A 115343-nucleotide genomic window follows, 5' to 3' on the forward strand; every position below is an offset into this window, starting at 1 on the left:
CGACCACGAGAGCACGAGGTGCTCCCGCGCGCGGGTGATCCCCACGTAGAGCAGCCGGCGCTCCTCGTCCATGGCATCCGGGGTGTCGGCGAAGCTGATGGGCATGAGTCCCTCGGAGAGCCCCACGAGGAACACGGCATCCCACTCCAAGCCCTTAGCCGAGTGCAGGGACGCGAGCGTGACCCCGTCCACCACCGGGGCCTCCTGGGTGGTCGCACGGCGTTCGATCTCCTGCGCGAAACCGGCGAGCGACAGCGTCTCGCCGTCCGCCACGGCGCGGCGGGCCATGGTGTCCGCGAGCGAGACGAGTGCACGCAGGGACTCCCACTTGGCGCGCGTGGCGCTGTCGGAGCGCGGGGCCCGCTCCGTGTAGCCGAGCGAACCGAGCATGTCCCGCACCTGCTGGGGGACGTCCGCGCGGTCCGCGCCCCCCGTGCGTGCGGCGGAACGGATCTGCACGATGGCCTGCCGGATCTCGGGCCGGTTGAAGAACCGTTCGGAGCCGCGCAGCTGGAAGCCGATGTTCGCATCCGCGAGTGCGGCTTCGAATGCCTGCGACTGGCCGTTGGTGCGGAACAGGACGGCGATCTCGTGCGGGGCCACGCCGTCGTCGATCAGGTCCTGGATCCGCACGGCCACGCCCGCGGCCTCGGCCTCGTCGTCCGGATACTCGTTCCACGCGGGCTCGGGGCCCGCGGGGCGCTGGGAGACCAGGCGCAGCGGTGTGGCCCACGTGTCCGGGGTGGACGTGAGGGACGGGCGGCGCGCGGCCAGCAGCCGGTTGGCGGTGTTGACCACCTGAGGGGTGGAGCGGTAGTCGCGGATCAGCTCCACCACGGACGCCCCGGGGTACCGGGACGGGAACTCCAGTAGGTGCCGGGACGTGGCGCCCGTGAAGGAGTAGATGGTCTGGGAGGCGTCCCCCACCACGCAGAGATCGTCCCGGGAGCCGAGCCACGCGTCCAGCAGCCGCTGCTGCAGGGGCGAGACGTCCTGGTACTCGTCCACCACGAACTGGCGGTACTGCGCGTGCACCGCCGCGGCGATCCGCTCGTCCTCCTCCAGGATCCCCACCGTGATCAGCAGGACGTCCTCGAAGTCGATCAGGTGTCGGTCCGCCTTGAGGTCCTCGTAGGACTGGTAGAGCCGCTGCATGGTGCGGACGTCGTAGCCCGCGGGCATGTCCCGCTGGCCCGCCGCCTGCGGATAGGTGTCCGGGGTGTGCATGGAGACCTTGGCCCACTCGATCTCGGCCGCGACGTCCCGGACGGTCGCCCGGTCCGTGGTCAGGCGCATGGCCTGGCCGGCCTCGGTGATCAGTCTCGCCTTGTGGTTCACGAGCCCCGGCGGGGGCCCACCCACGGCCTGCGGCCAGAAGTACTGCAGCTGGCGCAGGGCGGCAGAGTGGAAGGTCCGGGCCTGCACACCGGGAGCCCCGAGGGCCCGCAGCCGCTGGCGCATCTCATTGGCGGCGCGCGCGGTGAAGGTCAGGGCCAGGGTCTTCTGGGGGGTATAGACCCCCGAGGCGATGCCCCACGCGATGCGGTGGGTGATGGCCCGCGTCTTGCCGGTGCCCGCTCCAGCGCGCACGCACACCGGACCGTTCAGTGTGGTCGCGACCACGCGCTGCTCCGGGTCTAGGCCTCCGAGGATCCGCTCCTCGGCGCTCTCCTCCACGCTCACCAATCGGTCCCCGGGAGGTCCTCGCCCAGCCAGCTGACGATCAGCGCGTGCGCGATCGACACCCTCCCCGGCAGCGTGACCTCACCGGTGCGGGTGCTCGTGAGCAGCTGCTCGCGCGTGAACCACCGCACGTCCAGGATCTCCTCGCCGTCCGCCTCGGCCACCGATGTGTGGGCCACGGCGCGGAAGCCCAGCATCAGGGAGCGGGGGAACGGCCACGGCTGAGAGCCCTGGTACTGCACGGTGTCCACCGTGATCCCGGCCTCCTCGCGCACCTCGCGCACGACCGCTTGCTCGGCGGACTCCCCCGGCTCAACGAAGCCTGCGAACGTGGAGTACATGTTGCCGGCCCATGCCGCAGAGCGGCCCAGCAGGATGCGCTGCGAGGCCGGGTCCGGGCCGTCCTCGACCACCGCCACGATGACCGCTGGATCCGTGCGGGGGAAGTGCAGCGAGTCGTCCTCGGGGCAGCGCCGGGCCCACCCGGAGCGGATGCTCTGCGTGAGCGCCCCGCAGCGAGGACACCGCGGGTGGTCCCGGTGCCACAAGGCCACCGCCTGCGCCGTGACGAGCAACGACGTCTGCTCGGGGTCCACCACGGTGGCCAGCGTGCGCAGCCCCTCCCACCGGGCACCGTCGAGACCGGACAGCTGGGTGTCCACGGGGAAGGTGCGCAGGATCACCTGGGTGCCGTCCGCCAGGCGGCCCAGGTACACGTCCGGGCGGCCGGCATCGTCCGTGGGTCCCGGGACCTCCGCCACGAGCGGGAGGACCAGGGCGCCGTCGCGCGTGGGGGCCTGGGAGCCCCGCAGCACGAGCACCCGCGCGGTGGGCGAGGCGAGGGCCTCAGCCACGAGATCGCGGTGCTCCCGGGCGACCGCGTCCCGGTCGAAGGGGCGCCCGGCGAAGGGCAGCTGGGCGTCGTCGAGCAGGGGCGCGACGGCGCAGGGACGGTCCTGGGATGAGATCATCCGACCACTGTAGACCGGGGTCCGGACATCCTCACTGGCCGCGGTGGACAGCCCGCCCCGGGCCGAGGCCGGTAGGGTGGGTGAGGTGAGAACGACCCCCGAATTGCTGGCCGCCGTCGCGGCCGCGGCCGTGCCCGGGGTGGCCCCTGTGGCCACCGGTCCTTCTCCCGACGACGCCGCGGATTTCCGCTCGTGCGTGGTCCAGGACTCCGAGGGTCGCCGCTGGCGCGTCCGCAGTCCCCTGAACACCGAAGCGAGCATGCGCCTGGAGACCGAGCACCTGGTGTTGCAGGCGTTCACCCCGTCCGTGCGCTCGCGGTTGCCGTTCCACCTGCCCACGGTGGCGGGCTCCGTGGCGCAGGACGGGTTGCGCACTTTTGTCTACTCGCACCTGCCGGGTCACACGCTCAGCCTGCGGGAGTTCCAGCGGCAGAACGAACATCCCGAACCTCCCGTGCACACGCCCTCCCCGAGTGCGACGCCGCGCGCCCCCCTGGCCGTGCAACTGGGCCGTTCGCTCGGGTGCCTTCATTCTCTGCCCCGTGCGCTCGTGATGGACGCGGACCTGCCCGCCTACAGCGCCGAACAGTGCCGCAAGCGCATGCTCCACGATCTCGATCAGGCCGCGACCACGGGGCTGATCCCCGGGGACCTATTGCGCCGGTGGGAGGAGGCCCTCGAGGACACCACGCTGTGGCAGTTCTCCACGCGCGTGGTGCACGGGGACCTACACGAGGACAACATCACCGTGGACCACGGTTCACTCGCGTCCTTCACGGGGTGGAGCGATCTGCACGTGGGCGATCCCGCCGTGGACTTCTCATGGCTCGTGGGCATGTCCGACCCTGCGTTCGCGGACACCGTGATAGAGGCCTACTCCGTGGCGGCCGTCCAACCCCCGGACCGCCATCTGTTGCGCCGCGCGCACCTCAAGGCCGAGTTCGCGCTCGCGGAATGGCTCGTGCGCGGTGTGGACCGGGGCATCACGTCCATGGTGGACAACGCCCAGCGGATGCTCACGACCCTCGCGGCGGACGTGCGGGCCAGCGCGTCGCCGTCCCCGGGGGTGGCCGGTCCGCCGCCCGCCTCGACCGCGTCGGCCGCCGCGTCCGGTGCGGATCGGGCCGGCGACTCCGACGTCGACTCGGTGGACCGCACTGACTCCGACGGCCGCGCCCTCGACGGCGACTCCGCCCCGGACGGTCACCCCAGCGACGACGGCTTGTCCCCCGACCATCACTCCGGCGAGGGCGGCTCCTCCACCGGCGGTTCCTCCGCGGCGTCCGGATCCGTCACGCCCACCTCGTAGAGCGAGCTCACCACGGCCTCGAGTTCCGTCTCGTCCGCGAGGTCGTGGGGACGCACTACCAGGTCCGCGGCCACGTAGTAGAACGCCGCCGACACAAGCTCCACCGGGACCTCGTGCAACCGCGCGAACGCCAACCGGTACAGCGCGAGCTGCCCGGACTTGCGCTTGAGCTCCCGACCGTGCGGGATTCGCCCTGTTTTCCAGTCCACGAGTTCCCAGCCGTCCGCGGTGCGGAACACGGCATCGATCCGACCGCGCACCGTGAGCGACCCCACCGGGGTCTCCACGGGCAGTTCGATCGCGTAGGGCTCCAGAGACGCCCACGGGCTGTTCCGGAAGGTCTCGGCGAGCCGGGGCAGGTCCAGGTCCTCGTCCACGTAGTCGTCGGAACCGGGCAGTTCGTCCGCGTCGAAAATCGCGGAGTCCCCGAAGAAATTCTCAACCCACGTGTGGAACGCCGTGCCCGCCCGGGCCGCGGAGCCCGGTTTGCGTGGCATGGGTCGGCGCAGATTGCTGATGAACCCCTCGGGATCGGTGTCCATGGCCACGAGCGCGGACGCCGAGACGTGGGAGGGCATGTGCACGCTGCGGTCCTCCTCGGACGCCGCGCGGCGACCCAGCAACAGTTCGGCCTCGCGCCGCCACCGCGTGACCACGTCACCGGAGGGCCCCTGTGCCAACTCCTCGTCCGTGAGCTCGCGGGTGTCCGGGAAACCGCGCTCGGCCACGGCGCGGGCAGCGAGTTCCATGACCTCTCGGCGGCCCCGGTGTGCCGGAGCGATCACGGTTTCCATGTGCTCGCCGTCCGCGGAGCGTTCGGTGCGCACGAGTTCCGGTCCCTCCACGGGGTCGTACGGCCACAGCGCGCTGACCCGGGTGTCCCGCTGCGGGTTGGTGGCATCCGGTCCCGGCTCGACCCACGGACCCGCCTCGAAACCGGGGCTCGATCCCTCGACCAACTCCCGCGCTTCGAGCAAAAACGGTGAGGCCTCCTTGACCTCCTGGGCGGTGCCCCGGAACACGCTGCCGGAGAGTTCGAGCAGGGACTTGGCGCGCGTGAACGCGACATAGGCCAACCGACGTTCCTCGGCGAGGTCGTACTGTTCGACGTCCTCCGCGAACTCCTCGTAAGAACTCTCGAGTTCGCGCACGTCCGAGACGCGCGCATCCCACTGGGGCAACTGAGCGGCGTCGCCACGTAACGGCCACGGCAGCTTGGCCGCTTCCAGGGTCCACGCGGAGGACTTCTTGGAGGGGAAGTCGTTCTTGTTGAGCCCGGGGACGTAGACGTGGTCCCACTCGAGGCCCTTGGAGGCGTGGACCGTGAGCAGTTGTACGGCGTCCCGGCGCGTGTGCGCGGGCGGAAGTTCCAGGCCGTTCTCTTCGTGGGACGCGGCCTCGAGCCAGTCCAGGAACGCGGCGACGTCGTGCGTGCGGGTCGTGGCCGTGAACTGGACCGCCTGGTCGTGGAAGCCGTCCAGGTTGCGCCGCGCGTGCACGGGATCCTCCCCGGGCAGCGCGGCGAGTTCGATATCGAGGCCCAGCACGGTCTCGACCTCGTGGATCACGGTGGTCAGCTCGTCCCCGAGCACACTGCGCAGGTCTCGCACGTCCCGGCGCAATGCGCGCAACCGGCGCACGCCCTCGGCACTGATCCCGCGACCGCGCGAGGAGACCCAGCCCTCGGGGGGCAGTGTCTCGAGCGCCTCGATCAGGCTCGCGCGGTCCACGATGTCCGCCATGACCACGGGCTCCTCGGTATTCTCGCCGGTGGTGGCCGCGTCGTCGGCGGGCTCCGGATCCTCGCCGCGCGCGGCCCGCTCGTGGCCGCGCTCGAGGGCCACGGCCCAGTCGCCGAGTGCCGCGAGGTCGCGTGCACCCAGCCGCCACCTGGCACCGGCGAGCAATCGGGCGAGGGCGTCCGAGCGGCCCGGATCGGTGAGGACGTGGAGCATCGCGACGACGTCGGCGACCTCCGGGGTGTGCAACAGCCCACCCAGCCCGACCACTTCGTAGGGGATGTCCCGGGCTTCGAGTTCCAGGCGCAGGGGTTCGAACTGCGCGCGTTTGCGGCACAGCACGGCCATGGTGGGCATCTCGTCCGGGGCCTGGCCCTGATGCACGGCCCGCTGGTCGTGGATCGACGCGGCCACGGCCTGGGCCTCCTCGGTGTCCGTGAAGTAGCGGCTCACCCGCACACGACCGCGCACCGCACCCGGCGCCGGGTCCAGCGGCGGGACCTCGACCGTGGCCGCGGAACGGCTCCACGCGGGCGGGGTGCGCAGCGGCTCGGCCACGGCGTTCGCCACCTCGAGGACCGCGAGGCTGTTGCGCCACGCCGTGGTGAGGAAACTCGTGTCCGCGAACCGGGACGGCTCCACGTCCGAGGACCCCCGGACCGGAAAGTTCTCCACGAAACTGAACAGCTGGCCGGAGGACGCCCCCCGGAAGCCGTAGATGGACTGCTGGGGATCGCCCACGGCCATGACGCAGTGCCCCTCCCCGAACAATCCCGAGAACAGGGCCAACTGGGCGTGGGACGTGTCCTGGAACTCGTCCAGCAGGACCACCGAGAAGCGTTCCCGCTCGACCGTGCGCGCGTGGGGGTCCATCCGCACGATCCGTGCCGCGAGTGCCAGCAGATCGCCGTAGTCGAGCGCCGAGTCCACGCGCTTGGCCGCGCGGAAGCGCTCCACGAGCTGCGCGAGAACCTCGGTCTGCTCCATCCGGCGCACGGCGTCCTGCACCTTGCGCCCCGGGGACTTCTTCCGCCCGTCCGGAGGGGTGTCCAGGCACATCGCACGCAGCCGGCCCACGAACTCGTGGATCCGGCGCGGTTCCACGAGGTGCTCCGAGGCCTCGGACGCCAACTGCATGAGACCCGTGGTGAGCGTGGATGCGGCGGGCACGGTCGCCGGCAACGGGCCGTCCCAGCTCTGCACGAGGTCGTGTGCGAGTTGCCAGGCCTGGGCCTGACCGAGCAGGACGGTGTCCGATTCCACGCCCAGCCGAAGCCCGTAACTGCGTACGAGCGAGTTCGCGTAGGAGTGGTACGTGCTGACCGTGGGCTCCTGCGCCGCGGCCGGGGCGTCGTCGTCCTCGGGCTCGTCGATGAGTCCCGCGCGGCGCAGGTTCCGCAGCTTCTGGTTGATCCGCTGGGACAGTTCGCCCGCGGCCTTGCGCGTGAAGGTGACCCCGAGGATCTCGTCCGGGCGGGCCAGCCCGTTGGCCACAAGCCACGCGACGCGATCGGACATGGTGGTCGTCTTACCCGAGCCCGCGCCCGCCACGACCAGTCGTGGGGTCAACGGGGACGCGATCACCGCGGCCTGTTGCTCGGTGGGCGGGAAGTCCCCGAGCGCCTCCGCGATCTCGTACGGGGAGTACCGGACGTCCTGCGGTGAGCGGGGCTGGGGGGCGGAATCCTGCTGGGTCATTTCTCTGTGACCTGCCTTCCCTGGGCGCACAGCGGACACAGCCACGGGACGGAGCACCGGATCCCGAACCCGGCCTCCTGATCCGCGGTGTGCCGCGCTTCGAATCGCGTGCCCGCCACGAGGAGGGCCGCTTGCGTGATGAGGTCCCGCGCCCAGCGGTGTTCCTCGTCCAGGGGGTCCTGGAGTTGCACACCGGGCGACGCCGCGGGGCCGCCGAGCTGGACGAGCAGCGCTCCCCCTGGTTGGGCGGACACGGCGCCCTCGGGCAGCTCGATGCGCTCCGGACGTCGGGTTTCATGCAGATCCTCGGTGCGGGAGGCCTCCTGCATGGCCCGCCCGGCGCCGGCCTGCAAGGCCACCTGATACGCGCCCAGCTGCGGGTGCTCGGGGATGTCCTTCTTGGTCGGCTGGTGTTTGCCGGTCTTGAGATCCACGACGACGTGGCGCCCGTGGGCGTCCACCTCCAGCCGGTCCACGCGCCCGGTCAGCAGGGCGTCCCGGGCCTCGCTGCGCACCAGGACCTCGAAACTGCCCTCCACCGAGACGAGCTCGCGCCCGTGCTCGGAGCGCATCTCCCGCGAGTACTGCGCGAACTTACGCAACATCTTCTCCGCGCGTTCGAGCTCCTGCTCCCCCGTCCAGCCGTGGGGCATGCCCAGGGAGGGCCAGCGGCGACGCAGGTGCGCGATCAACTCGATGCTGTCGGCGTCCGGGAGTCGCTCGGCGATGTCGTGCACGAGCGTTCCCAGGCTGCGCCGCAGATCGGTCACCTCGGTGGCATGGGCCTCGCTCACGAACCAGTCGAGCGGGCTGCGGTGGATCGTCTCGATCGTGGACGGGGAGACGCGTACCGCCTCGTCCGGTGCGAACAGCGCGTCCTCGGTGGACAAAGCGTTGCGGCCCCACCACTGCTCGGGTGCGGCACCCGGCACGGGCTCTGCGAGGGCGGCGAAATCATGCAGCAGACGCGCGGCGGCCTCTCGTTCGTGGGCGGCCGCGTCCGGTTGCTGCACGGTGCGGCGCAGCGCACCCGTGAGCTGGCGCAACGTGAGGGGTTCGGGTGCGCTCAGTTCCTCGACGGAGATGCCGGGATCGTCGCGGCTCCCGCCGGCCACGAGGTCCACGAACTCGGACGGTTGCTCGTCCTGGCTGGCCACCGCGGTGACCGTGAGGCCGGCCGTGGCGCGGGAGACGGCCGTGGCGAACTGCCGCAGTTCGTCGAAGCGCACCTGCCGCAACCGGTCCACCGCGCTCAACCGTGTGGCCTGTTCCGGCCCGTGGTCCAGGGCGTCGGTGAGCACGTCCGTTCCCAGCAACTGACCGCGCAGGGCGGTGTTGGGCCACACCCCCTGTTGCACCCCGGCGACGACCACGTGCGCCCACTGCCGACCCGCCGACCCCGCGGGGGTCATCACCGAGACGTTGTCCTCCGCCGGTGCTCGGGCCGCCAGGGTGTCCATGGGCAACTCCTGGTGGTCCATGTAGTCCATGAACGCCCGTGCCGTGGCGCCCGGGACCTGGTCCACGAACCGCTCGGCGGCCTCGAACAGTCCGACGACGGCGTCCAGGTCCCGGTCCGCCCGCACGGCCTCCGCTCCCCCGGCCAGGGCACGACGCCGCCAGCGCGGTGCGACCCCGGACGCGTCCCACAGGGCCCACAACACGGATTCAGCGGTGGCGCCGGGCTCGTCCAGCGCCTCCTGACCGGCCTGGAGCATGTCAGCGACGCGCGCCGCGGAATCCGAGTGCACCTCCGCGAGCTCGAGCAACACACCGTCCGCGAGCGCCTGGACGAGGAGGTCGTCGCTCGTGCGTCCACCACCGGTACGCAGCTCGTAACCGCGCAGTTTCTGGCGGATCCGGCGCACCTCCATGGGGGACGCCCCGCCGATCCGCGACGTCAACAGGGCCACCGCGGCACTGGCCGTGAGCATGGATCGGTGGGCGGCCCGCTCACGGTCCGCGTCCTCGGCCTCCGAGCCTTCCATCGACGTTCCGGAAGCGGACTCGGGATCGTCGCCCGGTTGCCCACCCCGGCCCGGGCCGGCCTCCTGTGCTTCCTGATCAAGTGCTCCGTCCGGTTCCGCGACCGCATCCTGCGCCGCGAGCAACAAGCGCAGGGCATGCAGCAGCGGGATCACCGCGGGTTCCTCCCGCAAGGGGGTCTCGGCGGCGGACGTGGTCGTGGGCACGCCCAGCGCCGACAGCTGCCGGGTCAGCGCCGACAATTGGGAACCGCTGCGCACGATCACCGCCATGTCCCGGTAGGGCACACCGTGCAAAACATGCAAACGCAAGAAGTGGTCCGCGCACCAGCGCGCCTGGGCCGTGGGCGAATCGAAGAGCGTCGCGCGCACCGAACCCGGCGCTGCGGCGTCGTCGGCAGGGTGGGCGTCGTCGGCGGCATGGAGGGCGTCGGCTGTGTCGGCATCGGTTGCCTGGGAGGCGATGTGCTCGGTCGCACGGGGTTGCTCGGGAGCCCGCTGGACCCGGGCCCCCGGCACGACCGAGATGGCCCGCGCCACGCGCTGCCACGCCTCGTTGACCCGCAGCGGCATGCGGTGACTCGTGCCTAGCTGTAAGCGCTGCAGTGGCCGAGCGGGGGTGCCCACCCGGTCCTCGAGCGTGCGCAACAGGTCCGGGCGGGCGCCGCGGAACCCCTGGACGGTGGTGTCCGGATTGGCGGTGAACACGGCGTCCCGGCCCCGGGTGAGCACCCCGATGAGCCGGTGGGCGGACGGGGTGGCGTCCTGGAGGTCGTCCACGAGCACGACGTCCAACCGGTCCTGTTCCCGGGCGAGGAAATCCGGATTCTCCTCGAGGACGCGGGCCGCGCGGTCCACGAGCTCGGACGGGTCGAAGGCGTTGGGCATGCGCAGGGCGCGGATCTGCTGGTACTCGGCGCGGAACGCCGCCGCGCTGCGCCACTCGGGGCGACCGAGGGGTTGCGCCCAGCGCGCCAGGACGTCGGGCGCCAGGCGGTATTCGTTCATGCGGTCGAACAGCTCGCGCAATTCGCCGCGGAAGCCGCGCGTGCCGAGCGCCTGATCGAGTTCCGCGGGCCACACCACGGGGCTGCCGTACCCGGCAGCGTGCCCGCGCATCATCTCCGCAAGGAACGCGTCCTGTTCCGGCCCGGACAACAACACCGGTGTGGTGGTGACCCCGGGCAACAGGTCCTGGGCCTGTGCGCGGCGCAGGACGTCGAACGCGTACGCCTGCCACGCGCGTACGAGCGGCGTGCTGATGGTCGCGCGCGCACGGCGGCTGATCTCGTCCCGCAGCGTGGCCGCCAGTTCACGCGATGGCGCGAGCACGAGCAGGCGCTGCGGATCGGCTCCCTCGACGATCCGTCGCACCGCACCCTCCACGGTCACCGTGCTGCGCCCCGTCCCGGGCGCTCCCAGCACGAGGACCGGCCCGTGGTCGGCCGGTAGCTCCACGACGGTGCGTTGCGCGGGGTCCAGCTCCGGGTCCGCCCCGCCGGATTCGACGCCGCGGGGCGGGAGGACGCGCCAGGACGGTTCACGCTGCGTTCGCATGGGGTGATCACATCACGGTCATCCGACACGCATAACGGCCCGCGCACCGACCGGTACCGTGGTCGCATGGCTTCCCCGCACGACACAGGTGACACCGAACAGCCCGCACTCTTCGACGTGCCGCCCCCGCCACCCGCGGCGGACCCCGAGGAACCCGCCGCGCCGCAGCCCGAGCAGCCCACGCTGTTCGACGCCGCGCTCGAGCCCGCGCCTGAACTCACGCGGGACAACGCTGCCGGCACCCGCTCCGCGCCCTCACGCGACCGCGCGTCCGAAGTAGCACAGAGCGCCGGCGACGACGCCGTCGAGCCCGCGGCGACCGCAGCAACCGTCCCCCACGGGGCGGCTCGCAGGGAGGTCGGCGCCGCGCCGTCGTGGACCGCCGGCGAGCGCGCGGCGTTCGACCTCGAGACCACGGGGCGGGATCCGCAGGAGGCGAGGATCGTGACGGCGTCGGTGGTCCTCGTGGACGCCACTGGGACCGTGACGCGGGAATGGGAGTGGCTCGCCGATCCCGGGATCGAGATCCCCGCGGAGGCCGCCGCGGTCCACGGCGTCACGACCGAACGGGCCCGCGCCGAGGGCCGCCCCGCCGCGGAGGTCACCGCGCGACTGCACGACGTGCTGAGCGGGCTGTGGCGCGCGGGGATCCCGGTGCTCGCATTCAACGCCGCCTACGACCTCACGGTCCTCGCGAGAGAGAGCGAGCGCCACGGTCTGCCCGCCCCGGCCCCGATGCCCGTGCTGGACCCGTTCGTGCTCAACAAGCAGGTGCACCGCTACCGCCGCGGCAAGCGGACGCTGGGCGCACTGTGCGAGGAGTACGGCGTGGTCCTGGATGCCGCACACACCTCCGCGGCGGACGCGCTGGCCACCGAGCGGCTCGCCACCGCCCTGGTCGAACGGTTCGCAGAGCTTGAACGACCCGCGGAAGAGCTGCACGAACTGCAGATCGGCTGGGCAGCCGAGCAAGCGGCGTCGTTGCAGGAGTACTTCCGGCGCCGAGATCCCGAGGCCGTGGTGGACGGCACGTGGCCCGTCCACCCGCACCCCTGACCCCACCCGCACCGCTACAGCGACCGTCACGCGCACGACCGCGGCCGTCGCACTGCGCAACGACGACGGCGCGGCACCGCCGGGAACCACCCGGGCGGCGCCGCGCCGTCGTCGTACAGGAAAAGGCGTACAGAAAAGGCGGAGCGGATCAGCCTTCGGCGGGTCGAGCCTCCGCTGCCGCACGAGCCGCGGCGGGAAGGGCCGAGAGGATCCGGTCCATGGCCGAATCGTCGTGCGCCGCGGAGAGGAACCACGCCTCGAAGACCGAGGGCGGGAGGTAGACCCCGGCATCCAGCATGGAGTGGAAGAACGGCGTGTACCGGAAGCTCTCCTGAGCCTTGGCGTCCGCGTAGTCGTGCACCCCGCGGGCACCGGTCCCGAAGGCCACCGAGAACAGGTTGCCGGCCACCTGGATCGAGTGATCGACCCCGGCGGCATCGAGGGCCTCGTGCACCCCCGCCTGCAGCTGCTCGGAACGGCGGTCGATGGTCTGATACGCGATCCGGTCCGCGCACTTGAGCGTCGCGATCCCCGCGGCCATAGCCACGGGGTTCCCGGACAGCGTGCCCGCCTGGTACACCGGGCCCATGGGGGCCAGGTACTCCATGATCTCGCGGCGCCCGCCCAGTGCGGCGGTGGGCAGTCCCCCGCCGATGACCTTGCCGAACGTGAACAGGTCCGGGACCCAGTCCTCGCCGTTCTGGTTGCTGAGCCCCCAGTACCCGGCCTCGTGGACGCGGAAGCCCGTGAGCACCTCGTCCAGAATCATCAGGGCGCCGTTGTCCCGGGTGATCCGACGGATGTGCTCGTTGAAGTCGTTCTCCGGGGTGACCACGCCCATGTTGCACGGAGCGGCCTCGGTGATCACCGCGGCGATCTCACCGGGGTGCTCGGCGAAGACGGTCTCGAGCGCCGCGACGTCGTTGTAGGCCACCACGAGCGTCTGGGCGGCGGTGGCCTCGGTGACTCCCGCGGAACCCGGCAGGGCCAGGGTCGCGACACCGGAACCGGCCTCCGACAGGAGCGAATCCACGTGACCGTGGTAGCACCCGGCGAACTTGACCACCAGGTCGCGGCCCGTGAACCCGCGGGCCAGGCGCAGCGCCGTCATGGTGGCCTCGGTGCCCGTGGAGACCATGCGGATTTCCTCGAGCGGGGCCACGCGGTCCACCACGAGCTCGGCGAGTTCGGTCTCACCGCGCGTGGTGGCGCCGAAACCGAGACCGCGCTCCACGGCCTCGTGGACGGCCTCTGTTACCACGGGATGCGCGTGACCGATCAGCGCGGGGCCCCACGAGCACACCAGGTCCACGTACTCGCGCCCGTCCACGTCCGTGAGGTACGGGCCCTTGGCCGCGGCGATGAACGGCGGGGTACCGCCCACGGAGTTGAACGCGCGCACGGGCGAGTTGACGCCCCCGGGCATGACGCGCTGGGCGCGGTCGAACAGTTCTTGCGAAACACTCATGAGATCACTTCATTCCTTTCGCCGGGAGGCTCTCCCGGTGGGACCGTGCCGCGCGACGGCGCGGGCGCGGGGGTTCTGGGGTTACCTGCCGTTCTCCTCGTGGAACCAGCGAGCGAGCTCGGTCGCGTAGTAGGTCAGGATCGAGTTGGCCCCGGCGCGCTTGATGGACAGCACGGACTCGCGGATCGCGGCGTCGCGGTTGATCCAGCCGTTCGCCGCGGCGGCCTCGATCATCGCGTACTCACCCGAGATCTGGTACGCCGAGACCGGCACGGGGGACGCGTCCGCGACCTCGCGCAGGATGTCCAGATAGCTCATGGCCGGCTTGACCATGACCATGTCCGCGCCCTCGTCCAGGTCCAGCTGCAGCTCCAGCAGGGCCTCCCGGCGGTTCGCAGGATCCATCTGATAGGTTTTGCGGTCACCCGTGAGCGTGGAGTCCACGGCCTCGCGGAACGGGCCGTAGAACGCGGACGAGTACTTGGCGCTGTAGGCGAGGATCGACACGTCCTCGCGGCCCGCAGCGTCCAGTGCCGCGCGGATCACGCCCACCTGGCCGTCCATCATCCCGGAGGGTCCCAGCATGTGGGCGCCGGCCTCGGCCTGGGCCAGGCCCATGCGGCCGTAGATCTCCAGGGTGCGATCGTTGTCCACGCGGCCCTGATCATCCAGCACACCGCAGTGGCCGTGATCGGTGAACTCGTCCAGGCACAGGTCCGACATGACCACGATGTCGTCCCCCACCTCGTCACGCACGGCACGGATCCCGCGGTTGAGGATGCCGTCCGGGTCCAGCGCGGCGGAGCCCTCTGCGTCGCGGATCTGCGGGATCCCGAACAACATGAAGCCGCCCAGCCCCAGCTCCACGGCTTCGGCGGCCGCGCGCTTGAGAGAGTCCATGTTGTGCTGCACCACACCGGGCATCGAGGCCAGGGGCTGCGGCTCGTCGAGTCCTTCCTTGACGAACACGGGCAGGATCAGCTCGGACGGCGTCACGCGGGTCTCCGCGGTGAACCGGCGCATGGCCGGGGTACTGCGCAGTCTGCGGGGCCGTGACACGAGGTCGTACGACACGTCATGGTCGGTCATGGTTCACATCTCCTGATCATCGAAATCTTTGAGTCGTCGCGGGGCGGGTCGTCGCGGGTGTCGTCGTTGCGGGCTCGGTGTGATCGTCCCGCTCCGGCGCCGAAGTGTCCGGCTCACCCAGCGCCCGCGACACGGCGTCGGCCAGGGCCGCTGGGGTCGGTTGCGCGGAGGTCATCGGGTCCACTCCGCGGGCCCGCAGCGCGCGGGCGGTCGGTTCCCCGATCGCGATCCACGCCGTGGCGGCCGCGGGCGTCATGCCCTCCAGCAGGGCGTCCGCGCGCGACGGCGCCGTGACCACCACCGCGGCCAGCTCACCGGACGCGCACGCGGCCCGAGCGGCGTCGGCGCCCCATTCCTCGGGGGCTTCTGGTGTGGTTGCGGTCCCGGCACCGGGGGCGCGCAGCGGGCGGTCCGCCGGGGCCGGGACGGTGTCGTACGCGGTGATCCGCACGACGTCGTACCCCCGCTTTCGCAGTCCGCTCACGAGGGCGTCGGACGCGCGCGCCGAGACCGGCACGAGGGCCCGCACCGGGGCCCCGGATGCACCCGGGTGCTCCTCGGGCCACTCGGCGAGCATGCCCGCCGCGCTCGAGACGCGCGCGGGGACGAAATCCACGCCCACACCATACTCCCCCAGCGCGCGGACGGTCGCCTCGCCCACCGCGGCGACCCGCAGCGCGGGTCCACCGGCCTCGGTGCGATGACGAGCGGAGGGCCGCCGAGCGGCGTCGAGCGCGGCACCCCACTGCGGGGTCGGGGCGACCGCGGCAAGCGCCGCCACTGTGGTCGCGGACGTCACGCACAACCACGTGGGACCGCTCGGGCCGGTGGCCTCGGCCAGCAGCTCCCGCAGTGATTCCACGTCCGACGGCAACTGGGCCTCGAGCAGGGGCGAGGCGCACGGCTCGTACCCGCGCTCCCGCAGCAGCACCGCCAGGGCGCTCGCGGAAGCGGGGTCGCGGGTGATGAGCACGCGCGCCGCGGTCACAGGCTCAACCGTGCCAACCGGTCCGCGCCGTGGGCCAACAGGTCATCCGCGACCCGCTGACCGAGAGCCCGCGCGGCCTCGACCGAGGGTTCCCGCGCGGACTCCGTGCGGCGCATGACCTCGGAGCCGTCCGGATTCGCCACGACGACATCCAGTTCGAGATCACCGTCCACGAGGCGTGCGAAGGTTCCCACAGGTGCGGCGCAGCCCGCCTCGAGGCGAGCCAGCACCGAGCGCTCCGCAGTGACCGCGAGCCGCGTGGGCAGGTGGTCCACCGCGGCCAGACCGGTCGCGAGACCCGAGTCCGCCGTGAGTTCCGCCGAGACCTCGAGCGCGAGCGCACCCTGGCCCGGGGCCGGCAGCATCCGGTGCGGATCCAGGTACTCGGTGATCCGCCCCTCGAGGCCCAGTCGCTTGAGGCCCGACGCCGCGAGCACCACGGCGTCGAGGTCCCCCGGGTCCCCGGGAGCCACGCGGTTGAGCCGCGTGCCCACGTTGCCGCGGATGTCCACGATGCGCAGGTCGGGGCGCAGCGCGCGCAACTGCGCGACGCGCCGCGGCGAGCCCGTGCCCACGGCCGCGCCCTCCGGCAGTTCGTCGAGGGTCAGACCGTCACGGGCGCACAGGGCGTCCCGCGGGTCCTCACGCTGCGGCAGCGCGGCAATGGTGAGCCCCGTGACCGCCGCGGTGGGCAGGTCCTTGAGGGAATGCACGGCCAGGTCCACGGCGCCGTCGAGCACCTGGGACCGCAACGCCGTGGCGAAGACCCCGGTACCGCCCATCTGGGACAGCGGCCCCGTGAGGACGTCCCCCTCGGTGCGCACCGTGACCAGCTCGTGGTCGATGCCCCCGGCACGGGAGACGGCCTCGGCCGCCCACCGGCTCTGGGTCATGGCCAGCTGCGAGCCTCGGGTGCCCACCCTGAACACGGGTCCACTCACCGGTGGATCACCTCGCCGCTCTCGTCGAGCCCCACGGGGATCGGCTCGCCGACGGGCCGCTGGGCGATCGTGGGGCGGGGTTCGCTCTGGCCGCGCAGCACCTTCACGCAGCAGTCCGGGGCGCACGTGTCGAACCACGTGCCCTGGGCGCACGCGGATACCCGCGGGGGCGCGGTGGGCGTGCCCAGCCGCTGCTCCACGAGGTCCGCGAGCGCGGCCACGAACTCGGGATCGGTGCCGGCGGTGGGGATACGCTCGAACTCCAGGCCGGCCTCGGCCGCGGCGTCACGGGCCTCGGTGTCGAGGTCCCAGAGCACCTCCATGTGGTCCGAGACGAAGCCCAGGGGCACCACGGCCACGCCCGTGACGCCCTGACCGGGCAGTCCCTCGATCACGTCGCAGATATCCGGTTCGAGCCACGGCACGCTCGGGGGCCCGGAGCGGGACTGGTAGACGAGCTCCCACTCCACGCCGCTCATCTCCTCGCCCGCCTGCTCCACGATCCAGCGCGCGGCCGCAAGGTGCTGCGCCACGTAGGCGGAGTCCCCCTCGAAGTCCATGCGCTCGGGACCCGCGGCGTGCGCGTCCGTCATGGGCACCGAGTGGGTCGTGAACAGCACGCGGAGCGCACCGTCCGTGCGCTGCCGCAGAGCCTCCAGTGACTCACGCAGCTTGGTGGCGTACGGGCGCAGGAAGCCCTCGGAGTCGTAGTACTGCCGGATCTTCTCCACGTGCAGCTCGTCCTGCAGCCCCGTCTTCTCCAGGCCCACGCCGTAGTCCTCCCGGTACTGGCGGCAGCTGGAGTACCCGGAGTACGCGCTCGTGGCGAGCACCAGCAGGTCCCGGTACCCGCGCTCGTGGCACTCGCGCAGCACGTCCGCCACGTACGGGTCCCAGTTGCGGTTGGCGAGCAGCACGGGCAGCTCCACACCACGACGCCGCAGCTCGGCCTCGAGCGCATCGCGCAGCGCCCGGTTCTGGGCGTTGATGGGGCTCACGCCGCCGTTCGCACGGTAGTGGGTGGCCACCTCCTCGAGCCGCTCGTCCGGGATGCCGCGGCCGCGCGTGACGTTGCGCAGGAACGGGATCACGTCCTCCTGACCCTCCGGCCCGCCGAAGGAGGAGAGGATCAGGGCGTCGAAGCTGCGCGGCGCGTTGGCGCGCTCGGCACTCAGGGCATTGGTCTCTCGGGTGTCAGTCATCTCAGTCAAGCACCTCGGCAATCTCGTGGGTGGTGATTCGGCGCCCCGTGTAGAACGGGGTCTCCTCGCGCACGTGCAGGCGTGCCTCGGTGTTGCGGAAGTGGCGCATGATGTCCACCAGGTCCACGAGCTCCGGGGCCTCCAGGGCCAGCAGCCATTCGAAGTCGTTGAGCCCGAAGCACGCGATGGTGTTGGCGAGCACCTGCGGGTACTCGCGGGCCTTCATGCCGTGGTTCTTGAGCATCTCCCCGCGGCGCTGCGGGTTCATGTAGTACCACTCGTAGGAGCGCACGAACGGGTAGACGCACACCCACGCGCCAGCCTCCGCACCGCGCGCGAACGCGGGCGAGTGGTTGGACGTGAACTCCGCCTCGCGGTGCACACCCATGGCGTTCCAGGACTGCCGGGTGCCCGCGAGCAGCGGCTGACGACGCAGTTGCCGGATCGCGGCCTGCAGGGCGTCCGGTTCCTTGCCCGTGAGCCACAGCATCAGATCGGCGCTCTCGCGCATCCCGGAGACGTCGTACACGCCGCGCACGGTGACGCCCCGACCCTCGAGGTCCTTCACGAGCTCGTCGAACGCGCTGCGGTTGGCCTGCGAGTCCGCGTCCCGCGGGCGCTCACCCGTCCGCTCGAACACCGTGTAACCGGCCCAGTACAGCGTGTCCCCGCCGGCCTGTGCCGCGTCCTGGCGTGCCTCGGTTGCGTGCTCACTCATCGTGTGTGCTCCCTTTCGACTTCTCGTTCTGTTCACGTTCGATGGTTCTCGTCCCGCGCAGCACTGCCCGGGCTGCGCGGACGACGTCGCACGGCTCGGTCCCGCGCGCGGCGGTCCCTCAGTTCGGGGTCACGTCGAACCCGTGGTGCTTGAGCAGGGTCCTGACCTGGTGGCGGGTGTCCGCGACGACCGCCGCGAGTCCCGTGCCGGACAGCCACGCCCCCACGGCCGCGGCGTCCGGGACGTCCTTGAGCGCCCGGCGGAACCCCGTGACGCGGGCGCTGTGACCCGCGTCCGTGCGCGGCAGGGCGGTGTGCCACCGCACGACGTCCGCGCCCACGAGCTGTTCCGGCTCGATCGGTACGCCCAGCAGTGTGCTCGCGTCCCCGAGGGCGAGCGAGATGAGGTGCTTGTCCTCGAGCGTGACCTCCGGGGAGGGGCCCGATCCACGCGGGGTGGCCCGGCCGTAGGATAACCGCACCACGTGGCGGTGCTCCCCGGCCTCGCGAGCCACCCACTTCCACTTGGCCGTGGCGTGGGTCAGGGCCTTGGCGCGCACCTCGCGCACGTCGTCGCTCACGAGCAGACCGGTCCCACGGGGTGCACTGTCCAGGGCGGGGCAATCCAGCACGAGGGTGGCGAGCGCGATCCGGGGCCCCGAGCGAGGCGTGAAGTTCTGGACGTCGCTGACCTGCGTGCCGAGCAAGCGCACCGTGGTGGGTCCGTCCGTGGCCATCACGAGCAGTTCCCCGCGGGCCACGGCCGTCTTGTCCCCGTTCACTGGTTGGCGCTGGATCACCATCCACCCGGGCCTGCGCGGGTCGCGGTCCAGGGCGATGACGTCGTAGCGGGTCACGAGCTTGACGCCCAACCGCTCCGCGTCCCGCACGAGCCGTTCGCTGAGCAGGTTCATCCCGCCGTCGAGACCGGCCACGTTCGCACCCGCGGGGCTCGCTGTGCGCAGTGCACCCGCGGCCGCGCCCAGGCTGCCGAGTTCGCGCAAGCGGGCGCGCAAACCGGGGGCCACGGCGTCGACGTCGAGTTCGTCCGGGTGGGTCGAGTAGACCCCGGAGACGAACGGGGTGACCAACCGGTCCAGCACGCGCTGGCCCATGCGGGCACGCACGAGACCGCCGATGGAGCGCTCCCCCGCGCCCACGCGGGCCGGCAGCGCCCTGTCCATGCGCGCACGGGCCACGCCCGCCCGGCCCAGGGGCTTGCGCAGCTCCGGCGCGGTGGGGTCCGCGGGGATCCCGAGCACCCCGGACTTGGGGGCGGGCACCGCACCCTCAGGGAGTTGCAACCAGGAGCCCGCGGGATGGGGGGTGACCACGCGGTCGGAGAGCCCGAGTTCCTCGAGCAGATCGGGTACGGCGTCCGAGCGTGTGGCGAAGGATTCCGCGCCGGAGTCCAGGACGAGTCCCGCCACCTCGTGGGCACCCACAGCGCCGCCGAAGTGGTCCGAGGCCTCGACCAGGGTCACGCGCAGACCGGCGCGCGCCAGGTCACGGGCGGCCGTCAACCCGGCGACGCCGCCGCCCACCACGAGAGCCGTGCGAGGACGCCGTGGCGCGGTGCGCCGCTGGGCACCGGGGGAAGTTGTCACCGAGTCTCCTTGTGGATGAAGGTCACCAGTTCGCTCAGTACGTCCGGGTCCGTCTCCGGCGGCACGCCGTGGCCCAGGTTGACCACGTGACCGGGGGCGCTGCGACCGCGGCGCAGAACGTCGCGGGCGTGCTCGTGCAACACCTCCCGCGGGGCGGCGAGCAGCGCGGGATCGATGTTGCCCTGCACCACGGTGCGCCCACCCAGACGCTGCGACGCGACGTCCAACGGGATGCGGTAATCCACACCCACGGCGTCCGCTCCCGCGTCCCGCATGGCGGCCAACAGCTCGCCCGTACCCGTGCCGAAATGGATCCGCGGTACCCCCAGGTCCGCCACGGCGGCGAGCGCGTCCGCGGAGTGGCGCTGGACGTGCGCCTCGTAGTCGGCGAGCGACAGGGAACCCGCCCACGAGTCGAACAACTGCACGGCCGAGGCCCCCGCTTCCACTTGGGCGCGCAGGAACGCTCCGGAGGTGCGCGCGGCCCACTCGGCCAGAGCGGTCCAGGACGCGGGGTCCGCGTGCATCATGGTGCGCGGGCGCAAGTGGTCGCGCGAGGGCCCGCCCTCCACGGCGTATGCGGCGATCGTGAACGGCGCGCCCGCGAAACCGATCAGCGGGGTGTCCCCGAGCTCGGCGACCGTGCGCGCCACGGCCTCGCGGATCGGGTCCAGCGCCGAGTCCGGCAGTTCGGGCAGCGCGGTGACGTCCGCGGCGGTGCGCACGGGGTGGTCGAGCACCGGGCCGCGCCCGGCCACGATGTCCACGGCCACCGAGGCGAGCTTCATGGGCACCACGATGTCGGAGAAGAAGATGGCCGCGTCCACGCCGTGCCGGCGCACCGGCTGCAGGGTGATCTCCGCGGCGAGGTCCGGGGTCAGGCACGCCTCGAGCATCCCCGTGCCCTCCCGGGCGGCGCGGTACTCGGGCAGCGAGCGACCCGCCTGACGCATGAACCACACGGGCGTGTGCGCGGCGGGGAGCCCCCGCAGGGTACTGATCAGGGGGGAGTCGGCCACACCCGCCGAGCGCAGCGGGTGCTCGGTGGGCAGCGCGGCGATGCGCTGCTCCCACGCGTGATCGCCGCCCGGCTCCGTGGCCGCGGCGGGATCATGGGGGGACTCGGCGCGGCGGGATTCTACGGTGCGATCATTCTGGGAAGCCATAATGGCCCCATTGTGCCAAAGGAGCCCGCCGGTTTTGATGACGTAGTGTCCGCCGGGAACGCAATCTCTGCGCCGGGCGCGCCCAGTGGTTATGCTGAGCGAGCCAGGATGAATTCGTCTAGGATGGCCGGATTGTGGTTCTTTTCTGTCTTGTCGCATCGCACCGTTCCGTCGACCTCAACACCGTCGCACGGTTGAGCACGGGGGCTCTCGGGGTGGCCGAGGAGGCCGTGTCCCAGGGGGCGCTCTCGGGGGCCATCACGCTGTCCACGTGCAACCGGCTCGAACTCTACGGTGAGCTGCCCGGGGACGGGACCCGCGACGTCGCCCTGGCCCAGCAGCAGCTCGCCGAACGCGTGGCCGAGCGCGCGGGGCTGGACGAACGCTTCGTCCTGGAGACCATGGACACCTACCACGGCACCGAGGTCCCGCAACACCTGTTCACCGTGGTCTCCGGTCTGGAGTCCGCCGTGGTGGGCGAGCGTGAGATCACCGGACAGGTCCGCCGCGCGCTGAACCAGGCCCGCCAGTCCGGCACCGCTTCGGGTCACCTCGTGCAGTTGTTCGAGGCCGCCGCCCGCACCGCACGTGAGGTCGGGGCCCGCACCGGCCTCGGTGAGCGGGGACGCTCCATCGTGTCCGTGGCCCTGGACCTCGCCGACGACATCACCCGCGGCAGCTGGCCCGACCGGCACGCCCTGATCTTCGGCACCGGCGCGTACGCCGGCGCCACCATGGCCGCGCTGCGCGACCGCGGCTGCGCGGACATCGAGGTCTACTCCGGTTCCGGACGCGCCCAGCAGTTCACGGACCAGCGCGGCGGCTCCCCCGTCACGGAGGTCGAGCTGCCGGCGGCACTGCGCCGCGCGGACGTCGTGATCGGCTGCTCGGGCGGCTCCGCCCCCATGCCGGCGTCCGCCTTCCCGAGCGGACCGCGCACCGTGATCGACCTCGCGCTCGCGCGGGACTTCGACCCCGCCGTCGCGGACCTGCCGGACGTGGAGCTGATCACCCTGGAATCGGTGCGCGTGGCCGCACCCGAGGAGACCCGCGAGTCCGTGAGCGCGGCGCGCGAGATCGTGGACGAGGCCGCCCAGGGCTTCGCGGCGGCCCAGAACGCCCGCACCATGGACCAGGCCATCGTGGCGCTGCGCAAGCACACCATGGCCGTGCTGGACGCCGAACTCGAGAAGGTCCGTGCCCACCACGGCTGCACCGGCGCGGAGGAACAGATCGAGATGGCCATGCGCCGCATGGTCCGCTCACTGCTGCACATCCCCACCGTCCGTGCCCGTCAACTCGCCGCGGAGGGCCGCGCGGACGAATACATTTCCGGATTGGAAGCGCTGTTCGGTCTGGAGGTCGCGCCACCGCAGACCCTCCCCGCGGATCAGGATTCCCTCGCTGAACGATCCCCCTCAGACACCCCGCGTCCCCGCGCGGCCGGTTGAAGCCACGACGGGCGAGGGCCCGTCACAGAGGAGGACCCCATGAACGCTCCCGATGCACGCGACGCGCCCGCGCCCACCGGCCACACGCGGGCCCCTCGCATGACCCGGGACCAGCGGCGGGAGCAGCTGTTGAGCACGGCACTGCGGGTGTTTTCCGAAGGCGGCTACCACTCGACCTCCATGGACGAGATCGCCGCCGCGGCCGGGGTCTCCAAACCGGTGCTCTACCAGCACTTCCCGGGTAAGCGGGACCTGTTCCTGGCGCTCGTGCAGTTCACGCTCGCGGAACTGTCCGAGAAGCTCGAGCGGTCCCTGGCCAACGCCGAGACCAACAAGGCGCGGGTGCAGAACGTGATCGACACCCACTTCGAGTTCGTGAACAGCCGGCCGGAGGCCCATCGGCTCGTGTTCAGCGCGGACCTCATGTCCTTCCCCGAGGTCGCGGCGCAACTGGACGAGTTCTACCAGGGGATCGCCGTGGCCGTGGCCGCGGTGCTCGGGCCCAAAGCGGGCATGCCACCGGCCCAGGCCACCATGCTGTCCCGGGGCCTCGTGCACCTGGTCCAGACCTCCGCTGTGTTCTGGACCCGCCACCCGGAAGCGGGCACACGCGAAGAGGTCCAGGACCGGATTTTCCGTTTAGCCTGGGGCGGAATCAGGACGCTCGACGAGGAGCGCCGGGAACCTGCTCCTAAACTGATCGGCAACGACCGAGGCTGACGCGCCCGCCCCTCACCGGGGTGCGCGGCACCTGGAAGACATGGTCCGGCCCGTGATCACCGTGGGCCGGTGACGCCGCAGGAGGTACTCATGGAAATCAAGATCGGGATTCAGAACGTGGCCCGCGAGCTCGTGGTCAACGCCGACCTCTCCGCGGACGAGGTGCAGACCAAGGTCACGGAGGCGCTGAGCTCCGGCGCACCGCTCGTGCTGCAGGACACCAAGGGTTCCACCACCGTGGTCCCCTCCGCGAGCATCGGCTACGTGGAGACCGGCCAGGAGACCAAGCGAAAGGTGGGTTTCACCCCCCTGCCCCTCGGCTGAACCGCCCACGCCGTGAGGCCCCCGGACCACCGCGTCCGGGGGCCTCACCGTTTTGCGGGTACACTGGAGCTGTTTATCAGGATGACCGGTCGTCCCATGAGACCGTCACGTTCACTTGTTACCCGGCTTCGGCCCGCGCCCGGAAGGTCCCGCGCCTTCCGCTGAGCGCCCGGGCGGGGTGCGTTTCACGATCGGCTTCCTCTCACAGCGCGGCGGCCCCCGCTTCGTGCCGCTCCGTCCTCCGGGACGGCCCGGCCGATGATCCGGTGTGGTGCCCCGCGCCGACCCGTGAAGGACATTCGTGACCGATATCACTGCAACACCCGAACACGACATCATCGAGCCGGACGAGGCCGGGACCCAGGCGGTCGACACCGCCGAACCCGTGACCGAGTCTTCGTTCGCGGACTTCGGCGTCCGCCAGGACATCGTGGACGCGCTCGCCGAGCACGGCATCACCTCCCCGTTCCCCATCCAGGCCATGACGCTGCCCATCGCGCTGTCCGGCCAGGACATCATCGGCCAGGCCAAGACCGGTACCGGCAAGACCCTCGGTTTCGGCATCCCCGCACTGCAGCGCGCCGTGGGCCGTGACGACGACGGCTGGGCCCAGTTGAAGAAGCCCGGCGCCCCCCAGGCATTGATCGTGGTCCCCACGCGTGAGCTCGCGGTCCAGGTGGGCAGCGACCTCGCGATCGCCGCCAAGACCCGCAACGCCCGCGTGGCCACGATCTACGGTGGCCGCCCCTACGAGTCGCAGATCGCCGAGCTCGAAAAGGGCGTGGAGGTCGTCGTGGGCACCCCCGGGCGCCTGATCGACCTCAACCGCCAGCACTTCCTGGACCTGAGCCACGTGCGCATGGTCGTGCTGGACGAGGCGGACGAGATGCTGGACCTGGGCTTCCTCCCGGACGTGGAGAAGCTGCTGGCCACGGTTCCGCAGGTGCGCCAAACCATGCTGTTCTCCGCGACCATGCCCGGCCCCGTGGTGGCCATGGCACGGCGGTACATGTCCCGGCCCATGCACATCCGTGCGGCCGCCCCGGACGAGGGCAGCACCAAGAAGGACATCCGTCAGGTCATCTACCGCGCCCACCACCTGGACAAGGACGAGGTCGTCGCGCGCATCCTGCAGGCCGAGGGCCGGGGACGGACCATCATCTTCACGCGTACCAAACGCGCGGCCGCCAAGCTCGCGGACGAGCTCATCCACCGCGGTTTCGCCGCCGCTCCCCTGCACGGCGACCTGGGCCAGGGTGCCCGCGAGCAGGCGCTGCGCGCGTTCCGTCACGGCAAGGTGGACGTGCTTGTGGCCACGGACGTCGCCGCGCGAGGGATCGACGTTGAGGACGTCACCCACGTGATCAACTTCCAGTGCCCCGAGGACGAGAAGACTTACCTGCACCGCACCGGGCGCACCGGGCGCGCGGGCAACAAGGGCACGGCCATCACGTTCGTGGACTGGGACGACGTCCCCCGCTGGCGCCTGATCGACAATGCCCTCGAGCTGGGCGTGCCCGAACCCGTGGAGACCTACTCGTCCTCCGATCACCTCTACACGGACCTGAACATCCCGCGCGGCGTCAAGGGCAAGCTGCCCAAGTCGCAGCGCACGCTCGAGGGCCTCGACGCCGAGGAGCTCGAGGACCTCGGCGACGGCAGGCCGCAGCACTCCGAGAAGCGTTCGGGCCGCGACGGTCGCGGTGGTTCCGGTGGCCGCAACGGCTCCGGCGCACGACGCCGCTCGGGCGGTTCCGACCCCCGCGGCGGCTCCGCGGGGCGCTCCCACGCGGAGAACCAGCGGCCCCGCTCCGAGCAAGGCGAGCGTTCCCGGGAGACCTCCGTGGAGGACACGGGCGAGGGCACCAAGCGGCGCCGGCGGCGTCGTCGTTCCTCGGGGCAGAACAAGGCTGCCCAGGGCGGTCAGCAGGCGCAGCAGTCCTCTGCAGCGGGAGTGTAGATGGCGCAGTGGGAGCCCTTCGCATTCGATGCGGAGGGCACCAGCGCGATCGTGCACGGTGAGAACCTCAGCGTGCTGGAGGGGCTGCCGGACGAGGCGTTCTCCCTGGTGTACCTGGACCCCCCGTTCAACACGGGCAGGGACCAGGTGCGCCGCACCACTCGCTCCGTCCCCGTTACCGCGGGCGAGGGCGATCGCGTGGGCTTCGCGGGGCGTTCCTACGAAACGATCATGGGCTCGTTGCTGCGCTACGAGGACTCGTTCGCGGACTACCTGGGCTTCCTGGAACCCCGGCTGATGCATGCCCGGCGCGTGCTGGCCACGCACGGGACGCTGTACGTGCACCTGGACTACCGCGAGGTGCACTACGTCAAGGTGCTGCTGGACGCGCTGTTCGGCCGCCGGTGCTTCCTCAACGAGATCATCTGGGCCTACGACTTCGGCGGACGCACCGCCAAACGATGGCCAGCCAAGCACGACACGATCCTGGTCTACGTCAAGGATCCGACCGCCTACCACTTCAACTCCGCGGACGTGGACCGGGAGCCGTACATGGCCCCGGGGCTCGTGGGTCCCGTCAAAGCCGCGCGCGGCAAGCTGCCCACGGACGTGTGGTGGCACACGATCGTCTCCCCCACGGGCAAGGAAAAGACCGGTTATCCCACGCAGAAACCCGCCGGGGTGTTGCGCCGGATCGTCACGGCGTCCTCGCGTCCCGGGGACTGGGTGCTGGACTTCTTCGCAGGCTCGGGGACCACGGGCGCGGTCAGCGAGCAACTGGGCCGGAAGTTCGTGTGCGTGGACTCCAACCCCGAGGCCGTGGACGTCATGCGTCGGCGCCTGCCGGATACGGCGGTGTTCAGCGCGTCCTGATCCGGTTCACGAGCCGCTGCATCCCGACTGTTCTTCGACACGTCGTCAGGACCGCGCCGTGCACCCCGGCCTCACGGCCAGCGGACCTCCACCCCGGAGGTGGCCTGTTCGCAGATCCTCGTGAGCGAACGCACGGACGTGGAGTTCTCCCCCAACCGATTGGGCTTGCCCGCGCCGTGGTAGTCGCTGGATCCCGTGACGATGAGATCGTGGTCCGCGGCGAGCTTCATGAGCACCGCGCGGGACTCGTCCGGGTTGTCCCGGTGGGCGACTTCCACGCCGGCCAGACCGGCGTCGATCATCGCGTTGAAATCAACCGGGGTGGCCACGCGACCGCGCAACGGGGCCATGGGGTGCGCGCACACCGGGACCCCGCCCGCCGCGCGCACGAGTTTGATGGCCTGCACCGGGTCCAGGGCCATGTGCCGCACGTAGTACTTAGATCGCCCGGAGAGCATGTCCGAGAACGCGGCAGAGCGGTTTGGGACGACGCCCAGCTCCACCAGGGCGTCCGCGATGTGCGGGCGGCCCACCGTGGCCTCGGGACTCACGTGGGCCATGACGTCGTCCCAGCTGATCGGGTAGTCCTGCGCGAGCAGGTCCACCATCTTGTGCGCGCGGAAGAGTCGGCTGCGCCGGGACTCCTCGATCGCGTCCAGCAGCGGTGCGTGGTCCGGGCCGTGCAGATAGCTGAGCATGTGCACCGAGATACCGCCCGCGGTGGTGCACGTGATCTCCATGCCGGGTACGAACGCGACCCCCAGGGACACGGCGGTGTCCCCCGCCTCCTGCCACCCCGCGGTGGTGTCGTGATCGGTGAGCGCGAAGACGTTGAGCCCGGCCCGGTGTGCCGCGCGGGCCACGTCCGCTGGGGACTCCGTACCGTCCGACGCGTTGGAGTGGGTGTGCAGGTCGATTCTCATCACCTCCACGATACCCGCGGACCGCGGTGGGTCGGCCCGCGATACGCGCCGACCGGACGAGGCCGAGCCATCGCTACCGATCGCCCGGTCCTCGCTGCCCCCGGGCCAGGGTTGACCGGCGTGGCACCATGGACGAGAACATTCCGCCAGCATCGCGACCCGCGCGGGAGCCCGCGCCCCGAAGGAGATGACCGCGTCCATGAGCCAAGGCTCAGCACACCCCACCGCTTCCCATCACGCGAGCGAGGACGCCGCGCAGCCCATGGACGAGCGGGTGGACAACCGCTCGCAGCGCCCCGACAACGCGGAGTTCCGCGAGTTCATGGCCTCGGGTTGGGCCGCTCCGGAGCACACGACGACGCCGCGCGCCGAGGTCGCGGAGTTCGCCGCTCAGCGCCGTGCCCGGCTCTCCCGGATGTTCCCCGGCGAGCGCCTCGTGATCCCCGCGGGCGCCCCCAAGGTGCGCTCGAACGACACCGACTATCGCTTCCGCCCGCACTCCGCGTTCGCGCACCTCACGGGCATGGGAGTGGACCACGAGCCCGAGGCCGTGCTGGTCATGGAACCCACCGAGCAGGGTCAGGGAGACGACGGCAGCGACCACACCTCCACCCTGTACTTCCACCCCATGGCCGGGCGGGACTCCGCGGAGTTCTACGCGGATGCCAAGAACGGTGAGTTCTGGGTGGGGCCCCGCCCCACGCTGGCGCAATTGCGTGACGAGTTCGCGCTGCCCACCGAGGACCTCTCCGCTCTGGAGACCGCGGTCACCAAGGACGCAGGCAACACCGCCCTGGGTGGTCTCAGCATTCGTTTGGTGCGGGACGTGGACCTGAACATGGACGCGCTCGTGGACACCTCCCGGATCAACACGGGCGTGGACCTCGAGCAGTCGGACACCAAGGACGCGACCCTGGCCGAGGCCCTGAGCGAGCTGCGGCTCATCAAGGACGAGTACGAGATCGGGCAGTTGCGCGAGGCCGTGGCGGCCACAATCCGCGGTTTCGAGGACATCGTCTCCGTGCTGCCGCGCGCGATCGGCGGTGAACGCGGCGAGCGCGTCGTCGAGGGCGCGTTCTTCTCTCGCGCCCGGCTCGAGGGCAACGACCTCGGCTACGACACCATCGCGGCGTCCGGGAACAACGCGACCGTGCTGCACTGGATCCGCAACAACGGCTCGGTCAAGCCGGGCGAGCTGATCCTCGTGGACGCGGGTGTGGAGGCCGAGTCGCTCTACACCGCGGACCTCACCCGCACCCTGCCCGTGACCGGCAGCTACACGGACGTGCAGCGCCGGATCTACCAGGCCGTGCTCGACGCCGCGGACGCCGCGTTCGACGTCGCCGTCCCCGGTAACAAGTTCCGGGACCTCCACGCCGCGGCCATGAAGGTGCTCGCCCAGCGGCTCGAGGAATGGGGGCTGTTGCCGGTGTCCGCGGAGGTCTCCCTGTCCGAGGCCGGTCAGCACCACCGCCGCTGGATGCCGCACGGCACGAGCCACCACCTGGGACTGGACGTGCACGACTGCGCCCAGGCCAAGCGTGAGCTCTACCTGGACGCTGTGATCGAGCCGGGGATGGTGTTCACGATCGAGCCCGGGTTGTACTTCAAGAACGAGGACCTCGCGATCCCCGAGGAGTACCGCGGCATCGGTGTGCGCATCGAGGACGACGTGCTGATCACCGAGCAGGGCAACGAGAACCTCTCCGAGGCCCTCCCCCGCAACCCCGACGACGTGGAGTCGTGGATCCAGGGCATCTGGAACCGGGACGAGAACGTGGGCCCCAGCGCTGGCCCCGCGGCGTAACCCCCGGAACACCTAGAGAGTGATCCCCGGGCCCGCATGTCGGGACCCGGGGATCACTCTCTGTGCGTGACGTCGCCGAACTCCCAGTCACTCCCGGGCCACATTCGGGGGCCGAAAGTGGCCTCACACTGTCCGAAATGTCGTTAGTCGTATGTCGCGGGGCCATCCACGGGCGCCGCAACTCCCAGTCACTCCCGCGCCATCTTCGGGCACCATTTGTGGCTCTGGCGTGCCCGAAATTTTGTTGCGCGTGTGCCGTGGGTCAGCGCTGGTCCTCGCCGTGCGGCCGCTGGGTCGTGTCCTGTCCGTTGTGCGGGGTGGACCCGCCCTCGCGCGGTGCCTCGGGGGTACCAGGCTGTGTCCACGGCGCCGCGCGGTCGGCCGACTGAGCCGGGTTCGCGGGGATCGTGCCCGATGACGCCCCGTCTGTGGAGGGAGCGGGAGCGTCGGCCGCGGGGTGGGACGGAGCGGCGGCGTTCGCGGGGGCCTGCGGTGCGGGCTGTCCACCGGCCGGGGCGGCGTCGGAGGGTTCGAGCCGGATACCGTACTGCGGGCGTCCGTCCGGGAGGTCCGGGAACTTCGCGGAACGGTTGGTGTCTTCCTGCTGCTGATCTGCACCCGGGAGAAACACACCGTAGCGCGGCTCGGAACCGCCGGGAGCGTTCTGTCCCCCGGGATCACCCTGCACCGGAGCACCGTGAACCGGGGCGCCCTGACCCGGAGCGCCCGGCCGTCCGCCCTGGACGGGACCGCCCTGGGCCGGTCCACCGTACTGCGGGCCACCGGGGTACTGGCTGCCCTGTGGACCGGCGGGACCGCGGTGCCCCTGACCCGGGTTCTGCCCGCGCTGCCCCACCACGTGGCCGCCCTCCATGCCGTTGAGCACCTGGCGGGCCTGACCCGCGACCTCCGGGGCGGCGAGGACCTCGTAGCTGCCCGCCACGATCCTGCTGGTCGAGGTGAAGTCCCGCTTGCCGCGGGACATGGCGTACGTGATGGTGGCCATGAGCATCCAGAACGCACCACCGAGGATCATGGTGAGCAACAGGGACGAAGCCATGTTGGCCCCGCCCAGCAGGGACATCAAAAGGCCGAAGAACGCGCCGAAGACCAGACCGTTGAGCGCACCCTGCAGGGCGACCTTGGGGTAGGAGAGCCGACCGGTGACCTGCTCCACGGACTTGAGGTCGCTGCCGATGATCGAGACCATGGCCACGGGGAAGTGTTCGTCCGCCATGTAGTCAACGGCTTTCTGCGCCAGGGCGTAGGTCCGGTAACGGCCCACCACCTCACCGCGGGGCATTTCCGGGGCGATGGACAGTTGGGCGGGGCCTCGTTTCGAGTTGCTCATGCCATCCATTGTCCCGTAGTCACCCATGAGCCCGCCGGGAAAACCCTGGATCATCGCAGCGGGTGAACACGGCGGCCGGTGAACCCACCCCGTATCGGGTGCCCAGCAACCGGTATCGCCCGGGTTCTGATCCCCCACTCCAGGAATGGGACCGCACAGCACGGTTCACTAGGCTGGGCGGGTGAGCACAAACCTTTCCAAGATCTTCGTCGCGAGACTCATCGGCCTGGACGTCTTCGACCCGTTGGGCGACCGCCTGGGGCGATTGCGCGACGTCGTGGTGCTGTTGCGCCCGGGTAGCAAACCGTCGGTGCGCACCCGCCCGCTCGTCGTGGGTCTCGTGGTGGAGGTGCTCGGGAAGAAGCGTGTGTTCGTGCCCATGACGCGTGTTACGAGCATCGACGCGGAGCAGATCATCTCCACCGGGCTCGTGAACCTGCGCCGCTTCGAGCAGCGCGGTGCCGAGACGCTGGCCGTGGGTGAGCTCTTCGACCGCACCGTAGTGCTGTTGGACGGTTCCGGGACCGCCACGATCGAGGACGTGGCCATGGAGAAGAGCAACAACCGGGGTGACTGGGTCATCTCGCAGTTGTTCGTGCGCAGGTCGCAGGCCACGGGAGGCTTGATCCGGCGTCGAAATCAGACGCTCGTGGTGGACTGGGAGGACGCGGACGACCCGTCCAACGCGGGGCCGCAACCGGCCACGCAGTGGATCGCGCAGCACGAGGAGGACCAGGCCGCGGACATCGCGGACGAGCTGCGGGACATGCCGGACAAGCGCAAGCTCGAGATCGCGGCGGAACTGCAGGACGAGCGGCTTGCGGACGTGCTCGAGGAGCTGCCGGAGGACGACCAGGTCTTCATTTTGACCCACCTGGACAACGAGCGCGCCGTCACGCTGCTCGCCGAGATGGACCCCGACGACGCGACCGACCTGCTCAACGAACTGCCGGAAGCGGAGGCCGAGCGGTTCATCACCATGATGGAACCCGAGGACGCGGAGGACGTCCGGCGCCTGCGCGAGTACGAGGAGGGCACGGCCGGTTCGCTCATGACGCCCGTCCCCATCGTGCTGCCCCCGGAGGCCACCGTGGCGGAAGCGCTCGCGCACATCCGCCAGGAGGAGATCATCCCGGCCGCGGCGTCCGCGGTGCTCGTGTGCCGCCCGCCGCTCGAGACCCCCACGGGTAAGTACCTGGGTCTCGTGCACACGCAGCGACTGCTGCGTTACCCGCCGCCCGAGGCGATTGGTAACCTAATCGATCGGTCCATCGAGCCCGTCTCGGACCAGGCGTCCTTAGCCGACGTCGCTCGCGAACTGGCCACGTACGACCTCACGATCCTGCCGGTCGTCAACGACCAGGACCGGCTCGTGGGTGCGGTCACGATCGACGACGTCCTGGACGCCCTGCTGCCTGAGGACTGGCGCACGTACGACGACGGAACCCCGGTCCGGAAGGTGGGTAAGCGGTATGAGTAATCCCCGGCGCAGCGCGTCCTCGCAGTATTCGCCCGGCCCCCTGGACCAACCGCGCGAGAAACGCCCAGGGTACCTGACCCGCTTCCGCCCCAACCCGGACGCCTTCGGGCGGCTCACGGAGTCCTTCGCCCGCTGGATGGGCACGCCCCAGTTCCTGCTGTGGATGACCGTGTTCGTCACGGTGTGGTTGGCGTGGAACACCGTGGCGCCCGAGAGCATGCAGTTCGATCCGCGCGCGTTGAACTTCACGCTGCTGACACTGATGCTCTCGCTGCAGGCCTCCTACGCCGCCCCCTTGTTGCTGCTCGCGCAGAACCGGCAGGACGACCGTGACCGCGTGGTCGCCGAGGAGGACCGTAAACGCGGGCAACAGAACCTCGCGGACACCGAGTACCTCACCCGGGAGATCGCGTCCCTGCGCATTGCGTTGCGCGAGGTCGCGACCCGCGACTACGTCCGCTCCGAGTTGCGCGGGCTGCTCGAGGAGATCCTCGAGGACCAGGACCGCCGCGCCGCCGATCAGGCCGCCGCGCAGTCCCAGGCCACCAAGTCCAAGACCAAGAAGTCCGAGGGCAAGAAGTCCGACGGCTCCACCAGGGCCCCGCGCGCGAAGAAGATCGAGCTCGAGGACCCCGAGCAGGAAGGACCGCATCAGTGAACGGGAGCACCATCGACCCCCGACTGCGCGCAGCCCTGGACGGCGTGATCGACCCCGAGCTACGCCGCCCGGTGACCGAGCTCGGGATGATCCCCGAGGCCGTCCTCGAAGGCGGGACGGCACGCGTGACCGTGCTGCTCACGGTCTCCGGGTGCCCCATGCGCACGACGATCGAAGCGGATCTCCGTGCCGCCCTGAACGAGCTCCCGGACGTCCGCGACGTCGCCGTGGACGTGGGTGTGATGACCCCGGCGCAGCGCCAGGAACTGCAGGAGAAGCTCGGGCACCACCGCACCAACCCGTTCGCGGACCCGCATTCACTCACCCGCGTGCACGCGATCACGAGCGGCAAGGGCGGGGTGGGAAAGTCCAGCGTGACGGTGAACATCGCCGCCGCGCTGGCCGCGATGGGACGCACCGTGGGCATCGTGGACGCGGACATCCACGGCTTCTCAGTACCCGGTCTGCTGGGGATCGCGCAACCACCCACGCGCGTGGGGGACATGATCCTGCCGCCCGTCGTGGAGGTCCCGGAGGGTGCGGACCGCCGGCCCGAGGACAGCGCGGCTGGGGCCGGTCACCGCTCGCGCGGGGTGCTCAAGGTGATCTCGATCGGGATGTTCGTGGATCCCGCCCAGCCCGTGGCGTGGCGCGGCCCCATGCTGCACCGCGCGGTGGAGCAGTTCCTCACGGACGTGCACTTCGGGGACCTGGACCACCTGCTCCTGGACCTGCCCCCGGGCACGGGGGACATCGCCATCTCGGTGGGTCAGCTGCTGCCCCGTTCGGGCGTGGTCGTGGTCTCCACGCCCCAGCACGCCGCCGTGAGCGTGGCCCAGCGTTCGGGGACGCTCGCCGAGCAGACCGAGCAGAAGGTCACGGGCGTCGTCGAGAACATGTCCGCGATGGTCATGCCGGACGGCACGCGCATGGAGGTCTTCGGAGCGGGCGGTGGCGAGACGATCGCGAGCTCGCTGTCCGAGCGCCTGGGCTACCCCGTCCCCCTGCTCGGCAGCGTCCCCCTGGACGTCACCGTGCGGGAGGCCTCGGACCGCGGCGTGCCCGCGGTATGGGATCGGCCGAACTCCCCCGCCGCCGAGCAGCTGTGGGCCGTCGCGCGCGCCCTGGATCAGCAGGGCCGCGGGCTGGCCGGTAAGAATCTGGGCATCACGCCGCGCGGTTGAGCGATCTCCCTCGGGACGACGCCGCCGCACGGCCCGGTTCCCGCTCGCCCGGCACCTACCCGTCTGTTCACGCGGCGTCGACCTACGCGCGGCGTCGGTCTGATGACGGGACGGCTGTCAGCTCACGCGGCGCGCGGCCGATAGCGCAGCGGCTGGTTGCTCACGCGGCGGCCGGTTGCTCACGCCGCGCTCGACGGCTCACGTGGCCTCGGTGTCGAACGGGGCGCGTTCGCCTCGTGCGAGCCGTCGCACCGTGGGTGCGGCCACGGTGGAGGCCTCGTACTGGTGGCGGTTCTGTTCCTCGTCGTCCTCGAGCAGCGCTTCACGCACGATCACGCGCGGGTCGTACTGCCGGGGGTCGAGCTTGCGCCAGTCGAGGTCCGAGAATTCCGGGCCGAGAGTCTCCTTGAGATCGTCCGTGGCACCCGTGGCGTAGCGCCGGATGGACTTGACCATGTCCTTGAACTTCTCGGCGTACTCGGGCAACCGCTCGGGCCCGATGATCACCAGGGCCACGATGAGAATGATGATGGCTTCCCCGCCTGAAATCCCGAACACCCGCTGAGCCTATCAACGTCGTGGAACGCCCCGGTGGGGGCGGTCCTTAACCGAAAATTTCCTTGAGTCCCTCCGCGACCGTGGCCCCGAAACTCTCGTCCTTCTGCGAGGGCAGGCTGACCCGTCCCCGGTCCTCCGCCACGACTGCGCTCACGGTCTGGGCCAGGGTGGCCGGTGCGGTGTCCGATGTGAGGGTGTACACGGCGTCCGGGCGCACCATCACCGCGCGCCACGGTTGGGAGCGGTCCACCCACAACCGCGCGCCGTCGAGCACCGACCGGTGCATGCCCTCGGCGCCCACGGGGAGCCCGGTGATGCCGTCCATGGGGTTGTCGGGATTGATGTCACCGCGCTGCTCCACGATGGTCACCGAGCCGTGATCATTGTGCAGGGCCACCGCCACGACGGGCTGGCCCCCCACCTGCGACTGTTGGATGTCCGCGACCGAGTACCCCTTCGCGGCCAGACCCGGAACGGCCCACCCCCGGGCGCGCAGGCTCTGGATGTCGGCCTCCGAGGTGGTATCTACCATTCCCCGGGGGCCGGGTGACCACGTGGCCTCCGACCGAGCGTCCGCGCTCTGGCGCTGCTGCACCTGCTTGCCCACGCTCCACACGGCGGTGGTCAGCAGGGCTACGCACACGCAGGCCGCGAAGGCGGTCATGAGACCCACGGTCCGCCGACTCGGCCAACGCCAGGGCCGGCGCACCCTGCTGCGACCCGCGACCCGTGTGGACACTCCGTCCCCCTCCCTGTTCGTCCCCTGCTGCGACCGCCCTGCGGCGGCCGCGTTCGACGCCCCCATTGTGCGGCAGGATTCTGACAGCGATCTGGACACCGACCGGGCGTTCCCGGCGGTGCCCTCAGACCGCGATAAGCTGAAGCACCGTGAGCCCGGACATGACGCCGGGCCCGCCACGTCGAAGCGCTGGGTCCGCGGGGATCCGGGCACACACAGCAGTGAAGGGCACGCCGCGTCCATGAGCACGGATAAAACCACGAGCTGGGCCTATTGCGAGGCCTACGCCACGGAGGACGAAACCGCTTTCCGTGCGCGCGAGCGCTCCCTGGCCCTGCGCTTGGACCCCGTGACCCCGGCCACCGCGGCGCTGCTGACCGTCCTGGCGTCGTCGTCCCGCCCCGCGACCGTGGTGGAAGTGGGCACCGGTGCGGGCGTCTCGGGGCTCGCGCTGCTGCGCGGGATGCCGTCCGAGTCCGTCCTCACGACCATCGACACCGACATCCGGGCCCTGCGCGCCGCGCGGGACACGTTCCGCGAGGCCGGTTTCGAAACCAAACGCACCCGCACGATTTCCGGTGCGGCCTCCCTGGTGCTGCCGCGGCTCACCGAGAACGCGTACGACATGGTGTTCATCGACGCGGACGTGGTCAACACCGCCGAGTACGTCATCGAGGGCGCCCGGTTGCTGCGTCACGGCGGGATGCTCGTGGTCAACGACGCCCTGCACCAGGACCTAGTCCCCCAGCCCGCGCAGCGCCAGGAGGAGACCGTGATCATGCGCGACGTCGTGCGCACCCTGCGGGACGAACCGCGGTTGTCCACGGCCGTGGTGCCCACGGGAACGGGTGTACTGCTGGCCGTCCGGCTGTGAGCGGCTCCCTGTTCAAGGACGCCGGACTCGTGGCCCTCGGCGGCGCTGCGGGGAGTCTGGCCCGCTGGTGGGTGTCCCTCGTGATTCCGGCAGGATCCGGGTGGTCGTGGGCCACGTTCGCGGTCAATGCCTCCGGCGCCTTCCTGCTCGGGCTGCTGCTCGAAGCGCTCACCCGCCCCGGCCGCGAGCGCCGTGGTGCCCACACCGCGCGCATGCTGCTCGGCACCGGGCTTCTCGGCGGGTTCACCACCTACTCGACCTTCGCACTGGAGCTGTGGGAGCGCGTGCGCTCCGGGGCGAGCGCGGCCGCGTTCGGTGACGCGGTGCTGATGCTCGTCGCGGGGCTGGCCGCCGCGGCCGCGGGTCTCGCGGTGGGCGCCTGGCTCCGGGGACGACGCCGCGGCACGCCCACCGCGGGAGCGGCGCGGTGATCGCGGTACCCGCCGTGGCCCTGGGCGGCGCCGTGGGAGCGGTCCTGCGTTTCCTCCTGGACCGCGGGATCACCGCCCGGTGGGCTCCCACCTTCCCCGCGGCCACACTGCTGATCAACGTGACGGGGTCGTTCGTGCTCGGTGTGGTCACCGGACTGAGCGCGGTTCTGGGACCCGTGTGGACGCTCGCCCTGGGCACCGGGCTGTGCGGTGGCTACACCACGTTCTCCACGGCCATGGTGGACGCCGTACGGCTCGCGCGAGAACAACGTGCCGGGGCCGCGGTGGTGTCGGTGCTCGGAACCGTCCTGTGGAGCCTGCTCGCCGTGGCCGCGGGGCTCACCCTCGGGAGCCACTGGGCGTTCTGAGCCCCGAACGCCGCGAGGGCCCCTCACTCGATGTGAAGGGCCCTCGCGACACGGGCGTGGGGGGTGTCGGTGCTACTGCGTCACCGAAGCCAAGCACTCGCGCAATTCCGCGGCCTCGTCCGACTTGAGTTCCACCACCAGACGCCCTCCGCCTTCCAGGGGGACCCGCATGATCAGACTGCGTCCTTCTTTGGTGACCTCCATGGGTCCGTCACCCGTCCTCGGCTTCATGGCCGCCATTTATGAGCTCCTCTTCGTGAGTACTTACGCTCGCTATCTTATCGAACGCTCAGCCAGTACCGTGACCCGGCACACGACGCGGGAGCGCTCGGAACCATCTGTGCCGTAGCGCACAGCGCGTGTGTGGACAGCGCCTGCGGCATGGGCCGCCGCACGGGGTCACGGCGGGTAGTCGCCACCGCCGGGTAGTTGCTTCCAATGCCACAGCCACCCGACCCACACGATCTGCAGCACTGCCCCGAAGATCACGAGCAGCACCCGATAGGCGCGCGAGTCGCTCACGTGCACCAGGGCGGCGGCGAGCGGCGCCCACGGCAACAGCAACCGGAACGTGGAGCTCTGCGGGTTGAGCACGAGCAGCAGATAGCACCCGTAGGCCGCGATCCACACACGGACAAAGAACGGCAGGGCCCGCTTGACCGTGTCCGAACGCAGCAGCATCACGACCGCCGCCACGAGCACCACGGGAGCGACGAGTCCGGCGATCGGGCCCAGCAGATCAGTGGCCTCGTGGAACCAGGGCAACACGGGGATCACGTGCTGGCTCCCGCGCCAGGCGGCCTCCGTCTCGGTGTAGGCCATGGGCTCCCGGGTGACGACCCACGCGATGGCCGGCCACGCGAGGGCGGCAGCACACGCGATCAGCGCCACCACGAGCCAGCGGTCCAGGCACCGGTACCACGCCCGACGTCGCGCGAGCACGTCCCCCACGCTGCGCCACAACCACCACACCCCCAGCGCCGCGGCCAGGGCCACGCCGGTGGGTCGGGTCAGTGCCTGCGCCACCACGAACACGGTGGCCCACACGGGCCGGTCCCGCACGACGCACAACATGGCGCTCAGCAAGAACAGCATGCTCAGCGCCTCGGCGTACGCGGTCTGCAGCACGGGTGCCACGGGGTTGAACGCGAACACCGCCACGGCCCACAGTGCCGGGCGTGAGACGCCCCCGGGAGTGCGGGGCGCGGCCATCACGGGTGCTTGGCACACCAGTCGGTAGAACACCAGGGCCGCACCAAAACCGGCCACGAGGGACACCGTGGCGGCCGTGACGGCCCACCCGGTCCCGGTCAGTGCGTCGATGCCGCGCACGAGCAGCGGGAACACGGGGTAGAACGCCCACGCGTTCTCGGACACCGTGCCCAGCGAGTCCCGGGGCACCTGGAACGGATACCCCTCCCGGAAGATGGTGTGGTACCAGTCGGCGTCCCACGTGTTCACGAAATCCAGGTACCCCAGGGCGCCGTTGCCCCACGGCCCGGGACCCTGTTGGGCACCCACGACCGTGAACACCGTCCAGCCCCAGACCCGCGACACCCCGTAGACCACGAGCACGGCGAGCCACCACGGAGCCGCCGCCCACAGTCGACGCATCCTCCCCGCACGGGAGTCGTGCGCGCTGCGCGCGGGGTCCGCCACCGCCGTGGAACTCACGCGCCGGAACCGGGGGCGCGAGCGTCGTCGCCCCTGGAACGGGGTATTGCGGTGCCAGGGTCGGTGTCGCCGCGCACGGAACCGCGCGCGCCATCCGCGGGAGCGGCGTCGTCGCCCCCGGAACCGGGCGCCGCGGCGTCGACCGCTGCCTTCCCCGGGACGGGAGAGACACCCGGGGCGGGGCCGGAGACCGGGATGCCGTCGTCGTCGGCGTGGACCGCGGTGAGGATCTCCACGACCTCGGCCACGCTGTCCGTGACCCGGAACAGTTCGAGGTCCGCGGTGGAGACCTTGCCGTCGGCCACCAGCGTGGTGGTGATCCAGTCCAGCAACGGGCCCCAGTAGTCCGTGCCCACCAGGATCACCGGGAAACGCGTGATCTTGCCCGTCTGCACGAGGGTCAGTGCCTCGAAGAGTTCGTCGAGCGTACCGAAGCCGCCCGGCAGCGCCACGAAGCCCTGGCTGTACTTCACGAACATGGTCTTGCGCGCGAAGAAGTAGCGGAAGTTGATGCCCAGGTCCACCCAGTCATTGAGGCGCTGTTCGTGGGGCAGCTCGATGCCGATCCCTACCGAGTGCGCGCCCACGTCCACCGCTCCCCTGTTCGCGGCCTCCATCACGCCGGGGCCGCCGCCCGTGACCACGGCGTAGCCGGCTTTGCCGATTTCCCGTCCCAGCTCGCGCGCGAGCTCGTACTCCGGGTGCCCCGGCGCGGTGCGCGCCGACCCGAAGACCGAGACGGCGGGGCCCAGGTTCGCGAGTGCGTCGAAGCCTTCGACGAACTCCGCCTGGATCCGCAGGACGCGCCACGGGTCGGTGCGGGTGAAGTCGTCCGGTTCGGCGGGGCGCTGGTCCAGGAAACGCTGGTCGGACGTGCGCCGATGCAGCTGTTTGCGGCGCAGCACCACCGGCCCCTTGTGACGCTCGGGGGGTAGGGAACGTTCGTGCGGTGTCTCAGGGGTGTGCATGCCCACCAGGCTACGTTCTCGTGCTGCACGACGCCGCAGAACTCCCCTGCGGCATGCAACGCGGTGAGTACTCGAGCCAACCTCCCCCGCCTCGGATCGGATACCCGATCACCCCGCGCTCAGGACAACCAGGACGCGAGCGCACGGTGGCAGGCCCGGACGGCGTCGTCGAACACGTGCTCGTCGTCGGTGTGGGCGAGCAGGGCGTCCCCGGGGCCGAAGTTCACGGCAGGCACCCCGGCCTCCGAGAAGCGGGCGACGTCGGTCCAGCCGTACTTGGGCATGGGCTCCCGCCCCACGGCGGCCACGAACTGCGCGGCGGAGGGCCGGTCCAGCCCGGGACGGGCCGCCGGCGAGAGGTCCTGCCACTCGAGCTCGTACCCGGTGAAGACCTCGCGCATGTGGTCCTGTGCCTGCTCGAGGGACTTGTCCGGGGCGAAGCGGTAGTTGACCTCGACCCACGCGGTGTCCGGGATCACGTTGCCCGCGACTCCCCCGCCGATCCGGATCGCATTGAGCCCTTCACGGTAGTCGAGGCCCTCCACGGTCACGGTGCGCGCCTCGTACGCGCTCAACCGGGCCAGGACGTCCGCCTGCTTGTGGATCGCGTTCTCCCCGATCCACGAGCGCCCGGAGTGGGCGGCCTTGCCGTGGGTCGTGATCCGGAAACGCATGGTGCCGTTGCACCCGCCCTCCACGGTCCCGTTGGTCGGTTCGAGCAGCACCGCGAAGTCCGCCTCGAGCAGTTCGGGGCTGTTGCGCATCACGCGGCCCAGCCCGCTCGCATCGCTCGAGACCTCTTCGTGGTCGTAGAACACGTAGGTGACGTCCCGGTTGGGCTCGGTGAGTTCGTGCGCGAGCACCAGTTGGACGGCCACACCGCCCTTCATGTCGGTGGTGCCGCGGCCGTAGATCACGTCCCCGTCCGCTTCCCGACGCCGCGTGGCCGGGACCCCGCCCAGCGATCCCTCCACGGTGGGCAGGGGCACGGTGTCCAGGTGGCCGGCGAGGATCACGCGTTCGTCTCGGCCGCGGTCCGTGCGGGCGATCACGGTGTCCCCGTCCCGGTGGACACTGAGATGGGGCAGAGCGCGCAGGGCTGTTTCGACGGCGTCGGCCAGGGGGCCCTCGTGATCGGACACGGACTCCACGTCCACGAGCGCGGCGGTCAGATCCGCGGGATCCATGGTGAGGTCGAGGGTCACGGAAGCGTCTGAACTCATGCGTGCCAGCCTACAGTTTGCCCCTGCGCCCCGCAGTGGGCGTCGCGGTCGGCTGCCGCGGGGCCTCATTGACGAGCCGCGCGGGTCGGGTCATCTACCACCGGGTCACGGGGCATCTTTTAGGATGGGCCCATGACTTCAACGAGCGAGAGCACCGAGAATTCCCGTATCGCCTCCGGAGTGGGGCTGGCCACCGTGGTGGACTCCGGCGAGCGGGAGGGGACCGTGCTGGACGTCTTCTACCCTGCGCCGAGCCTGAGCGCCAACCCGGATACGAGCTACGAGGCGGATCTGCGCGTGGCCGCCACCACGGACCCGGATCGCAACGTGCGCTCCGAGATCGTGACCACCGTGATCAACCTGGACGAGGCACCCCAGGACGCCGCGGACGCCTACCTGCGCCTGCACCTGCTGTCCCACCGCTTGGTGCGGCCCAACACCCTCAACCTGGACGGCGTCTTCGGCAAGCTCGCGAACGTGGCGTGGACCAGCCGCGGTCCCGTGCTCGCGGAGGAACTGACCCGCTCCCTGCTGCGCCTGCGCGCCGGCGGGACCGTGACCGTGCTCGGCGTGGACAAGTTCCCGCGCATGGTCGATTACGTGGTGCCCTCGGGTGTGCGCATCGGTGACGCGGACCGCGTGCGCCTCGGTGCCTACCTGGGCGAGGGCACCACCGTGATGCACGAGGGGTTCGTGAACTTCAACGCCGGCACGCTCGGCGAGGCCATGGTTGAGGGCCGGATCTCCGCCGGCGTCGTGGTCCACGACCACACGGACGTGGGCGGCGGCGCATCCATCATGGGCACGCTGTCCGGCGGCGGCAAGCAGCGGATCACGCTGGGCCAGCGCTGCCTGCTGGGCGCCAACGCGGGCGTGGGCATCTCCCTGGGTGACGACTGCGTCGTCGAGGCCGGCCTGTATGTCACCGCCGGTACCCGCGTGAGCCTCATCGAGGGCGGCGCCGAACCCCGCGTGGTCAAGGCGTCCGAGCTCTCCGGCGTGAACAACCTGCTGTTCCGCCGCAATTCCACCAACGGCGCCGTGGAGGCGCTGCCCCGCCAGGGCAGCACGGTGGAGCTCAACGCCGCACTGCACGCCAATTGATCCCCGCCGTCGCGCGTCCACGGATCGCGACGACGACGCCGCTCGGCCGGGTCCCGCAGCTCGCGGGCCCGGCCGCGCGTTTTCGTGAGGTCCACTGGATAGGGTGGGGACCATGAAGATTCTTGTCACCGGGGGAACCGGGTACATCGGCTCGCACACGGTTCTGGCGCTGCTCGAGGCGGGGCACGACGTCGTCGTCCTGGACAACCTGTCCAATTCGACCAAGACGTCGCTCGAGCGGGTGGCGGAACTCGCCGGACGCGACGTCGCGGCGTTCGAAGAGGTGGACCTGCTGGACCGCGAGGGTCTGGACCGCGTGTTCACGCAGCACCGCCCGGACGCCGTGATCCACTTCGCGGGGCTCAAGGCCGTGGGGGAATCGGCGCAGAAGCCGCTGTGGTACTACACGAACAACGTCAGCGGGACCGTGAACCTGTTGTGGGCCATGGAGGAGAACGGGTGCCGCAGCATCGTGTTCTCGTCCTCGGCCACCGTGTACGGCGCCCCGGAGACCATGCCGCTGACCGAGAAGCTATCCATGGACGCGCAGAACCCGTACGGCCGTACCAAGGAACACATCGAGGACATGCTCGCGGACCTCGCGGCCTCCGATGACCGCTGGTCCGTGGCCCTGCTGCGCTACTTCAACCCCGTGGGCGCGCACGAGTCCGGGCGGATCGGTGAGGACCCCTCGGGGATCCCCAACAACCTCATGCCGTTTGTCGCGCAGGTGGCCGTGGGCCGGCGCGAGAAGCTCATGGTCTTCGGCGACGACTACCCCACCCCGGACGGCACCGGCGTGCGCGACTACATCCACGTGGTGGACCTCGCGGACGGGCACCTACGTGCCCTGGACCGGATCAGCCGGGACCACGGCGTGCACGTGTGGAACCTGGGCACCGGCCGCGGCTACTCCGTGCTGGAGGTCCGCGAGGCATTCCAGAAGGCCTCGGGCCGGGAGATCCCCTACGAGATCGCCCCGCGCCGCCCCGGCGACGCCGCTGTGTCCTACGCCGATCCCGCCTCCGCCCTCGCCGAGCTGGGCTGGTCCGCGGACCGGGACATCGACACCATGTGCCGGGACCACTGGAACTGGCAGAAGAACAACCCGAACGGTTACGACGGCTGAGCCGAGCGGCGGCGTCGTCGGGTAGCGGGCGCGGCGCGCGCCGACGACGGCCCGGCCCTCCGGAGCCGCCGCGCGGCGGCGTCGTGCCCGCACCGACGAACGAGCCCCGATCACCGAACGGTGATCGGGGCTCGTCGGTTTGACCGGGAAACTCAGTTGGCGGTCGGGTAGTGGCGCTCACCCTCGCCCACGTAGAGCTGGCGGGGGCGGCCGATCTTGGTCTCGGGGTCCTCGATCATCTCGCGCCACTGCGCGATCCAGCCGGGCAGGCGGCCGATCGCGAAGAGCACGGTGAACATCTTCTCCGGGAAGCCCATGGCCTTGTAGATCAAACCCGTGTAGAAGTCCACGTTCGGGTAGAGCTTGCGCTCCACGAAGTAGTCGTCCGCGAGGGCCTTCTCCTCCAGGCCGATGGCCAGGTCCAGCAGCTCGTTGTTGCCGCCCATCTTGGCCAGGACGTCGTGCGCGTAGCCCTTGATGATGCGGGCACGGGGATCGTAGTTCTTGTAGACACGGTGCCCGAACCCCATGAGGCGGACGCCGTCCTCCTTGTTCTTGACCTTCTCCATGAACTCGTCCGCGGAGAGCCCACGATTCTGGATCTGGTCCAGCATGGCCAGCACGGCCTCATTGGCACCGCCGTGCAGCGGGCCGTAGAGGGCGTTGATGCCCGCGGAGACGGACGCGAACATGTTGGCGTGGGAGGAACCCACCAGGCGCACCGTGGAGGTGGAGCAGTTCTGCTCGTGGTCCGCGTGCAGCATGAACAGGATGTCCAGGGTCTTGGCGACCACCGGGTCCACCTCGTAGTCCTCGGCGGGCACACCGAAGCACATGCGCAGGAAGTTCTCCGCGTAGTTGAGGTTGTTATGGGGGTACAGCTGCGGCTCGCCCACGGACTTCTTGTACGCGTACGCGGCCAGAGTGGGGACCTTTGCGAGCAGGCGGATGGTGGAGATCTCCACGTGCTCCTTGTTGAACGGGTCCAGGGAGTCCGAGTAGAAGGTGGACAGCGCGGACACGGCCGAGGACAGCACGGGCATGGGGTGCGCGGAGCGGGGGAAGCCGTTGAAGAACATCTTGATGTCCTCGTGCACCATGGTGTGCGTGGTGATGCGGTGCTGGAAGTCCTCGTACTGCTCACGCGTGGGAAGCTCGCCGTAGATCAGCAGGTAGGCGGTCTCCAGGAAGTTGGAGTGCTCCGCAAGCTCCTCGATGGGGTAGCCGCGGTAGCGCAGGATGCCCTGGGCGCCGTCGATGTAGGTCACCGTGGAGCGCGTGTTCGCGGTGTTCACGAACCCGGGGTCGAAGCTGACGTTGCCGGTCTCCTTGAGCAGGGAACCCACGCCGTAGCCCTTGTTGCCCTCGGTCACCTCCAGTACGGGGAGCTCGAGGGACTTGCCCTTCTCGTAGTTCAGCTCCACCTTGTCGGTGGACTTCTTGGCCTCTGCCATGATGTGTCCTTCACGGTTCGCTAGGTGTTCCACGACGGGTTCGCGGTCCGGTTCACCCCCACGCCGTCGTGGCGGTTCGGGTCGGTGCGCACCGGGCGGGAACACGATGTCATTCCCCACCAACCTACCCGTTGGTGTGATCGGGATTCCACTTGCCCACCCGTGTGCGGCGGGCTCAGACGGCGCCTGAGAGCCGTTGCACGGCGGCCGCCATGCGCTCGTCGCTCGCGGTCAGGGACAGCCGCACGTAGCCGTGCCCGGCGTCCCCGTAGAAGGTCCCGGGGCCCACCACGATGCCCAGGCGCGCGAAGCGTTCCACGGTGTCCCACGTGTCCTCACCGGCGGTGGCCCACAGGTACAAGCCGGCCTCGGAATGCTCGATCGTGAGCCCGAAAGCCTCCACGGCGGGCTTGAGTGCCTCGCGCCGCTGCCGGTAGAGGTTCTTCTGCGCCGTCACGTGGGCGGTGTCCCCCAGGGCCACGCGCATGGCTTCCTGCACGGGATAGGGCACGATCATCCCGGCGTGCTTGCGCGAGTTGATGAGCGAGGGCATCAGCGCGGGGTCACCCGTGAGGAACGCGGCGCGGTAGCCCGCGAGGTTCGACTGCTTGGACAGCGAGTACGCGCTGAACAGCAGGGACGTGTCCCCGCCGCTCACGCGCGGGTCCAGGACGGACGGCACGGGTTCGCCACCGCGTGCGGGATCCCACTGACCCCAGCCGAGCTCGGCGTAGCACTCGTCGGAGACCACCACGGCCCCCTGCGAGCGGGCCTGGTCCACGAGCCGCTTGAGACTCTGCGCGTCTCGCACGATGCCCGTGGGATTGCCCGGCGAGTTGACCCACACCATGCGCACGCGCTCGCGCACCGAGGGCTCGAGCTCGTCCAGCGAGTCCGCGGCCACGGCCTCGGCGCCGGCGATCTGCGCCCCGATGTCGTACGTGGGGTAGGCGACCACGGGACGCACTACGACGTCGCCCGGGCCCAGACCCAGCAACAGCGGCAGCCATGCGACGAGTTCCTTGGAACCCACCGTGGGCATCACGGCGTCCGGGTCCAGGTCGGGCACACCGCGACGATCGGCGAACCACGCGGCCACGGCCTCCCGCAGCGCGGGGGTCCCGTGCGTCGTGGGATACCCGGGGGCGTCCGCCGCGGCGGCGAGCGCATCCTGGATCACGAGCGGCGTGGGGTCCACCGGGGTCCCGATGGACAGGTCCACCACACCATCCGGGTGCTCCTGCGCGGTCCGGCGGTACGGCGCAAGGGAGTTCCAGGGGTAGTCGGGCAGGTTCAGACCGAATCCGCGGGCCACGCTCACCGGATCAGTCCTGGTTCTGCGGGGGCAGTTCCGCGATCATGGGGTGGTCCTTGTGGGTGTTGCCGAGCTTGGCGGCCCCACCCGGAGAGCCCAGATCGTCGAAGAACTCCACGTTCGCCTTGTAGTACTCGGCCCATTCCTCGGGGGTGTCGTCCTCGTAGTAGATGGCCTCCACGGGGCACACCGGTTCGCACGCCCCGCAGTCCACGCACTCGTCCGGGTGGATGTACAGGGATCGCTCGCCCTCGTAGATGCAGTCCACGGGACATTCCTCCACGCAGGCCTTGTCCTTGACATCCACGCACGGCTGCGCAATTACGTAAGTCACGGTTGACGAACCTCTCCTTCTGTTCCCAAGTCCTCGACCATTCTAGCGGCGGGCATTCGAGGCTACCGCGCCCGCGAGCGCACCAGCCAATGCCCCGTAACAATCACGGAGGCCATGACCGCCACGAAGATCACGGCGAACCACAGCAACCCCACGATCCCCACGGGCTCGGCCCACGTGGTGACCACGAGCGCCGAGCCCTCTCGCAGGTACGCGGTGGCCCAGGCAATCACGTACGTCACGAGCCCTGGGACGGCAGCCGCCCACACGCGCCGGGTCGCGGTACCGCACCACACGCTCGCGCACAGCAGCAGCGCCCCGGAGAATACGAGCCCCCACGGGAGCCACCAACCGTCCAGGTACCAGATGTTGGCGTGCATGGCCGTGGCCACCGCTCCCGCCACGAGTCCCGTGAGCAGTGCCGTCACCAACGATGACGCCGCTCCCGGCCGTTGCTTCTCGGCTCCCCCGGGCGCGTGGTCGCCGGCGGTCTGCACGGCCGGGGCGCTCTCCCACGGGGCGGTGCGGCGCAGTCCGGACGCGCTCATTGTCCGCCCCGGCGTAACAGGCGGAACGTCTCGGTAGCGCTGAGGGTCTGCGGCACGCCGTTGGATAGCTCGTACGTGGTGCCCTGCGGGTCCTCGCCCAGGGTGATCTGTGTGGCGTGCGCCGCCATTGCGGCGCGCTTCACCGCCAGATCACCGTGGATCGCCGCTTGCGGCCGTTCGTCCGAGGGGTTCACGTCGCTCTCGATCCCCCACGTCAGGGGGACGTCCCACGCGTCGTGGGCGGTGTCCGGTGCTGACGCTGCGAGGTCCACGGCGCGCAGCGTGACCCCGTGCGTGGCCACGTGGTCCGGGTGACCGTACCCGCCGTCGTCGTCGTAGGTGATCACGGCGTGGGGGCGCACCGCGCGGATAGCTGCGGCCACGTGGGCGGCGGCCTCCTGCGGATCCGCCGCCGTGAGCGCTGCGGGTGAGACGTCCTCGGCGGGCTGCGGGCGGCCGTCGGGCCCCCAGCTCATCCCGGAATCCACGTACTTGTCCGCGCCGTTGGCGAAACCCTCGGCGGGATCGTGGGCGGGGGGCTCCCCCGCGAAGAACCGGTCCGCGAGCCCCATGGCGGCTGCGGCGGCGTCGAGCTCACCCACGCGGTAGAGCCCCAGCGCGGTGCCGTCGGTGTCCGGGCACCCGGGTTGGCCCACCTCGAGATGACGCAGGGCGGGCGGGATAACCTCACCGCGTTCGCCGCGCGTCATGGTCAGCAACACCGTGGTGGCGCCCAGCGCGCCGTAGTACCCGATGGATACGCCCGTGACGATGGCTTCGTCGTCCGGGTGGGCGTGCACCCACAACACACGAGCCCGGGCGGGGTCCACGCCCCCGGGGAGCAGTGTCTCCACCGCCCCCTCGGTCGCGTGTCCCCCGCCCGGGTATCGAGGATCGGCCACGATCAGGCGCGCGCCCGCTGCCGGGCGACCTTGAGGCGCTCGTTGGCGTCCAGGACCACCTTGCGGATGCGGATGGCCTCCGGGGTGACCTCCACGCACTCGTCCTCGCGCGCGAACTCGAGGGACTCCTCGAGCGTGAGCTTGCGCGGGGGCGTGAGGTTCTCGAAGCTGTCCGCCGTGGACGAGCGCATGTTGGTGAGCTTCTTCTCCTTGGTGATGTTCACGTCCATGTCGTCCGCGCGGGAGTTCTCACCCACGATCATGCCCTCGTAGACCTCGGAGGTGGGCTCCACGAAGAACGAGCCGCGCTCCTGCAGGTTGATCATGGCGTACGGGGTGACCACACCGGCACGGTCCGCGATCATGGAACCGTTGGTGCGGTACTCGATCTCCCCGGCCCATGGCTCGTAGCCGTCCGCGTAGGAGGACGCGATGCCCGCGCCACGGGTCTCCGTGAGGAACTTGGTGCGGAAGCCGATCAGACCGCGCGAGGGGACCTTGAACTCCATACGCACCCACCCGGTGCCGTGGTTGCTCATGCCCTCCATGCGGCCCTTACGCGCGGCCATGAGCTGGGTGATCGCACCCAGGAACTCGTCCGGAGCATCGATCGTCATGTGCTCGTAGGGCTCGTGCACCTTGCCATCCACGGTCCTGGTGACCACCTGTGGTTTGCCCGCGGTGATCTCGAAGCCCTCGCGGCGCATCTGCTCCACGAGGATGGCCAGGGCCAGCTCACCGCGGCCCTGCACCTCCCACGCGTCCGGGCGCTGGGTGGGCAGCACGCGCAGCGAGACGTTCCCGATGAGCTCCTTGTCCAGGCGGTCCTTGACCTGGCGCGCGGTGACCTTGGCGCCCTTGACGCGTCCGGCCAAGGGCGACGTGTTGATCCCGATGGTCATGGAGATCGCGGGGTCGTCCACCGTGATCAGCGGCAGCGGCTCGGGGTTCTCGAGGTCCGTGAGGGTCTCACCGATGGTGATGTCCTCGATCCCGGCCACGGCCACGATCTCACCGGGCCCGGCGCTCTCCGCAGGCACCCGGTCCAGGCCCTTGGTGGCCAACAGTTCGGAGATGCGCACGCTCTTGAGGGTTCCGTCGTGACGCGCCCACGCCACGGTCTGGCCCTTCTTCAGCGTCCCGTTGAAGATGCGCAGCAGGGCCAGGCGACCCAGGAACGGGGAGGCGTCCAGGTTGGTCACGTGCGCCTGCAGCACGCCGTCCGGGTTGTAGGACGGCGCGGGGATGTGCTCGATGATGGTACGGAACAGCGGCTCGAGGTCCTCATTGTCCGGCAACTCGCCGTTGCCGGGCTGGTCGGTGGAGGCACGGCCGGCCTTGCCAGAGGCGTAGACCACGGGCACGTCCAGGACGGCGTCCAGGTCCAGGTCCGGGTGGTCCTCGGCGATGTCCGAGGCCAGGCCCAGCAGCAGGTCCATGGTGTCGGAGACGACCTCGTCGATCCGGGCGTCCGGGCGGTCCACCTTGTTGACGACGACGATCACGGGCAGCTTGGCCTCGAGGGCCTTGCGCAGCACGAACCGGGTCTGGGGCAGCGGGCCCTCGGAGGCGTCCACGAGCAGCACGACACCGTCCACCATGGACAGACCGCGCTCCACCTCGCCACCGAAGTCGGCGTGACCCGGGGTGTCGATCACGTTGATCGTGATGGTCTCACCGTTGGCCGCGGGGCCGTCGTAGAACACCGTGGTGTTCTTGGCCAGGATGGTGATGCCCTTCTCCCGCTCCAGGTCGCCCGAGTCCATGACCCGTTCCTCGACCTCTCCGTGGCTGGAGAACGCGTTCGTCTGCTGGAGCATGGCATCGACGATGGTGGTCTTGCCGTGGTCAACGTGGGCCACGATGGCCACGTTGCGCAGATCGGCGCGCTGGGTGGTGGTTTCAGACATGCACAGGTCTCTCTTCATGAGTGGATGCAGAGGGGAATCGTGGCGATTCTACTCCCCTCCGCCACCACCCGGAGCACACGTGATGCATGTCTCCCGTGTGCTCAGCCGAGCAGTTCGGGGCGCTGCCATTCCTCACCCAGCACGTGTTCGGCCAGGAACGCGAGCACGGTCTCGTACCACGCCCGCGAGTTGGCCGGCTTGAGGATCCAGTGGTTCTCGTCCGGGAAGTACAGGAACCGGTGGCCCTCCACCCGGGTGCGCAGCTGCAGATCGGACCACAGCTCGATGCCCTGGGAGATCGGGACCCGGTAGTCCTTGTCCCCGTGGATCACGAGCATGGGGACCTGGATCCGGTCCACGAACCGGTGCGGTGAGTACACGGCGGCCTGGGCCGGGCCCATGGCCTCACGCCACTCGGTGTTGTCCGTGGTGGCACCCATGGAGTCCAAGTTCCACAGGGACGCGTGGGTCACGATGCACCGGAACCGGTCCGCCGTCTGGGTGGCCACCCAGTTGGCCATGTACCCGCCGTAGGAACCGCCCAGCAGCGCTTGGCGCTGGGCATCGATGTCCGCCCGCTGCGTCGTGGCCTCCACGAGGGCCATCACGTCCGTGAACGGCGCCCCGCCCAGCTCCTGCTGACCGCGGTCGATCATGGCCTGTCCGTAACCCGTGGAGATGGCCGGGTCCGGGAATAGCACGGCATAACCGCGGGCCACGAACGGCCACGGATTCCAACGCCAGCTCCACTGGTTGTTGGACGCCCACGGCCCACCGTGAACGAACACGAGCAACGGGTGTTCGGTTCCCTCCCCCTCGGGCAGCGCGAGCCACGCGCGGATGCTCGTCCCGTCCTCGGCGGTCGTGGTGACCTCCTCGAGGCGGCCGGGGACGGCGTCGTCGGGCACGAGACCGTCGATCCGGGTGGGCTCGGCGCAGAACTCCCGACCGGACCACGTCACCGCCTCGAGGGGGTGGTCGTAGGTGGCCCGCAGACCGTAGAACGCGTCCCCCACGGGGTGGACCGCGCAATAGGTCCACGGCTGCTCGGCACCGCCGGCCAGGACGTCGATCGAGGAGTCCCCGCCCCGCGGGCACGTGACCCGCAGCACGATCCCCCGGCCCTGATAGTCGGACGTGCACACGAAGGAGTCGTCATCGATCCACCGGGATTCCCCCGCCCAGTATTCGTCTGTGGGCACCACTTCCGTGTCCCGACCCGTGCTCAGGTCGTGGACCCACAGCGAGATCTGCAGGTTGACGCCGTCGCGCCACACGACGTCCCGCTCCAGGACGACCCGGCTGCCGTCCGGGGAGACGGGCCCGGGCTCCCACCAGTCCTCCTCGGTGGCGTCCCGGAACAGTTCGGCCTGACCGGCGCCGTCTGCCGTGATCGGCACCCGCCACAGCTGGGACCGTTCCCAGCCCTCCGGCAACCACGCGGTCAACTGTGCGATCAGCCAGGTGCCGTCCGGGGCGACCGAGTAGCGCATTAACCGCCCGGCGGGCAGATCCACGCGGCGCACGGCCTCCCCCGCGTCCCGGGACTCGGCGAGCGCGGCGGTGTCCACGAACCACAGGGCGGTCTCGGCGGCTGGGAGGTCGTGGTCCCAGTACCGGAACGGCGCGCGGTCGTAGAGCATGGGACTCGCCCCGGATTCCTCACGCAATTCGTGCAGTTCACGGTTGCGGGCGAGCTCGTCCGCCGCACCCTTGGCACTCGGGTGCATGCCCGAGAGGAAGAACAGCATGTCCCCGCCCAGCTTGGGGTCCGAGATGCCCTCGGGCATGTCCAGCACCATGCGGGCGTCGCCGCGTTCGGGGAGCAACCACAACCGGGAGCGCTTCTCGTCGTCCCCGTCCATGGGCCGGTCGGACGTGAAGTAGAGCTCCCCCGACGGCGCCGGGCACACCTCTTGGACTCCGTGATCGCCGGAGGTCAGGGGGACAGGTGCACGATGGCCGTCGGTCGGGCGGGGTACCGACCACGCGTGTTTGACGTAGCGCTTACCGTCTGAGGACAGTTCCTGCCGCAGGGCGATCACCGGGCCGTTCCGGTGTCCGCTCAATCCGGTGAGTCGTGGGGTGGCCACGAGCTGTTCGGGAGTTTCATAACGGGGTGTCATATGAGTCACATTACAGACGTGCCGGTCACGCATAAGCGCCCACGTGTCACCCCAGCCACTAACGTGGCCCTCGGCCACGTGGCGCAGCGGTGGCGGATGGGAGTGGAACGCATGAGTTCGGACAAGGGGACGTTGGCGTGGGCGGTGCGCGTCACGGTTCCCGTGGCCATGGGATACCTGCCGCTCGGGATGGCCTTCGGCGCCTATGCGGTCTCGCTGGGGTTCGCTCCCTACCTGGCGCCCCTCACGGCTCTCGTGGTCTTCGCGGGCTCGATCGAGTTCCTGCTCGTGGGATTGGTCTCGGCGGGAGCGGGCCTGCTACAGATCGCCGTGACCACTCTGCTGGTCAACAGCCGACACATCTTCTACGGCTTCTCCTATCCCACCCACCTGTTGCGTTCGCCCTTCGCCAAGTTCTACGGCCCCTATGCCCTGACCGACGAGGCCTATGCGCTGATCAACAGCGGCGTGCGCCCCACCACGCAGCACGAGCTCATGCTGATCCAGGGCGTCTCCCAGTTCTACTGGGTCTTCGGTGCCGCGGTCGGAGCCGTGGCCGGCGGACTCATCCCGGAATCGTTCGACGGTTTCGACTTCGCACTGACCGGGTTGTTCACCCTGTTGTTCGTGAGCGCCCTGAGCGCGGCCTCGCAGCGCGTGATGATCGTGCTCGCCGCCCTGGCCTCCATGGCAGTGGGGCTGTTGCTGCCCCGCGACCTGTTCCTGCTCGGTGCCATGCTGTGCTACGCGGTGCTATGCGTCGTGCTCGTCAAACGCCCACGGCACGGTCGTTCGTCCCAGACCGCGGAAGGCGGCGCCTGAGATGCTCGCAGCCATCGTCGTGTGCGCCGCCGTGACCTATTCGTTGCGCCTGTTCCCCGTGTTGTTGGCCCATCGGTTCCGCGATCGCGAGGACCTGCGGGAGATCTCCGCCCTGCTCCCCGCGGGACTCATGTTGATCCTGGTCGCCTATACATTGCTGGAGGCCGATTCCGGGGTGCAGTTGAGCCGATTGATTCTCGCGGCGGTGATTTCCGTGATCGTCAACGCGGTGAGCAAGAATTTCCTGATGGCATTCATCGCGGGATTCTCGGCATATTCATTGTCGGGATTATTTCTGTAAATTGTCGAGGTAATTCGAGCGGCCCCGGAAACTCTGAGCCCCGCCGCGCAGTGAGTGAGCACACACGCCCCGCGCGCATCTGCGATGAGCCGACGACGGGGTCGCAAGCTCACTCGAACCATTAGATCAAATATTGTTTCCCTATTCTGGTGAGTGCACCCTCAGCAAACTCAGGCATACCTAACCCCAATTAGGTAACGACCTTTTACCATAAGGGTCAACTTACTGGCGCGCCCCGAAAAACACCCGTAGTGTTCATATCAGTTCATCCGACGATCAGAGCACCACCCGAATCACAGGAGAAGATCATGGCCACTCTCACCGCTGTTTCCGCTTGCACCGCCACCGGCTGCGCCTTCAACGACAACGGCTGCACCGCCCCCGCCATCACGGTGGGCGGCCAGGGCTCCGAGGCCTCGTGCACCACGTTCATCTCGCTCGACGCCCGCGGTGGCCTGCCCACCGCCAACGGCCAGGTGGGCGCGTGCCAGCGCCTCGAGTGCGTACACAACAAGGACCTATTGTGCACCGCCTCCTCGATCGAGGTCACTGCGGACGCCAACTGCGCGAGCTACGAAGCCCGCTGATCGCGGAGTTCACCGGGTAACAACTGCAGACACGAGAGGACCGCGAGTCATGCGACTCGCGGTCCTCTCATGTCTACAGTGATTGATCGAGCCCCGGCAGGTTCACACGACCGCCGGACAGCCTGGGGGCGTGACGCTGCCGCTGGGGTACCGGCGCGGCGTCACGCTGCGGCGGGGGTGCCCAGCAGGGATGCGAGGTTGTCGGCGAGGTCTTGCGCGGACGACGTCGGACGATGGAACGGGACGAAGTAGACGCTGGTAGCGGTCGAACCCTCGCGCAGAACCGTGACCCCGGTGAGATCCACGTCCACCACGAAATCCCGATTCCGGGTGTGAGCGCACCCGCCGCTCGAGGGCTTACGCGTCAGCAGGTGGGCGGGGATCCATCCGTTCTCCGCGGCATCGCACATCCCGGCCAGATCGAAAGGATCCACGGACACCGCGGCGTCCAGGGCCACGACTTCGGTGTTCACCGCGGCAATGGAATCCCCGAGCTCGCGGCCGAACGCCCGCACCTGGTCGACGCTCAGTGGCGTGGCACCGGAACCGTCATGAACCACGACCCGTGCCGTGGAGACGATCGCGAGTCGCCCGGACGCCGTGTCGGCCACGGTCGCCACGAGCTCCGGCAACTCCCCCGCCATGAGGAGTTCGTCGGTCTCGCCCGGGGTCAGCCACTCGAGACCCGCCAGGAAGTGTGCACTGGCCGCCACGATGCGTACTGAGGGGTCCGGAGCGAACTTGGCAATGTCCACGCGCACGTCCACGGTCTGCCCCGCCGGGGTCAGCGCAGCGACATCGGGGTGGGGAGCCGCGGCCATGACCATCCGGCCGTCCGGCATGAACCCGTGCGCCAAGCACGGCAGTGTAGGTTGACCCTCGAGGCGGTAGGCGACCACGTTCGCTCGGCCCGCGCCCGCGAGCATGCGGTGCGCGAGTGACACGACTCGCCCCGGCACGCCCACGTACCCGAGCTGTGCACCGTTGTCGGTTCGACCCACGATCGTCCCCGCTTCCGTTGTGACCAATCCCACCGGGCCCGCCGAGAACATCCCGACCGCACCCGATCCGCAAAACTTAGGAAAGCCTAACCTCCCAAAAAGGTGGACGGAAGGGTTTGCGACGAATTTGGTCAGATTTTTATGACCTAAACGGAGGTGATTCATATCACGGACGTGTGCGATAGCATCGCAGCATGCCTCCCCTACCCCTCCGACTCCGTTCATCCCGCGCCGCCCGACGATCACGCTCGCCGCGGATCGCCGGGGCCGCGGCACTGACCGGGGTGGCTTTGCTGGTCTCCGGGTGCGGGGCCTCGGGCGGGGACGCCCAGGAGGACGCGGGGCAGGATCCCGGCGCAGCGACGTCGTCCGCCACCAGCCGGGCGACGAGCGAGACGGCCCGTGCGAGCGAGCCCGGTAAGGGCCCGGAGTGTCCCGAGGACGCGTGCTTCACCGTGGCGATGACCGGTGATCTCCTGCTGCACGAAGGCCTGTGGCGCAACTTCGCGGTGGACCCGGCCATGAATGAAAACAGACACTTCGACTTCGACCCGCTGCTGGCCGGTCAAAAGCCGTACCTGGACCAGGCCGACGTGGCCATCTGCGAGATGGAGACCCCGGTGGCGCCCAAGGGTGGGCCCTACTCGGCCTACCCGAGCTTCAGTGTGCCGCCGGAGATCACCGTGGCGGCCAAGAACACGGGTTACGACGCGTGCACGTCCGCGACCAATCACACCGTGGACCGCGGCACCGAGGGCGTGAACCGGACCTTGGCGACCCTCGACGAGGCGAGCCTCAAGCACACCGGTTCGTACACTTCCGAGCGCGCATCCGAGGAGCCCATGCTGCTGGAGACCCCGGCCGGGACCGTGGCCGTGGTCACCGGGACCAACAGTCTCAACGGCCAGCGGGCGGAGCACGACTGGCAGGTGGACCGGCTGCGGGACCCCGCCGAGGAGCCGCAGCCCGCGCGACAGGACATCGACCGCGCCGTGGCGCAGGCGAAGAAGGCGCGCCAGCAGGGCGCGGACGTGGTGATCGCGGCCATGCACTCGATCATCGAGTACCAGGACGACGCCAACGCCTACCAGAAAACCACGGCCCACTCGCTGATCGATTCCGGTGCGTTCGACGCTGTGTACGGTCACGGTTCGCACAGCGTGCAGCCCATCGAGCACTACAACGGCAAGTGGATCGTCTACGGACTGGGCAACACCGTCACGGAGACATCCCCGGCGTACGAGAACAACAACCAGGGTCTCATCACGCGCTTCCAGTTCGCGCGCGGGGACGACGGCGGGTGGCGGGTCAGCGACCTGGCCTGGGCACCGAGCTCCAACACCCAGGACGGCCGGTTCCAGTGGTGCTCCACGGCCTCGGACCAGCCCAACGGTGTGTGCCGCTCCCCGCAGGAGGACCGGCAGATCCGCGAGCGCATCGCGGGGATCATCACCACGGACTCGGCCACGGCGAACGGGTTGCGGGAGTGGCGGGTCGCGGAGGAAACGGAAGACTGAGCGGCGGAACGTCCACGAGAGAAGGCCGGTTCCACGAGACCCCGTGAGGGTCCCGGAACCGGCCTTCTCCGTGCTCGTGAGGGGGGCGTCAGCCCTGCACGCCGAGCTTCCCCAGGATGATCTGGCGCACGCGTCCGGCGTCCGCCTGGCCGCGCGTGGCCTTCATGACCGGTCCGATCAGGGCGCCCACGGCCTGGACCTTGCCGCCCTTGATCTTCTCGACCACGTCCGGCATCTGGGCCATGGCATCGTCCACGGCTGCGGTGAGGGCGCCGTCGTCGGAGACGACCGCGAGCCCGCGGGACTCCACGATCTCCGCCGGGGTGCCCTCACCGTCGACCACGAAACCGAGGACCTTCTTGGCCAGCTTGTCGTTGATCTTGCCGCCGTCGATCAGCCCGTTGAGTTCGACCACGTGGGCCGGGGTCACGGGCAGGTCCGCGATCTCGACCTCGCGCTGCTTGGCGAGGCGGGCGATCTCACCCATCCACCACTTGCGCGCCACGGCGGCGGAGGCGCCCGCGGCAATGGTCTGCTCGATCTCGTCCAGCACACCCGCGTTGACGACGTCGCGGAACTCCTCGTCCGTGTACCCCCAGTCCGCCTTCAGCCGCTTGCGGCGCTCGGACGGCGGCTCCGGCAGAGTGGTGCGGATCTCCTCGATCCAGTCTGCGGTGGTGACCACCGGGACCAGGTCCGGCTCGGGGAAGTAGCGGTAGTCGTCCGCGTCCGACTTCGGTCGCCCGGCCGTGGTGGAGCGGGTGTCCTCGTGCCAGAAGCGGGTCTCCTGCGTGACCTTCTCCCCCGCGGCGAGCACGGCGGCATGACGCTGGATCTCGTAGCGCACGGTGCGCTCCACGGCGCGCAGCGAGTTCACGTTCTTCGTCTCCGAGCGCGTGCCGAACTGCGTGGCGCCCTTGGGCATCAGGGACACGTTCGCGTCACAGCGCACGTTGCCGCGCTCCATGCGCGCCTCGGAGATCCCGAGGTTCTTCACGATCTCGCGGATCGCCGCGACGTACGCGCGAGCAAGCTCGGGTGCCCGCTCCCCCGCACCCACGATGGGCTTGGTCACGATCTCGATGAGCGGCACACCTGCGCGGTTGTAGTCCACCAGGGAGTACTGCGCGTTCTGGATCCGCCCGGCATCCCCGCCCATGTGGGTCAGCTTGCCGGCGTCCTCCTCCATGTGGGCGCGCTCGATCTCCACGCGGAACTCCGTGCCGTCTTCCAGCTCGAGGTCCAGGTGCCCGTCGAACGCAATGGGCTCGTCGAACTGCGAGGTCTGGAAGTTCTTGGGGGTGTCCGGGTAGAAGTAGTTCTTCCGTGCGAAGTGGCACTTCTGCGCGATCGAGCAGTTCAGCGCGAGACCGAGCTTGATCGCGGATTCCACTGCCTTGCCGTTGACCACCGGCAGCACGCCGGGCAGCCCCAGGGACACCGGGGTCACGTTGGTGTTGGGCTCGTCCCCAAAGGTGTTGGGGGCGGCATCGAACATCTTGGTCTTGGTGTTCAGCTCCACGTGCACCTCGAACCCCAGGACGGGGTCGAAGCGCTCGAGGGCTTCCTCGAAGGACAGCACGTCCTGGCTCATCACTTGCCTCCCTGCGCGGCAGTGGCCGCAAAGTCACGAACGGTGGCGGTCACGTCGGCGCGTTCCCGCCACAGCGGGCCGCCCCACTGCTCGGTGAGCAACCGCTCCAGACCGGCCCCGGCGCGGTACACGCGGGCGTCCTCGCGCGCCGGTGCCATGAACTGGATCCCCACGGGCAGCCCGTCCTCCGGTGCCAGGCCGCCCGGCAGGGAGATCGCGGGGATCCCCGCGAGGTTGGTGGGGATCGTGGCAATGTCGTTCAGGTACATCTGCATGGGATCCGCGGACTCGTCCACGCCCCCGATGTCGAACGCGGTGGTGGGCGCGGTGGGCGAGATCAGCACGTCCGCCTTCTCAAACGCCGCCGCGAAATCACGCTGTACGAGCGTGCGCACCTGCTGTGCGGAACCGTAGTACGCGTCGTAGTACCCCGCGGACAGTGCGTACGTCCCCAGGATGATCCGGCGCTTGACCTCGTCCCCGAAGCCTGCGGCGCGGGACGCGCTCATGACCTTCTCGATGGTGGGCGTGCCCTCGGGAGTAACGCGCAGACCGAAGCGCACGCCGTCGTACTTGGCCAGGTTGGAGGAGACCTCCGAGGACATGATCAGGTAATAGGCACCCAGCGCGTACTCGAAGTTGGGCGTCTGGACGTCCACGATCTCGGCGCCCGCGGCGCGCAGGAGTTCGAGGGACTCCTCGAAGCGCTGCTGCACACCGGCCTGGAAACCCTCGCCGCTCAGCTGCTGGACCACGCCCACGCGCAGCCCCTTGAGCCCGCCCTCGGCGGCTCCCTCGCGCGCGGCGCGGGCGTGGGAGCCCACGGGATCCGTCAGCGAAGTGGAGTCGGCGGGATCGTGACCGCCCACGACCTCGTGCAACAGCGCGGCGTCGAGCACCGTGCGGGAGCACGGGCCCACCTGGTCGAGCGAGGACGCCATGGCAATCACGCCGTAACGGGACACCGAACCGTACGTAGGCTTGACGCCCACGGTGCCGGTCACGGCCGCGGGCTGGCGGATGGAGCCACCGGTGTCCGTGCCCAGAGCCAAGGGCGCCTGGAACGCGGAGACCGCGGCGGCGGAACCGCCACCGGAACCGCCCGGGATCTTGCGCAGGTCCCACGGGTTGCGCGTGGGACCGAACGCCGAATGCTCGGTGGACGAACCCATGGCGAACTCGTCCAGGTTGGTCTTGCCCAGGATGGGCATGCGCGCCGCACGCAGCTTGCGGGTCACCGTGCCGTCGTACGGGCTCATCCAACCCTCGAGCATCCGGGACGCCGCCGTGGTGGGCTGGCCCTTGGTCACGATGAGGTCCTTGACCGCCACGGGCACACCCGCGAGCTCGGGCAACTGCTCACCCTTGGCGCGTGCCTCGTCCACACCACGGGCCACGTCCAGGGCCTCCTCGCGGTTGCGGTGCAGGAACGCGTTCAGCCCGTCGGTCCCGCGTGAGCGGTCCTGGGCGTTCAGCGGGGTGCCGTCCGTGGCCTCGATCTGCTCGAGGTGCGCGGTCACGGCGTCCACCGAGGAGACCTCACCCGAAGCCAGCTTGGCCGCGAGGTCCGCGGCGGACAGTTCTACGATGCGCTCGCTCATGCTCACTCCCCGTCCAGGATCGCCGGGACCCGGAACTTGCCGTCCTGGCTGTCCGGTGCGTTGCTCAGGGCTTCCTCCTGCGTGAGGGTCTCCCCCACCACGTCCTCGCGGAAGACGTTGTGCAACGGCAGGGGGTGGCTCGTGGCGGGGACGTCGTCCCCGGCGGCTTGGCTGACCGAGGCCACGGATTCGACGATGAGATCGAGTTCACCGGCCACGCGGGCCAGTTCCTCGTCCGACATCTCGATGCGCGCGAGTTCGGCCAGGTGCGCCACCTGCTCGCGATTGATCGCAGACATGCATGCTCCTGGTATTCGCTGATTGGTTCCGATCCAGTCTAGCGAGCGCCTACCCTGGACTCAGCACTCCCGTTCTCCCGCCGATCTCCCGAAGGGGTCCCACTTCGTGGCTCAGTCCTCCGCCCGTTCATCACGACGCCGCTCCACGCCTTCCAAGGGCACCTCCCGGATGACCCGGGCGGACGCCGCGCGCGCCCGCGTGGATCACGACAACGCGTGGCGCCAGTGGGTCTCGGACTCCGCCGTGGAGACCGTGGACACCGCACTGAGCCACGTCCAGGCGGTCGTGGAGGAACAGGTGCGCCAGTACGGAGCATTCCCGGCCTTCCTGGTCACCGGCGCCAAGGACGGGGAGTTCGAACTGGATTCGGTGGACCCGTCTCGCGTGAACGATCTGGCCCCCCAGGATGTGCTGGCCGAACTGCGGGACATCGCGCGCGAGAAGGCCTCCGGATTGCTCGTCGCCGCACTGGCCTACCCCGCCACCCTCCCGGACCGCTCCGGTGCCACCGCGGTGATCGTGGAGGTCGCCCACCGCGAACGGCTCAGCCTGGAAGTTGTCCAGGAATACAATGTCGTGGAGGCCAAGGGCCGCACGTTCGTGAACTTTGGCGATCCGCACACGGATCGAGCGGATCCGTGGTTGTTCGCGGTGCGTGACTGAGACCCGGACATCGCCTCCTCCGACGGGACGACCCGTCAGCCCACCGGATAGCTCGGGGACGACCCCGCCCGGACCGGGGCGCGCACAGTCCCGAGAATCGAGCTGACGCTTCCATGTTCCCCACGCGTCGTTCCATCCTGACTCCGGGAGCCCTGGCCCGCGTGATCGCGGGATGGGGATTCTTCGTGCTGCTTCAACTCTCCGGCTCGCTGCTGGCCCCACCCGTGTCCTCTCCGCTGCTCGTGGGGGCGCTCGTGGTGATCGTGGGCGTGATCCTGTACGCGGCCACGGGCGTCGTGCGACAGGCCGAACACCTGGCCCACCGACTCGGCGATCCGTACGGTTCGCTGGTGCTGACCCTGTCCATCGTCGTGATCGAGGTGGTGTTGATCTCCGCGGTCATGCTGGGCCCCGGTGAGCACGCCACGATCGCGCGGGACTCCGTGATGGCCGTGGCCATGATCATCCTCAACTTGGTAATCGGTCTGTGCCTGCTCGTGGGCGGCCTCAAGCACGGGGACATGGCCCACAATCGGACGGGAACCTCCAACTACCTGGCGCTGCTCGTGGTCCTGAGCGCCCTGGCCTTCGTGCTACCCGCGGCGCTCGGCACCGACGGCGCGTACCAGCCGTGGCAGGAGATCTCCATCATCGCAGTCACCGTGGCGATCTACGCGTTCTTCCTGTACCGACAGACGGGCGCGCAGGCCGTGGACTTCACCGAAGTGGACCCCCGGTTGCGCCCGGGTCCGGAGACCGCGGCCCGGGAGACGACGACGACGCATCCTTCCCTGCGCTCGGTCCTGGCCGAGCACCGCACCGAGATCCTCGCGCGCCTGGTATTGCTCGTGATCACCGTGGTGCCCATCGTGGTGCTGTCCCACGACATGGCCTCGCTGTTGGACGATGGGCTCGGCCGTGTGGGGGCACCGCCCGCGCTGGCCGGCGCGCTGATCGCGGCCATCGTGTTCCTGCCCGAATCCCTCACCGCGCTGCGCGCCGCGCTGGCCGGGGAGATCCAGCGCGTGAGCAACCTGTGCCACGGGGCGCTGGTGTCCACGGTGGGGTTGACCATCCCGGCGATACTCGTGATCGGGCTGCTCACCGATCAAACGGTCGTGCTCGCCGAGAGCCCCGCGAACCTGGTGCTGCTCGGGATCACGCTGGGACTGTCCCTCACCACGTTCGCATCCTCCAGAGTCACGTCGATCCACGGTGCGGCGCACCTGGTGATCTTCGCGGCCTACGGGATCACGGTGTTCTCCTGATGCGCGACTGACCTCGCTGGGAGGCCCAGCGGGGTCAGTCCGACAGCGGATCAGCGAGCCGCGTTCACCACGCGGGGAGCTCGGGCAAGGCGCCCTCGGACTCCACGAACTCGTCGTCACCGCGGGCCAGCCACCGCAGCATGCCCTCGCGGTCGGAGGTGATGAGCTGACCGCCGTCGCCGATGATCCACTCGTCCCGCTCCTCGGTGCGCAGGGTCATCCCCGGGGCACCCTTGGCCCGCATGGTGCGCACCGCGGCCTCCACGGCGTTGAGCAGGGAGTCCGGGTCCGCTTCCGCCACGGTCCACGTGGTGTCCAGGTCGTGGTGGTGCACCACGACCTCCGCGATCCGCACCGCGGGCACGGACGTGGCCGGGACGGGCTTACCGTGCAGGTCGAGCTCTTCGGTGACGATGTCGCCCTTGAGACGCTCGCACTGCTCGGCGAAGAACTGCGCGTTCTGCTTGAAGGTCTCGATCAGCTCGTCCTTGGGCAGCGCGGCGAGCTCGTCGATCTCCTGCTCGCGCGCCTCGTGGGACTCGTAGGGCTGCTGGGGTTCACCCGTGGTGGCCCAGTCGATGAGCTTGACCAGGGCGCGGGCGTTGGAGGCCAGGTGCGCGATCACGTGCGCGCGGTCCCAACCCTCGCACAGGGTGGGGCCCACCATTTCTTCGTCCGAGAGGGACTCCACGGTCGCGAGGAACATGTCGGTCTCCCGCCTCAGACGGGAGAGGTCGGAGTTGAGGCGTGCCGGTTTCATCATGGCTCCCACTGTAGTAATTCCCCACGCGAGCCAGCGCACGATGGCAGGGCTCAACACATACGCATATCGTCCGAGTCCCCATGGGCGGAGCCCCGGGCTGCCGCGCGAACCGCGCTGCTCCCGGGGCTCCGATCATGCTCAGGACACCGTGTGGGCCAACTGCTGACGCAGTTCGCGGCGCGTGCGCTGGGCCTCGGGCGAGGGCACGGGCACCGCGGCGAGCAAGCGCTTGGTGTACTCCTGCTCGGGGTGGCGCAGCACCGCTTCGCGCGAGCCCTGTTCCACGATGTGCCCGTGCTGCATGACCACGATCCGGTTGGCGAGCCGGTCGATCACCGCGAGGTCGTGGGTCACGAACAAGCACGCGAAGCCCATCTCCGCTTGCAGCTGCTCAAACAATTCCAAGACCGTGGCCTGCACGGACACGTCCAACGCGGACGTGGGTTCATCCGCCACGAGCAGTTTCGGCTTCAGGGACAGGGCCCGGGCGATGCCCACGCGCTGCTTCTGACCGCCCGAGAGCTCGTGCGGGTAACGGTTGCGGTAGTTGCGCGGCAACCGCACCTGGTCCAGGAGTTGCTCGATGCGCTGCTGCAGCTGCGCCCCTTTAGCCTCGCCGGCCAGGAACATGGGCTCACCGATCGACTCACCGATCGGCAGCCGCGGGTTCAGCGAGGACGCGGGGTCCTGGAAGACCATGCCCACGTCCTTGCGCACCGCGTTGAGCTTGGCGCGCGGGGCACCGTGCAGTTCCACGCCGTCCACCACAAGCGATCCCTCGACCACGGGCAGCAGTCCCACCGCGGCGCGGCCGATCGTGGTCTTGCCGGAACCGGATTCACCCACGAGACCCACGGTCTCCCCGGCTGCCACGGTGAGGCTGACGCCCTCGACCGCGCGGAACGCGGGGTTGCGGCCCTGCTTGGGGTACTCGATGGCCACGTCCTTCAACTGCAGCACCGGTTCCACGACCCGCTGGGCGAGCGTGTCCATGGACGCTGCCTCCGCCGTGCTGCGGTCCACCACCATGGGCATGACCACGGAACGCTCGAGCGCGGCGACCATGTCCACGGACTCGTCGTTCTCCTTGCCCTGGCCCAGGTGGGGCACGGCCTCGAGCAACGAGCGGGTGTAGGGGTGGCGCGGTGCGGTGAAGATCTGCTCCGCCGTGCCCTGTTCCACGATCACGCCCTTCTGCATGACCGCGATGTTGTCCGCGAGGTCCGCCACCACACCCATGTCGTGGGTGATCAGGATGACCGCCGAGTCCAGCTGGTCCTTGAGGTTGCGGATCAGGTCCAGGATCTCCGCCTGCACGGTCACGTCCAGGGCCGTGGTGGGCTCGTCCGCGATCAGCAGTTTGGGGTCGCACGAGAGGGACTGCGCGATCATCGCGCGCTGCCGCTGACCACCGGAGAGCTGGTGGGGGTAGGAACGGAACGCCTTCTCGGGGTCCGGCAGTTCTACCATGGTGAGCATCTGCCGGGCACGTTCGGCGGCCTCGGCGGGTGAGATGTCCCGGTGCAGGCGGATGGTCTCCACGATCTGCTGGCCCACCGTGTAGACGGGGTTCAGCGCGGTCATGGGCTCCTGGAAGATCACGGCGATCTCCTCGCCACGCACGCGCCGCAGCGCGTTGCCGCGCAGCCCGATCAGTTCCTCCCCGGCCAGCACGGCCGAACCGCGCACGCGTGCGTTGGAGGGCAGCAGCCCCAGCATGGACATCGAGCTCGCGGACTTGCCCGAACCGGACTCGCCCACGATCGCGAGCACCTCCCCCGCTGCGACGTCGTAGTTCAGGTCGATCGCGGCCGGAACCCAGTCCCGGTCCACACCGAAGTCCACGGACAGCCCGCGCACGCTCAGCACAGGTTCACCGCGGGCCACGGTCCTGCGGGCCGGGCCGCGCCGCACAGTGGGTTCGTTGCGCTGCGCCCGCCGACCACGCCGTTTCTGCGCGCCCTCTGCGGTGGCACCCGCCGCGGCGCTGCCGCCGGCGGCTGCACCCGCGGCCGCGGTTCCGTCGGCGCGACCGGTGACCGCAGCGGCGTCGGCGGCCGTGGCACCGGACGATCCGGCGGCGCGAGCGTGAGCCGCGGAGGGGTTACCGGGGCCTTCGGTGGCCATCCGCCCGTCGCCGCTCGGCGTGCCGTCCCACGGGGCGTTGTGCTCGGCGGCCGTGGCCTCGTGCGACGACGCCGCGTTCGGGTCCTGCGCCGCGTCGTGGGGTCGCGGGGTGCCCTCGGGCTGGTTCGAGGTGCTCATCGTGTGTGCTCCATCGTGTCGAGAACTGGGCGCGCGGCAGCGGCACACGCGCATTGCCTAGCATGGGGGTCATGACCCGAGAACCCGCCGGCGAGCCCGAAACCTACCGAGCGTCGTCGGCCCCGTGGCTCACGGGATTCCTGGTGGTCCTGGGTCTGGTGGTGTGCTTCGCGGGCTGGGGCCACACCGTGGCGCACCACGCGGGCGCCGTGTTCGGTGGTCTCGCCCTGGCGGCGCTCGGGTACGCGCTGTACTGGCGCCCCCGGCTCGAGGTGCACGCGGACGAGGTGCGCGTGGTGAACCCCCTGCGCACGGTGAGCATTCCGTGGAGCCGGATCGTGGACGTGCGCACCCGTTTCGCGGTGACCATCGCCACGGACCAGGGCGCCCACTCGTGTTTCGCCCTGCCCTCCGCCGGTGCGGGCGCCGCCCTGCGCTCCGGTGTGGACGCCGTGAACCGCAATCACCCGATCGCCCGACCGGGCGGCGCGGTGCGCGTGGGCGACCTGACCTCGACCGCTTCCGGCGCCGCCGCGCACCGCGTCCGCGACACGTGGCAACGCAAGATCGAGACCGGTGAGCTGGACGTCTTCGCCCGGGACGCCGCACCCGATCCGGTGCGGACCCGGTACGCGCCCGGCCCGCTCGCGGCGGTCGTGCTGCTGGCCGCCGCGAGCGCCGTGCTGTTCACCGTGTGAACTGATCATCGTCCGTCCCGGGCGGTGTCCCCGCGCGTCCCGGTCTCGGCCCCGGCGTTCACCGCAGGCTTCGTCCCCGGCTCGGATGCGGTGAGCGCGTCCGGGTACTGGTCCGTGCGCTCGCCGGTCTCGCGGGCGCGCTTGGGGTTGAACTTGCGCTGGCGCGGGTCGAACGCGTCACGCAGACCGTCACCGATGAAGTTGATGGTCAGCGCGATCGCCACGATGAACACACCGGGCCACCAGAACAACCACGGACGGGTCGCGAAGGCGGTCTGGTTCTCGCTGATCAACCGGCCCAGGGACCAGTCCGGGGCCTGGATACCCAGACCCAGGTAGGACAGCGCGGTCTCCAGCAGGATCGCCGAGGACATCAACAGCGTGATGTTCACGGTGATCACACCCACGGTGTTGGGCAGGATGTGCTTGAAGATGATCCGCCCGCTCGAGGCACCGGCCAGTCGCGCGGCGTCCACGAACTCGCGCTCGCGCAGCGTGAGGAACTCACCGCGCACCAGGCGCGCGAGCGGCGGCCACGAGGCTAGACCGATCAGCAGACCCAGGGCGATCACCGTGGCGAACGTGGGCAGGTTGTGGGCGCGCACCCACGAGATGGCTAGGCGGCCCAACAGGGCTGCCAGGATCACCAGGGGGATGATGATGATCACGTCGGTCAGACGCATCAGCACGGCCTCGGTCCAGCCCCGGAAGTACCCGGAGAGGCCACCCACCACGGTGCCCACGAGGCCCGCGATAAGGCCCACCACGATCATGACCACCAGGGAGTACTGGGTGCCCTGCATGGCCATGGCGAACAGGTCACGGCCCAGGTTGTCCTGGCCGAACGGGTGCTCCCCGAGCGAGGGCGGGAGCAGGGACAGCGTGGGCCGGCCACCGTTGAGCACGGTTCCCGTGGCATCCGGGTTCCACTTCCACCACCCCGGGATGGGACCGACACCCAGCGAGGTGACGGACAGCACCACGATGAACAACAGGACGATCAGGGACACGACGGCGCCCGTGTTGCCGAAGAACCGCTGGCGTACCAGCTGTCCCTGGCTCTTGCCGCGCACGTCCTCGGGCTTCTCGCCGGTCTGCGGGTTCTGTTCGACCCGCTGGGGGACGTCGATAGGTTGTGGCTGGCTCATGCTTTCACCCTCACGCGCGGGTCGAGTACGGAGTACACCAGGTCAGCGATCAGGTTGAAGACCATGGCGACAATGCCGGTGATCAGGAACACGCCCATCACCGGGTTGGGGTCTACGTTGCGCACCGATTGGATGAACAACTGCCCCATACCGGTGAACGCGAACACGGATTCCGTGATGATCGCGCCGCCGATCAGACCGCCGATGTCGTAGGCCACGAGCGTGGCCAGCGGGATCAGCGCGTTGCGGAACGCGTGACGCATGACCACGGTCCGCTCCGACAGGCCCTTGGCGCGCGCGGTGCGCACGTAGTCCTGGCCCATGATCTCCAGCATGGACGCGCGCGAGTACCGCGAGTAGGACGCGAGCGCCAGCAGGGTGATACAGATGGTGGGCAGCAAGAGGTGGGTGAACCGGTCCAGGCCGGTGATCCAGAAGTCACCCGACAGGCCCGGGGTGGAGGAGTTGGCCGTGGCGATGGGCCGGCCCCGGATGTGACCGGAGTTCACGTAGTCCGGCCACGACTGCATGAAGCGGTCCAGGATGATCAGCAGGGCCACGAAGAAGCCGGTGACCCCGCCCACGCGGGCGCCCTGACCACGGTCGTAGCCACCGGCGACGTAACCGGCTCCCACACCCACCAGGATCATCACGACGACCAACGCCAGCAGGGTCAGCAGCCCGCCCCCGACGAAGAGGGCCTGGACGGGGAAGTACAGCACGAGACCCACCACCACGGTGGCCAGCCCGGCGTACAGGGCCCGCTTGTTGCGTAGTCCCGCCATGAGGACGGTGGCGGTCACGGCCACCAGAATGCCGGTCAGTGCGATCAGCGGGATGCCCAGGAAGGGGTGCGCTAGCCAGTTGGTCGCGAGCACGAAGTAGATGATCCCGAAGGTGACCACGAAGCCCAGGACACCCATGAGGATGCGGGTCCGCATGCGCCCGAACGAGACCAGGAACCAGATGAGCCCGGCCACCACGGAGATTGCGAGCAGCGCCCCGATGGACAGTGACGGGTTCTGCAGGAAGTCGTTGAACTGAATGGCCGCCACTTCCTTGAGCAGCACCGCGAGCCAGAAGCTCGGCAGCGAGAAGCACAGGAAGGTCAGGAACGTGATGCCGTAGTCCAGGCCCGAGTACTGCCGCAGTGCGGAGACAATACCCAGGGTGATACCCACGACGATGGCCAGGATGGTACCGATCGTGACCAGCATGATGGTCTGGCCCATGGCGAAGGAGAGCAGGCTCGTCACTTCCTGGCCCTCGCGGCTCACGCCCAGGGAGCAGGTGTCCGCAAAGGGCACGAGGCACCCGAGTGCCCCGCCGAGCCACGTGAAGTAGCGCAGCACGGGCGGTGTGTCCAGGTTGAGGGCCTCCACGCGGGCGGGGATCAGCTGTTGGGCGTTGGGGTTTCCGTACAGGTCCCACAGCGGGTCGCCGGAGGCCGCCGTCATGAGGTACACGAGGAACGATGCGCCCAGCAGGATGAGGACGGCGGTGATGAGCCGTCTGAGGATGTAAGAAATCATGATGCTGCCTCTGAACGAGTGGTGGTCACGACGCTGCGCGGACACGGCGTTCCGCGCCCGCGCAGCATCATGAGGGGAAGGACCCGGTCAACCGAGGTCGACCGTCCTACTTGCGGCTCCACTCGGAAACGTTCCAGAACACGCCGGTCTGGTTCGGCTGGTACTGGTCCACTCCGGCGATCTTGTCCGAGGTGGCCACGTAGCCCACGGACTGGAACAGCGGGAGGCCGTAGGCGTCCTCGAAGGTGTGCTTGTCCACCTCAGCGATCTGGTCGTTGCGCGAGGACTCGTCCAGGTTGGCGCGGGCCTCGTCCACGAGCTTGTCCACGTCCGCGTTCGAGTACTCGTTGTAGTTGCCGCCGCCGCCGGTCTTGAAGATCTGCGAGAGCATCTCGGTGCCCACGCCCGGGGAGACCCAGCCGTACAGGGACGCGTCGTAGTCGCCGTCCGCGAGCTTCTCGGACCAGTTGGGATCGCCCAGGTCCTCGACCTTGAACCCGGCCTTCTCCGCGGACTCCTTGATCAGCTGGAAGGTGTCCACGCGTTGCGGATTGCCGTTGTTGTAGAGGATCCGCACGGTGGGGGTCTTGCCGTCGAGCAGCTTCTTGGCGCCGTCGATGTCCACGTCCCCGTAGAGTTTCTTGGCGTCGTTCTTCTCCACGGCCTTGGTGTAGGGCTCGCCCTGGCTGGAGACGAACATCTGCGAGTTGAGCACCTCGGCGTCCTCCTTGACCGGCTTGACCAGCTGGTCGAGGATCTGCTGGCGCGGGATGGTCTTCAGGAACGCCTCGCGGGTCTCCTTGTCCTTGAAGGTGTCCGAGCCGAAGTTCAGGTCCACGTGGTCGTACGCGAGCTGGTCGCCCTGCTGCACGTTCACGTTCTCGATCTGCTTGACCTGGTCCATCGTGTCCTTGTTGACGTTGTTCGGCTGCATGATGTCCACTTCGCCGTTGCGCAGCGCCTGGATCTGAGCCGTGGCGTCGCCGATGGTGCGCAGGGTGATCTCGTCCAGCTTGCCGGGCATGCTGCCGTTGTAGTTCTCGTTCTTCTTGAGCGTGACCGAGTTGTTCTCCACCACATTGTCGATCGTGAACGGACCGTTGGACACGAGGACGTCCTTGTCGTCCGGGGTGGACGTGAAGTTGAAGGAGGTGTCCCAGGCCTTGCCGATCTTCTCCAGCTCGGGCTGCTTCTGGGGGTTCTTGGGATCGCCCTTCTTCTGGTTCTCGAGCACCTCCAACAGCTGCTCCTCGGACATGCCCGCCTTCTTGGCGACCACGTGGGCCGGCATGAGCGAGTTGGAGTCCAGTCCGATCTCCCAGTCCGCGTTGGGCTTGGCCCACTTCAGGGTCATGGTCTTGCCGTCCTCGGAGAACTCGGGCTTGTCCGTGGAGCCCAGGATGTCCGTGGAGCCGGCGATCGCGAAGTAGTCCTTGCCGGCCTTGCCGTCCTCGCTCGCGTCATTGGCGTAGCCGGAGAGCAGGGACCACCACAGCATGAGGTCGGCCTTGTCCACCGCGTTGCCGTCGGACCACTTGGGGTCCTTGATCGTGTACTCGACGGTCAGGGGATCGTCCGAGACCTTCTTGTACGTGCCGAAGCCCTCGTTGGGGTGGATCTTCTGCTCCGGGTCCACCGTGATGAACCCTTCGCGGGTCATCTGGGCCACGTGGCCGTTGATGTCCAGGTTCGTCTTGGTGTAGCCCGGATTGGCACCCGAGAACTTGTTGGTCTCGGCGACATTGACCACGCCGCCGCTCTGGGCGCTTGCGCTGCTGTCACCGCCGCCGCCGTTGCTGTCGTTGCCGCCGCCGCCCACGCTGGCGCAGCCGGTCAGCGTGAGTGCAGCGATTGCCGCGACGGACACGGCAGCCTTCCCCTTGAAGGTGTACTTTCCCATGACGTTTCCTCCCGATATGGTGTCCATGGAATGTGCGTTGCACCCCGGTGGTTGTTACCCCGAGCCGGGGTCGGCATCACCGATGGATTGTGGTGCCTCTCACGATGAAGCACAGGTTACTCGCGGATAACCTTTTCGGGGAGAAACCTTCCGCGTGTCTCGGGAGTGTCGGATGATTTCGTCGTGGCGCGGGCAATGCCGAGCATCGAATCACATTCCGTGATATTGGCCGTACGCTGTTGCCATCATCACTTCGCCCCGTCAGGAGGCCCCCGTGACCAACACACCGCACGAGCCCCGTAACGCGCCTCGTCTCCCCCCGGACGACGCCGCACGCCCGCCTCACACTCCCGGCTCCCGTTCCGCGGGCAAACCGCTGCGCGAGGGGTACGCGAACGCGCACGCGGCGCCGTCGGCCCCCGTGGACGCGCAACGTCCCGGGACGGCGGTCACAGACAGCGGGACCGCGCACTCGGCCTCGGGGGCAGGGGGGACGGCCTCCCCCGTGGATCCCTCGCTGGACAAGCCCGTCAAGCGCGGCGTGTCGGGGACCGTGTGGGCGGCGCTGATCCTGGGCGTGATCGTGCTGATCCTGTTGCTGGTCTTTATCATCCAGAACAACGTGGGCACGCGATTCGAGTACATGGCGTGGACGTTCAGCCTTCCGTTGGGCGTGGCCATGCTGCTCTCGGCGATCGCCGGGGCCCTGATCATGGCCCTCGTGGGGTCCGTGCGGATGTTCTCTTTGGGTCACCGCGTGCGCAAGCTCGAACGCGAGCGCGAGCGGATCAGGACCTCGCTGCACGGCTGAGAGCCCACTGCACCACGGCGCGCGGCGCCGGTCGATCGGGACCGGCGCCGCGTGTCGTCGTACTCCGGGGAGTGCGCGAGCGTGACAGCGCGTAGGGCGCGTGGTGACCAGCCGGTGGGCCCGCCGCACACGGAATCGGGCGCGGGCCAGCGGGTATCCTGGGAGGCAGCCCAGTGACCGTCAACGCAAGGAGCCATCGCTCATGCCCAAGATCATCTACACCGAGACCGACGAAGCACCCATGCTCGCTACGTACTCGTTCAAGCCGATCGTGGAGGCGTTCGCGTCCACCGCCGGTGTGGAGGTGGAGACCCGGGACATTTCCCTGGCCGCGCGCATCCTGGCCCAGTTCCCGGACCGCCTCACCGACGAGCAGCGGGTCCCGGACACCCTGGCCGAGCTGGGCGAACTCGTGGAGACCCCGGAAGCGAACATCGTCAAGCTGCCGAACATCTCCGCGTCCATCCCGCAGCTGAAGGCCACCATCAAGGAGTTGCAGGCGGACGGCTACGACCTGCCGGACTACCCCGAGGTCGCCACCTCGGACGAGGCCAAGGACATCCGCGCGCGTTACGACCGTGTCAAGGGCTCCGCCGTGAACCCCGTGCTGCGCGAGGGCAACTCGGACCGCCGCGCCCCCAAGGCCGTGAAGAACTACGCCCGGCAGCACCCGCACTCCATGGGCGAGTGGAGCAAGGACTCCAAGACCAACGTGGCCACCCTCGGCCACGACGACTTCCGCAGCAACGAGAAGTCCGTGATCATCCCCGAGGACGACACCCTGACCATCCAGCTCGTCACCGACCAGGGCACCACGGTGCTCAAGGAGTCCTTGCCCGTACTGGCCGGTGAGGTCGTGGACGGCACCTTCATGAGCGCCGCCGCGCTGGACGCGTTCCTCGCGGAACAGGTGGCCCGCGCCAAGTCCGAGAACGTCCTGTTCTCCACCCACCTCAAGGCCACCATGATGAAGGTCTCCGACCCCATCATCTTCGGCCACGTGGTCACCGCGTTCTTCCGGGACGTCTTCGACCGCTACGGAGAGGACCTCGCCAAGGCGGGGCTGTCCCCCAACGACGGCCTGGGTGGAATCCTCTCGGGCCTGGACGCCCTGGACAACGGCCAGGAGATCAAGGCCGCGTTCGACAAGGCGATCGACGACGGCCCTGAGTTGGCCTACGTGAATTCGGACAAGGGCATCACCAATCTCCACGTGCTCTCGGACGTGATCGTGGACGCCTCTATGCCCGCCATGATCCGCACGTCCGGAAAGATGTGGGGTCGCGAGGGCGAGCAGAAGGACACCCTGGCCGTGTTGCCGGACTCCTCCTACGCGGGGGTCTACCAGGTCGTGATCGACGACTGCCGCGAGAACGGCGCGTACGATCCCACGACCATGGGTACCGTCCCCAATGTGGGTTTGATGGCACAGAAGGCCGAGGAGTACGGCTCCCACGACAAGACCTTCGAGATCCAAGACGCTGGCACCGTCCAGGTGGTCAACGGTGCCGGTGAGGTGCTGCTGTCCCACGAGGTCCAGCCCGGTGACATCTGGCGTGCGTGCCAGGCCAAGGACGCCCCCATCAAGGACTGGGTGCAGCTGGCCGTGCGGCGTTCCCGCGACTCCGGGATGCCCGCCGTGTTCTGGCTGGACGAGTCCCGCGCCCACGACCGCAACCTGATCACCAAGGTGGAGCAGTACCTCGCGGAGGAGGACACCGACGGTCTGGACCTGCGGATCCTCTCCCCCGCGGAGGCCACCAAGTTCACGGTGGAGCGGCTGCGCCGCGGCGAGGACACCATCTCGGTGACCGGCAACGTGCTGCGCGACTACCTCACGGACCTGTTCCCCATCCTGGAACTGGGCACGTCCGCCAAGATGCTGTCCATCGTGCCGCTCATGAACGGCGGTGGCCTGTTCGAGACCGGCGCCGGTGGTTCCGCGCCCAAGCACGTGCAGCAGCTGCAGGAGGAGAACCACCTGCGTTGGGATTCCCTGGGTGAGTTCCTGGCGCTCGCCGCGTCCTTCGAACACCTCGCCAGCCGCTACGACAACGCCAAGGCGCAGGTCCTCGCGGATACCCTGGACCGCGCGACCGGGACCTTCCTCAACGAGAACAAGTCCCCGTCCCGGAAGGTCAACGAGCTCGACAACCGCGGTTCGCACTACTACCTGGCCATGTTCTGGGCCGAAGAGCTCGCGCAGCAGACCGAGGACTCCGAGCTCGCGCAGGCGTTCCAGAAGGTCGCTTCCGAGCTGCGCGAGAACGAGGACACCATCAACGCCGAACTGCTGGACGTGCAGGGTTCCCCCGCGGATCTCGGCGGGTACTACTGGCCCGTCCCGGAGAAGGTCTCCGCGGTGATGCGCCCCTCCGCCACGCTCAACGAGATCGTAGACGGGCTCAGCGCCTGACGTTCCGGAGTGTCTCGCGCGTGTGACGGACCCAGGTTCGCGCACGCGCAGCAACCGACGACGACGCCGCACCGCCTCCGTACGGGGGCGGTGCGGCGTCGTTCGTTATCCGTCCCGAAAGATCCGGACACGCGAAAGGGGCGGGGCCGCACGGCCCCGCCCCTCCTCCGGTGAGCTGATCAGGAGACGGCGGCGACAGCGGCGTCGTAGTCCGGCTCCTCGGTGATCTCCTCGACGAGCTGGGTGTGGACGACCTTGCCGTTCTCGTCCACGACCACGACGGCGCGGGCCAGCAGACCCTCGAGCGGGCCGTCCGTCTGGGTCACGCCGTAGTCCTCGCCGAACGACGAACGGAACGCGGACGCGGTGGTGACGTTGTCGATGCCCTCCGCGGCGCAGAACCGGCCCTGCGCGAACGGCAGGTCCTTGGAGACACACACCACGGCGGTGTTCTGCAGGGACGCGGCGCGCTGGTTGAACTCGCGCACGGACTGGGCACACACGCCCGTGTCCAGGGACGGGAAGATGTTGAGCACCATGCGCTTGCCCGTGAACTCGTCCGAGGCCACGGGGCTCAGATCCGCTCCCACGAGGTCGAAGGACGGCGCGGACTCTCCCTGGGCGGGCAGCTCGCCGACGGTGTGGACGGGGTTTCCTTGGAATGCAGTAGTAGCCATGTCTCCATTGTGGTGCGCGCCACTGGCCCGTGACACGTATGTCCGCCGTGCGCTGAACCGGGCTCGCTGATAGCCTCTGTGCCACCCTGCCCCGTGAGACGAGTCACACGGGTACCCCGCATCAGAGTCGCGTGACCGCCGGGCACCCCGGAGCGCGCAGCCCAGGAGGAATCACCGTGAATACCACTCCCGTCACCGTGGCCGTGACCGGCGCCGCCGGCCAGATCGGATATAGCCTGCTGTTCCGGATCGCTCACGGGGACCTGCTCGGCCCCGAACGCCCCGTCCGGCTGAGGCTTCTGGAGATCCCGCAGGCCCTGCCCGCCCTCGAGGGAACCGTCATGGAACTGCAGGACTGCGCGTTCCCGCTGCTCGCGGACGTGGAGATCGACTCCGACGCCCGCACGGTGTTCGACGGCGCTCAGCTCGCCTTGCTCGTGGGTGCCCGCCCGCGGGCCAAGGGGATGGAACGCAGCGACCTGCTTGAGGCCAACGGTGCGATCTTCACGGAACAGGGCCGAGCCCTCAACGACGTGGCCCACGACGACGTGCGCGTGGTCGTGACCGGCAACCCGGCCAACACCAACGCGCTGATCGCCCAGCGCAACGCCCCGGACATACCCGAGTCCCGGTTCAGCGCCCTGACCCGGTTGGACCACAACCGGGCCGCGGCCATGCTCGCCGCTGAGACCAAAACCTCGGTCGCGAAGGTCAAGAACCTCAGCGTGTGGGGCAACCACTCCGCCACGCAGTACCCGGATCTGGACCACGCCATTGTGGCCGGGCGGCCCGCCCTGGACCTGGTGTCCCGCAAATGGGTCACGGACACGTTCATCCCCACGGTGTCCCAGCGGGGTGCGGCGGTGCTGCAGGCCCGCGGTGCGTCCTCCGCCGCATCCGCGGCGAGCGCGACGCTCGATCACGCCCGCGACCTCATGCTCGGTAACCGCCACGGGGACTGGACGTCCATGGCCGTGGTCTCCGACGGTTCCTACGGTGTCCCGGCCGGCCTGGTCAGCTCGTTCCCGGTCACCACGTCCGGGGGCGACTGGTCCGTGGTGCAGGGCCTGGAGATCTCCGAGTTCTCGCGTTCACGCATCGACGCGTCCGTGGCGGAACTCGAGTCCGAGCGCGACGCCGTGCAGCAACTGGGCTTGATCTGAGCCCGGCCCTGACCCGCACCGCCGTGTGTGGGGCGGGTCAGGAGTTCTCGGCCAGGGCGTCGCGGAACGCTTGCTCGGCGGCGTCGGAGAAGGGGACGAAGACGACGGTGTCCACGGAGGTGTCCGCGGCGAGGACCGTGCGCACGGCGATCCGGGCGGCGTCGTCCATGGGCCAGCCGTAGATCCCGGCGGAGACCGCGGGGAAGGCCACGGACACGGCGCCGATCTCGTCCGCCACGCGCAGCGACTCGCGGTAGCACGAGGCCAGGACGTCACTGCGATCGGTCTTCTTCGCGAACACCGGGCCCACCGTGTGGATGACCCACGTGGCGGGCAGGTCATACCCCTTGGTCGCCACGGCCCCGCCCGCGGGCAGCCCGTCCGGGAGGGTCGTCTCCCGCAACTGCTTGCACTCGGCGAGCAGCTGTTTCCCGGCGGCGCGGTGGATCGCCCCGTCCACACCGCCTCCGCCCAGGAGCTTGGAGTTGGCCGCGTTGACGATCGCGTCCGCGTGGACTTTCGTGATGTCACCCTTGCGAATCTCGATGTTCATACGGCCACACTAGTCCCGCCCTGTCACCGAACCCCATGGGCCCCTAGGCTGGGAGCATGGCCGATCTCGAACTGTTCGACGATTCAGGGGTCCACACCGTCCTGTGCGTGGTGGCCCACCCGGACGACATGGAGTACGGGGGTTCGGCCGCCGTCGCCCGCTGGACCCGGCGCGGCGCGACGGTGAGCTACCTATTGTTGACCGCCGGGGAGGCGGGGATCCGGGACCGCGATCCGAGCGACGTCGGCCCGTTGCGGCGGGGCGAACAGGAAGCGGCGTGCCGGGCCGTGAGGGTCACCGATCTGCGGGTCCTGGACCTGCCGGACGGGACCCTCCAATACGGACTAGACCTGCGGCGCAGGATCGCGCGGGTGATCCGCGAGGTCCGCCCGGACACCATGGTCACGATCGACTGGTCCGTGGAGGCCGGGTGGGGTCTCAACCAGGCCGACCACCGCGTGGCCGGGATGGCCGCGCTCGACGCTCTGCGGGACGCCGATAATCTGTGGGTGTTCCGGGAGCTGCTTGAGGACGAGGGGCTCGAGGCGTGGGGCGCCGAACGGTTGCTCGTCACGGGCGCGCAACCCGATCATGCGATCGAACTGTCCGAGGAGGACATCACCGCGGCGGTCGAGTCGCTGCGCTGCCACAAGCAGTACCTCGCCGCGCTGGACGGGCACCCGGATCCGCACGAGATGATCACGGGCATGACCGAAGGCGCCGGGCGCGCCGCGGGTGCGGACCACGCTCTCGGGGTGCGGGTTTTCCCGCTCTGACGTCCTCGGAGTTGTCCGCGGAGACATCACCAGGAGCGACGGCGCTCGTGCCCCCGCGGGGACGCTGGCACTGGCGCCGTTCGCCTCCCCGCAATGTCTCGTAGCAGTCAGCCCCTCCCCCGGGCGAGCACGTCACGGGAACGGTCTCCCCCAGCGCGATGAGACACACCGCGACCACGTTGGTCCCGGCCACCCCGGTGAAGAACCCGAAGGCCCGGGCGGGGACGTGCAGGTCCTCGAGAACCCGCTGCGGATAGGCGACCACGCGCCACGCGGTGAGGACCACGAGCATCGCCTAGACCGCGAGTGCGAACCCCATGACCACGGTGGTGGGTCCGTGGAATCCCAGGTGGTACGCCCCCACGGAGACGATGCCGGAGGCCATGACCACCGCAAAGCACGACCGCGGCAGGCTCGCCACATTGCTCTTCAGCGCACCCAGTGCCCGTCCGGTGATCCCTGCCGTGGCTGTGCCGCTCACGCGTCCTCGACCGGTGCCGCATAGAACCACCGGCCTGCACGCCTGGCGAACCGTGAGTTCTCGCGCAGCACGCCCGGACCGTCGGGACCGCGGTAGTTGGCCTCGAACTCGACGGTGCCGGCGGCGTCGTCCTCCCCGCCGGCCTCCGTGCGCACGATCGTGAGCCCGGTCCACTCGACCCGGGGATCGCTTGCGGTGTCCGCGGGACGGTGCGCGGGGTGCCACGTGCGGAACAGGTGGTCGTCGTCGCCCGTGGCGAACGCGGTGTAGCGCGAACGCATGAGGGCCTCCGCGGTCACGGGCCACCGCTCGTTACGCACCGCGGGGCCGCAGCACTGTTCGAACGGGGCACCGGCGGGCAGCCCACCGCAGGGACAAACACTCATGCGCGGGAGTTTACCCCCGCGCTGCCCCCCCCACCCCTCGGGGTGCGACGTCGCCCTACCCGGCGCGTGCACGTGGCCTTCGCCGGTCGGGCCGCATGACAGCCGGGCGGTACGTCAGCTCGCGGCACGGGGGCCGCGGGTCCGACGATCGTCGTCGGGCACATCCCGCGGCCCGCCCCGTGCGGCCATGGCTCCGGCGGTCAGCGACCCGCGATCAAGTACCCCTGGACCGGGCCCTCCGTGTTGGGTTTCCACCCGAGGGCGGGTGCCACGTGCTTGGCGAAGTTCTCGAGGATGCGCAGGTTCAGCTCGGGGCCCAGTTGGCTCGGGATCGTGAGCATGAGGGTGTCGGCGGACATGACGGCGTCGTCGGCGCGCAACTGCTCGATGAGGACGTCCGGCGAATCGGCGTAGGTGCGCCCGAACGTGGAGGTGAACCCGTCGATCACGCCCACCTGGTCGCGGGACTCGCGCGCGCCCATGTAGGAGAAGATCTCGTCCTCGGGGCCCACGATCGGGAACACGCTGCGGCTCACGGACGTGCGCGGCGTACGCGTGTGGCCCGCCTTCGCGAAGGCCTCGCGGTAGCGGCGCAACTGATCGGCCTGTTGCGCGGCGAACGTACCCTCGTTGGCCTCCGTGAGCAGTGTGGAACTCATGAGGTTCACGCCCTGCTCGCCCGCCCACTCGGCGGTCCGGCCCGAACCGGCACCCCACCACACGCGTTCCGCGAGACCCGGTGATTGCGGTTCGATGGCGAGCCGTGCTCCCGCGCCGTACTGGGCGGGATCCGCGTAGGTCATGGGCTCACCCTTGATGGCCCGCAGGAACGTGTCGAAGTGCTCCCGGGCGATGTCCGCACCGCGCGGATCCGTGGAACCCAGGTAGCCGAACGCCTCCCACCCGCGCAGCGCGGGCTCAGGTGAACCGCGGCTCACGCCGAGGGCCACGCGGCCGTCCGCGATGAGGTCCAACTGGGCCGCTTCCTCCGCGAGGTAGAGCGGGTTCTCATAGCGCATGTCGATCACGCCGGTGCCCACCTCGATGTGGCGGGTACGGGCCGCAATGGCGCTCAACAGGGGCATGGGGGACGCGGACTGGCGTGCGAAGTGATGCACGCGGAAGTACGCGCCGTTGACGCCCAGCGCGTCCGCGCCCTCGGCGATCTCGATCGCGTCCTTGAGGGCCTGACGAGCATCCGGGTCCGCGCCTCCACGCCCGGAACCGTAATGACCGAAACTCAGGAATCCGAAAGCCTTCATGACCGGTGCAACCGCGACCCCGCCCCTTTTATTTCCCGTGCAACTTCTTCCGCGATGAGCACGACGCCGCTCGGTGTCGATCGCACGCCGGCGTCCGGGCAGCCCGTGTCCGCGTGGGTGATTTTCCAGCGGCCCGCGCGCGCGGCGTCGTCGCACCCCGGAATCGGCCCCGCGGGGGCAGTTCCCGGGGTCAGGCCTCGCCAGACTCCTCCTCCCCTGAGGCGGGGGCCGCGGCGAGGGCCATGACGTCGTCGAGCATCTCACGCGTGAGCAGGCCCGTGAACGTGTTGCGCTGGCTCACGTGGTAGCACCCCACGAGTCGCACCGTGCGGCCTCCCGGCGTGCGCAACCGTGCCACGGCGCCGTGGCCGAACTTCGGGCGCGGTCGGGGCACGTCCCAACCCATGCGCGCCGCGGCAGCCAGGGTCGTCTGCCACGCGATGCCCCCGAGCGCGAGCATGCTCTCAAGATGTGGGAGCAGCGCGATCTCCCGCTCGAACCAACCACTGCACGCCGCCTTCTCGTCCGGTGCTGGCTTGTTGGCGGGCGGCGCGCAGCGCACCGGGGCGATCATCCGCACGCCGCGCAGCGTCTGCCCGTCCCCCGCGGTGCTCACGGTCTCGTTCGCCGCGAACCCCGCGCGGTACAGCGCCGCGTAGATCCAGTCCCCGGCACGATCCCCCGTGAACATGCGACCCGTCCGATTGCCGCCGTTCGCCGCGGGCGCGAGACCCACGATCACGAGCCGCGCCATGGGGTCCCCGTAGGACGGCACCGGGCGCCCCCAGTACGGTTCCCCCGCGAACGACGCCCGCTTGTGCTCGGCCACGTCCTCCCGCCATTCGACGAGCCGATCGCACGTGCGGCACACGCTGCACAGGGCGTTGAGTTGCTCGACGTCGCTCGCTCCCGCCGCGAGCTCACGCACCCGGGCGGCGTCGCGGGCCACGGGTGTGTCCGCTCGCGCGGGGTCCTCCGGCCACCCGGTCCCGGGCGGCACCGGGGACGGGAAGAGCCGCCCGGTGAGCGGGTGGGGCAGGAGCGTTTGGGGGTTCTCAGCCATGCGGGTGCCTGTCTGCGGGGTGCAAGTGGATGTGGAGGGGTGCGGGATGTGGGGTGACGTGTGGAGCAGCGGTCCGCCCGAGCCGGGCCGCGGGCAACGACAGCCGCGAGCGTCGTCGGCCGCACTGCCAGCGCTGTCGTCGGCACAGCGAGCGACATCGTCCGGTCCGCGAGCGCCGTCGCCCGCACCCAAAGCGGCACGGCTCGGGGGCGAGTGAGGCAGCCACGCGCCGTCGGGCCCGAAACTCAGAGCAGGGTGTCCTCCCCGAGCCGGCGCAGGATCTGCCGGCGCCAGCGCTGTGGGAACTCCGGGGCGCGGGTCAGCGCACGGTAGGCGTCCGGGTCCGCCATGCCGGCGTTCATGATGCGCACGACATCGTTCACGGACACCGCGCCCGACGGCCGGCTCATGAACTCGAACGTGTCCCCCGCGGCCACGTGACCTTCGCGCAGGACCCGCAGGTAGAACCCCGTGCGGCCGGTGTCCTCCATGTCCCGGGGCAGCTGGGCGTCCTGCCACCTGCGGGACACCGTGGCGCACGGGGTTCGGGGCTGGGTCACCTGGACCACCGCGGTGCCCACCCGGTACACGTCCCCCAGGTGGACCTGATCCTCCGTGGCGCCGCGCAACGTGAGGTTCTCGGAGAACGCACCGGGGCCCAGATCGCGGCCCTCGCGGCGCCACGCGTCGTAGTTCTCATGGGGATAGCAGCACACGGCCTTCTCGGGACCGCCGTGCACCGGGATGTCCCCTTGCTCGTCGCCGATGAATCCCGTGGCGCTCAGGAACACCCGGTCCGTGCGGGCCTCCTTGTCCGCGGCGGTGTCGAAGGCCTTGCCGCCCCAGCGCTGCCGCCGCACCGCGCCGGTGTGCAGTGCCACCACCGCGGCATCCGTGACCGTCAGTTGTGGATTCTCCATGGGTCCTCCTGATCCCGGGGATTGCTCACCGGATGGGGTATGGGCGCCGCTCGCGCGGTCCGGCCGGTCCGCATGCCTGTCAGTTGCTTCACGACCCGCGGCGTCTCGCGCTGTCGCGTGCTGCTTCGTGCACCGCGCGTGGCTCGTTGCTCGTTGCTCCTTGCTCGCTGTGATTCATGCGTGCGCCGGGACACAGTCCGGACAGTACACCCGGGCCCCGGAGGCCGTGCAGTCCTCGCAGCACAGGAACAGCTGCCGGCACGTGGGTTCCGCGCAATTCACGAACGTGGGTGTCGCCGTGCCGCATTCCTCGCAGCGGCCCAGCGAGCGCGCATCAGGGGAGAATTCCATGTGCATACGCTTGTCGAAGACGTAGAGGGAGCCGTCCCACAGTCCGTGGTCCCCGTACTGCTCGCCGTAGCGCACGATCCCGCCGTCCAGCTGGTACACGTCCCGGAATCCCCGGTTCTTCAGCAGCACGCTCAACACCTCGCAGCGCACTCCCCCGGTGCAGTAGGTCACCACGTGCTTGTCCTTGAGGTGGTCGTACTTCCCGGAGTCGAGTTCGCGGATGAAGTCCCGCGTGGTGCCCGTGTCGGGGACGACGGCGTCCCGGAACCTCCCAATCCGCGCCTCCAGCTCGTTGCGACCATCGAAGAACACCACGTTTTCCCCGCCCCGGTCCACGAGCTGGTGCAGCTCGCGGGGTGTCAGGTGGGTGCCACCCCCCTGGACCCCGTGCTCCGTGACCGTGATGACGTCCGGGGCGTGGAAGGACACGAGCTCGGGGCGCACCTTGACGCTCAACCGGGGGAAGTCGTCCCCGCGGCCGTCCGACCACTTGACGTCCGCATCCTTGAACGGGACGTACTCCCGCAGCCCGCGGACGTACCGTTTCACATCCTGGATGTCCCCTCCCACCGTGGCGTTGATCCCCTGTGCGGAGACGATGATCCGCCCCGTCACATTGCTGCTCCGCGCCAGGTTCCGCTGCCACAACCGCACCGCCTCCGGATCCGGCAGGGGTGTGAAGACGTAGAACAGCACGATCTTGGGGAGGGACATGACTCCAGCGTAGATCCCCGCTCCGACCGAACATCTGTGCCCCGAAAAAGCCGTTCCCGGCCGATCCCGCGGTCGTTCCGGGGCATGTGTGTTGTGCAGTGGGATTGCCGCGGGGGTGTAAGGCGGGGGATGTGGGGCGGGGTGCGGGTGCGCGTGGCCCTCGCTGGAGTGGATACAGCCGTGGGGAGGGGCGCACCTGTCACCGACCCGGCGGTGTGGGGCTCACAGGGCCCGCGATCCGTGCTCCGCGCGGTGGAGGCCCGACTTGATGAGCCGCCAATGATCCACCGGCGCCGAACCTCCGGCACATCGTTCTAGGGAGCACCATGTCCACCGCGTCCGTTTCCGCCGGCGCCCCCAGCGCTCATCATGATCTTCTCCCTGCTGGCGGGTCGCAACGCGTCCACGTCATGGACCAACAAGGCGCCCGCGAAGGACGTCTCCCCCGCCGACTGACCATTCCCCGCGTACCGGGACGCAGCGGCGTTGTCCGCCGTTCGGGTGAGCCCCGGGTCCGGACCTGTCGGCGCGGTGCGCGCCGGTGTCACACCCGACGACGCCGCCGCACCCCTCCCCGCTCGCGACGCACGTGTCTGCCCGTGGCGGGTCTGCGGCGTAACCGTGCCAGCGCACCGGGGCCGAGGTTCGCGGGGCCGGGCAGGCGCCACCCGAAACGGCGCGCGGGGACGCTGACCACGGCGCTGAGGACGATGGCCCCGGCCATACCGGCGGTCTCGTGACCCAGGCCCGCGAGCAGCGCCATGAGGCCGCTCGAGAGCAGGGCGCTCGTGGCGTAGAGGGTGTTCCCGCCGAAGATGGCGGGCAACCGGCCCACGGCGATGTCCCGGATCATCCCCCCGCCCACGGCGGTGACGACCCCCAGCAGGATGGCCGGTGGCCATGCGAGCCCGGCACCCAGGGCCTTGACGGTGCCCGTGGCGGCCCAGCACCCCACCGAGAGACAGTCGGCCACGAACAGGGCGCGCATCGTCCAGCGGTGACCGAAGACCATGAGGTAGGCGATCACCGCGCCGGCGAGCGCGGAGGTGAGGTAGGCGGGGTTGGTCAGCGCCACCGGGAAGCCCTGTTGCAGCAGCGTGTCCCGCAGCATGCCGCCGCCCAGTCCGGAGACGATGGCGAGCACCGTGAATCCCACGAGGTCCATGCGCAATTGGCGGGCCACGACGCCGCCCAGGATCCCGTTGGTCAGCACGCCCAGCAGATCCACGGCGCTGAAGACGGATGCCGCCTCGATGCTCACTGCGTGTTCTCCCGTCGACCCGTTGCGTGAACGGGGACCAGCATAGGGGCCGATCGGCGCACCGGGCGGCAAGCGGCATGTCGATCGGTTCCGCGGGCGGGGATCCCGGCTGCCCGTGGTGCACCCCGTGGGGGTATCGGTGCACGTCAGAGCGGATCCGAAGATTCACCCGGGAGCAATCCACGGGTCACCCACGGCGCCGATCATGAGGTCATGACTCTTCAGAACGGCCCCTTGAACCGTCGTCAGCTCATGAGCGGGGCCGCCCTGGCCGCCGCCGTGACCGCCGTCCCCTCCGCCGCGCTCGCCCATGACAAGCCCTCTCGCGGGCCGGGGCTCGTGGTCGAGCGCCTCACCCTCCCGAGCGGGGTGGCCAGTGGCGACGTCACCTCCGACTCCGCCGTGCTGTGGGCACGATCCTCCGGCGCGGGACGCTTGCACGCCGTACTGCGGGCCACCGCGGCGGATGGCACCGTCCTGCGCGGGCGCCACGCCACCAAGCTGCACCTCGTGAGCGGGTGGGCCCACCCCGGGACCGACCACACGGCCAAGATCCTGGCCCGGAAGCTTCCCGCCGGAACCCGCTTCGACGTGACCTACCGTTTCGAGGACGGCTCCGGACGCATGGGTGAGCGACTCACGGGGTCGTTCACGACCGCCCCGGAGCGTACGAACCGCCGCGGTCAGTGCGCTCCCCAGTCCTTCGTATGGACCGCTGACACCGCCGGTCAGGGCTACGGCATCAACCCGGAGATCGGAGGCATGCGCGGTTATGCGGCAATGCATGCCACGCGGCCCGATTTCTTCCTGCACTCCGGGGACACGATTTACGCGGACAACCCCCTGGAGCCCACACGCCAGGTACCGGGTGAACCGCTGTGGCGCAATGAGGTCACGGAGGAGGTCTCCAAGGTCGCCGAGACGCTTGCCGAGTTCCGGGGCCGCCACCGCTACAACATGATGGACACCAACCTGCGGGCCATGTACGCGGAGGTCCCCGTGATCGCGCAGTGGGACGACCACGAGACCACCAACAACTGGTGGCCCGGTGAGGTCCTGGACGACCCGCGGTACACGCAGGTCCGGGACGTGGACACCCTGGCCGCCCGCGGTCGGCAGGCGTGGCAGGAGTACATGCCCATCGCCGACTCCCGCGCGCTGCGCCGCGGCACCGGTTTCGAGCCCGCGCGCATCCACCGCAAGATCGCCCGCGGCCCTCATCTGGACGTCTTCGCCCTGGACATGCGCACGTTCAAGAGCGAGAACACCAATGGGCTGGAGTCGCACGAGACGGAGATCCTGGGCGAGGAACAGACCCGGTGGTTGATCCACGAGCTGTGCCGGTCCCGGGCCACGTGGAAGGTCATCGGCAACGACCTCCCCCTGGGTCTGGTGGTCCCGGACGGGAAGGGACAAGAATCCATCTCCAACGCGAACCACGGTGCACCACTGGGCCGTGAGCTGCAGCTGGCCCGCGTGCTCAAGGCGATCAAGGACCACCGGATCAAGAACGTGGTGTTCCTCACCGGGGACGTGCACTACTGCGCGGCCCACCACTACTCTCCGGAGCGGGCGGCGTTCAAGGACTTCACGCCGTTCTGGGAGTTCGTGGCCGGGCCCATCAACGCCGGTTCCTTCGGCCCCAACGAACTGGACCGCACGTTCGGCCCCCGCGTGGACTTCCAACAGGCCGGTCCGCCCATGGGCTCCCCGCGCTCGGGCGAGCACCAGTACTTCGGACACGTGAACGTCGCGGGGGACGGCAGCGCGTTCACGGTGCGCCTCATCAACGCCAACGGCACCACGGTCTACACCCGCACGCTCACCCCGCAGCGGTGACCGCGCGGCGCCAGCGGACACCCCGCTGGCGTGGTGTTCCGTGGTCCACGGATGCGCCAGGATAGGAGCATGAACGACACCCTGCCCGGTTACACCGTCCTGGACGGCCCGCCCACGATCCCGGACTACCTGACGCTGCGCCGTGAGGCGGGGATGAGCCGCAAGACCGAGGAACAGGCCGCGGCCGGGATCGGCGGCGCGTGGGCGGCGATCCACGCGATCCACGACGAGTCCGGTGACACCGTGGGCATGGGCCGGGTGATCGGGGACGGCGGGTGGTACTTCCACGTGATCGACATGGCGGTGTTGCCGCCGCATCAGGGCAGGGGCATCGGCTCCGCGGTCCTGCGCGCGCTGCTGGATCGCATCCGCCGCGACGCACCGCCGGGCGCGTACGTGTCCCTCATGGCGGATGAGCCCGGGCGTCCGCTGTACGAGCGGCACGGGTTCGCGGACCCCGCGCCGCGGACCATCGGGATGAGCCTGTCCATGGATCGCGGCGCGCATGACTGAGCGTCCCCCCGCTCCGGGAAATCCGGGGTCCGCCCCACAGGACGACGACGCCGCCGTCCCGGGTCACGCCGTTTCAGATCGCTCCGCCCCGCCCCCGTCCGACGCACCCACCGCACCCCGGTGGGACGCACCGTGCGGGCGGATCATCGGATGGCGGGACGGGCCAGTGGACCGGGCCACCGGGATCCGGTACGCGAACGCGGGGCGTTTCGAGCGACCGCGGCCCGTCGCGGCGTCGGCGGCGGAGCTCCACGCGACCGAACCGGCGCCCGCGTGCCCGCAACCACCCATGCCGTTCCTGGACGACGTCGTGGGCAGCAACATCGGAGAGCTGCCCCAGGACGAGGACTGCTTGCGCGTCTCCGTGACCGTGCCTGCGAACACGCCGCCGGACGCCGGGCTGCCCGTGATGGTGTGGATCCACGGCGGGTCGTACGCATCCGGCGCGGGGGACGCGCCGTTCTACGACCCGCGCGTGCTCGTGAGCGAACAGCGCGTGATCGTGGTGAACGTGACGTACCGGCTGGGGCTGCTCGGTTTCCTGGGCGACGGCGCGGACATCCCCGCCAACCTGGGGTTGCTGGACATGATCACTGCCCTGCGCTGGACGCGCGAGAACATCGCCGCGTTCGGCGGCGACCCCGCCAACGTCACGGCGTTCGGTCAGTCCGCGGGTGGGGACGCGGTCGCGCACCTCATGATCGCCGACGGCGCTCGGGGCCTGTTCCGCCGTGCCGTCATCCAGAGCGCGCCGTTCGGCCTATTGGCCGGGCGCGCCACGATGAGCGAGCTTATGGCGACGACCGCGAGCGCACTCGCCCGGGACGCGTCGCTCGATGACATCCGCACGATGCAACAGCGCGTGGCCAAGGCCGCTACGCGGTTCGGGCTCAAGGGGCAGATGCCGTTCGGACTGCAGTACGGTCACGACCCGATGCCACCCGAGGCCGCCCTGGACCGCCACTGGTGTGAGGCCGCCCCACACGTGGAGGTCCTCGTGGGCAACACGACCCGCGAAGCCGCGCTGTTCACCGCGCGCATCCCCCCGCTACTCCGGCGGATGAACCACCCCCGCAAATCCCGCGGCGTGGAGCGGATCCTGATCAGCCCGTTCACCCAGCGGCTCTACGGCCGGGGTGCCCGCCGGTTCGCGCAACGCCATGTCCGCTCGGGTGGCACGGGCGCGCGCTACGAGTTCTCGTGGGGTGTGGGGCGCAGCCCAATCGCCGCGGCGCACATCTCCGAGCTGCCCCTGCTCTTCCCTGGCCCGGCATGGGAGCGCACCCCCATGGTCGAGGGACACACGTGGGCGGACGTTCTCGCCGACGGCGCTCGCTTGCGTCGCGCGTGGGCGGACTTCGCGCGGGGCGAGCCCGTCACGAGTGATTCCCGCGCGGGGCTGCGGGTGTTCCCGCCGGATACGGGTCGTGCCGTCTGAACAGGGTGGCTCGGGAACACGGGTCACTCGACGGCGTCGGGCGTGAACAGGTCCTCGATCCGACATTCGAACACGGCGGCGAGCCGGAACGCCAACGGGAGGCTGGGGTCGAACCGGCCGCGCTCGATCGAGATCACGGTCTGGCGGGAGACGCCCAGCAATTGTGCGAGGTGGGCCTGCGACCACGACCGGTCTCCCCTCCGCTCCGCGATCCGGTTGTCCACTAGGCCCCTCGCCTGTTGAGTACCGCGTAGCGGATGGCGGCATCAGCCATGACGAACACGAGCAACAGCACCAGGAGGGTCGATCCCGCGATCTCGAATTGCGTGAGGGCCAGGACGACGCAGCCCAGCCCGGCCACCACCAGGAAGTCGTGGAAGGCGCCCGAGGCCGCCTTCTCGTACCACTGGCCCTCCACGTTGTCCTCCGCGTGGGGATCGGACTTCACCGTGTATCGGGAGACGAACACGAACCAGGACAGGGCGAACATGGGCCCGGCGGTGCACACCGCGAAGATGCCGAACGCCATGAGCCGGTTCTCGTCGAAGAACCATGCGGCCACGCCACCCAGCGCCGCCGCGGCGAGCGCACCGGTGATGAGCATGGTGACATAGGCGGACGGGGGCGCCTTCATCCGGCGCTCTGTTCGAGTGGTCATGACTGCGATCCCTTCACCCGGTCGGAGCGGGGATACCGTTCCGAATGTCGATGGCTACAGTCAAGTATGCTTGACACCCGATGTCAAGGGTGTTTGACATCCCGAGGTTCAACGCTTCGAGGGGTGTCCTCCGGGTCGACGGCGATGCCCGCGGCGCAGGCGATGTCACCGTAGATCCGCGCGAGGTCGTCCAGGGAGCTGTGGGCGTTGAGACCGCTGGGGTTGGGTGCCACGAACAGTTCGGTGCCCGGCCACGGTGAATCCTGCCGACCCGTGACGGCCTTGGGGCGGTCGAAGGCCGCGCGGTACGCGGTGATGCCGAGCACCGCAACCACGGCGGGATGCTCCGCGCGGACCAGTCGGTCCAGCCGCTGTGCCCCCTCGTGGAACTCCTCCGCGGTGAGCTCATCCGCCCGCGCAGTGGCCCGGGGACACACGTTGCTGATCCCGATCCCCCGGTCGGTCAGTTGCGCCAGCTCCTCCGGGACGTAGCCGTCGGCGGCGTTGATCAGGGTCGGGGTGATCCCCGCGCGGTGCAGCGCCGGGTAGAACCGGTTACCCGGCCGGGCGAAGTGCGCACCGGTCGCGGCGGTCCACAGCCCCGGGTTGATACCCACGAACAACAGCCGCAACGGCTGGGGCAGCAGATCCGGGACAGTGCGATCCCGGTAGGAGTCGAGTTCGGCGCGTGAGAATCCCATGGTGGATCATGCTAGGCCGCAGCACCGACGGCCCGGATGGATGCCGGAACACAGCTGGCGCACTCGGAGCAGAACGTCCCTCCGTCGAGTCGGGTGGCGGGGCTTGACCACGCCTCCAGCGAAGCCGACAGCGCGGCGGGAACATGCTCCTTCGACGACGCGGAGCGGGCAGCGCTGCGGGAACCCACCCCTCCGACGACGCAGCCCGGAACGGCGGGAGCGGGCCGGGTCGGAACCAGCGCGCGTCATGTCCCCGGCGGCGTCGGCCCCGTGGATGGCAGACGCCCCGTGCGCACGGCCGCCGCACCGGCGAGGATCACAAGGCCCATCCCGATGATCTCCGCAGGGCCCAGCACCTGCCCCAGGATCACCCAGCCCACCAGAGCGGCGACGGCCGGTGCCAGGCTCACCAGGATCGAGAACGTCTCGGCGGCCAACCGACGCAGTGCCGCAAGTTCGAGGGCGTAGGGCAGCGCCGAGGACAGCAGCGCCACCGCGAGCCCCACGAGCAACATGCGCGGCTCGAGCAGCGCCGCTCCACCGCTCGCGACCCCGAAGGGCGCCGCGAGCACCGCGCCCATCACCATGGCCCATGCGAGCCCCTGGGTCCCCGGGAAACTGCGCCCCGCCTGCCGGGACATCAGGATGTACACGGCCCACATCGCGGCCGCAGCCATGGCGAAGAACACGCCCGCGAGGTCGGGGACCCCTGAGCCCGGGCCCACACCACTCAGCAGCACGACGCCCGCGAGCGCCAGGGCGGCCCGCAGCACCCCGCTCCACTTCCGGGACAGCACCACGGACAGCGCGAGCGGTCCGAGCAGTTCGATGGTCACCGCGATCCCGAGCGGCAATCGCGCGATCGCCTGGTAGATCAACAGGTTCATCCCACCGAGGGCCACCCCGAACGCCAGCACGACCCCGATCGTGTGCCGCGTGAGCCCCGCCGGGGAGGGTCGCACGACGGCGCACAGCACCACCGCGGCAATGACCAGTCGCAGGAACACGGCACCCGTGGCGCCCACGTGGTCGAACAGGCTCACGGCGATCGCCGCGCCCGTCTGCGTGACGAACGCCGCGGCGACCACGAGCAGCACGCCCTGCGCGGACGAACCACCGCTCTCCCGGACCGTCGGTGAGGTCGAGGGATTCACGGCGTCCACGCTACGCGGTGCCCCGCGGTACCGGGTCAGCTCGCGACGACGCCGCTGCGCTCGCGTCCCGCGCGGGTGTCGAGTGCCCGGGTGCCCCGGTAGCGACCCCGGACCAGGGCGATGATCCAGATCACCAAGGTCACGGCCGCGAGGACGAACGCCGCGGTTCCCACCACCTGGGACGCGGGTCCGCTGGAGGTGCGGGCCACCCCGATCCACACGAGCGCCCACACCACGGCCCCGGCCACGGTGAAACGCGGACCCAGGAGCCGGGCGGAGACGGCGGTGAGGAGCACGCAGCCATGCGGCGTTGAGCACTATGGACACCCCGGCGAGCCAGCCGATCCGGTGCTCCCGTGCGGTCGTTGCGACGCTCGGCAGCCATTGCCGCACGGTGTAGGGGAACAGGCCCACGTAGATCACGGACCAGATGGAGAACGCGGTGCCCGCGGGAACGATCAGGGTCGCTCCGAGTCCAGGGCTCCCCCGGCGGTGTCAGCCACGAAGGTCCCGGTCACCCCGACGCCCACGAGTGTCCCGACGATGCAGAACACCCCGCTTAAGGTCACGAAGACACAGCGGCCGAGGTCGGAGTGCATCCGGGGTTCTCTTTTGGTCGTGGACTCAGAACTCTGTCGGCCGGGGCGGCGACGCCCGCGCGTGTTAACCGCGGGGCCCGCCCGGAGGCGCTCCGCGCGGGAATGATGCGCGCCGATCGGCGGCATCGCAGCGGATCAGCGGTCGGTGAGCAGGAACGTGCGCAGCGCGGAGATGACCTCGTCCGGGCGGTCCGCGTGCACCCAGTGGCTCGCACCGCGCACCGTGGTCCGCACCGTGCGCGGGAACAGCGCGCGCATCGCGGGGACGTCGCTGTCCTGGACGTAGTCGGAACGCTCCCCCGCGATCCACAGCACGGGCCCCATGAAGGTGCGCCCTGCGACGTCGTCCGCGGGCCAGTCCCCGATGGCGCCGAGCTCGGCATGGAGCAGGCCCAGGTTGGGCTGCCACCCGAAACCGCCGTCCCGGTGGCGCAGGTTCTGGAGGAGGAAACCGCGCACGTGGTCCTCGGGGATCTCGGGGCGCAGCGCGGCGTCCGCCTGGGAGCGGTGGCTGACGTCGCTCAGGTCCAGGCGCTGCAGGGCGCCCAGCAGGTGCTCGAAGTCGCCCCGCCCGGCACCGGACTCCTGCGCACCCACCGGGGAGATGTCCACGACCACGAGCCGGCGCACGAGTTCCGGGTGACGCAGGGCCAGGATCATGGCGACCTTGCCGCCCATCGAGTGGCCCACGACGTCCACGGGACCGTCCGCGGCGAAGGACTCACGCAGCTCGGCGGCCACGGTATCCGCCATGGCTGCGTAGCCGAAGCTCTCGGTCCAGGCGGACTCACCGTGGTTGGGCAGGTCCACGAGCAAGCTGCGGAACTCGGGTCGCAATCCCTTGGCGATGTTCGTGAAGTTCTTGCCGCGGCCGAACAGCCCGTGCAGGAACACGACGCGATGCTCGCCGTCTCCCACGAGCGTGGTCTTCACGAGGGGTTTCTGGTCCTGGGGCACGGGCCCAATCTACTGTGCGCGCCCACCGCGCCCCAAAGCGGACACCGCCCCGCACGCGGCGTGGATGCCGGGTACGGGGCGGTGGATCCGGGACGTCCCGGATGAGGACGGATCAGTTCTGCGAGCCCTTGAGCCGTTCGATGTGCTGGGACGCCTCCGCCTTGGTGAGATCCGCGGGCAGTTCCTCCCCGGCCTGCTTGGCGAGGGTGTCCAGGTAGGACTTCTGGGACGCGGTCATGGGCTCATCGCCGCTGACCCAGGTCGAGGGGTCCTTCTCGAGGGACGAGTCCTGAGCGTCACCGGTCGCACCGATGGTCTCGCCCTGGGGCGCGCCATTGGTCTCTCCCTGCGGAACGCCGTTGGCGGCCTGGTCGGGCAGGGCACCGTCCGGGGTGCCGTTCTCGAGCGGGGGCTGTCCGCCCTGGGGGTCCTGTGCGGGGGTTTCGGTCATGACTGCTCCTTCGCTGGGTCTCGCGCCGGATCACCGGATGTCGTGGTGTCGACGTTAGCCCCCGCTCCGCCTCCCCGCGAGGATGTTTCGCTCACGGCGCGCAAGGTCCCACCGCTCGTACCGATCCGCAGCGGGTGTTCACCGCACGATGCTGCGGTTGCTCCCGTCCTCGCGCCGCGTCCAGCCCTTGGCGTCCAGGTGTTCGAGCAGCGGTACGGCCACCCGGCGCGTGGTGCCCCACGCCTGCCGCGCCTGGCTCGTGGTGAAGGGCTGGGGCAGCCGCGCGAGCTCGCGCATCGCGAGCGCGGGCGCGGTGGGCAACAGGACGACATCGCCGGGTAACCGCAGCACCCGACCGAGCCGCTGCGCCGCCGCCAGTTCTCGGGGGCCGAGGCGCAACTCCTGCAGTTCGTACGCCTCCGGTGCCGCGAACGGATCCGCACGCAAGCGCTTCTCGAGCGCGGTGATCGCGGCCTCCGCGGCACCGAGTCCGCCGCCGCGACCGGGGACCGTGATGTATCCGTCCTGCTCCGTGAGCTGCGCCCGGGCCACGAGCATGTCCAGGAGCCGTCCGCCGGGTTCGCCGAGCGCTGTGCGGGCCGCGCCCCGGGGCAGTCCCGGGGCCAGGGGGTCGCGCTCGTGCGCGGCCTCGACCGCCGCTCGCAACTGCGTGGCCCACTCCGTGAGCCGGGGCACGTGGATCCACCATCCGTCCGCTACGACGACGTCGCCGGAGGGCGTCTCGTCCGCCGCGAACCCCAGCAGCCGCAACCGCTCGGTGCTCACCGCCCCGTACTTGACGGTTTCCGCCACGGGGTCGCCGTGGTCGGCGATGCCCGCGAGCCGAGCGGTCTCCCGGGCGGCCGCACCGCGCCGGTCCAAGGTGGGCGGGTCGACGTCGAGCACACGTGCACCCCCGACCGCGACCTGCGCCCCGGGACTGCGCAGCACGAGCCGGTCCCCCGGCACGAGGGTCATCTCGTGGTCCAGCTGCAATCGGGCGTGATCGGCATCGAGCGGTCGCAACCGAGCGCCCACGCCGGCGGTTCCCGCGTGCACCACGATCTCGGCGGGCAGTTCGTCGAACGGAGCACCCCTCTCACGGCGGACCTCGATGACGCCCGCGCTCGGCCACGCGTCCGGGGTCACGAGCACGTCCCCCCGGTGGATCGCGTCCTTGCTCGTGCCCCGCAGGTTCACGGCCACGCGGTGGGTGGGTCCGATCCGCGCCACGGAATCATTCTGACTCTGGATCGAGCGCACGGCGACCTCTTGCTTTCCCGTTCGACCGCGCAGGGTCAACCGGTCACCCGTGTGCAGGGTCCCGGCGGTCAGGGTCCCGGTGATCACGGTCCCGGCACCGGAAATCGTGAAGGCCCGGTCGATCCACAACCGGATCCTGGCGTCCGGGTCCGGGCCGGGCACGCGGGAGAGCACCGCGTCCAGCGTGTCCCGGAACTCGTCGAGTCCGGTTCCCTCCCGCGCCGAGACGGCCACGGCGGGAGCGTCCGCGAGACCCGTGTGGGCGAGCTCCGCGCGCGCACGCGCCACGACGTCGGCCACCCGCTCCGGAGCCCGATCCGCCTTGGTCACCACGATCATCCCGTACTCGATCCCGAGAGCAGCGACCGCATCCCGGTGGTCGCGGGACTGGGCCTGCCAGCCCTCGTCCGCGGCCACCACGAAGCACACCACCGGAGCCGGGCCCACACCGGCAAGCATGTTGCCCAGGAACCGCTCGTGCCCGGGGACGTCCACGAACGCCACATGCCTCCCCGAGGGCAGCTCGGTCCACGCGAACCCGAGGTCGATCGTGAGCCCGCGTCGCTTCTCCTCGTCCCACCGGTCCGGTTCGATCCCCGTGAGTGCTCGGACCAGGGTGGACTTGCCGTGGTCCACGTGACCGGCCGTGGCCACGACATACATCAGCCCACCTCCGCGAGCGCCGCGCGCACGGCGGCGAGCAGGTCGGCGTCCCGCTCCTCGGGGACGCAGCGGGGGTCCACGAGGCACGCGCCGTCGTGCACGCGCGGCAGCACGGCTGGCGTGCCGAGACGCAACGGGCGCGCGGCGGCCTCCGGGAGCCGCACGGCCCAGCCGGGCAGCGGGACACCGGGGGCACCACCCCCACCCACGCGACCATCGTGCTCCACGACGTCGGCCCCCACCGCGGCGGCCAGGGCCTCCGCGCGCTCACGCACGCGCTGCGGGTCCGCGTGCAGGGCGCTCGCGACGGGGGTGGGACCGCCCCGCAGGGTGGCCTCGAGGGCGGCGAGGGTCAGTTTGTCCGCGCGCACGGCCCGGGCCAGCGGGAAGCGCGCAAGGCGGCGGATCGTCTCGGTGCGCCCGAGCAACAGACCCGCCTGGGGCCCGCCGAGCAGCTTGTCCCCGCTCGCGATCACGGCGTCCGCGCCGGCCTCGAGCGCTTCCGACAGACTCGGCTCGTGGGGCAGCGCGGGATCCGGCGTGAGCAGGCCGCTACCCACGTCCACCACGAGCGGCACCCCGTGCTCCTCCGCGAGCGCCCGCAGCTCCCCGAGCGGCACCGAGGACGTGAAGCCGTCCACCCGGAAGTTACTGGGGTGGACCTTGAGGATGCACCCGGTCTCCGGACCCATGGCGTCCCGGTAGTCGGCGTGGTGCGTGCGGTTGGTGGTCCCCACCTCGCGCAGCCGCGCACCCGTGGATTCCATAAGGTCGGACAAGCGGAACCCGGCACCGATCTCCACGAATTCGCCCCGGCTGATCAGGACCTCGCGCCCAGCGGCCAGCGCGGTCGTGGCGAGGACCAACGCCGCGGCACCGTTGTTGACGATCAGCACATCCTCGGCGGCGGGGCACGCGTCGAGCAGTGCCTGCCGCGCGGCGACACCCCGGCCGGAGCGCTGCCCGGTGGTCAGGTCCAGTTCCACGTCCACGTAGCCGGAGGCGTCCTGCAGGGCCTGGCGGGCGGCATCGGAGAGCGGAGCGCGGCCCAGGTTGGTGTGCACGACCACGCCCGTGGCGTTGAGCACCGGGGTCAATGAAGACGCGCCGCGCACCGAGAGCTCGGTGACGACGGCGCTCGCGACGTCCTCGGGTGCGATCTCCCCCGCGCGTGCCCGGGCCTGCGCGGCCGTGATCGCGGCCCGCACCGCCGCGGCCCCCAGCCCGGCTCCCGCGGACCCGATGCGAGGATCCGCGAGCAACCGGTCGGTGCGGGGGATGCGGCTGCGGGGATCCGCTGCACTCACGGCAACTCCTCGGGATCTGTGGCGGGCGAGTGCTCAAAAAGTGGCGGAGGCGGACGGGAATCGAACCCGCCAGACCGAGCTGCTCGGTCTCACCGGTTTTGAAGACCGGGGCGCCCACCAGGACACGTACGCCTCCGGGAGCGAATGTATCACTGCACTCGGACGCCCTCGGTCGTCATAACTCAGTAGCCTGTCCGTCCCCACTCCTAGACTGGACGCATGACTCCCGAAGCCGCCCGCCCGTCCACGACCTCGCACCCGTCCGGGACCGGGATCGGCCGTCTCACGAGCTACGCCCACGGCGGTGGCTGCGCCTGCAAGATCCCGCCGGGCGAGCTCGAGGACGCCGTCAAGGGACTCACGGGCCAGAACTCCCCGGACGTCCTCGTGGGCCTGGACGACGGCGACGACGCCGCGGCCGTCCTCGTGCGCCCCGACCTCGCGGTGCTCTCGACCGCCGACTTCTTCACCCCCGTGGTGGACGACGCCCGCGACTGGGGCCGGATCGCCGCGGCGAACGCACTGTCCGACATCTACGCGATGGGCGGGACCCCCGTGGTCGCGATCAACCTCGTGGGCTGGCCCCGTGAACTGCTGCCCATGAGCCTGATGTCCGAGGTGCTGCAGGGCGGTCTGGACGTGGCCGCGCTCGCGGGCTGCCCCGTGATCGGTGGGCACTCGATCGACTCCCCCGAACCCACGTACGGCATGGCGGTCACCGGTACCGCAGATCCCGAACGCCTCATGCGCAACGACGCCGCCCGGCCTGGTCTGCCCATCACCCTGACCAAGCCGATCGGGGTGGGACTACTCAATAACCGGCACAAGACCACGGGCGAGGTGTTCCCCGCCGCGATCGAGACCATGACCGCGCTCAATAAGGATGCGTCCCGCGCAGCCCTTGCGGCCGGGGTGCGTGCGGCCACGGACGTGACCGGTTTCGGTCTGCTGGGCCACCTGTACAAGATGTGCCGGGCCTCCGGGGTGGCCGCCACGCTCGACGCCTCCGCGGTTCCGCTCGTCGACGGCGCCGCGGACGCCCTGCGGGACGGTTTCGTCTCGGGTGGTACCCGCCGCAACCTGGACTGGGTGCGCCCGTTCCTGTCCGCGGGATCGGGAATCACGGAGGACCAGCTGCTCCTGCTCGCGGATGCCCAGACCTCGGGCGGACTGCTCGTGGTCGGGGAGGTCCCCGGCTATCCCGTGATCGGGGAGACCACCGAGGTTGCCGCCGACGGCGACGCGCTCATCACCGTGCGCTGAGCGCGTCGTTCAACTCAACCCATTGCGCGAACCGTTCATCCGACCGGTTGCGAGACGGCCTGCGCGGTCGTCCTGGGCATGTGTTCGCACGTGAGCGGGGCAGCCCCCCGCCACGGCAGACTCAACCGGCGGTCGTGATCGAATCGTCGATGATCCCGGCGGCGCGGCGCTTCTCGAGCCGGTTGCGCTGCGGGATCACGGTGTACCGGGGGTCCTTCACGGATTCCTTGCCGGCCCAGAACACACCCCAGCGCGTGAGCGCGGAGGACGTCATGAGGGCGAGCCCCGAGGCTGCGGCGACCCAGCGGCGTCGTCCGCCAAGCAGAACGCCCGCGCCACCGATGACCGAGAGCCGTTCGCTCCACGTGAGCCACGCACCGGGCTTGCCCTGTTCGAGCGGCTCCACGGAGACGGGGTCCATGGCGCCCTTCATGACGTGCATGGCCGCGAGCTCCCCCGCGACCCCGGCCACCGCGAAGAACCGCGCGGGACCGGTCTCCGCCACGGACGTGGTCACGAGCGCAAAGCCCCCGGACGCCAAGGACGCCGAGCTGACGAACACGAACGGCAGGTGCGCGTGCATCTCGTGCCATGTGGGCACTGCGGTGTCCCCGAGCAGCACGGCGGTGTAGGCCGCGAGCGGCGCTCCGAGAACGCCGGAGGCCACGCTCGTGGGCAGCTCGAGCGCGTGCAGCACCGGGCGCAGGGGGCCGAGCGGGAGGCGTTCATCCGTCATCCGGTCCACCTCGATCGCGGCGGCCACGCCCGCGTTGGTCGCGAAACCCGCAAGCAACCACGAACCCAGGCTCATGGGCGAGGTGGGCTTGACCGTGCGCATCATGTGCAGGAACCGTTCGGGGCGCCCGAGGTCCGCGACGAGCGCCACGGTCCCGAGGCTCGCCGCTCCCAGTGCACCCAGGCGACCGTTGCGACGCAGTGCGGGCCGGTCCGTGAGGTAGCCGCCCAGGGACAGCAGCGCGGAACCACCCGCGAGACCGCCCAGGAAGAGGTAGGACGCGATCTTGGAGTCCCACGGCGGGGCCTTGACGATCGGGCGGCCGTAGTAGGACGTGAACTCGGGCTCCGGCACCACGGGCACTTCGCGGGAACCGTCACCGCCACCGCGGCGGAAGGCTCCCCCGCCCGGGGTGCGGTTCTTGCGGCGTCGTTTGCCGCGCGGCTCCTGCGGCGGACGGTAGGCGTCGTACGGGGAAATGCTCATGAGCGATCACCCGCCGTGAACGCGACCGCGCCGAGCGCCAGCATGCCCACCATGGCCATGCCCGCACGCTTGAACATGCGCGGCAGGTCCGCCGTGGGGACGCGGGGATCCGGCGGCAGGCCGTACACCTCGGGCTCGTCGAGCAGCAGGAAGATGGACCCGGTTCCGCCCACGCCGTCTTTGGGGTTGGCGCCGTAGAGCCGCGCCTCGGTCTTGCCCTGCTCGTGCAACTGGGCGACGCGCTTCTGGGCCGACTCGAGCATGGTCTCGCGCTCGCCGTACTTGATGGACGTGGTGGGGCACGCCTGCGCGCACGCCGGGGTCTGGTCGTCCTTCATACGGTCGTAGCACAGCGTGCACTTCTGGGCGATCCCGTCCTGGGGGACCTTCACAGTGTCCGGCATGGGAGCCGCACCGCGCTGGTTCTTGGGCTCCACGAGGCCGTCGTCGCGGCGCTCAATCACGCCGAACGGACAGCCGGCCACGCACGTCCCGCATCCGTTACAGATGTCCTCCTGGACCACGACGGTGCCGTACTCGGTGCGGAACAGCGCGCCCGTGGGGCACACGTCCAGGCACCCGGCGTGGGTGCAGTGCTTGCACACGTCCGAGGACATGAGCCACCGGAAGTCCGGGGTGTCCAGGACCGGGGAGTCGCCGTCCTGCGCGGTGGATGCGCCGCCGGTCGTGGCCGCGCTCCCGCACCCCCCTCCCCCGGACGAGCACCCGCAGCCACCGGACGCGGGTTCAGCCGACGACGACGCCGCGGGCGGACCCACGCGGGGCATCCCCAGGTCCACGAGCGCCCGCCCGGATTCCCGGGCCTGCTCGATGCGGTCCCGCGACTGCTCGATGAATGCCACGTGCCGCCACGTGTCCGCGCCCAGGCCGCCCGTGTTGTCGTACGAGGAACCCAGCAGCTCGTAGTCGGAGTCCGCGGGGTTGCGGTTCCACTCCTTGCACGCGACCTCGCACGCCTTGCACCCGATGCAGATGGAGGTGTCCGTGAAGAACCCGCGGCGCTCGTGCGGATGATCCCAGTGGGAGTCGTCCGCGAACCTGTCAGTGGGTGTCATCCGATCCGTGCTCACTCGTCCTCTTCCCGTTCCCGCACCGCGGTGCCGGCTCCTCGGGCCGTGGAACGCCCCGCGGACTGGCCCTCGCCGTGGGGACGCTTCGGATCCTCGTTCAGTTTCCGCTGCGGATCGGTGATCCGCTCGTTGCCGGTCCGGACGGTGAGCCCGGCCCGCTCCTGGTACTCCTCGATGAGCGCGATGCGTTCGGCACCGCGCGGCCGGCGGCCGGGGCGGATGTCGCACGAACCCGTCTTGAAGTTCTGGATCTGGACGTTCGGGTCCAGGGTGATCCCCAACAGGTCGTTGGCGGCGTCACCGCTGACCACGGCGTCCTTGCCCACGGCCCAGTGATAGGGCAGCCCGATCTGGTGCACGGTCTGCCCGCCCACCCGCAGCGGCGTCATCCGGTCGGTCACCAGGACCTTGACCTCGATGGCCGAGCGCGGCGAGATGATCGTGGCCCATCCAAAGGGCTCCAACCCTTGCTGTTCGGCGAGCTCCGGGGAGATCTCGCAGAACGCCTCGGGCTGCAGTTCGGACAGGTACGGCAACCAGCGGCTCATGCCACCGGCGGTGTGGTGCTCGGTCAGCCGGTACGTGGTGAACACGTACGGGTAGACCTCGCTGCCGGGCGCGCCCGCACTCGGTGCGGAGAGGTTGTCCTTGCGGGGGAACATCACGCGGGCCGGGTTCTGCTGCTGCGAGTACAGCGCATTGGCCACCGGCGACTCCTGGGGCTCGTAGTGGGTGGGCATGGGCCCGTCCACGAGACCCTTGGGGGCGTACAGCCACCCCTTGCCGTCCGCCTGCATGATGAACGGGTCGTCGCCGTGCAGCGAGGCCGCGCCACCGAGCTCCGGGTCAGGCCGCGCGCCGGGATCCTTGTCCACCGGGAAGTCGGGCACGTCCTTGCCGGTCCAGCGCCCGGACTCCTCGTCCCACCACACGAGCTTCTTCCGCTCGCTCCACGGCTTGCCCTGGGGGTCCGCCGAGGCGCGGTTGTAGAGGATCCGTCGGTTCGCGGGCCAGGCCCACGCCCACTTGGAGGCGATCTCGTCCTGCTCGCGCCCGGGAACCCGGTCCGCGGCGTGGTTCACGCCGTCCGCGTAGATCCCGGTGTAGATCCAGCACCCGCCGGACGTGCTGCCGTCCGCCTTCATCTGGGTGTAGGAGGACAGCGGCTTGCCCGCATCGGGGCCGGTCTCGAACCGGCCGTTGATCTCCGCGAGCACGCTCTCGGGATCCGGCTCACCTTCCTCGGTCAGCGGGTAGTCCCACGTGAGGTCCAGCAGGGGCCGGTCCCGGGGATCCGTGGACTCCGCCAACCGGGTGCGCAGTCGCCGGCCCAGGTCGTAGAAGAAGTCCAGCTCGCTCTGCGCGTCACCCGGCGGGGAGACCGCCTGGTGGCGCCATTGCACGAGACGCTGGGTCTGTGTGAACGATCCCGACTTCTCCACGTGGGTGGCCGCGGGCATGAAGAACACCTCGGTCTGGATGTCCTCCGTCTTCAGCTCGCCGGACTCGATCTCGGGTCCGTCCTTCCACCACGTGGCGGATTCGATCATGTTCAGATCGCGCACCACGAGCCACTTGAGGTGGGACATGGCGGTGCGCTGCATGCGGCCGTTGGACGATCCCACCGCGGGGTTCTGCCCCAGCAGGAAGTACCCGTCCACCTTGTCCTCGAGCATGGCCATGAGGGTCTGGTACGTCCCGTGCGGACCGTTGATCCGCGGCATGTAGTGGTACGCCCAGTCGTTGTCGTCGCGCGCGGCGTCCCCCCACCATGCCTTGAGCAGGTTCACGGTGTAGGCGTCCGCGTCAGCCCAGTAGCCTTTCTGCGTCTTGGACCCGATCGTGCCCAGGTACTCGGTGAGCGAATCGGACTCGACCGAGGGCATGGGCAGGTAACCCGGCAGCAGGTTGAACAGCGTGGGGATGTCCGTGGAGCCCTGGATGGACGCGTGCCCGCGCAGTGCCATGACGCCCCCGCCGGGACGACCCACGTTGCCGAGCAGCAACTGCAGGATCGCGGCCGTGCGGATGAACTGCGCGCCCAGCGTGTGGTGGGTCCACCCCACGGCGTACGCGAAGCACGTGGTGCGCTCGCGTCCCGAGTTCTCGGTCACGGCACGGGCCAGGTACTCGAAGTCCGCGGCGGAGATGCCGCACACCTCCTCGACCTTCTCCGGCGTGTAGCGCGAGAAGTGGCGCTTCAGGATCTGGAAGACCGTGCGGGGGTCCTGCAGGGTCTCGTCGCAGCGCGGTTCGGACGCACCCGTGGGCGCGCCGCCACTGCCGAACTTGTCGCCGCCGGCTTCCTCGCGTTCCTCGTCGCCCTGTTCGTGCTTGTCGGTGCCGTCACCGGCGTCGTCGTCCTCGTCGTCGTAGGCCCACGACGAGAGGTCGTACGCGCCCTTCTCGACGTCGTAGCCCGAGAAGATCCCGCCGAGGTCCTCGGTGTCCTCGAAGTCCTCGTTGATGATCGTGGCGGCGTTCGTGTAGGACACCACGTAGTCGTGGAACCACAGGTCGTGCGTGAGAACGTAGTTGATCAGCGCACCGAGCAGGGCGATGTCCGAGCCCGCCCGGATGGGGACGTGCTTGTCCGCGACCGCAGAGGTGCGCGTGAAACGCGGATCCACGTGGATGATCTTGGCGCCGCGCGCCTTCGCCTCGGAGACCCACTGGAATCCCACGGGGTGGCACTCGGCCATGTTGGATCCCTGGATCACGATGCAGTCGGCGTTCGCCATGTCCTGCAGCGACTGGGTGGCGCCGCCGCGGCCGTACGAGGTTCCCAGACTGGGAACCGTGGCGGAGTGTCAAATCCTGGCTTGGTTCTCGATCTGTACGGCACCCGCTGCAGTGAACAGCTTCTTGATCAGGTAGTTCTCTTCGTTGTCCAGCGTGGCCCCGCCCAGGGACGCGATGCCCATGGTGCGGCGCAGCGGACGGCCCTGCTCGTCGGTGTCCTGCCAACCGCGGCGTCGGGCTTCCAGGAAACGATCGGCGATCATGTCGATCGCGGTATCCCGGTCCAGGGGCTGCCACTTGGCGGCACCCGGGGCGCGGTAGAGCACCTGGGTCTGACGGCCCGGGGAGTTCACGAGCTGCTCGCTCGCCGACCCCTTGGGGCACAACCGACCGCGGGAGATCGGGGAATCCGGATCACCCTCGATCTGGACCACGCGCTCGTCCTTGACGTAGACCTTCTGGCCACACCCCACCGCGCAGTACGGGCACACGCTCTGCACCACGCGGTCCGCGCTGCTGGTGCGCGGCGTGATCTCACGCGTGCGCTGTGATTGCACCGCGGAACTGCGGCCGGTGTGATCCCCGGTCCGGAGCTGGCGGATGACCGGCCACTCGAGCGGGCTGAATCGGGACATACCTCAAGAATAGACCGTTTACCGCGCGCGTCCAGGTGTCAGGTGTGTCGCGACGGCGACGACCCGCGCGGCCCTCACTGCGGCATCGGCCCGGGTCACGCCGCGATTCGGCCCGCACGGCGACGACCCGTGGCGGCCGGGCGGCCACATGGGCCGCAGGGACGCCACGGGTCGTCGGTGGTCTGCGACGGCGTGTCGCGTCAGCGCTCGTCCATGGGGTCCACGGTCTGGTCCGCGCCGTCCCGCAACGAGCGGTTGACCTCGCGGTCGGCCTGCGGGTCCTGCACGAGGGCCTCGACCTCCGGGTCCTGGGTCTCGGAGGTGGTATCGAGCTCGGGGATCGTCTCCTCCTGCGCCACCTGCTCCACGTCAGCTTCCTCGGGGTGGGTCAGGGGATCCTCGTCGGCACCCCATTGGGCGTCGTCCTCCTCCCACGCGGAGTCCTCGTCACCGGTGGTGCCGATCAGTTCGTCCTCGCGGAACGTGTCGTCCGAGGCCTCGGGGTTGTCGAGCGGGTTGGGGTCCGGGATGGGCTGCGTCATGGGTTACTCCTTGCCAGGTTCTCGACGAGCGCGCTGTCACGCGCACGGTCAGACTACGGTGCCGCGGCCCCGCGCCTCCACCGGACCCCCGGCCGCTTCACGCGCAGCGGACCGCTCCGTGGCGGCTCACACGAGCGGCCACGGGTAGCGCATGCCGGAGGGGTCCTCCGGGAGCCTGCCCAGCAGCGCGAGGGCACGGGCACGACGACGCAGGGCACGCGTCTCCTCGGTCGTCAGCAGCTCGGCCACCTCCGGCGGTGCGCCGTTCTCGGCGAGCGCCGCAATGTCCGCCACGAGGTCCGGGGGCAAGGGGTCGCGCGCGAATTCCCAGATCACGGTGCGCAGTTTGAACGCCGCGGCGAAGCACAGGCCGTGGTCGATCCCCCAGACCCGCCCGTCCCAGCCGCGCAGGACGTGGCCGGATTTGCGGTCGGTGTTGTTGGTCAGCACGTCGAAGGCGGCCATGGCGCGCAGCACCGGGTGGGTGTCCGGGTGGTCCTCCACAATCGTGAAGTAGTGCTCCCGGGGGTCCGCGGCCACGAACAACTGCAGCGATCCCGTCCCGAACGGGGCGTCGTCCCGGATCACGGTGAGCGGGACGATCCCCCAGCCGAGCGCCTCGCTGAGCAGGTACGCGGCGCGCTCCCGGCGGTACAGACCCGGCGGGAAGTCGTGCAGGGGCCGCTCCCCGAGCTCGGGTTTGTAGATGGCCCAGCATGCCGTGTCCGAGTCCGGCGGACCGAACGACGTTGCTGCGGGAGCTGCGTTGTCGGGGTCGGGTGCCGCGACGGGTGAGTCGGCCGGAGCGGCGTCGTCGCCGATCGCGGGAACCGAGCAGGCCTCGGCGGCTTCAGGGTCGGGGACCTCGCCGACACGAGCGTCGCCGTCGGTGCCGGTGACCGATTGCGACGCCAGCGCGCGCACCTCCACGAGGAACGTCTCATTGCTGCTGCGCGCGAGCTGTCCGAGCAGCGTGATCTCCCCCGTGCGCAGCAGCCCGTCCGCTCGTTCCGCCCTCACGACGCCGCTCTCACGACGACGCCGTCCCGCCGCCCCCGCGCCCGCTCCGGGTCGCGCCGGACCGGCCCGTCACGACGCCACCAGCTCCCGCAAGGAATCCCGCGTGGAGTTGACCGTGAGCACCACCGGATTCGTGTCGTCGCCGGAGGGCTCATCCGCACCGCCGGGCGCCGCGGGATAGGACAGCACCGAGATCGAGCACGGCCCCACGCTGAGCCGCTGGAAGTTGTCCAGGGGCGTGCCCATCGCGTGGGCCAGCAACCCGCGAATGGGGTCCGCGTGGGAGAAGCACACCACGGTCCCACCAGGGTGGAACGTGCACAGGCGCTGCACGGCATCGACCATGCGCTGCTGCATCTCGGGGAAGCTCTCCCCGTCCGGGAACCGGAACGCGGAGGGGTTGTGCTGCACGGTGCGCCACTCGGGCAACCGGTTGAGGTCGTTGAGCGCGCGCCCCGCCCATTGCCCCACGTCGAGCTCCAGGAGCGCGGGGTCCTCGCGGACGGGCAGACCCAGCAGCTCGGCACTCGGCTGGGCGGTCTCCCGCGCGCGTTCGAGCGGCGAGCTGTACAGCGCGCTCACGGGCATTTCCGCAATCCGCTCGGCCGCGGCGCGCGCCTGCTCCCACCCCTGCTCGGACAGGTGCAGTCCCGGGGAACGCCCCGGCAACAGCTCACCCGTCGTGGGGGTGCGGCCGTGACGCACGAGCAGGACGGTGGTCGATCCGCGGGAGTCGCTCATGCTTCGTCAGCCTAGAACGCACCCGCCCCCGCGTCACGGGCCCCGCCCCGCACGGCTCCCCGCCCGTCACACGGCGTCACCGAACCGCCCCGGGGGCTCGACGCCGCCGCCCACCGGGCGTAGCGTGACGCGCGTGAACGCCCAACCTGACATCCGCACCCTGGGTGACCTGCGCGCGTCGGGTCATGAGCTGAAATCCCTGCGCCGGGAGATCCGCGACAACTTGCTCGCGGCGCTCGCCGCGGGGGAGAACCCGTGGCAGGGACTGCACGGCTTCGAGCGCACCGTGATCCCCCAGTTCGAGCGCGCGCTGATCGCGGGGCACGACGTCGCGCTGCTGGGTGAACGTGGCCAGGGCAAGACCCGCTTGCTGCGCACCCTGCCACGGCTGTTGGACGAGTGGACGCCCGTGATCGCGGGCTCCGAACTCAACGAACACCCCTACGAACCGCTCACCGCCGAGTCCACCGCGCGGATCGCCGCGGAGGGTGACGACCTACCGATCACGTGGCGCCATCGCGACGAGCGTTACGTGGAGAAGCTGTCCACCCCGGACACGTCCGTCGCGGACCTGATCGGGGACGTGGACCCCATGCGGGTCGCGGAGGGACGGCGGCTCGGGGACCCCGAGACCATCCACTACGGGCTGATCCCGCGCGCGAACCGCGGGATCGTGGCGCTCAACGAACTACCTGACCTGGCCGAGCGCATCCAGGTGGCCCTGCTCAACGTCATGGAGGAGCGGGACATCCAGATCCGCGGCTACGTGCTGCGCTTGCCGCTGGACGTCATGGTCGTGGCCTCCGCCAACCCGGAGGACTACACCAACCGCGGCCGGATCATCACCCCGCTCAAGGACCGCTTCGGGGCGGAGATCCGCACCCACTACCCGCTCGAACTCGAGGACGAGATGGCCGTGATCCGCCAGGAGGCCGAACTCACCGCCGAGGTCCCCGACATCATCCTGGAGATCCTGGCCCGGTTCACACGACAACTGCGTGAATCCAGCGCGGTGAACCAGTCCTCGGGTGTCTCCGCGCGCTTCGCGATCGCGGGAGCTGAAACCGTGGCGGCCGCCGCCCGGCACCGCGCCACGGTGCGCCCCGGTGACCCCGCCGTGGCCCGGCTGGTGGACGTGGACACCGCGGTGGCCGTACTCGGCGGGAAGGTCGAGTTCGAATCCGGTGAAGAAGGCCGCGAGGACGACATCCTGGAGCACTTGTTGCGTACCGCGACCGCCCAGACCGTGCGGGAACACTTCCGCGGCCTGGATCTCTCTCCCCTGGTCGCCGCGTTCGACGGTCAGCGCACCATCACGACCGGCGAACGCGTCGGCGCCCAGGAGTTCCTCGACGCCCTGCCCGCCCTCGAGGACTCCGAGCTCTACGACCGGTTGGCCGAACGCGTGGGCGGTGAGGGGCCCGGGTACCGCGCGACCGCCGTCGAACTCGCCCTCGAGGGGCTGTTCCTGACCCGGAAGCTCTCCAAGGAGTCCGGCGACGGGGAAACCGTCTACGGATAGGCCTCCCATGCGCACACCCCGGCATTCTTCACGGTACGGTCGTTACTCCGGCGGCCCCGATCCCCTGGCCCCACCCGTGGACCTCGGGGAGGTCCTGGACGCCGTGACCGAGGACGTCATGGCCGGCTACTCCCCCGACCAGGCCCTGCGCGAATTCCTGCGCCGCGGCGGGCGCAACCAGCGCGGGCTGGACGATCTGGCGCGCCAGGTGCATCAGCGGCGTCGGGACCTGCTGAGCCGGCACCGCCTGGACGGCACGGTGCAGGAGGCCAAGAAACTGCTCGACCGCGCGCTGCGCGAGGAGCGCGATCAGTTCCTGCGGGACGCGCGCATGGATCCCACGGACCGGCAGTTCCGGGAGATGCGCCTGGACGCCCTGCCGTCCTCCACCGCGGCAGCCGTGACGGAACTGTCCGACTACGACTGGCAGTCGGACGCCGCACGGCGCAACTACGAACAGATCAAGGACCTGCTGGGCCGCGAACTGCTCGAGCAGCGCTTCGCGGGGATGAAGAACGCGCTGCAGAACGCCACGGACGAGGACCGCGCCGCGGTCTCCCGCATGCTCGAGGACCTCAACGAGCTGCTCGAGAAGCACGCCCGCGGCGAGGACACGCCCGAGGACTTCGAGCGGTTCATGAACCGGCACGGGGACCAGTTCCCCGAGAACCCCCAGGGCATCGACGAGCTCATCGACGCGCTGGCTCAGCGCTCCGCCGCCGCGCAGCGCATGATGCGGTCCATGACCCCGGAGCAGCGCGAGGAGCTCATGGCGCTGTCCGCGCAGGCGTTCGGCTCCCCCGAACTGATGTCTCAACTGGACCGCCTCGACGCCGCGCTGCAGGGCCTGCGTCCCGGGTTGGACTGGTCCGGTTCGGAGCAGTTCGAGGGCGATCAAGGCCTCGGTCTCGGGGACGGGACGGGTGTGCTGCAGGACCTCGCGGACCTGGACGCCCTGAGCGAGCAGCTGTCCCAGTCCTATGCGGGTTCCACGCTCTCGGACCTGGACGTGGCCGCGCTGGCCCGGCAACTGGGCGACGACGCCGCCGTCGCCGCGCGCACGCTTACCGAGCTCGAGCGCGCCATGCGGAACAGCGGCTACCTGCGCCGCGGCACGGACGGCGAATTGCGGTTGTCCCCGCGGGCCATGCGCAAGCTCGGCAAATCCCTGTTGCGCGACGCCGCCGGGAGACTCTCCGGTCGCAGTGGCCGCCGGGACACCCGGCTCGCCGGGGCCGCCGGTGAGCAGACCGGCTCGTCCCGCCCGTGGCAGTTCGGGGACGTGGAACCGTGGGACGTGACCCGCACGGTGACCAACGCGGTGACCCGCACGGCGGCGTCGGGCGCGGACCCGAGTGCGGGTCTGCGGATCGACGTCCAGGACATCGAGGTGCGCGAGACGGAGGCGCGCACGCAAGCGGCGGTGGCGCTGCTCGTGGACACGTCCTTCTCCATGGCGTTGAACGGGCGCTGGGTCCCCATGAAGCGCACGGCGATCGCCCTGCACCAATTGATCTCCACCCGCTTCCGGGGTGACGCACTCGAACTCATCACGTTCGGCCGCTACGCCCAGACGATGGACATCGGGGAGCTCACCGCGCTGCCCGCGTGGCACGAACAGGGCACCAACCTGCATCACGGCCTGCTGCTGGCGCAGCGCTTCTTCCGCAAGCACCCCACCATGCACCCCGTGCTGCTCGTGGTCACGGACGGTGAGGCCACCGCCCACCTGGAACCCGGCGGCGAGGCATGGTTCATGTACCCACCCGATCCCGAGACCCTGCGGCTCACCGTGGCGCAGCTGGACGCCGTGGCCCGGCGCGGCACCGAGATCACCCTGTTCCGGCTGGGGGACGACCCCGGACTCGTCCGCTTCATCGCGGCGCTCGCGCGCCGGGTGCGCGGTCGGGTGGTCGCCCCGGATCCCGAGGACCTCGACGCCGCGGTGCTGGGCGAATACATGCGTTCACGCTCCCGGAACGGCTCCTGGGGTGGGTCGGGTGACAGCTTCGCGGACGACGACGCGTGACGGTCTTCGGGACGAATGCCCTGGTCGCGGGCTGATTCTTTTGCATTTACATAGAAGTATTGCTTAAGTGAAGACGAGCCCGCAGGCCGGGACCGACGCCGCGGCGACCGGCCAGGCGACCGCCGCGGCTCCCGTCTCCTCGCCCGCCGCGCAGCCCAAGAGTCACATGACCGCGTCCGACACCCCCGCGCCCGGGTCGCAGAGCCCCGCGGCGACCACTGCGGCATCGTCTGCGACCCCCGAACCGTCCGGGTCGTGCGCGAACACCTCCGCGGAGCAGGCCGTGAACGAGAACATCGACAAGGTGGGCCCGGCGTTCCCCCAGGGCAACGTTCCCGACGCCGAGTGGGTGGCGATCGACACCGAGACGTACGACCCGTGCGCGGACCTGTCGTGGGTCACGCTGACGATCCGCAGGGGCACGGCGTCCTCCCCGTCGCAGCAGATGCTCTTCCACGACGGCGAATACCTGGGCACGACCACCAAGGAGGGCATCGCCTTCTCGCCCGCGACCGTGCGGCTGTCCGACTCCGCCATCCAGGTCACCTACCGGTGGGCCAAGGAGGGCGAGAGCAATGCCGGTGCGAGCGGGCGGGCCGTGTCGACGTACTCCTGGAACCCGAACACCGAGTCCGTGGACCACGCGGGCGAGTGGCCCCCGGGTATCGGCTGAGCCGCGCCCCGGCGCCCGGTTTCGACAACGCCACCACGCGCCGTCGTCCCCGCGCTCCATCGGGACGGCGGCGCGGCCGCGTGGCTGGACACCGTGGCATGCCACGTGTGACACGATGAGCGCACGGGACGCACCCCACCGGCGAGGAGAGTCATGAACCTGCTGCGCACGCTCGTGACCGCATCCGCCGGTGCATACACCGCCAATTGCGCGCTGGGGGCGTCCGTGGCCGCCCGGTGGGTGAACACCTCGAACGTCCGGTGGATCCACCACGGTCTGTACATCACCACGTCCGCCGTGACCGCGGCGGCATGCGTGGCCGCGGTGCGTGAGCGCTCCCCAGTGGCGGCGGTCCTCGCACCGGCGGTCGTCCCGCTCTTCCTGTTGCAGCGCCACGGTGCGCGCCCGCTGCGACGTCACACCCGAGACGCCCTCGCGGCGGCTCCCTGCTACGTGGCCGGCCTCGCGCTGGCCTGGAGGTGAATCGTGGAATTCCTGGATGCCGTGTTCAACCGCCGCACCACCAACGGCCCGTTCCGCCCGGATCCTGTGAGCCCCGAGCACCAACAGTTGCTGATCCGCGCGGCGGCCGCGGCTCCCTCCCAGTTCAACAGCCAGCCGTGGCGGTTCGTGCTGATCGAGGACCGGGACACGATCGAGACCGTTGCCCGGATCAGCGGGGAGAGCATGACCGAGGTCATGGGCGCGGGCACGTTCTTCGACCGGTACAAGAAGTACTTCCGGTTCAGCCAGAAGGAGATGGACGCCCAGCGCAGCGGCATGCTGTTCGACAAACTGCCCGCGCTGCTGCGCCCGTTCACGTCCAAGGCGTTCACGCCCTCCGGGCAGAGCCTCATGAACAAGCTGCGCGTGCCCCAGACCCTGGGCGAGGAGAACCGCAAGCTCGTGGCGGGGTCCCCGCTGCTGATCGGCGTGATGCTCGAGCGCGGCGAATACCGCCCGGAGGAACTGTCCGGGTTCTACTCGGTGTTCAGCATGGGTGCCGCCATGGAGAACCTGTGGCTCACCACGGTGGAGTTGGGTATGGGGATCCAGTTCGTGTCCTTCCCCATGGAGGCACCGCACCAGTGGCAGCGGATCGTGGACATGCTGCGCGTTCCGGAGGATCTGGAGCTCATGGCCGTGTACCGGCTGGGCTACGTGCCCGAGCGCACCCACCGCCCGGCGATCGACTGGTCCAGCCGCGAGCGCAAACGCCCCTCCCAGTACGTGTTCCGGGAGACGTGTGAGACGCCTCAGCAGGGCTGGGATCAGGACGTGCGTCCCGGGTCCGACTGAGTCCGGTCCTTCTGCGGGGTGTCCACCTGATCCCGGTCCGCCTGGACCGGCTCCGCGTCCTGGCCGGTGTGCACCGCCAGCAGCCGGAAGAACCGCTGTTGCACGGCCCGCCACCCCGGGGGCAGCGCCTGGCGCAGCTCTCCGGGGCGGTAACTGCGCCGGATGGACAGCAGACCGTCGAAGCGCACGAACACCCTGGCTCGTGCGAGCGGCAGCGTGGCCACCCAGTACAGCAGCCAGGCCGCGCGACTGCGGCGCAGGTCGTTGTGCACCGCTACCCTACGGGTCAGCCGACGTGAGTCCGCCAGCACGGCGGACAGCTCCTTCCGTGTCAGGTGGTGGAGCATGTGGTTGGAGATCACGGCGTCGTAGCGCTCCCCCGCTGCCACCAGATCGTGGCTCGCGAGCGTCCGGTAGGTGGCGCCCACTCCGCGGTCGTGCGCGGCCGCCCACCGTGTGGCCCGGGCGTCCGGGTCGATCCCGGTAATCCGCACGTTCAGCCCGTCGCGAGCGGCCCAGCGGGTGATGGCCCGGGCGACATCGCCCCCGCCGCACCCGATGTCCAGCACGGTGCCGGGGCGGCCCTCTCGGGCAGCGGCACGCAACGCGGGACGTACATACCGGCGGTAGACGGGCCGCCAGGATGCAACGAGCGGGTTGATCACCCCGAACAAGCGGTAGGTGTTGTCCAGGGCCACCGGATCGCAGGCCGGATCGTCCATGAGCTCCGGCTCGTCCACGCTGCGGTGGCGGAGCAGGGGGTCGCGGCGGCCCAGGACATCAGCGTGCGGCAGAGGGTTGTTGCGCAGCATAGGCTTCATCGCTCACGTCGTCTCGGACGCGGGACGGACCCGCAGCAGGGCGCTCTCGATGCTCAGGCCGGGGCCGAACGCGAGCGCCGCCACGGTGCCCGGGTCCTCCGCTCGCACAAGGCGCTCGAGCACGAACAGGATGGTCGCGCTGCTCATGTTCCCGGCGTCCGCGAGCACTCCCCGGGAGGGGGCCATCTGCTCGTCCGTGAGCGCGAGCCGTCCCTGCACCTTGTCCAGGATGCTGCGTCCCCCCGGGTGCACGGCCCACAGGGGGATCCGGTCCGCGCTCAACCCCGCGCGGTCCAGCAGGGGTGCGAGGGCGTCCGTCACGTGGTCGTCGATGATCCGCGGCACGTAGGTCCCCAGGATCATCTCGAAGCCCTCGTCCCCCACGCTCCACGCGAGTTCCTCCTCGCCCACTGGGGCCAGGGTCGTCTCGAAGTCCACGAGCTCGAGGGTAGCGCCGGGAGCGGCGGCGTCGCGCCCCGTCACCACCGCGGCGGCCGCACCGTCCGCGAACAGGGCGTTGCCCATCACGGTGTCGGGATCGTTGCGCACGTGCAGGTGCAGGGTGCACAGCTCCACGCACACCACGAGCACCACGGCGTCCGGATCCGCGCGGCACGCGGTGTACGCGGCTTGCAGGGCGGGGAACGCGGCATTGCAGCCCATGAACCCCAGGTGCATCCGCTTCACGTCCGCGGGTAGCCCCAGGTCCTTGGTCACGCGCACGTCCGGGCCCGGCGCGAAGAACCCGGTGCAGGACACCGTGATCACGTGGGTCACGTCCGCGAGCTCGATCCCGGGGGCCGCGGCGTCGAGGGCCGCCCGGGCGGCTGTCACGAACATCCGTTTGGCGTGCTCGGTGTAGAGCTGGTTGCGTGCGTGCGTTCCCGGCGAGCGCAGGTGCCGGGTCGTGGGATCCACGAACGGCGACGCCGCGGCGTCGCCCCCGTCAACGGTCCCCGATGCCACAACGCCTAGCTCGGGCAGGACCGTGTGGCGTGTGCTCACCCCGGCGCCTGCGAAGGCGGAACGCACCACGCGCGTGCCGAGCCTGGTCATCCCCGGCTGCTCGGCGAACAGCCGGGACACGTCCTCCTGCCGGATCACGGTGTCGGGGACGGCGGTCTCGATCGACAGTAGGCGTACGGTCATACTCCATGGTAGGCGCGCGGGCCCCCGCCCGGACGAGGCGCCCCGTGCCGGGCGAGCCCCGACATGCGCAACGGCCGCCCGATCCATGGGGATCGAACGGCCGTTGGACGGGCGGGTCGGATCAGAGATCCACGACCTTGTTCTCGCCGTCCACGGTGTCGCCCTTGACCTTGGACTTGATCAAGTTGGCCACCTGGGTCACCTTGCTGTTACCCGGGCTGTCCCAGTACTCGGCGCTGTGGCCGTCGATCTCGATGAGGATGTTGTTGGGGTTCTCCGGGCCGCCCTGGAGCCATGAACCGGTGAAGCTGCTCCACAGTTCCTTGAGCTTGGCCTCGTCGTTGACGATGCGCGCGGTGCCGCACACGGACACCCACGAGCCGGAACCCGAGTAGGCCACGTTCACCTCGGGGCGCTGCTGCAGGGCCTGCGCCTGCTCGGAGTCGCGCTCCGCGATGAACCGCACGGTGCCGTCGAACTCGACCTCCTGCGTGGCCATGGGCTTGGACACCAGGTGACCATCCCCGTCCACGTGGGTGAGCATGGCGATGCGGGTGCCCTTGATGATGTCCCGCACCTTCTGGATGTCGTCGGTGTTCTCCGCCATGGCACTTCCTTTCGTCGAGGCTGTGAATGCCCACCAAACCGTGGGGTCTGCCACCGCGATGTGGCGTCGATTATCAGTTTATTTACTAGTGACGGTGCGCACGAGAGAGTTGGCCGGGAGCGGAATTCACGCCGTCGTGAGCAGCACGGCCCCGAACGATCCGGCCGTGGGCGACATGATGTCGGACGACACGGACACAGACATCCAGGCAGGGAGGGACGCATGACGCGATCGCACGAGGACACCGTGCACGTGCTGTTGGAGCGCCACGGCACCACGTACGCGCAGGACGCCGGCATCGAGCTGCGGGACACACCCGCTCCCCTGTTCCAGCTGCTGGTGCTGGCCAATCTGCTGTCCGCGCGCATCGGGGCCAAGGTGGCGGTCGCCTCCGCGCGCGAGCTGTTCACGGCCGGGTACCGCACCCCGGAACGGATGCGCGCGGCGTCGTGGCGGCAACGGGTTCAGGCGCTGGGTCGCGGCGGCTACAAGCGTTACGACGAGCGCACCTCCACGATGCTCGGCAACGGCGCCGCCCTCCTGATCGACGAGTACGGCGGGGATCTGCGCCGCGTGCGTGAGCGCGCGGACGGTACCGACGACGTCCTCGACGCGCTCCAGCAGTTCCCGGGGATCGGCCCCGCGGGCGCCGCGATTTTCGCCCGGGAGGTACAGGGTGTCTGGCCCGGCCTCGCGCCGTTCTTCGACGCCAAGGCCCTGGACGGCGCCCGGCGCATCGGTCTGCCCGACGACGCCCACGACCTCGCGGACCTCGTCCCTCCCGAAAAACTCCCCATCCTGGCCGCGGCCCTGGTCCGGGTCGCGCTGGTCCGCACCAAGGGTGACCCGCTGGAGTAACGGACCGGGTGCGATCCGCCGGAGGTGCATTCGGCGGCGGACGCCGGGTTAATACACCGGCTGTGATCCGTGGTGCCGAGTTAACACCTCGGTCATCGGGGTGCTCCACAGCCGTCATGTCCCCCCGCGACCATGGGTTCGGCCCGTTCGCCGGTCATCACCACGCGACCGGCAAGGCCATCTCCGTACGGCAACCCGTGAGAGGCTCTGGATGCGCACCCGCACGACCCCCCTGACCGATCGTCTCGCAACGGACCCCCTCCGCTGGATCCGGCCCACGGCCCTCCTGACAGCACCCCGCGGGCGGGAGGACACTGCGGGAATGACCACTGCGTCGGCCCACCTGTTGATCGGCCACCGCGGAGCCGCGGGGGTCGCACCCGAGAACACGGTGGCGGCGTTCGAGGTGGCCCGTTCCTCGGGTGCGCAGTTCTTCGAGCTCGACGTCCAGCTCTCCGCGGACGGTGTGCCCTTCGCGTTCCACGACCCCACCCCCGCGCGCACCACGAACGCCGCCGAGGTGTTCCCGGGTCGGGAGAACGATCCGGTCACGTCGTTCACATGGGCCGAATTGCAACGGCTGGACACTGGTTCGTCCTTCTCCGGCGCGTTCCGGGGCGAGCGCATCCCGCACTTCGACGACGCCGTGGAGGTTGCGCGCGACGCGATCGGCGTGTTCATCGAGATCAAGTCCCCGGCCACGTCCCCCGGTATCGAGCACATCATCGTGGAGCGTCTGCGATCGGATCCCCGGTGGCAGCGTCTGGTCCGCGACGGGCGAATCGAGGTCCTGGGGTTCGACGCTGCTTCCAATCAGCGCTTCGCGGTGCTGGCCCCGGAGGTCCCCCTGCAGCAGCTCGTGTACCGGGTTCCCGATGCCGAGACCCTCGCGCGGATTTCCACCTACGCGGGGCAGGTGGGGTCCAACCACCGCTGGCTCAATGTGGCCGCGGTGGACCGGGTCCGTGCGGCAGGGCTGGGCATGAGCGTGTACACGGTGAACGCCGAGCGCAATTTCAACCGCATGGTGGCCCTGGGCGTGGATCGGATCACGACCGACTTCCCCGTGGAGTTCTCCCGGAAACACCCCGCGACCGTGGGTCACGCCGTGGCCGTGCGGTAGCGCCGACGGTCGCCGGACCGCAACCGGGCCGCCGCCGCGCTGCCCTGCCACCGGGGATCCGTTCGCAGCCGTCCGTAGGTGTCCACGTCCACCCGCTCGCCCGTGATCAGGAACTTCCCCCGTTCGGTCCCCTCCTTGCGGAAACCGGCGGCCCGCGCCACCGCTCCCGATGCGGAGTTGTTGACCCGGCGCCCCAGCTCGAGGCGTTCGAGTCCGGCGCGGTCCAGGGCCCCATCAGCCACCGTGGCGGCGGCTCGGGTGGTCCACGGCCTGGGGATCCAGTTCGAACGGCATGCCCTGCAGGTCTATGTCGCCGTAGCGCAGGATGTGCAGGTCGCCCCCGAACACGTCGTGCCAGTGCTCCATGGCTTCGGCGGTGGTTCCGGGCAGGGCGATGTACGTGGCGAGTGAGGGGGTCATGTGAGGCTCCTTCGACGAACGCATCCCGTATGATTCGGTCCCAGTATGGCCGTCGCGAGCGGATTCGGGAACCTCTTGCTCCGGGCCCAGCGCAGTTGTTCGGGAACCTTTTACTCCGGCGCCCGGCGCAGTTGCTCGGGCAGTTCCTCGAGCAGCCGCAACCACAGTTCCGAGACCGTGGGATAGCTGGGCACCGCGTGGCGCAGCACGTGCACCGGTACCTTCCCCGTGATCGCGATCGTGGCCGCGTGCAGTTGCTCGCCAGCGTCCGGGCCCGCGAACGTGGCGCCCACGAGGCACCGGGTCTCCCGGTCCACGACGATCTTGGCCTTTCCGGAGACGGTGTCACGCAGCAGCGCCGCGCCGGCCGCACCGTTGTAGGGCACCTCCACGGTGACGACGTCGATCCCCCGGTCCCGCGCGGAGGTTTCCGTCAGTCCCGTCTGCGCGACCTGCGGTTGCGTGAACACGACCTGGGGCACCGGCGGATTCTCCACCTCATACGGCGCGGGCGCCCCCGTGGCCGCCGCCTTGATCCTGGCCCCGATGACCCGGGCGCGGTACTTGCCCCAGTGGGTCAGGGGCACATCGCCGCTGGCATCGCCCACGGCGTGCAGCCATGCGGGGAGCTTCTCATGGAGGACGTCGTCCGCGCTCAGCCCGACCGCGTCGAGTCCCACGTCCCGCAACCGCGGGGTACGGCCTGTGGCCACGAGCACCTCGGCCACGTCGACGGTCCCGGCGGAGGTCTCCAGGTGGACCGGCCCGCCGTGGACCCGGCCCAGCCCCGTGTCCTCGGCATCGCTGCGGGTGCACTTGGTGACAGATGCGTCGAGCACCACTTCCACGCCGCTGGCGCGCAACCCGTCCAGGACGGTGTCCCCCGCGAACGGTTCGTTGCCGGACAGTAAACCCGAGCCCCGCACGAGCAGGGTCACCCGGGATCCCAGGGCGTTGAGCCACACCGCGGCCTCACATGCCACGACTCCCCCGCCCACGATCGCGATGCTCTCCGGCGTCTCGACCACGCCTGTCGCGTCCGCGGACGTCCACGGGTGCGCTCCGTCGAACTCGGAGGGGATGCTCGGCTCGCTGCCGGTCGCGAGGATCACGGCGTGCCGCGCGGTGAGGGTGCGCGCGGCGGCGTGGTCGGCCTCGATGCGCACCGAGCGCTCGCCCACGAGGCGGGCGTGGCCGCGCACCACTCGGATGCCCGCGGACTCGGCCCACTCGACCTGGGAGGAGTCGTCGTAGTCGGAGACGAACGAGTCGCGCCGCGCGAGCATGCCGTCCCGGTCGAGCCGCGTGGGGACGACGCCCTCGAGGTCGTCCGTCAGTCCCGTCACGTCGACCGGGCGCAACAGCGCCTTGCTGGGCATGCACGCGTAGTACGAGCACTCCCCGCCCAGCAGGTGACCCTCCACGATGACTGCGGTGAGGTCCGTGCCCTCGATCGCGTACTGCGCGGCGTTCTCTCCCACCGCGCCGCCGCCGATCACGATCACGTCCACCGACTCCTGCGTTGCTGACTCCGTCATGTCCTCACAGTAGCCGCCGGGGTGCCGGATGTCGGCCCGGGGGCACCCCGTGCTCGGTGCGGAACCGGCCTCCCACCTGGCAATACTCCCGATTGTGACCCTCGTCATGTGTACGGTGGAAGAGCCACCTCCGTTGCATGGTCGGCA

Annotated in this window: 104 protein-coding genes, 1 tRNA gene and 1 pseudogene (1 of these 106 only partly in view); 38 read left to right on the forward strand and 68 right to left on the reverse strand. The window is 70.0% G+C overall.

Annotated features, from left to right (window positions below):
• Together RF646_RS00235 and nudC are read right to left on the reverse strand one after the other, a co-directional pair.
• Positions 1 to 1683: the 5' portion of an ATP-dependent helicase gene (locus RF646_RS00235; RefSeq protein ID WP_368834893.1), read on the reverse strand. Its footprint begins 108 nt before the window's first position; only the first 1683 of its 1791 coding nucleotides appear in the window; its start codon is at positions 1681 to 1683; the stop codon falls past the left edge of the window.
• Positions 1680 to 2654, reverse strand: a complete 975-nt coding sequence (gene nudC, locus RF646_RS00240) for an NAD(+) diphosphatase (RefSeq protein WP_368834894.1) — start codon at positions 2652 to 2654, stop codon at positions 1680 to 1682. The genes RF646_RS00235 and nudC overlap by 4 nt, the downstream gene beginning before the upstream one ends.
• 85 nt (positions 2655 to 2739) lie before the next feature.
• Here nudC and RF646_RS00245 point away from each other — a divergent pair, with 85 nt between their 5' ends.
• On the forward strand, positions 2740 to 3963 hold the full coding sequence (locus RF646_RS00245; protein ID WP_367404192.1) for a macrolide 2'-phosphotransferase: 1224 nt from the start codon (positions 2740 to 2742) through the stop codon (positions 3961 to 3963).
• On the opposite strand, the gene RF646_RS00250 is transcribed toward RF646_RS00245, so the two are convergent.
• Positions 3891 to 7400, reverse strand: a complete 3510-nt coding sequence (locus tag RF646_RS00250) for a UvrD-helicase domain-containing protein (RefSeq protein WP_368834896.1) — start codon at positions 7398 to 7400, stop codon at positions 3891 to 3893. The genes RF646_RS00245 and RF646_RS00250 overlap by 73 nt on opposite strands.
• Entirely contained in the window at positions 7397 to 10942 is a 3546-nt protein-coding gene (locus tag RF646_RS00255; protein ID WP_368834897.1) for a PD-(D/E)XK nuclease family protein, read from the reverse strand. Before RF646_RS00255 ends, RF646_RS00250 begins: the two co-directional genes overlap by 4 nt.
• A 384-nt stretch (positions 10943 to 11326) precedes the next feature.
• Here RF646_RS00255 and RF646_RS00260 point away from each other — a divergent pair.
• Positions 11327 to 11998 (forward strand): annotated as a pseudogene (locus RF646_RS00260) (3'-5' exonuclease); the annotation flags it as partial.
• A gap of 148 nt (positions 11999 to 12146) precedes the next feature.
• Here the strand turns inward: RF646_RS00260 and hemL are convergent.
• The 8 genes from hemL to hemE form a co-directional block, all read right to left on the reverse strand.
• On the reverse strand, positions 12147 to 13466 hold the full coding sequence (gene hemL / locus RF646_RS00265) for a glutamate-1-semialdehyde 2,1-aminomutase (protein ID WP_064846089.1): 1320 nt from the start codon (positions 13464 to 13466) through the stop codon (positions 12147 to 12149).
• 81 nt (positions 13467 to 13547) lie between these two features.
• Entirely contained in the window at positions 13548 to 14555 is a 1008-nt protein-coding gene (gene hemB, locus RF646_RS00270; RefSeq protein ID WP_085107670.1) for a porphobilinogen synthase, read from the reverse strand.
• 16 nt (positions 14556 to 14571) lie between these two features.
• Positions 14572 to 15543, reverse strand: coding sequence for a uroporphyrinogen-III synthase (locus RF646_RS00275; RefSeq protein ID WP_368834898.1), 972 nt, complete (start codon positions 15541 to 15543; stop codon positions 14572 to 14574).
• On the reverse strand, positions 15540 to 16484 hold the full coding sequence (hemC, locus tag RF646_RS00280; protein ID WP_085107674.1) for a hydroxymethylbilane synthase: 945 nt from the start codon (positions 16482 to 16484) through the stop codon (positions 15540 to 15542). The genes RF646_RS00275 and hemC overlap by 4 nt, the downstream gene beginning before the upstream one ends.
• Positions 16481 to 17686, reverse strand: a complete 1206-nt coding sequence (locus RF646_RS00285; RefSeq protein ID WP_085107676.1) for a ferrochelatase — start codon at positions 17684 to 17686, stop codon at positions 16481 to 16483. Before RF646_RS00285 ends, hemC begins: the two co-directional genes overlap by 4 nt.
• Before the next feature lies 1 nt (position 17687).
• Positions 17688 to 18404 carry a hydrogen peroxide-dependent heme synthase gene (gene hemQ / locus RF646_RS00290; RefSeq protein WP_098053941.1) on the reverse strand — a complete coding sequence of 239 codons (717 nt, stop codon included), beginning with the start codon at positions 18402 to 18404 and terminating at the stop codon, positions 17688 to 17690.
• A gap of 118 nt (positions 18405 to 18522) precedes the next feature.
• A complete protein-coding gene (gene hemG, locus RF646_RS00295; RefSeq protein ID WP_085107679.1) occupies positions 18523 to 20010 on the reverse strand; it encodes a protoporphyrinogen oxidase in 1488 nt (495 codons plus the stop codon).
• Positions 20007 to 21176, reverse strand: a complete 1170-nt coding sequence (hemE, locus tag RF646_RS00300; RefSeq protein ID WP_098053937.1) for a uroporphyrinogen decarboxylase — start codon at positions 21174 to 21176, stop codon at positions 20007 to 20009. Before hemE ends, hemG begins: the two co-directional genes overlap by 4 nt.
• A gap of 134 nt (positions 21177 to 21310) precedes the next feature.
• On the opposite strand from hemE, the gene RF646_RS00305 reads away from it, so the two are divergent.
• From RF646_RS00305 to RF646_RS00325, 5 genes are all read left to right on the forward strand, one after another.
• Positions 21311 to 22627, forward strand: coding sequence for a glutamyl-tRNA reductase (locus RF646_RS00305; protein ID WP_368834899.1), 1317 nt, complete (start codon positions 21311 to 21313; stop codon positions 22625 to 22627).
• Positions 22628 to 22666: 39 nt separating this feature from the next.
• Positions 22667 to 23347, forward strand: a complete 681-nt coding sequence (locus RF646_RS00310; RefSeq protein WP_085107688.1) for a TetR/AcrR family transcriptional regulator — start codon at positions 22667 to 22669, stop codon at positions 23345 to 23347.
• A 90-nt stretch (positions 23348 to 23437) separates the two neighbouring features.
• Positions 23438 to 23671 (forward strand): DUF3107 domain-containing protein, encoded by a 234-nt coding sequence (locus tag RF646_RS00315; RefSeq protein ID WP_035965329.1) that lies wholly within the window; start codon positions 23438 to 23440, stop codon positions 23669 to 23671.
• 337 nt (positions 23672 to 24008) lie between these two features.
• On the forward strand, positions 24009 to 25631 hold the full coding sequence (locus tag RF646_RS00320; protein ID WP_368835172.1) for a DEAD/DEAH box helicase: 1623 nt from the start codon (positions 24009 to 24011) through the stop codon (positions 25629 to 25631).
• The gene (locus RF646_RS00325; protein WP_368814141.1) at positions 25632 to 26504 is read left to right on the forward strand and encodes a site-specific DNA-methyltransferase; all 873 of its coding nucleotides are present in this window, start codon (positions 25632 to 25634) and stop codon (positions 26502 to 26504) included. It begins immediately after the preceding gene.
• Between the two features lie 71 nt (positions 26505 to 26575).
• On the opposite strand, the gene RF646_RS00330 is transcribed toward RF646_RS00325, so the two are convergent.
• The gene (locus tag RF646_RS00330; protein WP_368834900.1) at positions 26576 to 27427 is read right to left on the reverse strand and encodes a PHP domain-containing protein; all 852 of its coding nucleotides are present in this window, start codon (positions 27425 to 27427) and stop codon (positions 26576 to 26578) included.
• Between the two features lie 199 nt (positions 27428 to 27626).
• On the opposite strand from RF646_RS00330, the gene RF646_RS00335 reads away from it, so the two are divergent.
• Positions 27627 to 29234 carry an aminopeptidase P family protein gene (locus tag RF646_RS00335; RefSeq protein WP_144997951.1) on the forward strand — a complete coding sequence of 536 codons (1608 nt, stop codon included), beginning with the start codon at positions 27627 to 27629 and terminating at the stop codon, positions 29232 to 29234.
• A gap of 262 nt (positions 29235 to 29496) precedes the next feature.
• Here RF646_RS00335 and RF646_RS00340 read toward each other — a convergent pair whose 3' ends face one another.
• Positions 29497 to 30585 carry a general stress protein gene (locus tag RF646_RS00340; protein WP_368834901.1) on the reverse strand — a complete coding sequence of 363 codons (1089 nt, stop codon included), beginning with the start codon at positions 30583 to 30585 and terminating at the stop codon, positions 29497 to 29499.
• Between the two features lie 181 nt (positions 30586 to 30766).
• On the opposite strand from RF646_RS00340, the gene RF646_RS00345 reads away from it, so the two are divergent.
• The 3 genes from RF646_RS00345 to RF646_RS00355 are packed head-to-tail and all read left to right on the forward strand — an operon-like array spanning position 30767 to position 33907.
• The gene (locus tag RF646_RS00345) at positions 30767 to 32065 is read left to right on the forward strand and encodes a CBS domain-containing protein (RefSeq protein ID WP_035965335.1); all 1299 of its coding nucleotides are present in this window, start codon (positions 30767 to 30769) and stop codon (positions 32063 to 32065) included.
• Positions 32058 to 32723 carry a DUF1003 domain-containing protein gene (locus RF646_RS00350; RefSeq protein ID WP_239319526.1) on the forward strand — a complete coding sequence of 222 codons (666 nt, stop codon included), beginning with the start codon at positions 32058 to 32060 and terminating at the stop codon, positions 32721 to 32723. The genes RF646_RS00345 and RF646_RS00350 overlap by 8 nt, the downstream gene beginning before the upstream one ends.
• On the forward strand, positions 32720 to 33907 hold the full coding sequence (locus RF646_RS00355) for a P-loop NTPase (RefSeq protein ID WP_085107178.1): 1188 nt from the start codon (positions 32720 to 32722) through the stop codon (positions 33905 to 33907). Before RF646_RS00350 ends, RF646_RS00355 begins: the two co-directional genes overlap by 4 nt.
• A gap of 198 nt (positions 33908 to 34105) precedes the next feature.
• Here the strand turns inward: RF646_RS00355 and RF646_RS00360 are convergent, their stop codons facing one another.
• Positions 34106 to 34465 (reverse strand): sec-independent translocase, encoded by a 360-nt coding sequence (locus RF646_RS00360; RefSeq protein ID WP_064846073.1) that lies wholly within the window; start codon positions 34463 to 34465, stop codon positions 34106 to 34108.
• Between the two features lie 46 nt (positions 34466 to 34511).
• Positions 34512 to 35129: a hypothetical protein gene (locus RF646_RS00365; RefSeq protein ID WP_144997947.1), complete on the reverse strand. Its 618-nt coding sequence runs from the start codon at positions 35127 to 35129 to the stop codon at positions 34512 to 34514.
• Between the two features lie 316 nt (positions 35130 to 35445).
• On the opposite strand from RF646_RS00365, the gene RF646_RS00370 reads away from it, so the two are divergent.
• From RF646_RS00370 to crcB, 3 genes are read left to right on the forward strand one after another with little or no spacing between them, the layout of a single operon-like run.
• A complete protein-coding gene (locus RF646_RS00370) occupies positions 35446 to 36078 on the forward strand; it encodes an O-methyltransferase (RefSeq protein ID WP_064846071.1) in 633 nt (210 codons plus the stop codon).
• Positions 36075 to 36509, forward strand: coding sequence for a CrcB family protein (locus RF646_RS00375; protein ID WP_144997945.1), 435 nt, complete (start codon positions 36075 to 36077; stop codon positions 36507 to 36509). Before RF646_RS00370 ends, RF646_RS00375 begins: the two co-directional genes overlap by 4 nt.
• Positions 36506 to 36877 carry a fluoride efflux transporter CrcB gene (gene crcB / locus RF646_RS00380; RefSeq protein ID WP_085107172.1) on the forward strand — a complete coding sequence of 124 codons (372 nt, stop codon included), beginning with the start codon at positions 36506 to 36508 and terminating at the stop codon, positions 36875 to 36877. The genes RF646_RS00375 and crcB overlap by 4 nt, the downstream gene beginning before the upstream one ends.
• A 72-nt stretch (positions 36878 to 36949) precedes the next feature.
• On the opposite strand, the gene RF646_RS00385 is transcribed toward crcB, so the two are convergent.
• The 4 genes from RF646_RS00385 to dapE all read right to left on the reverse strand — a co-directional run bounded on the left by RF646_RS00385 (position 36950) and on the right by dapE (position 40742).
• Positions 36950 to 37117 (reverse strand): DUF3117 domain-containing protein, encoded by a 168-nt coding sequence (locus RF646_RS00385; RefSeq protein ID WP_064846068.1) that lies wholly within the window; start codon positions 37115 to 37117, stop codon positions 36950 to 36952.
• A gap of 159 nt (positions 37118 to 37276) precedes the next feature.
• Positions 37277 to 38551 carry a hypothetical protein gene (locus RF646_RS00390; protein ID WP_368834902.1) on the reverse strand — a complete coding sequence of 425 codons (1275 nt, stop codon included), beginning with the start codon at positions 38549 to 38551 and terminating at the stop codon, positions 37277 to 37279.
• Positions 38548 to 39519, reverse strand: coding sequence for a TIGR00730 family Rossman fold protein (locus RF646_RS00395; RefSeq protein WP_368834903.1), 972 nt, complete (start codon positions 39517 to 39519; stop codon positions 38548 to 38550). Before RF646_RS00395 ends, RF646_RS00390 begins: the two co-directional genes overlap by 4 nt.
• Before the next feature lie 119 nt (positions 39520 to 39638).
• Entirely contained in the window at positions 39639 to 40742 is a 1104-nt protein-coding gene (dapE, locus tag RF646_RS00400; protein ID WP_064846067.1) for a succinyl-diaminopimelate desuccinylase, read from the reverse strand.
• 132 nt (positions 40743 to 40874) lie between these two features.
• On the opposite strand from dapE, the gene dapD reads away from it, so the two are divergent.
• Both dapD and galE read left to right on the forward strand, forming a co-directional pair.
• Positions 40875 to 41846: a 2,3,4,5-tetrahydropyridine-2,6-dicarboxylate N-succinyltransferase gene (dapD, locus tag RF646_RS00405; protein WP_085107164.1), complete on the forward strand. Its 972-nt coding sequence runs from the start codon at positions 40875 to 40877 to the stop codon at positions 41844 to 41846.
• A gap of 112 nt (positions 41847 to 41958) precedes the next feature.
• Positions 41959 to 42975 carry a UDP-glucose 4-epimerase GalE gene (gene galE / locus RF646_RS00410; RefSeq protein WP_368834904.1) on the forward strand — a complete coding sequence of 339 codons (1017 nt, stop codon included), beginning with the start codon at positions 41959 to 41961 and terminating at the stop codon, positions 42973 to 42975.
• Positions 42976 to 43127: 152 nt separating this feature from the next.
• Here galE and RF646_RS00415 read toward each other — a convergent pair whose 3' ends face one another.
• From RF646_RS00415 to RF646_RS00445, 7 genes are all read right to left on the reverse strand, one after another.
• Positions 43128 to 44429 carry a citrate synthase gene (locus RF646_RS00415; protein WP_064846064.1) on the reverse strand — a complete coding sequence of 434 codons (1302 nt, stop codon included), beginning with the start codon at positions 44427 to 44429 and terminating at the stop codon, positions 43128 to 43130.
• A gap of 175 nt (positions 44430 to 44604) precedes the next feature.
• Positions 44605 to 45750, reverse strand: a complete 1146-nt coding sequence (dapC, locus tag RF646_RS00420; RefSeq protein ID WP_144997940.1) for a succinyldiaminopimelate transaminase — start codon at positions 45748 to 45750, stop codon at positions 44605 to 44607.
• A 4-nt stretch (positions 45751 to 45754) separates the two neighbouring features.
• Positions 45755 to 46078 (reverse strand): ferredoxin, encoded by a 324-nt coding sequence (gene fdxA / locus RF646_RS00425; RefSeq protein WP_035965353.1) that lies wholly within the window; start codon positions 46076 to 46078, stop codon positions 45755 to 45757.
• Positions 46079 to 46140: 62 nt separating this feature from the next.
• Positions 46141 to 46626, reverse strand: a complete 486-nt coding sequence (locus RF646_RS00430) for a hypothetical protein (RefSeq protein WP_240505702.1) — start codon at positions 46624 to 46626, stop codon at positions 46141 to 46143.
• On the reverse strand, positions 46623 to 47480 hold the full coding sequence (locus RF646_RS00435; protein ID WP_239319475.1) for a PIG-L family deacetylase: 858 nt from the start codon (positions 47478 to 47480) through the stop codon (positions 46623 to 46625). The genes RF646_RS00430 and RF646_RS00435 overlap by 4 nt, the downstream gene beginning before the upstream one ends.
• Positions 47481 to 47530: 50 nt before the next feature.
• The gene (gene typA, locus RF646_RS00440; RefSeq protein ID WP_064846062.1) at positions 47531 to 49438 is read right to left on the reverse strand and encodes a translational GTPase TypA; all 1908 of its coding nucleotides are present in this window, start codon (positions 49436 to 49438) and stop codon (positions 47531 to 47533) included.
• A gap of 101 nt (positions 49439 to 49539) precedes the next feature.
• Positions 49540 to 51564 carry an alpha/beta fold hydrolase gene (locus tag RF646_RS00445; protein WP_270258039.1) on the reverse strand — a complete coding sequence of 675 codons (2025 nt, stop codon included), beginning with the start codon at positions 51562 to 51564 and terminating at the stop codon, positions 49540 to 49542.
• A 111-nt stretch (positions 51565 to 51675) separates the two neighbouring features.
• On the opposite strand from RF646_RS00445, the gene RF646_RS00450 reads away from it, so the two are divergent.
• From RF646_RS00450 to RF646_RS00460, 3 genes are all read left to right on the forward strand, one after another.
• Positions 51676 to 52386: an AzlC family ABC transporter permease gene (locus RF646_RS00450; protein WP_368834905.1), complete on the forward strand. Its 711-nt coding sequence runs from the start codon at positions 51676 to 51678 to the stop codon at positions 52384 to 52386.
• A 1-nt stretch (position 52387) separates the two neighbouring features.
• Entirely contained in the window at positions 52388 to 52687 is a 300-nt protein-coding gene (locus tag RF646_RS00455) for an AzlD domain-containing protein (RefSeq protein WP_085107151.1), read from the forward strand.
• A 308-nt stretch (positions 52688 to 52995) separates the two neighbouring features.
• A complete protein-coding gene (locus RF646_RS00460) occupies positions 52996 to 53274 on the forward strand; it encodes a DUF1540 domain-containing protein (protein WP_035965361.1) in 279 nt (92 codons plus the stop codon).
• A gap of 161 nt (positions 53275 to 53435) precedes the next feature.
• Here RF646_RS00460 and RF646_RS00465 read toward each other — a convergent pair whose 3' ends face one another.
• Complete coding sequence (locus RF646_RS00465) at positions 53436 to 54275, reverse strand: hypothetical protein (protein ID WP_368834906.1); 840 nt, start codon at positions 54273 to 54275, stop codon at positions 53436 to 53438.
• Positions 54276 to 54469: 194 nt separating this feature from the next.
• Here RF646_RS00465 and RF646_RS00470 point away from each other — a divergent pair, with 194 nt between their 5' ends.
• On the forward strand, positions 54470 to 55792 hold the full coding sequence (locus RF646_RS00470; protein WP_368834907.1) for a CapA family protein: 1323 nt from the start codon (positions 54470 to 54472) through the stop codon (positions 55790 to 55792).
• A gap of 88 nt (positions 55793 to 55880) precedes the next feature.
• On the opposite strand, the gene gatB is transcribed toward RF646_RS00470, so the two are convergent.
• From gatB to gatC, 3 genes are read right to left on the reverse strand one after another with little or no spacing between them, the layout of a single operon-like run.
• Entirely contained in the window at positions 55881 to 57386 is a 1506-nt protein-coding gene (gene gatB / locus RF646_RS00475; RefSeq protein WP_368834908.1) for an Asp-tRNA(Asn)/Glu-tRNA(Gln) amidotransferase subunit GatB, read from the reverse strand.
• Complete coding sequence (gene gatA, locus RF646_RS00480; RefSeq protein ID WP_368834909.1) at positions 57386 to 58987, reverse strand: Asp-tRNA(Asn)/Glu-tRNA(Gln) amidotransferase subunit GatA; 1602 nt, start codon at positions 58985 to 58987, stop codon at positions 57386 to 57388. The genes gatB and gatA overlap by 1 nt, the downstream gene beginning before the upstream one ends.
• 2 nt (positions 58988 to 58989) lie before the next feature.
• A complete protein-coding gene (gatC, locus tag RF646_RS00485; protein WP_064846057.1) occupies positions 58990 to 59286 on the reverse strand; it encodes an Asp-tRNA(Asn)/Glu-tRNA(Gln) amidotransferase subunit GatC in 297 nt (98 codons plus the stop codon).
• A gap of 106 nt (positions 59287 to 59392) precedes the next feature.
• On the opposite strand from gatC, the gene RF646_RS00490 reads away from it, so the two are divergent.
• Both RF646_RS00490 and RF646_RS00495 read left to right on the forward strand, forming a co-directional pair.
• Positions 59393 to 59950, forward strand: a complete 558-nt coding sequence (locus tag RF646_RS00490) for a hypothetical protein (RefSeq protein WP_240919101.1) — start codon at positions 59393 to 59395, stop codon at positions 59948 to 59950.
• A 113-nt stretch (positions 59951 to 60063) separates the two neighbouring features.
• Positions 60064 to 61218, forward strand: a complete 1155-nt coding sequence (locus RF646_RS00495) for a calcium:proton antiporter (protein ID WP_368834910.1) — start codon at positions 60064 to 60066, stop codon at positions 61216 to 61218.
• A 64-nt stretch (positions 61219 to 61282) separates the two neighbouring features.
• Here RF646_RS00495 and RF646_RS00500 read toward each other — a convergent pair whose 3' ends face one another.
• On the reverse strand, positions 61283 to 61981 hold the full coding sequence (locus RF646_RS00500) for a maleylpyruvate isomerase family mycothiol-dependent enzyme (RefSeq protein WP_098055850.1): 699 nt from the start codon (positions 61979 to 61981) through the stop codon (positions 61283 to 61285).
• Between the two features lie 138 nt (positions 61982 to 62119).
• Positions 62120 to 64246 (reverse strand): ABC transporter ATP-binding protein, encoded by a 2127-nt coding sequence (locus RF646_RS00505; RefSeq protein WP_368834911.1) that lies wholly within the window; start codon positions 64244 to 64246, stop codon positions 62120 to 62122.
• A 71-nt stretch (positions 64247 to 64317) separates the two neighbouring features.
• Here RF646_RS00505 and RF646_RS00510 point away from each other — a divergent pair, with 71 nt between their 5' ends.
• Positions 64318 to 64944, forward strand: a complete 627-nt coding sequence (locus tag RF646_RS00510) for a PH domain-containing protein (protein ID WP_312793704.1) — start codon at positions 64318 to 64320, stop codon at positions 64942 to 64944.
• A 5-nt stretch (positions 64945 to 64949) separates the two neighbouring features.
• Here RF646_RS00510 and RF646_RS00515 read toward each other — a convergent pair whose 3' ends face one another.
• The 3 genes from RF646_RS00515 to RF646_RS00525 form a co-directional block, all read right to left on the reverse strand.
• Complete coding sequence (locus RF646_RS00515) at positions 64950 to 66092, reverse strand: ABC transporter permease (protein ID WP_368834912.1); 1143 nt, start codon at positions 66090 to 66092, stop codon at positions 64950 to 64952.
• Positions 66089 to 67624 (reverse strand): ABC transporter permease, encoded by a 1536-nt coding sequence (locus RF646_RS00520; RefSeq protein ID WP_270450755.1) that lies wholly within the window; start codon positions 67622 to 67624, stop codon positions 66089 to 66091. The genes RF646_RS00515 and RF646_RS00520 overlap by 4 nt, the downstream gene beginning before the upstream one ends.
• Positions 67625 to 67730: 106 nt before the next feature.
• Positions 67731 to 69524 carry an ABC transporter family substrate-binding protein gene (locus RF646_RS00525; protein ID WP_368834913.1) on the reverse strand — a complete coding sequence of 598 codons (1794 nt, stop codon included), beginning with the start codon at positions 69522 to 69524 and terminating at the stop codon, positions 67731 to 67733.
• A gap of 274 nt (positions 69525 to 69798) precedes the next feature.
• Here RF646_RS00525 and RF646_RS00530 point away from each other — a divergent pair, with 274 nt between their 5' ends.
• Complete coding sequence (locus tag RF646_RS00530) at positions 69799 to 70335, forward strand: lipopolysaccharide assembly LapA domain-containing protein (protein WP_368834914.1); 537 nt, start codon at positions 69799 to 69801, stop codon at positions 70333 to 70335.
• Positions 70336 to 70537: 202 nt separating this feature from the next.
• Positions 70538 to 72751 carry an NADP-dependent isocitrate dehydrogenase gene (locus RF646_RS00535; RefSeq protein ID WP_368834915.1) on the forward strand — a complete coding sequence of 738 codons (2214 nt, stop codon included), beginning with the start codon at positions 70538 to 70540 and terminating at the stop codon, positions 72749 to 72751.
• Positions 72752 to 72930: 179 nt separating this feature from the next.
• Here RF646_RS00535 and tpx read toward each other — a convergent pair whose 3' ends face one another.
• Entirely contained in the window at positions 72931 to 73428 is a 498-nt protein-coding gene (gene tpx, locus RF646_RS00540; RefSeq protein ID WP_064846049.1) for a thiol peroxidase, read from the reverse strand.
• A 176-nt stretch (positions 73429 to 73604) separates the two neighbouring features.
• On the opposite strand from tpx, the gene RF646_RS00545 reads away from it, so the two are divergent.
• Positions 73605 to 74591 (forward strand): malate dehydrogenase, encoded by a 987-nt coding sequence (locus tag RF646_RS00545; protein WP_167318279.1) that lies wholly within the window; start codon positions 73605 to 73607, stop codon positions 74589 to 74591.
• A gap of 37 nt (positions 74592 to 74628) precedes the next feature.
• Here RF646_RS00545 and RF646_RS00550 read toward each other — a convergent pair whose 3' ends face one another.
• The gene (locus RF646_RS00550; protein WP_145002510.1) at positions 74629 to 75144 is read right to left on the reverse strand and encodes an O-acetyl-ADP-ribose deacetylase; all 516 of its coding nucleotides are present in this window, start codon (positions 75142 to 75144) and stop codon (positions 74629 to 74631) included.
• A gap of 56 nt (positions 75145 to 75200) precedes the next feature.
• Here RF646_RS00550 and RF646_RS00555 point away from each other — a divergent pair, with 56 nt between their 5' ends.
• Entirely contained in the window at positions 75201 to 75920 is a 720-nt protein-coding gene (locus tag RF646_RS00555) for a PIG-L deacetylase family protein (RefSeq protein WP_368834916.1), read from the forward strand.
• Between the two features lie 295 nt (positions 75921 to 76215).
• Here the strand turns inward: RF646_RS00555 and RF646_RS00560 are convergent, their stop codons facing one another.
• The 7 genes from RF646_RS00560 to RF646_RS00590 form a co-directional block, all read right to left on the reverse strand.
• Complete coding sequence (locus tag RF646_RS00560; RefSeq protein ID WP_098054186.1) at positions 76216 to 76401, reverse strand: hypothetical protein; 186 nt, start codon at positions 76399 to 76401, stop codon at positions 76216 to 76218.
• A complete protein-coding gene (locus RF646_RS00565; protein ID WP_368834917.1) occupies positions 76398 to 76787 on the reverse strand; it encodes a YchJ family protein in 390 nt (129 codons plus the stop codon). Before RF646_RS00565 ends, RF646_RS00560 begins: the two co-directional genes overlap by 4 nt.
• Before the next feature lie 200 nt (positions 76788 to 76987).
• On the reverse strand, positions 76988 to 78049 hold the full coding sequence (locus RF646_RS00570) for an LLM class flavin-dependent oxidoreductase (RefSeq protein WP_368834918.1): 1062 nt from the start codon (positions 78047 to 78049) through the stop codon (positions 76988 to 76990).
• A 190-nt stretch (positions 78050 to 78239) separates the two neighbouring features.
• Positions 78240 to 79112 carry a uracil-DNA glycosylase gene (locus RF646_RS00575; RefSeq protein WP_368834920.1) on the reverse strand — a complete coding sequence of 291 codons (873 nt, stop codon included), beginning with the start codon at positions 79110 to 79112 and terminating at the stop codon, positions 78240 to 78242.
• A 245-nt stretch (positions 79113 to 79357) separates the two neighbouring features.
• Entirely contained in the window at positions 79358 to 80032 is a 675-nt protein-coding gene (locus RF646_RS00580) for an MOSC domain-containing protein (RefSeq protein WP_368834921.1), read from the reverse strand.
• Between the two features lie 174 nt (positions 80033 to 80206).
• On the reverse strand, positions 80207 to 81097 hold the full coding sequence (locus RF646_RS00585) for a rhodanese-related sulfurtransferase (RefSeq protein WP_368834922.1): 891 nt from the start codon (positions 81095 to 81097) through the stop codon (positions 80207 to 80209).
• Positions 81098 to 81641: 544 nt separating this feature from the next.
• Positions 81642 to 82358, reverse strand: a complete 717-nt coding sequence (locus RF646_RS00590; RefSeq protein ID WP_368834923.1) for a trimeric intracellular cation channel family protein — start codon at positions 82356 to 82358, stop codon at positions 81642 to 81644.
• 213 nt (positions 82359 to 82571) lie between these two features.
• Between RF646_RS00590 and RF646_RS00595 the strand changes: the two genes are divergently transcribed.
• The 3 genes from RF646_RS00595 to RF646_RS00605 all read left to right on the forward strand — a co-directional run bounded on the left by RF646_RS00595 (position 82572) and on the right by RF646_RS00605 (position 86148).
• A complete protein-coding gene (locus RF646_RS00595; RefSeq protein WP_368834924.1) occupies positions 82572 to 84197 on the forward strand; it encodes an alkaline phosphatase in 1626 nt (541 codons plus the stop codon).
• A 69-nt stretch (positions 84198 to 84266) separates the two neighbouring features.
• Complete coding sequence (locus tag RF646_RS00600) at positions 84267 to 84710, forward strand: GNAT family N-acetyltransferase (protein WP_312793741.1); 444 nt, start codon at positions 84267 to 84269, stop codon at positions 84708 to 84710.
• Positions 84703 to 86148, forward strand: coding sequence for a carboxylesterase family protein (locus tag RF646_RS00605; protein ID WP_368834925.1), 1446 nt, complete (start codon positions 84703 to 84705; stop codon positions 86146 to 86148). The genes RF646_RS00600 and RF646_RS00605 overlap by 8 nt, the downstream gene beginning before the upstream one ends.
• A 23-nt stretch (positions 86149 to 86171) precedes the next feature.
• Here the strand turns inward: RF646_RS00605 and RF646_RS00610 are convergent, their stop codons facing one another.
• The 11 genes from RF646_RS00610 to RF646_RS00660 all read right to left on the reverse strand — a co-directional run bounded on the left by RF646_RS00610 (position 86172) and on the right by RF646_RS00660 (position 94037).
• A complete protein-coding gene (locus tag RF646_RS00610) occupies positions 86172 to 86372 on the reverse strand; it encodes a helix-turn-helix transcriptional regulator (RefSeq protein ID WP_064846036.1) in 201 nt (66 codons plus the stop codon).
• Positions 86372 to 86806, reverse strand: coding sequence for a hypothetical protein (locus RF646_RS00615; protein ID WP_144997891.1), 435 nt, complete (start codon positions 86804 to 86806; stop codon positions 86372 to 86374). The genes RF646_RS00610 and RF646_RS00615 overlap by 1 nt, the downstream gene beginning before the upstream one ends.
• An 83-nt stretch (positions 86807 to 86889) precedes the next feature.
• The gene (locus tag RF646_RS00620) at positions 86890 to 87507 is read right to left on the reverse strand and encodes a mismatch-specific DNA-glycosylase (protein WP_085107121.1); all 618 of its coding nucleotides are present in this window, start codon (positions 87505 to 87507) and stop codon (positions 86890 to 86892) included.
• Between the two features lie 245 nt (positions 87508 to 87752).
• Positions 87753 to 88661 (reverse strand): DMT family transporter, encoded by a 909-nt coding sequence (locus tag RF646_RS00625; protein ID WP_368834926.1) that lies wholly within the window; start codon positions 88659 to 88661, stop codon positions 87753 to 87755.
• Between the two features lie 35 nt (positions 88662 to 88696).
• A complete protein-coding gene (locus tag RF646_RS00630; RefSeq protein WP_064846033.1) occupies positions 88697 to 88957 on the reverse strand; it encodes a hypothetical protein in 261 nt (86 codons plus the stop codon).
• 162 nt (positions 88958 to 89119) lie between these two features.
• Positions 89120 to 89260 (reverse strand): hypothetical protein, encoded by a 141-nt coding sequence (locus tag RF646_RS00635; protein WP_313361861.1) that lies wholly within the window; start codon positions 89258 to 89260, stop codon positions 89120 to 89122.
• A 135-nt stretch (positions 89261 to 89395) separates the two neighbouring features.
• Positions 89396 to 90217, reverse strand: a complete 822-nt coding sequence (locus RF646_RS00640) for an alpha/beta fold hydrolase (protein ID WP_064846031.1) — start codon at positions 90215 to 90217, stop codon at positions 89396 to 89398.
• A 112-nt stretch (positions 90218 to 90329) separates the two neighbouring features.
• On the reverse strand, positions 90330 to 90530 hold the full coding sequence (locus RF646_RS00645; RefSeq protein ID WP_231885531.1) for a DUF3072 domain-containing protein: 201 nt from the start codon (positions 90528 to 90530) through the stop codon (positions 90330 to 90332).
• Positions 90531 to 90806: 276 nt separating this feature from the next.
• Positions 90807 to 92594 (reverse strand): selenocysteine-specific translation elongation factor, encoded by a 1788-nt coding sequence (gene selB / locus RF646_RS00650; protein WP_368834927.1) that lies wholly within the window; start codon positions 92592 to 92594, stop codon positions 90807 to 90809.
• Positions 92594 to 93901 carry an L-seryl-tRNA(Sec) selenium transferase gene (gene selA, locus RF646_RS00655; protein WP_167318268.1) on the reverse strand — a complete coding sequence of 436 codons (1308 nt, stop codon included), beginning with the start codon at positions 93899 to 93901 and terminating at the stop codon, positions 92594 to 92596. The genes selB and selA overlap by 1 nt, the downstream gene beginning before the upstream one ends.
• 41 nt (positions 93902 to 93942) lie before the next feature.
• Positions 93943 to 94037 (reverse strand) — tRNA-Sec (locus tag RF646_RS00660).
• An 83-nt stretch (positions 94038 to 94120) separates the two neighbouring features.
• Here RF646_RS00660 and selD point away from each other — a divergent pair.
• The gene (selD, locus tag RF646_RS00665) at positions 94121 to 95164 is read left to right on the forward strand and encodes a selenide, water dikinase SelD (protein ID WP_368834929.1); all 1044 of its coding nucleotides are present in this window, start codon (positions 94121 to 94123) and stop codon (positions 95162 to 95164) included.
• 121 nt (positions 95165 to 95285) lie between these two features.
• Here the strand turns inward: selD and nrfD are convergent, their stop codons facing one another.
• From nrfD to RF646_RS00695, 6 genes are all read right to left on the reverse strand, one after another.
• The gene (gene nrfD / locus RF646_RS00670) at positions 95286 to 96386 is read right to left on the reverse strand and encodes an NrfD/PsrC family molybdoenzyme membrane anchor subunit (RefSeq protein WP_368834930.1); all 1101 of its coding nucleotides are present in this window, start codon (positions 96384 to 96386) and stop codon (positions 95286 to 95288) included.
• Complete coding sequence (locus tag RF646_RS00675) at positions 96383 to 97462, reverse strand: 4Fe-4S dicluster domain-containing protein (RefSeq protein WP_368834931.1); 1080 nt, start codon at positions 97460 to 97462, stop codon at positions 96383 to 96385. Before RF646_RS00675 ends, nrfD begins: the two co-directional genes overlap by 4 nt.
• Before the next feature lie 11 nt (positions 97463 to 97473).
• Complete coding sequence (fdh, locus tag RF646_RS00680) at positions 97474 to 100854, reverse strand: formate dehydrogenase (RefSeq protein WP_368834932.1); 3381 nt, start codon at positions 100852 to 100854, stop codon at positions 97474 to 97476.
• 200 nt (positions 100855 to 101054) lie between these two features.
• On the reverse strand, positions 101055 to 101396 hold the full coding sequence (locus RF646_RS00685) for a hypothetical protein (protein ID WP_035965408.1): 342 nt from the start codon (positions 101394 to 101396) through the stop codon (positions 101055 to 101057).
• A 126-nt stretch (positions 101397 to 101522) separates the two neighbouring features.
• On the reverse strand, positions 101523 to 102416 hold the full coding sequence (locus RF646_RS00690; protein ID WP_368834933.1) for an SCO1664 family protein: 894 nt from the start codon (positions 102414 to 102416) through the stop codon (positions 101523 to 101525).
• A gap of 69 nt (positions 102417 to 102485) precedes the next feature.
• Positions 102486 to 103157 (reverse strand): histidine phosphatase family protein, encoded by a 672-nt coding sequence (locus tag RF646_RS00695; protein WP_368834934.1) that lies wholly within the window; start codon positions 103155 to 103157, stop codon positions 102486 to 102488.
• A gap of 133 nt (positions 103158 to 103290) precedes the next feature.
• Between RF646_RS00695 and RF646_RS00700 the strand changes: the two genes are divergently transcribed.
• The 5 genes from RF646_RS00700 to RF646_RS00720 all read left to right on the forward strand — a co-directional run bounded on the left by RF646_RS00700 (position 103291) and on the right by RF646_RS00720 (position 108680).
• Positions 103291 to 104679, forward strand: a complete 1389-nt coding sequence (locus RF646_RS00700) for a sigma 54-interacting transcriptional regulator (protein WP_368834935.1) — start codon at positions 103291 to 103293, stop codon at positions 104677 to 104679.
• Between the two features lie 7 nt (positions 104680 to 104686).
• Positions 104687 to 106708, forward strand: coding sequence for a hypothetical protein (locus tag RF646_RS00705; RefSeq protein ID WP_368834936.1), 2022 nt, complete (start codon positions 104687 to 104689; stop codon positions 106706 to 106708).
• Positions 106709 to 106775: 67 nt separating this feature from the next.
• Positions 106776 to 107381, forward strand: coding sequence for an LppP/LprE family lipoprotein (locus RF646_RS00710; protein ID WP_368834937.1), 606 nt, complete (start codon positions 106776 to 106778; stop codon positions 107379 to 107381).
• Between the two features lie 153 nt (positions 107382 to 107534).
• On the forward strand, positions 107535 to 107864 hold the full coding sequence (locus RF646_RS00715) for a hypothetical protein (RefSeq protein WP_368834938.1): 330 nt from the start codon (positions 107535 to 107537) through the stop codon (positions 107862 to 107864).
• 3 nt (positions 107865 to 107867) lie between these two features.
• The gene (locus tag RF646_RS00720) at positions 107868 to 108680 is read left to right on the forward strand and encodes a nitroreductase family protein (protein WP_368834939.1); all 813 of its coding nucleotides are present in this window, start codon (positions 107868 to 107870) and stop codon (positions 108678 to 108680) included.
• Here RF646_RS00720 and RF646_RS00725 read toward each other — a convergent pair.
• The 3 genes from RF646_RS00725 to RF646_RS00735 all read right to left on the reverse strand — a co-directional run bounded on the left by RF646_RS00725 (position 108653) and on the right by RF646_RS00735 (position 111257).
• Positions 108653 to 109492 (reverse strand): class I SAM-dependent methyltransferase, encoded by an 840-nt coding sequence (locus RF646_RS00725; RefSeq protein ID WP_368834940.1) that lies wholly within the window; start codon positions 109490 to 109492, stop codon positions 108653 to 108655. The two genes, RF646_RS00720 and RF646_RS00725, sit on opposite strands and share 28 nt — an antisense overlap.
• A 12-nt stretch (positions 109493 to 109504) precedes the next feature.
• The gene (locus RF646_RS00730) at positions 109505 to 110650 is read right to left on the reverse strand and encodes a type III polyketide synthase (RefSeq protein ID WP_368834941.1); all 1146 of its coding nucleotides are present in this window, start codon (positions 110648 to 110650) and stop codon (positions 109505 to 109507) included.
• Positions 110651 to 110771: 121 nt separating this feature from the next.
• Entirely contained in the window at positions 110772 to 111257 is a 486-nt protein-coding gene (locus tag RF646_RS00735; protein WP_064846016.1) for a pyridoxamine 5'-phosphate oxidase family protein, read from the reverse strand.
• 222 nt (positions 111258 to 111479) lie between these two features.
• Here RF646_RS00735 and RF646_RS00740 point away from each other — a divergent pair, with 222 nt between their 5' ends.
• Positions 111480 to 112115 carry an endonuclease gene (locus tag RF646_RS00740; protein ID WP_368834942.1) on the forward strand — a complete coding sequence of 212 codons (636 nt, stop codon included), beginning with the start codon at positions 111480 to 111482 and terminating at the stop codon, positions 112113 to 112115.
• A 322-nt stretch (positions 112116 to 112437) separates the two neighbouring features.
• Positions 112438 to 113238: a glycerophosphodiester phosphodiesterase gene (locus RF646_RS00745; protein WP_368834943.1), complete on the forward strand. Its 801-nt coding sequence runs from the start codon at positions 112438 to 112440 to the stop codon at positions 113236 to 113238.
• On the opposite strand, the gene RF646_RS00750 is transcribed toward RF646_RS00745, so the two are convergent.
• The 3 genes from RF646_RS00750 to RF646_RS00760 form a co-directional block, all read right to left on the reverse strand.
• Complete coding sequence (locus RF646_RS00750; RefSeq protein WP_368834944.1) at positions 113217 to 113480, reverse strand: GNAT family N-acetyltransferase; 264 nt, start codon at positions 113478 to 113480, stop codon at positions 113217 to 113219. The two genes, RF646_RS00745 and RF646_RS00750, sit on opposite strands and share 22 nt — an antisense overlap.
• Entirely contained in the window at positions 113473 to 113658 is a 186-nt protein-coding gene (locus RF646_RS00755; protein ID WP_368834946.1) for a hypothetical protein, read from the reverse strand. The genes RF646_RS00750 and RF646_RS00755 overlap by 8 nt, the downstream gene beginning before the upstream one ends.
• A 110-nt stretch (positions 113659 to 113768) precedes the next feature.
• Entirely contained in the window at positions 113769 to 115196 is a 1428-nt protein-coding gene (locus tag RF646_RS00760) for an NAD(P)/FAD-dependent oxidoreductase (protein ID WP_368834947.1), read from the reverse strand.
• Between the last annotated feature and the right edge of the window lie 147 nt (positions 115197 to 115343).

The sequence above is a fragment of the Kocuria sp. CPCC 205261 genome, assembly GCF_040981025.1.
Lineage (GTDB): Bacteria > Actinomycetota > Actinomycetes > Actinomycetales > Micrococcaceae > Kocuria > Kocuria marina.

Coding starts and splice junctions, on each gene's coding strand:
- RF646_RS00470 (WP_368834907.1), top strand. CDS start 54,470: ATGCCTCCCCTACCCCTCCGACTCCGTTCATCCCGCGCCGCCCGACGA.
- RF646_RS00760 (WP_368834947.1), bottom strand. CDS start 115,196: ATGACGGAGTCAGCAACGCAGGAGTCGGTGGACGTGATCGTGATCGGC.
- RF646_RS00615 (WP_144997891.1), bottom strand. CDS start 86,806: ATGACCACTCGAACAGAGCGCCGGATGAAGGCGCCCCCGTCCGCCTAT.
- galE (WP_368834904.1), top strand. CDS start 41,959: ATGAAGATTCTTGTCACCGGGGGAACCGGGTACATCGGCTCGCACACG.
- RF646_RS00515 (WP_368834912.1), bottom strand. CDS start 66,092: ATGAGCCAGCCACAACCTATCGACGTCCCCCAGCGGGTCGAACAGAAC.
- nrfD (WP_368834930.1), bottom strand. CDS start 96,386: ATGAGCATTTCCCCGTACGACGCCTACCGTCCGCCGCAGGAGCCGCGC.
- RF646_RS00735 (WP_064846016.1), bottom strand. CDS start 111,257: ATGGCGGAGAACACCGACGACATCCAGAAGGTGCGGGACATCATCAAG.
- RF646_RS00415 (WP_064846064.1), bottom strand. CDS start 44,429: ATGGCAGAGGCCAAGAAGTCCACCGACAAGGTGGAGCTGAACTACGAG.
- RF646_RS00575 (WP_368834920.1), bottom strand. CDS start 79,112: ATGGCTGAGAACCCCCAAACGCTCCTGCCCCACCCGCTCACCGGGCGG.
- RF646_RS00715 (WP_368834938.1), top strand. CDS start 107,535: ATGAACCTGCTGCGCACGCTCGTGACCGCATCCGCCGGTGCATACACC.
- RF646_RS00445 (WP_270258039.1), bottom strand. CDS start 51,564: ATGACACCCCGTTATGAAACTCCCGAACAGCTCGTGGCCACCCCACGA.
- hemB (WP_085107670.1), bottom strand. CDS start 14,555: ATGACCGACCATGACGTGTCGTACGACCTCGTGTCACGGCCCCGCAGA.
- RF646_RS00565 (WP_368834917.1), bottom strand. CDS start 76,787: ATGAGTGTTTGTCCCTGCGGTGGGCTGCCCGCCGGTGCCCCGTTCGAA.
- RF646_RS00330 (WP_368834900.1), bottom strand. CDS start 27,427: ATGAGAATCGACCTGCACACCCACTCCAACGCGTCGGACGGTACGGAG.
- RF646_RS00510 (WP_312793704.1), top strand. CDS start 64,318: ATGACCCGAGAACCCGCCGGCGAGCCCGAAACCTACCGAGCGTCGTCG.
- selD (WP_368834929.1), top strand. CDS start 94,121: ATGACTCCCGAAGCCGCCCGCCCGTCCACGACCTCGCACCCGTCCGGG.
- RF646_RS00600 (WP_312793741.1), top strand. CDS start 84,267: ATGAACGACACCCTGCCCGGTTACACCGTCCTGGACGGCCCGCCCACG.
- RF646_RS00535 (WP_368834915.1), top strand. CDS start 70,538: ATGCCCAAGATCATCTACACCGAGACCGACGAAGCACCCATGCTCGCT.
- RF646_RS00705 (WP_368834936.1), top strand. CDS start 104,687: ATGCGCACACCCCGGCATTCTTCACGGTACGGTCGTTACTCCGGCGGC.
- RF646_RS00740 (WP_368834942.1), top strand. CDS start 111,480: ATGACGCGATCGCACGAGGACACCGTGCACGTGCTGTTGGAGCGCCAC.
- RF646_RS00620 (WP_085107121.1), bottom strand. CDS start 87,507: ATGGGATTCTCACGCGCCGAACTCGACTCCTACCGGGATCGCACTGTC.
- RF646_RS00685 (WP_035965408.1), bottom strand. CDS start 101,396: ATGACGCAGCCCATCCCGGACCCCAACCCGCTCGACAACCCCGAGGCC.
- dapE (WP_064846067.1), bottom strand. CDS start 40,742: ATGAGTTCAGACGCTTCCGTGACCCTCGACCTCACCATGGATCCCGCG.
- RF646_RS00310 (WP_085107688.1), top strand. CDS start 22,667: ATGAACGCTCCCGATGCACGCGACGCGCCCGCGCCCACCGGCCACACG.
- hemE (WP_098053937.1), bottom strand. CDS start 21,176: ATGGCTTCCCAGAATGATCGCACCGTAGAATCCCGCCGCGCCGAGTCC.
- RF646_RS00550 (WP_145002510.1), bottom strand. CDS start 75,144: ATGAACATCGAGATTCGCAAGGGTGACATCACGAAAGTCCACGCGGAC.
- RF646_RS00585 (WP_368834922.1), bottom strand. CDS start 81,097: ATGTCCCTCCCCAAGATCGTGCTGTTCTACGTCTTCACACCCCTGCCG.
- hemQ (WP_098053941.1), bottom strand. CDS start 18,404: ATGAGTGAGCACGCAACCGAGGCACGCCAGGACGCGGCACAGGCCGGC.
- RF646_RS00595 (WP_368834924.1), top strand. CDS start 82,572: ATGACTCTTCAGAACGGCCCCTTGAACCGTCGTCAGCTCATGAGCGGG.
- RF646_RS00430 (WP_240505702.1), bottom strand. CDS start 46,626: ATGAGCGCGTCCGGACTGCGCCGCACCGCCCCGTGGGAGAGCGCCCCG.
- RF646_RS00555 (WP_368834916.1), top strand. CDS start 75,201: ATGGCCGATCTCGAACTGTTCGACGATTCAGGGGTCCACACCGTCCTG.
- RF646_RS00460 (WP_035965361.1), top strand. CDS start 52,996: ATGGCCACTCTCACCGCTGTTTCCGCTTGCACCGCCACCGGCTGCGCC.
- selB (WP_368834927.1), bottom strand. CDS start 92,594: ATGTATGTCGTGGCCACGGCCGGTCACGTGGACCACGGCAAGTCCACC.
- RF646_RS00250 (WP_368834896.1), bottom strand. CDS start 7,400: ATGACCCAGCAGGATTCCGCCCCCCAGCCCCGCTCACCGCAGGACGTC.
- RF646_RS00500 (WP_098055850.1), bottom strand. CDS start 61,981: ATGATGAAACCGGCACGCCTCAACTCCGACCTCTCCCGTCTGAGGCGG.
- RF646_RS00285 (WP_085107676.1), bottom strand. CDS start 17,686: ATGACTGACACCCGAGAGACCAATGCCCTGAGTGCCGAGCGCGCCAAC.
- RF646_RS00315 (WP_035965329.1), top strand. CDS start 23,438: ATGGAAATCAAGATCGGGATTCAGAACGTGGCCCGCGAGCTCGTGGTC.
- hemL (WP_064846089.1), bottom strand. CDS start 13,466: ATGAGTGTTTCGCAAGAACTGTTCGACCGCGCCCAGCGCGTCATGCCC.
- RF646_RS00505 (WP_368834911.1), bottom strand. CDS start 64,246: ATGAGCACCTCGAACCAGCCCGAGGGCACCCCGCGACCCCACGACGCG.
- RF646_RS00570 (WP_368834918.1), bottom strand. CDS start 78,049: ATGAAGGCTTTCGGATTCCTGAGTTTCGGTCATTACGGTTCCGGGCGT.
- tpx (WP_064846049.1), bottom strand. CDS start 73,428: ATGGCTACTACTGCATTCCAAGGAAACCCCGTCCACACCGTCGGCGAG.
- RF646_RS00255 (WP_368834897.1), bottom strand. CDS start 10,942: ATGCGAACGCAGCGTGAACCGTCCTGGCGCGTCCTCCCGCCCCGCGGC.
- RF646_RS00525 (WP_368834913.1), bottom strand. CDS start 69,524: ATGGGAAAGTACACCTTCAAGGGGAAGGCTGCCGTGTCCGTCGCGGCA.
- RF646_RS00335 (WP_144997951.1), top strand. CDS start 27,627: ATGAGCCAAGGCTCAGCACACCCCACCGCTTCCCATCACGCGAGCGAG.
- RF646_RS00365 (WP_144997947.1), bottom strand. CDS start 35,129: ATGACCGCCTTCGCGGCCTGCGTGTGCGTAGCCCTGCTGACCACCGCC.
- RF646_RS00635 (WP_313361861.1), bottom strand. CDS start 89,260: ATGCACTCCGACCTCGGCCGCTGTGTCTTCGTGACCTTAAGCGGGGTG.
- dapD (WP_085107164.1), top strand. CDS start 40,875: ATGACTTCAACGAGCGAGAGCACCGAGAATTCCCGTATCGCCTCCGGA.
- gatB (WP_368834908.1), bottom strand. CDS start 57,386: ATGAGCCAGGACGTGCTGTCCTTCGAGGAAGCCCTCGAGCGCTTCGAC.
- typA (WP_064846062.1), bottom strand. CDS start 49,438: ATGTCTGAAACCACCACCCAGCGCGCCGATCTGCGCAACGTGGCCATC.
- RF646_RS00395 (WP_368834903.1), bottom strand. CDS start 39,519: ATGCACACCCCTGAGACACCGCACGAACGTTCCCTACCCCCCGAGCGT.
- RF646_RS00340 (WP_368834901.1), bottom strand. CDS start 30,585: ATGAGCAACTCGAAACGAGGCCCCGCCCAACTGTCCATCGCCCCGGAA.
- gatA (WP_368834909.1), bottom strand. CDS start 58,987: ATGAGCGAGCGCATCGTAGAACTGTCCGCCGCGGACCTCGCGGCCAAG.
- RF646_RS00605 (WP_368834925.1), top strand. CDS start 84,703: ATGACTGAGCGTCCCCCCGCTCCGGGAAATCCGGGGTCCGCCCCACAG.
- RF646_RS00730 (WP_368834941.1), bottom strand. CDS start 110,650: ATGACCGTACGCCTACTGTCGATCGAGACCGCCGTCCCCGACACCGTG.
- RF646_RS00725 (WP_368834940.1), bottom strand. CDS start 109,492: ATGCTGCGCAACAACCCTCTGCCGCACGCTGATGTCCTGGGCCGCCGC.
- RF646_RS00745 (WP_368834943.1), top strand. CDS start 112,438: ATGACCACTGCGTCGGCCCACCTGTTGATCGGCCACCGCGGAGCCGCG.
- RF646_RS00450 (WP_368834905.1), top strand. CDS start 51,676: ATGAGTTCGGACAAGGGGACGTTGGCGTGGGCGGTGCGCGTCACGGTT.
- RF646_RS00695 (WP_368834934.1), bottom strand. CDS start 103,157: ATGAGCGACTCCCGCGGATCGACCACCGTCCTGCTCGTGCGTCACGGC.
- RF646_RS00580 (WP_368834921.1), bottom strand. CDS start 80,032: ATGGAGAATCCACAACTGACGGTCACGGATGCCGCGGTGGTGGCACTG.
- RF646_RS00755 (WP_368834946.1), bottom strand. CDS start 113,658: ATGACCCCCTCACTCGCCACGTACATCGCCCTGCCCGGAACCACCGCC.
- RF646_RS00520 (WP_270450755.1), bottom strand. CDS start 67,624: ATGATTTCTTACATCCTCAGACGGCTCATCACCGCCGTCCTCATCCTG.
- gatC (WP_064846057.1), bottom strand. CDS start 59,286: ATGTCTGCGATCAATCGCGAGCAGGTGGCGCACCTGGCCGAACTCGCG.
- RF646_RS00325 (WP_368814141.1), top strand. CDS start 25,632: ATGGCGCAGTGGGAGCCCTTCGCATTCGATGCGGAGGGCACCAGCGCG.
- RF646_RS00385 (WP_064846068.1), bottom strand. CDS start 37,117: ATGGCGGCCATGAAGCCGAGGACGGGTGACGGACCCATGGAGGTCACC.
- nudC (WP_368834894.1), bottom strand. CDS start 2,654: ATGATCTCATCCCAGGACCGTCCCTGCGCCGTCGCGCCCCTGCTCGAC.
- RF646_RS00675 (WP_368834931.1), bottom strand. CDS start 97,462: ATGACACCCACTGACAGGTTCGCGGACGACTCCCACTGGGATCATCCG.
- RF646_RS00350 (WP_239319526.1), top strand. CDS start 32,058: ATGAGTAATCCCCGGCGCAGCGCGTCCTCGCAGTATTCGCCCGGCCCC.
- RF646_RS00495 (WP_368834910.1), top strand. CDS start 60,064: ATGTTCCCCACGCGTCGTTCCATCCTGACTCCGGGAGCCCTGGCCCGC.
- RF646_RS00370 (WP_064846071.1), top strand. CDS start 35,446: ATGAGCACGGATAAAACCACGAGCTGGGCCTATTGCGAGGCCTACGCC.
- RF646_RS00455 (WP_085107151.1), top strand. CDS start 52,388: ATGCTCGCAGCCATCGTCGTGTGCGCCGCCGTGACCTATTCGTTGCGC.